A 115,343-nucleotide genomic window follows, 5' to 3' on the forward strand; every position below is an offset into this window, starting at 1 on the left:
GTCACAGGATGAAATAGGAATGGTAGCTGTAAGCTTTAACAATATGATTGAAAATTTAAGAAGTATTACTAATAAAATAAATAGTATGTCACAAAACATTGCAGCGTCATCAAGCAGTCTTTTATCATCTGCACAGCAAGCAGCAGAAGTATCAGAAGAAATCTCAAGCTCCACGGAAGAAGTTGCTGATGGTGCAGAAAAACAAGTTAAAGCTACAGAGGAAATATCTATTTCATTAAAAAAAGCTGTAGATAATATGACATCTATAAGAAATCAAGTTAAATCAGTAGTAGAGTTTTCTGAGAATACAAGCAATCTTGCTTCTGATGGAAGAGACAAAATGAATAACATGGTAACCCAAATAGGTGTTATAAAAAATAGTGTAATTTATTCATCAAAAGTAATTGTGGAACTTCAAGAAACTTCTAAACAAATAGGAAGCATAGTAGAACTTATAGATGGTATAGCTGATCAAACTAATTTACTTGCTTTAAATGCCTCAATTGAAGCAGCCAGAGCTGGAGAAGCTGGTAAAGGCTTTGCCGTAGTTGCTGATGAAGTAAGAAATCTTGCAGAAGAATCAATGAAATCTTCTAATAATATAAAGGAATTAATAGCTGCAACTCAAAGTAAAACAGAAAAAGCTCTTTCCTCCATCGAAGAAGGAACTAAAGAATCCATAAAAGGAGAAGAAATTGTAACAGTAGTAGGAGAATCTCTACACGAAATACTAAAATCCTTTAATGATACAAAAGAGTACCTTGAAAAAGTTAATTTGATGGTAGAAGAATCAAATAATAGCATAAATCAAGTAAATGAAAATGCAGATGAAATTCAAAATATATCTACAAATACTGCTGCAAGTACAGAAGAAATAGCAGCATCTACACAAGAACAGTCTGCTGCGCTTCAAGAAATATCCCGTAATGTACAGGATCTTTCAACTTTAGCAGGAGATTTAGAAAACAGTATAAAAATATTTAAACTTTAAAAAAGTCATAAATTTTCAAAATATATAAGCTGCCAAAAATAACTAGGCAGCTTATTTTTTATAAAAAATAGTGATCAAATTTAAATATCAAGCATTAAAATGCATTTACATACATTTGTTTTATTTCACTTATTAATGGATATCTAGGGTTTGCACCTGTACATTGATCATCAAAAGCTAATTCTGACATTTTATCTAAAGTAGCATAAAATTTTTCTTCTGTTACTCCTGCTTCTTTAATACTTTCTGGAATATTTATCTTAGCTTTTAATTCATCTATAGCATTTATTAATAATTGTACTTTTTCATCGTCTGTTGACCCACCTAAGTTAAGGTAATCTGCTATTCTAGCATATCTCTTTTTTATATTTGGATACTTATATTGTGGAAATGCAGCTTGTTTTCTTGGATTTTCTACTGCATTAAATTTTATAACTTCATTTATAAGTAGTGCATTGGCAATGCCATGTGGTACGTGATGAGTTGATCCTAATTTATGTGCCATTGAATGACATACTCCTAAAAATGCATTAGCAAATGCCATACCAGCTATTGTTGAAGCATGCGCCATTTTTTCTCTTGCCTTTATACTTGTTGTTCCTTCACTGTAAGCTATTGGTAAATACTTAAATATCAATCTTATTGCTTCTAACGCTAATCCATTAGTATATTCTGAAGCCATTATTGATACATAAGCTTCTATTGCATGAGTTAGTGCATCTATTCCTGAAGCTGCTGTTAATCCTTTTGGCATACCCATCATAAGTTCAGCATCAATTATAGCCATATTTGGAGTTAATTCATAATCAGCTAATGGATATTTAGCTCCTGTTTTTTCATCAGTAATTACTGCAAAAGGTGTTACTTCTGATCCTGTTCCTGCTGATGTTGCAACAGAAATCATCATTGCTTTTTCACCCATCTTAGGAAAAGTATATACTCTCTTTCTTATATCCATAAATCTCATAGCTAAATCTTCAAATCTTACTTCCGGATGTTCATACATTACCCACATAATCTTAGCAGCATCCATTGCTGAACCACCACCAACTGCTATAATAGTATCTGGATTAAATGATAACAATTCTTCTGCACCTTTTTTAGCTGTAGCTAGGGTTGGATCTGGTTCTACATCTGTAAATATTTTATATGAAATTTTCAATTCTTCAAGAATCTTTGTAACTCTATCTATATAACCTAATTGATAAAGAACTTTATCTGTTACTATAAATACTTTTTTCTTATCCAAAATATCTAATTCTTTTAATGCAACTCCAAGACTACCATATTTAAAATAAACCTTTTCAGGAACTCTAAACCAAAGCATATTTTCTCTCCTCTCAGCAACACTTTTTATATTTAATAAGTGTTTAGGTCCAACATTTTCTGATACGGAGTTTCCTCCCCATGAACCACAACCTAATGTTAATGAAGGAGCTAGTTTAAAGTTATATATGTCTCCTATAGCACCTTGTGCTGAAGGCATATTTATTAATGTTCTACCAGTCTTCATAGTTTCTCTAAATTTTTCTACTTTTACTTTTTCAGTTATTGCATTTACATATAATACAGATGTATGACCCATTCCACCGAGTTCAACTAATCTTCCAGCTTTTAAAAGAGCTTCATCAAAATTTTTAGCTCTATACATAGCTAAAACTGGAGATAACTTTTCATGTGAAAATGGCTCTTCTGAATGCTCCACTGATTTTACTTCTCCTATAAGAACTTTAGCATCTTCTGGAACTTTAACTCCTGCCATTTCTGCTATTTTATAAGCACTCTGACCAACGATACCAGCATTTAATGTACCATTAACTAAGAGTATTTTTCCAACTTTAGTTGTTTCATCCTTACTTAAAATATAAGCTCCTCTATGAGCAAATTCTTTCTTAACTTCTTCATATATTGAATCTACAACTACTACCGACTGCTCTGAAGCACAAATCATACCATTATCAAAAGTTTTGGAAAGAAGTATTGAATTTACTGCCATTTTAATATCAGCACTTTCATCAATTAAAGCAGGTGTGTTACCAGGACCAACCCCTATAGCAGGTTTACCTGAAGAATAAGCTGCTTTAACCATACCTGGACCACCTGTTGCAAGGATTATATCAGCTTCTTTCATTACTATCTGTGAAAGTTCAATAGAAGGTTCATCTATCCAACCTATAATTCCTTTAGGAGCACCTGCTTTAACTGCAGCATCAAGAACTAACTTAGCTGCTGCAATAGTACACTTTTTTGCTCTTGGATGTGGTGAAAAAATTATACCATTTCTTGTTTTCAAAGCTAATAATGCTTTAAATATTGCTGTAGATGTTGGATTTGTTGTTGGAATTACTGCTGCAATCACACCTACAGGTTCTGCAATTTTAACCATTCCAAAGCCTTCATCTTCTTCCAAAATCCCACAAGTTTTTTCATTTTTATACTTATTATATATGTATTCTGCAACAAAATGATTTTTTATAACCTTATCCTCTACAATTCCCATTTTAGTTTCTTCCACTGCCATTTTAGCTAGATCTATTCTGGCACTGTTAGCTGCTAGTGCTGCTTGCCTGAAAATTTCATCTACTTGTTCCTGAGTAAAACTCCCAAATTTTTTTTGAGCATTTTGCACTTCCTGCATTTTTTTCATCAGTTCTTCAACATTAGTTACCTTCATCAATAACACCCCTTTTATGTTTTTTATTGTCATCATAAACAAAAATTTCAAAGTCACATACAAGTGGAAACTTAACCAAGTTTTATTTCACTTTTATTAATACAAAATTATTTTTCTCTCCTCAATTTTTATTATTCATTAAAAAACAATAAAAATGGTGCTTCAAAGCTCCTTTGAAACACCATTTTTTATTACTTATTTATTTTTTCTTTTTTTCCTTAGTTGCTGCAACTTCTTTAAGTGCTGCAGATTTATCAAAAACATTTATATACATTTGTTTAAGTTCACTTATCAACGGATATCTTGGGTTAGCTCCTGTACATTGATCATCAAAAGCTTTTTCTGACATATCATCAAGAGTTGCATAGAAATTTTCTTCACTAACTCCAGCTTCTTTTATAGTCATTGGCATATTAACCTTTGCTTTTAAATCATCTATAGCATTAACTAATAATTGAACTTTTTCATCATCAGTTTTTCCACCTAATCCTAAGAAGTCAGCAATTCTAGCATATCTAGCTTTAGCATTTGGATATTTGTACTGTGGAAATGCTGCTTGTTTTATTGGATTATCTACTGCATTAAATTTAATAACTTCATTTATTAATAATCCATTAGCAACTCCGTGTGGAACGTGATGCTGTGCTCCTAGCTTATGTGCCATTGAGTGACATACTCCTAAGAATGCATTAGCAAATGCCATACCAGCAATACATGAAGCATGACCCATTTTTTCTCTTGCTTCTTTATTAGTTGTACCTTCGTTGTATGCAAGTGGTAGATATTTAAATATTGTTTCTATAGCTTCTAATGCTAATCCATTTGTAAATTCAGAAGCCATTATTGATACATAAGCTTCAAGAGCATGTGTTAACGCGTCTACACCTGATGCAGCCGTTAATCCTCTTGGCATACCCATCATTAATTCTGCATCTACTATAGCCATATTAGGAGTTAAAGCATAGTCAGCTAATGGATATTTCTGTCCTGTTTTTTCATCAGTAATAACTGCAAAAGGAGTAACTTCTGAACCAGTACCAGCTGATGTTGCTACTGATATCATCATAGCTTTTTCACCCATCTTAGGGAATGTAAATACTCTCTTTCTTATATCCATAAATCTCATAGCAAGATCTTCGAAGGCTACTTCTGGGTGCTCATACATTACCCACATAATCTTAGCAGCATCCATTGCTGATCCACCACCAACAGCTATAATTGTATCTGGATCGAAGCTTAACAATTGTTCAGTACCTTTTTTAGCTGTAGCTAAAGTTGGATCTGGTTCAACATCTGTAAATATTTTATAAGCAACACCTATTTCATCAAGAACTTTTGTAACCTTATCAACATATCCTAATTGATAAAGAACTTTATCTGTTACTATGAATGCTTTCTTCTTATTTAATTCTTTAAGTTCTTTTAATGCAACTGGAAGGCATCCATATTTGAAGTAAACTTTTTCAGGAACTCTAAACCAAAGCATATTTTCTCTCCTCTCAGCTACACTCTTAACATTTATTAAGTGTTGTGGTCCAACGTTTTCCGATACAGAGTTTCCTCCCCATGTACCGCAACCTAATGTTAGTGAAGGATTCAACTTAAAGTTAAACAAATCACCTATACCACCGTGTGATGAAGGAGTATTTATTAATGTTCTACAAGTCTTCATAGTAGCAGAGAATTTTGCTATTTTATCTTTTTCCTTCATATCGTCCACATATAATGATGAAGTATGTCCATATCCACCGTGTTCAACAAGTACTTTAGCTTTTGCAAGTGCATCTTCAAAGTTTTTACCTCTATATAATCCTAAAACAGGAGATAATTTTTCATGTGCAAATGGTTCTTCCAGTCCAACTGATTCAACTTCACCTATAAGAACTTTAGCTGTTTTAGGAACTGTTACTCCTGCAAGTTCAGCTATTTTATAAGCAGGTTGTCCAACGATTTTAGCATTTAAAGCTCCATTTATTAATATTACGCTTCCAACCTTAGGCACTTCATCCTTCTTTAAGATGTAAGCTCCTCTATCTTCAAATTCCTTTTTCACCTTATCATATACTGAATCAACTGCTACAACTGATTGCTCAGAAGCACAAATCATACCATTGTCAAAAGTTTTTGAAAGAAGTATTGAATTTACAGCCATTTTAATATCAGCCGAATCATCAATTATAGCTGGTGTATTACCAGGACCAACGCCTAAAGCTGGTTTACCTGATGAATAAGCAGCTTTTACCATTCCTGGACCACCTGTTGCAAGGATTATATCGGCTTCTTTCATTACTATTCCAGATAACTCAACTGTTGGTTCATCTACCCATCCAATTATTCCTTCTGGAGCACCAGCTTTAACTGCCGCATCAAGTACTATCTTAGCTGCAGCTATAGTACATTTTTTTGCTCTTGGGTGAGGTGAGAAAACTATACCATTTCTAGTTTTTAATGCTATTAAAGCTTTAAAAATTGCAGTTGAAGTTGGATTTGTTGTTGGAACAACTGCAGCAATAACTCCTATTGGTTCTGCAATTTTAGTAAAACCAAAGGCTTCATCCTTTTCTATAACACCACAAGTTTTTAAGTCTTTGAACTTGTTATATATGTATTCTGAAGCAAAGTGATTCTTAATAACCTTATCTTCAACTATTCCCATGCCACTTTCTTCTGCTGCCATTTTGGCAAGCGGAATTCTAGCATTATTTGCTGCTATAGATGCTTGTCTAAAAATTTCATCAACTTGTTCTTGAGTGTAAGTAGCAAATTTCTTTTGAGCATTTCTTACTTCTGCCATTTTTTTCATTAATTCTTCAACGTTTGTAACTTTCATCAAGGACACCTCTTTCTTATTTTTAACAAAATACTTTCAGAATAGTCTCACAATTAAAAGTAATTTGTTTTACTCTGATTCATTTTTTGTGTTTTTTATTTTTCATGCTATTTGTTTTGCTGTTTTCTATTATGCATGATAGTTTATTATTTGTCAAATATTTTTTTATTTTTCCGTTAAAAACATTGTTTTTGTATATTTTTCTACAAATTACGTCTGTTTTTTACTTTTTTATCGTTATTTTTTTAACAATCAAAGTATGCATTATAGGTAATATTTATTACTTTTATGCATTTTTTGTAATAAAGATAATGACTATTATTCACGTATTTTATTCATTTTTCTGTATTCTTGAATAATTTCATCTTGTTTATTCGTAAAAATATGTTTAACAAAGATTTCATATTTCTTTGATATTTATTGTTAATTTTTAATTCGTTTGTATATAAAATAACGAGAATACCAAAGTAAAATAGAGCTGCAATTGATTTCAACTGCAGCTCATTCTTAATTTTAAGATAATACTAAATATATTAAGCCATTTTTAATTCTTCAACAAATTTTCTCACATCATTTATTATATCTTCTTTATTTTTTCCATTTTCTATTTTTTTAATTACTGCACTTCCTACAATTATGCCTTCACAATATGGTTTAAATCCTGCAGCCATTTCTGATGACGATATTCCAAAACCTAATGCTTTAGGAAGATTTGTATATTCTGAAATTGTATTCATATAGCCTTCCACATTTGTACTTATATCATTTCTTACACCTGTAACTCCATTTACAGAAACACAATATACAAAACCTTTGGCATCTTTCACAATATTTTTTATTCTTTCTTTAGATGTAGGTGCCACAAGAGGAATAATATCCACATCATATTTTTCCCCTATAGCTATAATATCCTTTCTTTCTTCTATAGGAAGATCAGGTATTATAATACCATCTATGCCACTCTCATTAGATTCTTTCATAAATTTCTCCATACCATATTTAAATATTGAATTGTAATAAACAAGATATACTAGAGGAACTTGTGTCTTTTTTCTTATTCTTTTTACTGTATCCATTATTTTTACTATTTTAGCTCCATTTTTAAGCGCTCTATTTGAAGACGCTTGTATTGTAACTCCATCAGCTAACGGATCTGAATAAGGTATTCCAAGTTCTATTATGTCCGCTCCAGCTTCTTCCATAGCAAGCACAAGGTCTACGGTAGTATCTAAATTAGGATCTCCAGCAGTTATAAATGGTATTAATGCTTTTTCTCCATTTTTTCTAAGCTCATTAAATTTTAAATCTATTCTATTCATTATAATTCTACCCCCATTATATTTGCTATAGTATTTATATCCTTATCTCCTCTTCCAGATAAATTAACAATAATGATATTATCCTTGTTGAGCTTAGGTGCTAATTTCATTACATAGGCTAGTGCATGAGAACTTTCAAGTGCTGGTATTATTCCTTCAATATGAGATAAATAATTAAAAGCTTCTAGTGCTTCTTTATCTGTCACAGCTTCATAACTTGCTCTTTTACTATCATAGTAATATGCATGTTCTGGACCTACTCCTGGATAATCAAGCCCTGCAGATATTGAATAAGCTGGAAGTATTTGTCCATCTTCATCTTGAAGTACATAAGTCATCATACCATGTATTACGCCTATAGAACCTTTTGATATGGTAGCTGCATGTTCCTCTGTATCCAAACCTTTGCCAGCAGCTTCTACTCCTACTAATTTTACAGAAGTATCGCATACAAAAGGATAAAAAATTCCCATAGAATTACTTCCACCACCAACACAAGCAACCACATAATCAGGTAACTTGCCTTCTTTTTCTAATATTTGTTTTCTAGCTTCATCTCCAATTACCCTTTGAAAATCTCTAACCATAGTTGGATATGGATGTGGTCCCATTACAGAACCAATTACATAAAATGTATCATCTATATTTGATACCCAATCCCTCATAGCCTCATTTACTGCATCTTTAAGGGTACCTGTGCCTGTTGTTACTGAGCTTACCTTAGAGCCCAATATTTTCATTTTAAATACATTAAGAGCTTGTCTTTCAATATCCTCTTTTCCCATAAATATTTCACAATCCATACCAAACATAGCTGCTGCTGTAGCTGTAGCCACACCATGCTGACCAGCACCTGTTTCAGCTATAACTCTCTTCTTACCCATTCTTTTAGCAAGTAAAACTTGTCCTAAAGCATTATTTATTTTATGTGCTCCTGTATGATTTAAATCTTCTCTTTTAAGATATATCTTAGCTCCTCCTAAGTCCTCAGTTAAGTTCTTTGCAAAATACAATGGATTTTCTCTTCCTACATAATCTTTAAGATAATACTTATATTCATCCATAAATTCTTTATCTTGTACAGCTTCATTAAATTCCTTTTCCAACTCTATAAGAGCATTCATTATAGTTTCTGGTACATATTGTCCTCCAAATTTTCCAAATCTTCCATTCATAAAAATTCCTCACTTTCATTTATGTTTATATTAAATTTCTTTTCCTATATCCTGTTTTCTAACTTTATCTATGAATTGTTTTATTTTTTCAAAGCTTTTTATTCCACTTTCTTCTACACCACTTGATACATCTACTGCATAAGGTTTTACAATATTTATAGCTTGAGTGATATTATAAAAATTCAATCCACCTGCTAAAACTACTTTCTTATTTATATTTAGGTTATCTAGTAACTCCCAATTAAAGCTCCTTCCTGTACCGCCAGAACTTCCCTTCACACCACTGTCTATAAGTACTGCTTCAACATCATATCTGCATATTTTATTTATTTCATCTTCATAAAACTTAATCTTAACATCATCTTTTAGATTATGAGATACATCAATACTTATGCTTTTCCATATTTTAAATGGAACTAGTTCCTTTATATAATTCTCATCTTCCATGCCATGTAACTGTATCACATCTAATTTTAAAATTTCTGCTGTATTTCTTACTTCTTCCAAAGGATTATTTTGAAAAACTCCAACTCTTTTTATATTCTTATCTAATTTTTCTATAAGTTGAGCTCCGAGTTCTAAATTAATTTGCCGCTTACTTTTGCAAAATACAAATCCTGCATATTCAGGCTTTAATTCATTTAAAAATTGTACATCTTCAATTCGTCTTATTCCACACACTTTTACTAAAGCCATATGATACTCCTTTTCTAAATGCACTAATATAATTTTTTTGACTGCTCAATAAATCCATTTAACTTGTCTATATTTCCAATATTCCTCATAAAAGTTTCTCCTATAAGTACTGCATTTACACCTAAGCCTTTTAAATATCTTATATCCTCTGGAGTCTTTATAGCACTTTCAGATACTATTAAAATTTCAGAAGGTACATTCTTTATAAGCCTCTCTGTATTTTTTAAATTCTCTGTAAAATCTTTCAAATTTCTATTATTTATGCCTATAATAGAACAGCCACTTTCTACAGCTATTTTAAGTTCTTCTTCATTATGCACCTCCACTAAACATTGAAGCCCAAGGCTCCTTGCTAAATCATAGTATTCTTTTAATTTATGTTTTAATATAGAAACTATAAGCAATATAGCATCTGCACCTATAGCTTTTGACTGATATATTTGATAAGCATCAATTATAAAATCTTTTCTTAAAATAGGTTTTAAATTTACTTTTTTAACATCATTTATGTAACTATCATCTCCTTTAAAAAAATTCTTTTCAGTAAGCACTGACACTGCATTTATACTTATGTTTTCATATATTTTAGCTATTTCAATATGATTAAAATTTTCTAAAATAACTCCCTTTGAAGGAGATGCTTTCTTTATTTCTGCAATAATTGATATATCCTCATTGCTAATTGCTTTTTTAAAATCTCGTATAACTACATCACTGCATCCTTCCATAACTTTATTTAAGGGCATAATTTCTTTTTCTAATTCTATCTGTTTACTTTTATGTGCTACTATTTCATCCAGTATCATTCCTTATATCAATCCTTTCCAGATACTTAATTAATTTTTTACATATTCATTATCAACCTAAAAATTTATTACTGTAATTTTTTAATTCATTCATCTTCTTGTAAACTTCTCCTGAATCTATAAGTGCTTCTGCCATTTTTACTCCTTCCTTCATATTTTCACACACTTTTCCAACATACAAAGCTGCTGCACTATTAAGTATTACAATATCTCTTTTAGCACCTTTCTTTCCTTGTAAAACTTGAAGGATCGTTACTGCATTTTCTTCAGAACTGCCTCCTGAAATATTATTACTGCTGCTTAGACCTATTTCAAAATATTCTGGATTTATTGTATAATCTGATATTTCTCCATTTTTCAATTCACTTACATAAGTTAGCGATGTAGTAGTTATTTCATCAAGTCCATCTTCTCCACAAACTACCATAGCCCTTTCACAACCTAAATTGGAAAGTACCTTTGCCATAGTATGAGTTAAGCTCTTATCATACACTCCTAAAACTTGTCCTTTAACAAAAGCAGGATTTGTAAGTGGTCCTAATAAATTAAATATTGTTCTTATACCTAATTCTTTTCTTGGAGCAGCCACATTCTTCATAGCATTATGATACTTTTGAGCAAATAAAAAGGCCATTCCTTTTTCATTAATACAGTTTTTTGCTGCTTCTGGCTCTAAATTTATATTAAAGCCCAATTTTTCAAGTACATCTGCACTACCACTTTTACTTGACACTGCTCTGTTTCCATGTTTGGCTACCTTTACTCCAGCTGCTGCAGCAACTAATGCCACTGCTGTAGATATATTAAAGGTCTTCCCTCCATCTCCTCCAGTTCCACAAGTATCAATAACATAGTTTGAACCAAGTTTTAAAGTAATTGCATTATCTCTCATTGCTTTTGCAAATCCAGTTATTTCTTCTGTAGTTTCACCCTTCATTCTAAGACCTGCAAGAAAAGCTCCTATTTGAGAATTAGTTCCTTTACCTGACATAATTTCATTCATAGCATCATAAGCTTCTTTTTCCTTTAAATTTTCCTGAGCTATAATCTTTTTAATTGTTTCCTGTAGCATTACAAATCTCCTTTACAAAATTTTTTATCATTACTTTACCACTTTCAGTAAGAATGGATTCTGGATGAAATTGAAGTCCATAAACTTCATATTTCTTGTGCTTAATTGCCATTATTTCACCATCATCTAAACTTTCACCAGTTATAACAAGTTCTACTGGAAATGTATTTTTTTCTATTACAAGAGAATGATATCTCATAACTGTTATATAGTTTTCTAAATTTTCAAATAACTTATTTTGCTTTATGCTTATTTTAGAAGTCTTTCCATGCATTATATTATTGGCTCTTACTACTTTTCCTCCATAAGCACATCCTATAGCTTGATGCCCAAGGCATATACCTAAAATAGGAATTCTCCCCCCAAATCTTTTTATTGTCTCTATACATATTCCAGCGTTTTCTGGAATTCCAGGTCCTGGTGATAATATAATTCCCTGTGGATTTAAATTTTCTATATCTTCCAAAGATATTTCGTCATTCCTAACAACTTTTATGTTTTTATATATTTCACCAATATACTGGTAAAGATTATATGTAAACGAATCATAATTATCTATTAAAAGTATCATTATATCACCTCTATCATGGCCATAGCCTTATTTAATGTTTCTTCATATTCCTTTTCAGGTATAGAATCATAAACAATACCCGCACCAGCTTGAACATATGCATAACTATCCTTGAACAGTATGGTTCTTATTGCAATGCAGGTATCCATATTACCATTAAAGGAAAAATAGCCAACTGCACCTGAATAAATTCCTCGTTTTGTATTTTCCAATTCATCAATTATCTCCATAGCCCTTATTTTTGGTGCTCCAGATACTGTACCTACAGGTAAACAGGAAGTTAATGCATCTAAATAATGCAAATCATCTCTTATATTTCCTGAAACCTTTGAAACTATGTGCATAACATGGGAATAAAAATCTACATCCATAAATTTATCTAGTTTTACGCTGCCAAACTTGCTTATTTTTCCTATATCATTTCTTCCTAAATCCACTAGCATCAAATGTTCTGCTTTTTCTTTTTCATCCTTTAAGAGTTCATCTTTTAATTTTAAATCTTCCTCTGCATTTTTCCCTCTAGTTCTCGTTCCTGCTATAGGGTTGGTAATCACTCTTCCTGTCTTTACTGCAACTAAACTTTCTGGTGATGAGCCTGCTACTTTAAAATCTTCAAAATCTATATAAAATAGGTAAGGTGAAGGATTTTTAGTTCTCAATCTTCTATATACATCAAAGGGTTTTGATGTACTTTTGATTTTAAGTCTTTGTGATAAAACAACTTGAAATATATCTCCTGCTTTTATATATTCCTTTGCCTTTTCAACCATAGTACAATATTTTTCTTTTGTTACATTAGAAATTACATCTTTCTCATTATTTGCCTCTTTTAATTCATGTATTGTATTACCTCTAACTATAATATCTTTTAGCCTTTTTAAATAACTCACTATATCTTTATAATCCTTTTTTTCATCTGCAGTAACATTATAAATTAAATAAATTTCATGTTTAAAATGATCATAACAAATGAAAGCCTTGTAAAACATAATATAAGTTTCTGGAGTTTTTATGGTATCTTCATTTTCATTGGGTAATCTCTCATACTGTCTTATTACGTCATATCCAACATATCCTATGGCTCCTCCTGTAAATGGTATACAAAGCCCTAGTGATTCATAGCTCTCATTTAAATATTTTTTTATATACTCTAATACATTGCCTTTTACATTTTTTAATCCACTTTCATCTTTTACAACTATGTTTTTTCCATAACTCTTCACCTTCATATAAGGATCCATTCCTGCAAAAGAATACCTTCCTATTTCATTTTCAGAATATATACTCTCAAGTAAAAATTTATTTTTTCCATTTAAGTTATAATAAATTCCTATGGGGGTAATCTCATCTCCATTTACTTTCATAAATAGAGGAAAAGTTTTTTTCAAATTCTTATAATGATAAAATTCTTTTTCTGATAAATTCATTATTTTATACCACCTCTCTTGACTTTAATTGTAATTTGAATACAAAAAAGGCCATTTCATCCTGAAAATGGGACGAAATGACCGTGGTGCCACCCAAATTAGCTTATATTTATAGTGAAAAATAAAAAAGCATTTCATCCATAAAGGACGAAATGCTAAATTTCGTTATGCCACCTAAATACAAAACTATCTCCTACAGGTACAGATTTTACTCGATACCCTGTCCTTTTAACGGTAGACTACCGGCTGCTGCTACTACCATTTCGCATCACACCTTGAAGACCCATTCAATATAGGCTACAGTATTTGGCTCTCACCATTCCAAATTCGCTTAAACTAAACTCCTTATACCTACTCTTTCTTCTCATCGGTTTTAAACAATTAACTTGTTTTATATAATATACTGTTTTATCCATATTGTCAATACTAAATTTTATACTATTTTAAATCTTATTCCATTAATGCCTTCTTTATGTGTTATTAATGCACTTGTAAAAAAGAAAGAAATACTTTTGTCTGCTACAATTTTAATGTCATGATCTACCACTACATCATCATTTTCTTTTTCTTCATCCATAACTATTTCCTTTTCTATTCCACCACAAGCAGCGCCTGTTTTAGCAATTCTTACTGCAGTTTTATTTTGTTCTTTTAACATATTTTTTATAATTTCAACTGTTTTTTCATCAATAGTTACTTTCATATTTTTTCCTTTCCCTTTACCTATAATATTTTATTAAATTATATTACTATATTGTTTTTATATCAATACTTTTATTCATTTTATTTTAACAACCAATTTTGTAATTTTATAAACTCACCATTATTCATGCCTTTTACAACATACTCCATTTGAGCAATTTCCCCTTGAACTGCCGCTTTTATGTTAACTAAATTACTTCTTCTTTGGAAAATATTTTGTGACTCCACTAAACTTTGAACGTTTTTCTTTTGTATTATTACTATGTGTTTTGCTAACACCCTAAATTGCATAATTAATTCATTTTCTTTTATACATATTCCTGCATTCTTTTGTCTATAATAACCTAACATGAAGAAAAAAGGCAGAATTAATAAACTAAAAAAGCCATATTTAAACTTATAAGTAATAAAAAATGTTATTAATAATGGGAGTATACTAGCTCTAATTAGATAACCCACAATAGCTTTATTGGATGAATGAGAAAATTCAAATTTTGGTTCTATTTCAGTTAAAACTTCTTTAAAAAATTTATCTATTTGATTTTTCTTAAGAAGTGGACATAAAATAGTAGACTCACCCTTTTCCTTACCATATCCTATACTTTCAATGTTAATGGACACAGCATTAAAAGGTTTCTTTAACATTCCTTCTACAATGGATATACTTTGTATTCTATAAATAGGAATTATGATTGACTTTTTATCAAACAATCCATAAGTTATGTTTATTTTATTACCATTTCTTTTTATTGTAAAATCATAATACGTTATAACTGTAGTAATAATAGATATAATAAATGTTATTACAAGTGCTATTATTACAAGTGCTGCTATTAACTGAATTGATTTATAAGCCATTATACTTTCAGCACTTTTATTTCCAAAACTATCAAGCTTATTTTTAAAGCTCTTTGGAATTATATTATTTATTTTGTCATATAACACAAAGATAAATAGTAACCCTCCCATTATATATTTTGATGTTACAGCAGTAATAATTAAATCCATAACTGAAGCCTTATATTTTACGTCATCATGAGAAATTTTTTCTTGCTTATGTCCTGTTATAATCTTTTCTTCTTCATTTTTATCAATATTTTTGCTGCTTAATAAAACTTCCTTAATATTTTCTGCTTCTTGTTTACTTAAAATTAAGTGAACCTCAGTTTCTTTGCCGCCACCTGCAGTATCAATTTTAAGTGTAACTACTCCAAATAACCTTTGAACAAATTTAGAATCTATATCCATAGTATGTATTTTATCTTTAGGTATATATCTGGATTTTCTATTTATTACACCTTCTTTAACATGCATACCAGTTTCATCAAAACCATATACATTCTTTTTCCAACTTACTATGGTTGTTACTACAATAGCTAGTACAATTAAAGTAATTATCAAAAATAAAATTTTAGCATTCTTACCCTTAGTAATTACAGCACCTATTATAATTAAAAATGAAATTATATATTCCTTCAAATTATTAATTATTTTACTTATTAAAAAATATGGATGTTGCTTCTTATATTTCATCTTCACCTAAACTCCTTACTACAGAACTAGTTATAGCATTTTGAAGTTCTTTTGCTATATCATCTACTAAAGCTGGAATCTCATACTTACCTCCTGCAGTATATATAGCTAAATTTGTAAGTTCAAAATGTAAAAGTATTGGTCCTGTAGATGTATCCACATACTGTATTCTTTTTATAGGAATTACTACAGTCTTTATTACGAATACTCCATATCTAAGTATTACCTTGTCCTTTTCCATGTAATAAGACCAATTTTTATACTCTATCTTTGGAAAAATTAGTGCACTTATAAAATTCAATACTATAATTGCAACAAAAATACCTGATACAATGTTCTTAAATTTAAAATGAGGTACAAATTTAAAAAATGCTACAAATACTAAAAATATTATAACCACTCCAATAAATTCTTTAATTCTAAAAACTTTAACAGCATCCTTTGAAATTTTGTGTTCTTGTTCCATACTTTCCTCCTTGAATTAGTAAATATAATTTATGCACTAAATATCATCATGTAATATATTATCTAGCAGCATATTCATTTGAGTATTTTTGATACTCCTCATCTACTTTTTATTATATATTATTTTATAATACTTTAAATAAACTTAATAAACTCTTTATAATTTAAAAATATTAGAAGAATTTTTTGTCTTCACTTTATCCAATTTTATTAAATTTCATATTATGATTCCTGTTTGTTATGTTTAAATTTTATATAATTATTATTTCTTAAACATTAAATAAAGCTTAAAATATCCTTAAATATTTAAAGTGGATATTTTAAGCAAAAATCATATAAGCTTCCATTAAAAAAAGCAGAAATTTATTCTGCTTCCCAAACACCATCTTTCAAAAATGTATTTGCTTTTTGTTGTGCTTTTTCAACAATATCATCGGTATACCCTAAAATCCCTAAAAGCTTTATAGCATTTTGAGTAGTTGATCTTCCTTCATGTATTTTATAATCAAAAGTTATTTCATTATCTGCAATATTTTCTTGAAAATGATAATTAGAAAAATATCTTTCAAGTATGTGAGTAAGTTCTACATCATGAGTTGCAGCAACACATACACAATTATTTAAAGTTAAATATTTTAAAACTTGTGAAGAAGCTGATATTCTCTCTACAGTATTGGTTCCTCTCAAAATTTCATCTACAAAACATATAGTTGGTGTATCTTCATTTAAACTATCAATAATTCTCTTTAAAGACTTAGTTTCTGCAATATAATAACTCTCATTATTAAATATATTATCCTTCAATGCCATGGAAGTATATATTTTAAAATAACAGCATTTAAATTCCTTCGCAAGACAAGTATATATGGTTTGTGCAAAAATAATATTTATGGCTAAAGTCTTCAAAAAAGTTGATTTTCCGGAAGCATTGGATCCTGTAATCAAAATGGAATCTGGCATTTCTATGGAATTAATTACTGCATCCTTTATAAGAGGATGACTGATATCTTTAAAAATGTTAATTTGCTCTGTCTTTTTACTACAATTAATTAACTCAGGAGTAACATATTGTTCAATTCTCTCCCTGTAAGATGCAATGGATATACAACTATCTATAGTACCTATAGCTTCAAATATAATTTTAAATTCTCTACTTTTTTCTACAAGCATATTGGATACTTTTTCATAATTAATTAAATCTGTAAGAAATATTATGCTTATGTATTCCATTACTAATCCCATATCTGTAGCACTATTACTTGAATTAAATGATGCCTTTTTAATAGACTTCATTGATTTAAGAGCTTCCTTTAACTTTTCACTATAATCCTTTAATTCTTCTACCTCTTCTTTTGAAATCAATTGTGCATACTTAACTATTTTCACTATATACTTAAAGGCTTCTAATTTATACTTAATCTTCTTTTCTTCACCATAGTATATAAACATGTTTATAGCTACAGCTGCAAACATTATAGCCAAACCAAGGCGAGGATTTATAAATGTAATAGCTAATGATATAATAGGCATGGCAGCTAAAATTCTATAATAAACTAAAGATGAATTTCTTTTTTTATCTTTGCTGTAAAAGTAATCTGATATAAAACAACTTCTCTTCTTACCTAATTTAGCAAGCAAATATTGTATGTCCTTTCTTTCCTTTTCATTACTTTGAAAAAACTTAATTAATCTATCTCTCAATTTAAGTTCTTTCTCATCATATAAAGGTTCTCTCAACATATTATATAAATATTGTTCGCCGGGACTGCTTTCGGTAGAATTTATTTTTTTGAATATGCTGTCCATATTCAAATCATTCCATGTAATTTCATCTATAAAAAACTTATCTTTTTCATCTTCTTTTTTATTATTAAAATATTCAGAAACAGTTTTAAAATCATCTTCACTATATTTTCTTTCTACTTCTTTTCCCCATTCATTTTCTATTCTATGTTTAATTTCATTATTTTCTTTAAAATTTGATCCTAAAGTAATTATAGTTCCTATAACTAAAACTACTAAGATATATCCTACAATTGTTGCCATTATTTCTCCTCCTTCTTAGGCATCTTGAAAAAAATAATAAGTCCATCTGCTAGTCTATTTTATTTCAAATGCCTTAAAAATATCCTCATGGGTAAGATACTTCTTACTTATGAGGATATTAAATGGATATATTATAATATGTCCAAAAATTAAACTAACAATCATCTGGTTTTTTCATAGCTATGCTTAAAAATAATTTTTGCATATTCATAATCCCCTATGATTGTTAGTTATACCATTCCATAATAATTAAATTTTTACTTATTTGCTTTTATACGTTCTGTAAAATCATCTATAACATTTACTAACTCCCCTACTTCTGGTTTGCTCAACTGAGCATCAGCACCTACAGAAATTCCTTTATGTTTCAAATCACCTGTTATTAATGATGAGAATATTACAACCGGCAATTTTTTCAAAAGAGGATGCTCCTTAACTTTTCTTGTAAGAGTATGTCCATCCATCTGTGGCATTTCAATGTCTGTAATCAACATTTGAACGTCATCTATAAATTTATCTTTCTTTTCTTCTACTAAGTTTGTTAAATAGTCTAAAGCTTGTTTACCATCATCAAACATTAATAAATTCTTAAATCCAGCCTTAGTAAGCGTATCCTTCAATAATTTTCTTATTAATGCTGAATCATCTGCTAATACTATTTTAACATTTGATCTATCCTTATAATCTACTTTCACAATTTTGTCTTCACTTATACCTGTACTTGGATTAATGTCTGTAACTATCTTTTCAAAATCAAGCAATAATATTATCTTATTATCTAAAACAATATTTCCTATTACTAAGGAATTTGCAGATATATCATCTGGTTTCATTATTTGTTCCCATCTAATACGATGAACTCCTAAAATATCATCTATGTTAAAGCCTACTTTAACTTTATTAAATTCAGATATTATAACTTTAGATTTTTCTTCTATTTCACTTTGTTTTTCTAATATGTATTTTAAATTTATTAATGTTATTATTTCATCTCTACATAATATAAGTCCGCCTATTGCAGGATGTGATTGTGGCAATTTGGTTAAATTATCTACTTCTAATACTTCTTTAACTTTTATAACATTAATTGCATAATGCTTATTATTTACTACAAATTCCAGTATTTCAACTTCTCCAGTACCACTTTCTAATAATATATTTGTGTTCATAATTTTATCCCTCTCTCCATTTTAGTATTATTGAAAATTACAAAACAACTTTAGCTTTTCTATATTGTAAGTTAAAGTAAGTAGTTTAAATATATAATCTCATATAATGACAATATATGCAATAACTATATTTAAAATTTTGCACTTAATACAAATCCACACCTTTCACTCCAAATATTGGCTGCATGAAAGGCAATTTTAATTTCCTGTAAATAGATATATTTCCCTTTATTTTAAGTTCTTTAGATACAAATATCTTAACATCTTCAAATTCAAAAACATCATAATTTTCTTTTTCAATTTCATCTTCATAATAAATTTTTACTTTTAGACTCCTAGCCTGAGTCCTAGTACCATTTCATTCACATTCTACAGATCTACTTATAAGCTTTATTACAAAACATAAGTTTTTATTTTTAACATATTTCAAAGCTTTACTTTCAATAGTTAATTCAGTATCCATTTAATTTTACTCCTCGCATGTTAAAATCAATTGGCATAATCACTTTCTTTATAATCAGAATCATATCCAGGTGCTACTTTACCACCTTCTTGGGTTATTATAACTTTAATATTATGTCTTTCTAATGCTGAAAGCTGTTTTCCTTCACCAGTAAAATTTTTATCTTCTTTGTACCAGGATTTTGATTTAAAATAATTCTTAAAAGGTTCTCCAAATACATATCCATGTCTAGCAAATATTTCATTTCTAGCTAACTGAAGTTGTTTCTTACTCAACCCTTTTAAATCATTTTTAGTTATAGGCCTTTTATTGCTATATGGAAGTATATATTCATTTGAATCCTCATCTTTTTCTTCTGTTTGTGTCTTACTATCTTTTTCTGTATTCTGCTTTGTTGATGTTTTTTCATTATTATAGGTAGTCTGCTTATTTGAAGAATTTGAAACACTAGGATTATTATTCTTTCCTTTATTTAAATGCATATAAGTAATACCAAAACCTACAAAAAATACAAGTACTATTGCTGCTGCCAAAGCTTTTAATTTTATACCTCTAGATTTTAAATTGTCAATTCCAGGTTCTGATTCATCCTCCACTTTATCAAATTCATGAATATTAGATTTCATATTTATAGTATTATCGTCGTAATTTATTTTTTCTTTATGTTCTATGAATTCTACATACTCGCCTTTTTCTACTATAGTATTTCCATCTGAATTGTCTTCATTTTTTATAGTATCTTTTATTATATTATCTTCTATATTTCTATTTATATTATCCTCTTCTATTTTATGCTTTGCACCACAAGATGGACAAAATTTGTCCTTACTACTTAGTTCATATCCACATTTTCTGCATTTACCCATTAAAGAAATCACCTTACTTTCTCGTAATCCACATATTATATAGCTTTAGTAAAGATTTTATTAATATAAAACTTAAAAGTTCACTTAATAATTTTTAAATTTAATTTTAATTTTATCTATGAAAAATTTCATAATTTTTACAAATTTATTTCCATGCATATTATCATTTTCTTTAAAATTATTGTACTGTTCTTTTTCATCTTTAATACCAATTTTAGCAGTTTTTTTATCAGCAATACTATTCCTATTATTACCCCCAAATATATCATCATACTCACATAAATTCAACGATTCTTCAATCTTATGATTATCCACTTTATTAAAAAAGTCATTTAATACAGCTTCATTTCCAATATTATTTATAACAAAATCGATGAATGGATGTTTTGCCGAATCTATTCCATCAATATAAAATTCCTTACCTGGAATATCAAAAATATACCCTGCTTTTAACTCTGTATTAATCCTTTTTATGCTGCCTTTACATAAAAAAATAATATTTATAAAATTTTTGTTTTTAGGTACCTTCATATAAGTTATGAAGCCTATTCTTCTTCTCACTGGAAAAGGAAGCACTCTATACAAATATCTCAAAATTTCCCTGGAAATATATTCAATATAATTTTTTTCACAATCAAGCACTACATAAATCTTTTTCCCATACTGTGCTGCATGAAAAGAAGCTTTAATGATATTCGTAAATATTTCCTCATTTATAGAAGCTTTACTATACATTTCTTCTATAGAAGAAGTGTAATTTAAAGACTTACTTTGCTTAATTTCCCGAACTTCTGGTATAACACGTCCTTCATTTATATCATAATTATGAATAAACCCTTCAGAATATATTATTCTTTCCGGGTTCTTTATATAATCATCTTTTTCTTCTTCTGGAATTATGTAATTATGAGTAAAATATCTATTTCTTTCCCCTGTATAATCTCTTCCTGCAAAAGCAGATTCACCAATTACCATACTACCATCTTCTGTATTTACACAAAAAAGTGCTTTGGGGTATTTAGACAAATCTTCTTCCCCTGCAAGACTAACTGGAGCTTCATAAAAGCATAAGTCCTGTAATGTATTTATTATAAATTCATCCTGCAAATTGGCACTCTTTGCCACAGTATCATAACCTGGAGTTTTGCTAAATATACCTCTTCTATCTCTAGTATAAAAATGCTGCGCAATCATAGTTAATCCCTTCTCCCATCTAAATAGTTCATCTCATAAAGCAGCCATAGAAAAGGTTCATCTACCCTTATATGCTCTATACCCACATTTTCATCTATTTTTAAATTTTGAGGATTACAGCCTAAAGAAGATACTGCAAAATATCCTGTTGTTTTAAAACAAGCATCCATGGCACCTTTAAAAGGAGCATCAGCTTTTTCTAAAAATTTCATAACTTCTCCATTTATATTTTCAAACTCATTTAAATTAAAAAACTTTTCATGATTATAGTTTCTAAAAATATTACTATTTTCACTTATGTATTCTTCATCTCTTAAATTTTTAAGCATATCACTTTTAGTTACCACAACTGCTGTAGGTATACTTGTCTTTTCGTGAGATTGCTTCGATATAAAGTTTTCAAAAAAGTACACGATTATATCCTTAGGTTCTTGATATTTTTCCGTAAAGTCTCCTTTAACTTCCTTATTCATAAGACTTATTTTTTTCCTTAAAGCTCTCATTTGAAGCGGATCCACAAGAAATATTATTCCATCTGAATTTTTTATATGATCTCCATGCTTTTCTATATAACCTTTATCTGTCATTCCTTCTCCTGGTACATCATAAAAAATTAGGGTAAGAGGAGGGATCTTATCATTTTTAAATTTCATATTTGCTATTAATGGTTCTACATGCTGTTTAGGGGTCGGATCCAACATTATATTGTTATCAAAGATTTTTTCTTGATTTTCTCTTATTTCATCGTTATATTCAGAACTTCCTGCAATAAGAGATGCACCTATTCTTTCACAGGTATACTTTTCAAGCACATATAAAAGTGCAGTCATATAAACAGATTTACCTACCTGAGAAGCTCCAACTACGGAAATAACTTTTGAAGGCCCTCTACCTGCAGTTATAGGAAGCTCATTATGACAATAAGGACAAAGCCTTTCACTAGTACTTATATCATATTTATCTTTAATCTCTATAAGTACCCCATCAACCCTTGTCTTATTTTTTTCTGGAATATCCTGAGTTTTAATTACTGAATTTATTTCTGGTAAAGCTGATTTTCCAGCTTTTCTATTGTACTCATTTAACAATTCATCTATTGTCTTTTCATATTCAGGATCTCCTTCTTCTGCATGAGAAGCCCTAAAAACCACCTGCTCTGTTTTAAATTTCTTAAAACAGAAAGGGCATTTTATCATAAAAGGTCCCTTTTCATAAGTAGCTTTTTTATATTCACTTTTCTTTTTATTATTTCCATGAAAAATTTGAAAAAGACCCATAAGTCTCAACTCCTTTAAAATTACTGTTTCTTAAGATTATACATATTTCCATACTTATCTGTATTCTTTATAAATAATTTTATAAATTCATTTTTACCTACTGTAATTTCTGGCATAACATTTGTACCAGCATAAATATCTTCAATGAATTCAAAACATATTCCATCTTCCTTACTTAAAGGATAGGAACCCTGCTTTTTCACATAGCACAATACATCTTTACTTAAATTTACTTCTGAATATATACATATTTGCAGTTTTTTCTCCCTTGAAAATAAACTGCCAAAAGACCTTAATTCTTTTATTTCATAGCATATTTTAGGAGTACCCGTAGTTACCAAAATTTCATTTTTACCATCATTTTGTTTTAAAAGTGTTATTTCATTTTCTTGTTCAATGGCAGGAAAAATAAAATATCTATACTGATTTATTTCTCTTATAGTTTCTACATAACCATTAAATTCTTTAAACTCTTCTCTAGTATACATTTTAACATTTTTTTCATTAATACTATCTAATTGAAAATCTTCAAAAATGTCCATTTTTAGTATATAAACTATATCAATATCCTTTGGCCATCTCCATCTTATTGTAAGGGTTTTTTTATCCAAATTGTAGCTTAAATCTTGTATTTGTTGCTCTTTATTAGTAAATTCTATAAGCTTCATAAAAGCACCTCTTTTTAATTTTACTGAAACATATTGTTTGAACTATCATTTTCATAAATATTAAAGTTCTTTATTTTATCCATATAAGAGGATTTCTTAGAATAGTCTTTTACATCTACTTTTACAGGTATAATAGTAAAAATCACAGCAATAACAATGTCTGCTATACACCTGTGCAACATCCCCATCCATGGTACATATAAAAATCCTGCTTCCATAATAATTCCTGCTGCAAATCCTGACAAAATTCCACCTACTAAAAATCCCTTAAGCAAATTTTTGTTATCAAATACTAAGCTCACACTTAAAGCTATTAATGCTCCTAAGAAAGTAATAAACATTACTCTAAGGAACTTATACAATGAAGAAGCTTCATAAATTCCGTATCTCTTATCTACAAGAAGCCTTTGCTGCCTATCCCTATATATTTTATTAAATACATTTTTTAAATCCTTTATTTCCTTTACATTATAGTAGTTTCCACCACTTTCCTTGGCTATTTCCTTGAGCATAGAAAAATTATTGCCATTAGACATTCCAATAGTATAAATAGATATATTCTTTTCCTTAAAAGGTTTTAGAGTTTCATCAAACTTCTTACTTAAATCATACGTATCCCCACCATCTGATAACATTATAACCATAGCATTTTTATCTTTGGTTTCTGAAGATTTTATCTCCTCATAAGCTTTTTCTAAAGCATCCCTCATATTAGTATTTCCTTTGGGATTTTGCATATCTTTTAACTTACCCGAAACTTCTTCCCTGCTTTGTTTTGTAACCTGACTCATAGGAATTATTTTTTCTGCAGTATCATCAAACTTATACATGGAAAATCTATTATTCTTATCCATGTTATCTATAAGATTTAATGCTGCAGAAAATCTTTCATTGTTAGGATCTGTATTCTTCATACTTCCAGATGTATCTATAGCAAATACTATATCATCCGCCTTTTTAAATTTTTGAGCACTTATTTCATATAAAAATTGAAACATAGCTCCAAATACAAATAATCCAATTAAAGTGCATGGAATTAACAATTTAAAGGAAGTTTTTAAATAGTTATTTTTCCACCCATCCCCATTTAATCTAGGACTTATCATCTCCCCTATAAGACACATAGTTCCTATACAAAACGCTAGTATTCCAAAATATAGTCCCATGAGAATAATTGAAGACATAATATATCTTAAAGAATTTAAAAGTATTTCTCCTAATATAAAACCAATTACACCTCCAATTAAACTCATTATAATCATAGTTAAATTTATTCTCTTCTCTATCAAAAATTCGCCCCCCAACTAATTTTAATTATAAATCTTCCAATCCTCACTTAATTTCTGGCAACTCATTTATATCTATTCCATGAAATTCATATCCATTTTTCAAACAAGCTTCATATTTATCTATAGAATTTCTAATATAAAATATATCCTTAGCAGCAAATCCACCCATTAAATTTAAATTTTCAATTCCACTTATTCTTTTCTCATGTACGTATCCTATTTTATAATTTCTAACTTTTCTATCAAAATCAAAAGCATATTTTATAAAATCACTGCTGTAATCTCCAAAGAAATATTTTTCTGCATAACTCTTTACATCATAATTCATTATATAAATCTTAAGTGCCGAATTTTCTCCTAAAATATCATAGAGTTTTCTATATATTTCATCTTTAGATAAAACCTTATTTTCCAAATTTCCTGTATCCACATTAGCTCTTTCGCTTAATTCCTCTTCAAAAGACTTTATAAAATCTGGTTGTGGTAAAATATACTTATTGCAAAATTCTATTAGTTTCAAAATAAAGTCTTCTTGGGTTCTTTTTATAATCTCAGAAGAATTTCCGAAATATTCTTCTCCAAAATAAAAATCTTCTCCATATTTATTTATAAGATTTTCTAATATATTGTCTACAACTTTTGTGTAATAGACCTTTATATTCTGCCCTGTATAACTCTGCTGTTTTCTTACTATTTCATCTTCATATTTAAGAATTATGCTATGAATATTTTTAGTTTTCTCAATATATTTGTAAATTTCTTTATGAATACTATTCAATGCAGCTTCATATTTTTCTAAGATTTTTATAAAAATGTTTAATCTTAAAATGTTTAGTTTTCTTCCATATACTTCCATGGATAATTTTTCTTTTACCTTATCAATATTTTTTCCTCTAGTAAAAATGTTTTTAAAACTAAATTCTTCTACAAATCTGCTTTCATATGTATTTTCAATTTCTTTCCTTAACCCTTCTATAGAATTTGAAAGAATCTTTTTTTCTTTTTTTATGTATTTAAAAACAATGCTTTCTCCATCACTCCAATTTAAAGCACAATACAAACCTAATTTGTCATTATTTAATACACTTTTTTCAAATAAAACACTAAATTCATTTTCAAAATTAATATCATTAAGTTTTTTATGAGCATATTCTATAAAATTATTATTGAAAAAATTTTCACATCTATCCCTATATATATCTTCTTCTATTTGTCTTAAATTAAGCTTTGAAAGCCTTTTTTCCAAAGACTTAGTATTATTCATCATTATACTGTTCATATCATAAATTGTAACAGCTTTGGGCAAAACTCTTTCTATATTTAAACCTACATTATCTTCATCTAATTTTAAGATACTAACTATAGTTTCTTCATCTTTTTTAGAAAATTCTTTTAATCTTTTTATGAAGTTTTCATAAAAAGCTCTAACTACAGTAATAGCAATAGCCTTATTAGGTCTTTTTACTACTGCAAGTCCTGCTGAAACATATCTATTTAAAGAATCATCCAAACTTATATTAGCTTTAAATCTAGTATTATCATAATACTGATTTTCTGTATCAGAATAAGTTTCAATACTCACATTTCTATTTTTTAATAGATTGATGTAACCTATTATATTATAATTGTTTTCCATAGACTTTTCTGGTATAAGGCCTTTTTCATTTTTTTCTTCTAATACGTATGTAAGATAAAATACAGGTCCTTTTGCTTCCACTAAGAGTTCTCTTTCTTCTCCATATATTTCTATTTTTTCTCTAAAAGAAAATAGCTTTTTTTGCACATATTCTAATTCTCTAAAGAAGCTCATAGACATAGCCTCTGAAAGGAATTCATCTTCCACATCTTTTTCTTTTATAAGTATATAAAGATCAGCAATTCCAAGCTTAAAAACTTCAAGCATTCTCTTTTTTACAAGCATAGTTATTTCAGGCAATATTACATTTAGAGGATCATCTGAAGTTGTAACTACAGCAATATTTATATTTTCAAAGGAATTAAACAACTTTCCAGAACTTAATATCTTATCCCTAACCATAGTTATTTTTTCATTTAAACAAGCAAGCATCTTTTTATTACTATAAAAGTTGTCTCTTATATTTTTTCTTAAACTTTTTTTATCTAGGTCACTATATTCTATCTGAAAATTGAATACATTATCATCATCTTCAACTTTTTCCTTTAAAACATTCATAAAAACTATAGCTTTTCCATTATCCCAATTACATCTTATATTGCTGTTTATATGCTTTGAAGCATCTTTAACGCCATCTCCTATAAACAAAAAAAGTATAGGATTATTTGCACTTCTTTGAGCATCTCCCATAAAGATTTTTCTATCTGCATTTAAAGAGTACTCCTCTGCAAAACTTTCTAATATATCCTCCATCAAAATCCCTCCAGTACAAAAATATTGCAAAGCAATATTTTTAGAGGACAATTGTCCTCTGTCCTCTAAAAAAATATTTACTCCAATTGCTTCTTTACCTCTTTTATCTTTGAAAACATATTATTGTAAAATGCATAAAGTTCATCACCATTTATAAGATCATATCTTCTCGTATCTAGTTCTTCTAATGAATCTTTAACTTTGTTTAATAAAGCATCTACATTAGCTGTAAGTGTAACTGCTCCATCTTCCATGGAAAGTTCATCTTGCTTTTTATCTGAAGTTCTATCTATGATACTTCTCTCTCTTTCATCCAAGCTTGTGTATTTCTTGAATATTGCTTCTAACTGATATTCTTTTTGTTTTAAAGTGTTTATAAAAGGTTCTATATTTACTTTACTGTCTTCACTGCAATTATAAACATACATTAAGCCTCTTTTTACTATGGTATCTGTATACATAGCTCTTAAAAAAGTATCCATATCTGCTTCTGACTTACTCATATTTTTTATAATATCTTCAAGCTTAGCTTTTTCTTGTAGTATTTCTTCATACTTTTCAACTTCTTTTTTTACAAGTCCAGCAAGACGTGGAGTTCTCACTAAATTATTTTTTGCTTTTTCTTCGCTGCTGCTTTCAAAAATACAATACTGCTGTAAATTTCCGTTTTCTATAGGTTCCAATCCTTTTTCTAAAAGCTTTTTAATATCTGATAATGCTCTTTTTATTTCACCTACATTAGGTCTATCCCCTTCTAGGTTTAATGAATAATTTTTCATAAAATCCTTAATGCTAAAGTCTTCAGTCACAATACATCTGTATTTTTCATTTATACTGTTTTCTGTATCAACTATACACCCAAGCTTTATAGCTCTATCAAATACATCTCTTACTTCATCATTATATTTTTTTACTCTTTCATTATAATAAGTTGTTCCCCAGGATTGTTCCGGTATAGGTGATGGTAAGAACACCCAGTTCCTATCTCCATTTTGATATAAGTGTCTTCCTATACCATCAGTTTCAAATAAAGTTTTTTCATATACATCTTCATATTGTTTTATTGGAGTATATGAATATAAAGGTACTCCATTTTTAGTATTTAACCAGAATATCCTATTGGTTACCATACTTTCTTTTATATTTATTGAATCTCCTTTTATATAGGACTTTTTATATTCCTTAATACCTTCAAGCACTTTTTTTGCATTTCTTGGTACTGACACCATACTCCATGATGGGAAATTAAGTGCTTCTGTGTTGCTCATATAGAAAATTGGTACTGCATCCTTATCTAATTTTGGTGCAATTTCATCCTTAACTATATTTATAATAGATTTGTCCTCACCGTATTCTAGTGTCAAGAACTCTTCCATAGATTGAGTTATTACATCACCATATTCTTCAGACACAAAGCTTGAAATTGATCCTACTACATCTATATGAACCTCATCAAGCCATTTGTTAGATTCCTCTAAAAGTTTATTTGAAAATCTTCTAACAATATCATCTGCACTTTGCTTATTTACAATACTTTCTATATAATCCTTTAAATCAGGTACTTTTACTACTGTCCAGGAATAATTTCTTCCAAGAGCACCTTCTATTTCTTCACCTTTAACAAGAATTTCTCCATCATCTTTAAATATCTTGTTTAGTTCATTAAGTATTTCAGTATATATTCTATATATTTTATTGTTTAAATCACTTAAATCCGAAATTACTTTTCCATAAAACTCCATCATTCTAAGAGTTCTTTCTTCTTCAGACTTTAACATATACTCTTCACTTTTAGCTTCTATATAATCATTTTTCTTTCCTTCTTTAGTAAACAAAATTGCCTTTCTAGCTTCTAGCATTTTGTCTTCTGCAAGTTCCCTTTTAAACTTTATCTCTCTTGAAATATTAGTTAATCTTTCCTGAAGAGATGCTACTTCTGTTTCTAAAGTCTTAACTACACAAAAGCTTTGATGAAACAATATTCTAGATGCATAAAAAGGTCCTTTTTTAGGGTCTTTAAATATTTCATTTATAAGTTCTCTTGCACCCTTTACAACTTCGCCAGGATATTGAGTTTTTACCTTGTTATATTCATTGGTACATTCTCTTAAATATTCTTTCATCTCATCATCAATATTTACAGATTGTTTTTTTATTACATTATCATAGTTATACCTATCTCTTCCCTTATAACCTGTAAGAGGTTTTCTACCCTGAAGTTCACTTTCAAATCTATCTATTACAGAATCTTCATCAAGTTTAAGCTGCCTTATAAAACGATCTGTTTCCTGTTCTGTAGGCATATTTTCAAACATGTATTGAATCTTTTCAAAAAGCTTGTAAGCAAGGTATGTAGTTATCTCTTCCAGTGGTAACACTGCTGAAGATGCTCCTATCATTACATACTTATAACCTGCCATATATGGTTTTGCCATATTGTCAGTATTCTGCTTTAAATTACTTATATAATCCTGTATAGCAAAAGCTCCACCAGATTCTCTTACTTCATTGGATATAAAATTAACTATATTTTCTGCTGTAACATTCATACAGTAATCATAAGCATTGCTCATAGGTCTTCCATCTATGTTTGTAGCAGATATTAAATGACAAAGATTAAATGGAGGCATTGGTGAATCCACAGTCAATCTATTTCTGTACTGCTGTTTAAATCTTTCATGTCTATCTGCAATTCCCATAAGGTAATCTAATTCCTTTAATGCTGCAAATCCATTTTTTATAATATAGGATTGAGAGCTTTGGTTGTCAGAAGCCTTAGATAAGTTAACATCTGGTGTAAATAAATATCCCATTATATTAACTCTATCGTCACCTTTAACCCCTTTAATATTGTTTATAATTCCTCTTACTATATAAGCAATATCTATAAAGGTTCCACTTCCCGTTCCTCCTGAAAGTCCTGAAAGTATGAATACATGAAGTGTTTCATCTGTATCCTCTTGAAGACGTCTTATTTTTTTCTCAATACAATCCACTATTTCATTGATCTTTGTAAATAATAAGAGTCTTCCTACCTGTCTTATACCACCAGCACCATCAGTTCCACTTTCTGCTGAAAGTTCAGGTGCTAACCATTCTTTTATACAATCATCTAATATATTTCTATCATTTAAAATGGATCTTATTTCTGCATTTGAAAGCATAACAAGCTCACTTTGAGGATCTAATCCCACTCCACCATTTGCAGGATATCTCTTATTTTTTTCTCCTTGATTTGTTTCAAATCCCAAAAATTCAACTTTTTCAGGTTTATCCTTTCTAGTATTGGATATTTTATCTTCTTCAAGAATAAATCTTTTATTTATTTGATATTTAAGTCTTAGCATTGCATCTATACCTGTTCCACCAAGACCTATTACAAGTATAGGATTTGATATAGTTTCTATACGTATTTTATCACTTATTATACCTCCACCCTTGCTAACCTCAAGGTCTTGAAGATGCTCTCTAATTCTAGTATTCATAAATTAACTCCTCCATATTTTATAATCTTACTTAGATCGGAACTCTACAACTATACTTTTTGATACATTATTTAAAAATACTGTTATTTTGTTTCCATTATACATTGTTATATTTTCACCATTTTCAAGCTTTCTTCCTGATTTTTGTATAACACATTTTGATTTATTTAAAATTTCAAGACTATCATCATTTCTGAATATAAATTTTATGTCTTCAGTTTCCTTATATTCTTCTTTAAGAGATAGTACTTCAAAAAGTGTAAAGCTTCCAACATAACCATCTAAATTTCTAAACTGTGGAGGCAACATTTCATCAGTATTCTCATCCTTTATATTTAATTCTACACGGCCAAAACCTTGAACACGCTTCCTTTTAACTAAGGCTAATGCTCCTACTATTAAAATAGCTGCAACTAAAGCTGCAATACAGCCTAAAACTGCAGGTTTTTTTAACATACTAGTTTTTCCAACTGAACTGCCTGCCGCTCCATTATCATTACCAGCTAATAAAGGCGTACTTTCTCTATAAAGACTATTTCCATCAACTCTCACTTTAAGTTCATATTTTCCCTTATCTGGAATTGAATATTCTCCTTTAAAAACACCCTCAGTATAATCCAAAGCTACTTCTTTAACTGAGTTATCTTTCATATTTTTTACTATGAGCTTTCCCTTCATATTTGTATAAAGTGCTTTATCTGTAATCTTTTGTCCATTACTTGCAAGATAAGCTTCTACTTTTAACTTATCTCCATTTTTAGGCGAAGCTGGAGTAAAGTTTGCTTCTAACTGTAAATCATAATTGAATATATAATTTACTTTTATATTGCTGCCACTTACACCCTTAACCTTAACTGTCCAATCTCCTTCTGTAGGCTTTATAATTTTAAGCATTGAATACTTTTTAGATGTAGTAAAAACTGCATTAGAAGATGGTATATTAACTTCTGTGCCCTTTGGATCTAAAAGTTTTACTTCAACCTTTGAATCTGAAATCATAGATATATTAGCTTCCATTACATTAGAATTAGGAATTTTAACTTTTAAATCTTGATATTCTCCATTGGCTGTAACAGTTCCCCCATCCTGAACCTTTAATTTTGAATTATCAGCATATATATCTGTAAGAATCTTAGGGAGATCTGCTGCTGTACTAGTTATGTAATTTTTACCTTTGGTTTCATTTGACATCTCTTCAAGCTGTGTTTTATCTACGGTTCCATCATAATTAAGTCCTATGGTATACACAGGATATCCCTTATCCTTACAAGTACTTATTGAACTTTTTAAATCTTTTAGGGAATCCTCTGTTTTTCTTTGAGGATCATTTTTACCATCAGATAATAATATTATTACTGGCTTATGATTTTTATCATGACCACTATTCATTAGATTTACTGCTTCTAAAATACCAGCACCTGTATCAGTTTTTTGTCCAAGAGGAATATTTAAAGCCATGTTTTTTATTCTTTCTTTATCATCATTTGAATTTATAGTATCCAAATTATGTTCTCTAACTACATTATCTGAATAAGCTACAAGTCCAAATTTATTTCCTTGAACCTGTGACATATCTAAGAACATTTTTATAGCTTCTGTCCTTATTTCTTCAGGATCACTTTCTTTCATAGAACCACTGGAATCTAAAACAAATACCACATCTAAATTTGAAGAAGTATTACTACTTTCCGCATTAACTAAAGGAATATTTCCTAATTGAAAAATTACTATAGCAGCTATAATTAAAATGGATTTAATTTTCCTTATCAAAATTGTATACCTCCTACATATATAAAATTTCTAATTTACATTTATAAATAATAACTTTATAATAATACCAAATTTCTACATCAAACTTTATTTAAAATCCATTCCACTGGCTCTGCTGCTTTTATGTCATTAGAAATAGAATTTAAATTCTCAGTGAAAAAGAATTCAGAGTTTGAAAAATTATACTGAACCTTTCTTATAAATTTCTCTTCACGTACTAGCTTAAGAAAATCTACTGCAGTTCCATTATAATTTATTAAATCCATTTTATTAATTACTACAGCTATTGGCACATTTATTTTCTCATCTGCTTCTATTTCACAAAGCTTTTTCATACTTATTATAAAACGATCCAGCAAATCATTTATATTTATATTTTTACTGTTGAGTTCTTTAAATTCATTCTTAACAAACTCACCTTCTATTACTTCATCTATACATAAAGGATCCACAATAAAAATCAATCCATTTACATATTTATAGTACCTTTGGCCTATTATTCCATTTATACTATTAAAATTTTCTCCTTTTGCATCATATATATACAATAATTTTTTACTGGAATTTTCTTTAGAATTTACAAAAACATTATAAAGATTTCTATGTTCTTTTAAAGCTTCTAAATTCCAATTTCCTTCATTTATATCATTAAAATTTTCTTTTTCCATTGAATTTAAAAATTCCACATTCCATTTTTTAGAGTTAAGTAATTCATGTATAACACTATAAATAAATGTTGTTTTCCCTGAAGTTTCTCCTCCAACAAGGGCTATACATACTGATGGTATTTCTTTTACTTCAATGTTTTTCAAACATACTGGACACACTGCAGAAAGTCTATGTCTTCCACTTATGTTGGCACTTGCAATTATTTCACCACAACTACATTTTCTTTTTAAAATGCCATAAGGCCCTGGAACTAAGCTTTTATGAACTCTTCCACAGTTTGGGCATAGATAATAAGGTACATTAAATTTACTGTAACAGTATGTACAAATGGTTCCTGTACTTTCCTTTTTTGACTTTACACTTTCAATAGTTTTTATAATAAAATATAAAGCATAAATAGGAATACTTATAATTGTAATAATGATAAAGTGTATAAAAAAATAAATTATGTTAAAAATATTGCCAAATACATATATAGAAACTAATGCACCTTTAGCTCTTCCTAAACTACAATGATTTTCTTGCTCCGCTTTTTTATATAATAAAATATTTCCTTTATTCACCGCAGCTGCACTATGATAAGCATTTTTTAAATCTTCATATTGTTCGTAAAAAAAGTACTTTTCTTCTGCAGGTTCATCAAACTCTTCTTTAGCTCTTACAGAATAATTATTATAAGCTATATATTTCATACCCTTAAAATAGCTATAACTGGATTTAATAAAGCCTTGAACAATTCCCACAAAAATTCCACCTATAGAAGCAAAAGCTCTAACAACTTTTTCAAGTACTTCACCTATGCCATCCAAAACACCATCTCCTACTTCATAATTTCAAAGAAATTTTTAATTGAATAAATTTTTTATTTTTAAAAGAGGTCCTTTTTCCATATTTGCAGCTGTTTTTGTAATATGTCTCCACCTAATCATAATTTCTTCTCTATCCTTGCAGCGCTTAGTTTTTTCAATTACGTACCTGCTGCATGCCTTTATTTTCTTTTCAGAAGCTTCCTTTAGTATATCTACAACTCCATTATTAAAAACTTCCTCTGCAGTTTTTTGCACATTGTACATATTCTTTAATGTGAATATTACAAAATCCAAAAGTATTTTATATGGATTTACATTAAGATTTTTTAATAAATTTTTATATTTTTTTCCTAAAACAATTTCTTTAATTACCTTTATACACTGTTCAAAATAAACCTCTCCATATTCAGTACAATATAAAGCTTTTTTAACCTTACCATGATCCACATCATCCTTAAGATATACACATATATTAGGCAGAAACCATTTCAAATATCTTTCATAGTTATCCCTGCCCATTTCTTTATAATCACATTTAACGTTTTTGAGTAAATCAACACATTGTATAAAGCCATACTTTTCTAATTCTTTTCCAATGCATAAAAGTTCTATTATGCTGCATGAAGTTTTTATTTTATAATGTTTTTTCATATTAAACAGCTTTTTCAAAGTATAATCATCTATTTTCTCATTATCATTATTAATTTTATTTTCAAGCATTGAAATAACTTTTTTTATAAAAGCTTTATCCATATATTTTAAAAGTGAGTTATCTATTATATAGTTTAAGATAGCTTCATATTCTTCTAATGTTATATCATCACTATACATATCATCATTTTTGCAGTAATTTAAATATAAATTCAAAGCTTCCTTAAACTTTTCCTTTCTATAATTTTCAAGTGTATTAAATACTTTATTACAATAATTTACAAAAAACTTTTCCTTGCTCAATCTTTTGCTTAATTCAAAGGCATATATGCTAAGTAAAAAATCACTACCACCTGTATCTTTACTTATATAAAAATACATTCTATTTTTCCAATTCTCCTTCTCTTTTCCTTCCTCTACGATAAAATCTATTAAAAGCTCTTTTAAAATATTATCTTTATCTATACACTTGCAATAAATTGTAAGTATTATCTTAGTACAATATTCATAATCATCTTTAAAGAAATTCAAAATATCTCTTACATAATCAGGATACTTTCTAAGTATACCTAAACATTTATATAAAAATATGGTTAAAGCTTTATTTTCTTCTCTTTGAGAATCAAATAATTTGAATAATTGGCCTTCCACAGAATTTTTATTAAAAATCTTTACATCACAAAGTACAGCTTCAAAATAAAATTTTGCATGTCTAGGCTTAGCACCTTCCATATAGGTTATAAGCGCCTTTATCCTGCCTTCTTCTAAAGACTTTTTAACAAATTCTTCATCATTTAAACCTCTTATATTTTCATATAAGTTTAATATTGTACTTATAGATATTTCTTCTGCATCCACAATGAGATAATGTATAGAATTAAAGAAGAATTCATACGCAATTTTCCTATGCTCTATACAACCGGTTTCCTTACTCATTTTGAGTAAAAATTTTGTTATTATCTCTGTAAGCTCTACATCTACCTCAGTACTTATCTTTTCTAAATTAGGCTGCAATTCAAAAAATAACTGTTTATATGCTTCAATAGATTTATAATTAATTGCAAAACTTACTGCTTTCTTTACACTTTCTACATCAGATTTTGCAAGTCCCTTTTTCACCATATTATATAAACAAAGGCAATCATCTATATCTTCATCTAATTTGTTGTATTCAAACTGGGTTAAAAAATCTATAAAAGGCAGGAATATTTCCTTTGAAACTGTAAAACCAATTTCAGCTAATTTTGAAAAATTGCTATTGAATTTTACATTTTTATTCCTGTCCTCTAAAAAATTAAAAACATTACATTTATAGATATTTTGACCCACGTTAAAATTAAATTTACTTCCTCTACCATCTACAGCACATAATAAATAATTAGTATCTTCTGGATTGTATGTATAAGTAGTAAAAGTAAATTGCATTGAAAGTTTCTTGGGAAGTGACAGTTCCACTGCTCCTATTAAGTAAGGTATACTGCTTGCGCTATCAAAAAACACTATTTTTTTTCCAATGTTATTAAAATCTATAATGCTCTGCATTAGTTCTCTAAAATTTTTGCTTTTTTTGCCAATACCATTTTCTTTAAAAAATTTGCTTATACTGTCAAAATGTATTGCATTTCCTAAATGAATATGATCCAATTCTGGAAGATATTCTACACAAGGAGCATTTTGTTCTTCTAAAGTTAGAGAATCTCTAAAACTTATAGATTTATAAAGTTCTATAGGATAAAAATCACAAGGCTTATCAAATATTAAAACATGACAAATATAGTTTCCGTACCTTCCTGAATAATCCCTTCCTATGTACTTTCCTTGTGAAATGCAATATTTACCGCTTTTTAATATAAAATATGAAAAGGATAAAGGAAATATCTTTTCTATTTCTTCCTCTGTAGGTTGTGTTGGCAGATTATCTGGTGGTATATACACACAGTAAGTTTCTATTTCCTTTCTTTCTTCTTCTGTAATTCCCTTTGACATGGAATAAGTTTGAAATCCAGCACCAGAAGAAAGTCCTTTTTTACAGGAAGTATATAAAAGTTGTTGAATTTTCAAATGCAAATCACTTCCTTTTTTCTCCCTTTATTAATTTATACTTGTATAATAACCACAAAAATGGATCTTCCACTCTATGAGGTCTCAATTTTGTAATTTTATTGCTTTCTGGATTGCATCCCAGTGCTGTTAATCCAAAATAAGCATAATCCTTAAAATTGGAGCTTAATTGATTAGCAAAATTTTCCCCACCCCAGCTTCTTACTAAAGCCTCCATTGTTCCATTTACATCTTCAAAATCTGCTAAATCAAAATATCCTTCCTTTACATGTTTTCCAGAATAATTTATACAGCTGGAAGGATCTATTAGAGATTCCACAGCATCTATTTTAGAAAATGCCACAGCTACAGGTATATCTATCAATTTATCCATTTTAATGCCATTAGCTCTTCTTATAAGATTTCCTGTTCTTGAAAGCAAATCTTCTATTTCCGTATTCTGTTCTGGCAGAGGTGTACCCTTAGGAAGATTTTCTCTTACCTTTTCTAACTGCAGTGGATCAAGTAAAAAGATTATTCCTGAAGAATTATATATATACCTATTTACAGTCTTCATAGTATCTTCAGAATCTAAATCTTCGCCAGCAGTATCAAAGAAGGCAATAGTAACCACATTAGTTTTTTTGTTAGCTTTTAAAAACTTTCCAAAAAAGCCATCTTCTCTAAAACTTAAACTATATATAAGAGGAGTTTTTACAGATGAATCCGTTTTTGCAGAACGAGTTACACTTATCACTTCATTTTTCTTGAAAACAGGATTATAAAAATCATTTCTATATCTTGTTATAGTAGTATCATTCATTGCTTGAAGACTGCAATTAAAGGCAGATCCTATCTCATTCATTATTTTATCTATAAGCACTGCAATATAATGACTTTTTCCTGCTTCCTTTGCGCCTATCACTGCAAATATTAAATCATCATAATTACCTATGGTATATGGCAATTCCATATGACAGGTAGGACATATCTTTGTATTTGTAGTTTCACCGCATTCATTGCAAAACATGTGTTCTGGCATTTCATTTTTGCCATCTTCGCTTCTAAGCCTTAAAGGAACCCCTTCTTTAGCATTTCTGCATTCTTGAAGATCATTTTTGCATATAAACTCCACATCACTTAAATCGTGTTTTGAAAAACAATAGGGACATATATATTGATCTTTCTTTTTAAAATTCAATTTCATTTTACTAATCTCCCTTACTCCTTTTACTACTTAAAATGTAAGTTTTCCTTTGAAGGTGATACTATTCTATACAGTTTGCTATTGCTATCATCCACAAAAAAAAGCTTTACATACATGTTTTTACTTAAATTTTCAATTGGTATATCAAAACTTATTAAATCTTCGCTAGTAACTGAGTCATAATCAATATTTATTATAGGCTCCCCATCTGATTTTTGAATAGGTATATTTCCAAACTTTCCAATCAAAACAAGTTGAGGCAAATCCAGCTTCTTTTCATCTGTACTCAAAAGTAACTCTGCACTTTTAACCTTGCCAAACAAATTCTTTTTTATCTTTATTTCATAAAATATCTCTGAAGGTTCTTTATTTACTACAAGCCTTCTTTGAGCTTTGGAAAACAATGTTTTACCATTATAATTTACCATGACATAAATTGAAAAGTAGTAATTTCCTTCATTCACTTTATTTATTATGTAATTTCCCTCTTTCATATTGTCTTCTCTTGCAACTACAACTTGAAATGCAGCTGAGTCCTTGGGGGATACAGGAAATTTATCCATCCTGTAGCATATTAAAACCTTATCTATTTTTTCATCCCATGCCCATTCCAATGAAAGCTGACTATACTTTACTTCTGCTTTCACAAAAGAAATTTCTGGTATATTATTTTCATCCACTATTTCAATACTTTTCTCTTCACTCTTATCAGTAATTTCTTCACATTTTATCTCTTCTTTTGACTTTTCATTTTCATTAATACTTTCAAATTCAATTTCTTTAAGTTTTTCATCTACATTAACTTCATTATTAACTAATAAATCTTTAGTGCTATTTTCCTGTTGTTTTATTGTGTCTTTTTCTATCTTTTCATCATCATTTATATTATTAATTTCAATGTTATCTTCAATTTTCTCATTGATGTTTGTTTTTTCAAATTCCTCTAAATATATATTATTTTTAGTAACTTCACTTATTTTTTTTCTTATATCATACTCAGATAGTGATAAAAATTTACCTTTGAAATTTTCCACTTCATCCTTTGAAATATCATCTTTAATTGAAAGAATTATCTCTATTTCTTCAGATAACTCCTGAAGTTCTTGTTCTTTTCCACCGTCCATAATAATCATCTCCAATTTAAAATGGAATAAAAAATATTTGTTTATGTTAAACTCAATACTTTATCCGTTACATTAATTCTTCTAGTGGTTCTTGAACTAATAGATTCTAAATGTACAAATGCATTTTCTTTTTTATCACATTTCCAATTAAAAACCATACAAGAATCTAATCTAGGCTCATACATATTAACAGCTTCATCCTTTAAAAACATTTTTAAATTGTAAGCTGCATATACAAAAGCAGCCTTTTTCTTATTTATATCCTTGTATTTTCTCATATTAATTAATCCAGATGACATTCCTGCTAAATAAAATGAAGGATTATACAAGCTGTTGCGGCTATCAGAAACAACCAATTTAACATTTGCTCTAAGCTTAGATATGAGCTGTCTTAAAAGGCTCATTCCTCTTCCCTGTGGAATTTCTGCTTCTGTTAACCCTCTGCTTAAGCTCTCACATACTTTGCTCCAAAGTTCTCTGTTACATTCTTTATCAATTTCCAAACAATCTCCTAATGTAATAGATTCTAAATATCTTAAGTCATGAAAAACATTACAATCCTCTAATAAATCACAAAAATCTATTATAATAGGCTTATTTTCAGTTATTATAATATTATCTCCTTGAAAGTCTCCATGAGCTAAAGAAGTTAGGCAAGCCACCTTTAATCCATTCCAAACATTTCTATTATTGAAATAATAATAAGGATTAGGCAATATAGTATCCGTTCCATCTAATGATATCCATTTTGTATATTTATCCACTCCTATATCTTCAAAAGCTTTAACATACTTATTATCCATATATCTATATGAAAGTTCCTTTTTAACCATATCAACAGGAGACACATATTTTTTCTTGTGTTCTCTATTCCAACAAAAAAGAAATTTACTTATTTTTGAAATTATATTATCCTTTAATTCATCCTCATTAAGCACTTTGTCCAAGAATGTTTCACTTTTGTATATGTCATCACCAGCTAAATCATATAAATTAACATATAAAGTAGAATCATCCTTATTTCCTAATTCATAGCTAGTTATAAGTTTAGCAACATATTTCTGCATGTTGTTTTCTACTGACATTTTATATGCCTTATGAAATACTTCTGCTTCATTGCTGCTGGTTATCTTTAATATTCCAACTCTATTGTCATCTCCATATTCCACCATATATACCCCTGCACCAGATCTTCCTCCATTAAATTTTTTAAGTACTTCCACAGGAGCAATTTTATCCTTAAGTTCCTCACTTATTTTATTAATTTCATTTAATACATCTGTAATATTCATCTTTAAATCCACCCTATAAATATTTATAAAAATTTTGTTTACATATTATATTATAATTGCTAACAATAAACAAGCTATTAATAAATAATGAACATACGTTTAAAAGGTAGCTACTAACATCAAAAGAGATATTTATAACTATTTACTTAGTTAATTTAAGTTAAATACGCTTAATTATACTATATCATCATTATGTTACATACTTATTACTAAAATCTTAAAAAAATCTTAACTTTATTTAATAATTACTTAACTCTTATAAATAAATCACATTACAATGTAGAAACTATATAATCTTTTACAATAAATCAATTAGTTGTAAATAAAAATTATATAGTTTCTATTTTAACTTCTTATGTATAACTATTTTTCTTATGTTCATATATTTATTTTTGCAGTAAACTAGCAAATTATATATATATTCTTATAACATTATAACTTATATTGCATATTATATAAATACTTGCTTACATATCAATAAAATTCCTCATTATCCTATTTCTATATATAAAAATAGAGTTATTTTTTATATAACTCTATTTTTTATGTACACTAAATTTTTATTTTCTTAAAAGCATTTTAATTCCAAACAATTATTATTAAAAATTCTATAAAGCTCTAAACCTCTCAGGTCTATATTCATACTTTCCATTTATAACATCTTCTATTAGATCAATCATTTTTTCTTTATCTTGTGGAAAAGTTCCTCTTAATGCTACATAATTTGAAGGATGATTGCTTCTAAAAATACAGTTAGTTACATTAATACTTTTTATAAATTCTAAAGTTTCAAGCATAATTTCTTTAGGGTTTAACAATTCAAAATCTCCTGAGTTTACTTCTTCATACATTTTCGTTCCCGGCTCCACTAAAAGAGTTAGAATTCCAACATAATCAGGATCAATGGAAGTTATAATCTTTGCAGATCCTAATGCATTTTTCTTCCACTTATACTTTCCTCCTATACCTGAAATAAGAGTAACTGAAAGTTTTATTCCAACATTTTTAACCTTTTTTCCAGCTTCTATTATTTCACCAGATGTTACCCCTTTACATATTTTTTGTAGTATTTCATCATCTCCACTTTCTATTCCCATATATAGCATTTTAAGTCCAAGCTTTTTTAAGTTTTCAAGCTCATTTTCAGATTTTCTCAAAATATCCTTTGGAGCAGCATAAGCTGAAACCCTCTTACATTCTGGATATAATTCCTTTATTTTCAGCAGTATTTTTTCTAACATTTCTGTTTTGAGCACTAATGAATCACCATCAGCTAAAAATATACGTTCCACATTACTATACAATTTTCTAGCTTCATGCAAATCTTTGTAGACTTCCTCAAGGCTTCTTATTTTAAATTTTTTGTCCTTATACATACTACAAAAGCTGCATTTGTTATGAGAACACCCTATAGTAACTTGAATTATTAAACTATATGCTTCACTAGGCGGCCTATATACTATTCCTTCATATTCCATAAGTAGAAACCTCCTAAATAAATAAATTTAGTTACTTATTTTTTCTAAGTCTATGTTAAATGCTTTTTTCCACAAAACAATATTTACTACTAACATAATAACACTAAATACATATACACCATAATGTACTGATGTATAATTGTAATGTATCAGTGCAAGGACTCCAAGTATTATCATAAGTGGAATTACAATCAAACCTTCACTTCCTTGTGACACACCAAATTCTTCTGAGAAAGGTAATGCTTTTTTAGTAACTTTAAAACACATTACTGTAAACAACATTATATTTAAAAACACTAAAATTAAATCTGGAAATATTTTAACTCCAAATATAGCCATAAATATTACAGCTTCAATAGAATACACAGGTAAAAGCAATCTAACAATAAAAGCTTTTAAAGTTCCTTTAAATATGCTTGATACATCCTTATTAGGTATGATTTTATAAATCCAAGCACCTTTATACTTACCTGAATACTTTATCATCATAACTGCTGTAGGAAGCAATAGTGCACAAAAATATATATTCAAATACATTTTACTTGAAGCTATACCAGACCATCCTTTATCTTTTAAGTCATTAAGCATAAATATAAATGGAAATATCAAAGAAAATCCTAAGGATGGATAAACTTTAAGTTTGAATTCTCTTTCATTTTTCATCATATCTGAAGCAAATCTAAAAAATATTCTTTCTTGTTTATTAGTGCAAACTATTTTTGATAGTATATTTAAGAACTTTTTATTTTCTCCTTTAGCCTTCTTGCTATTATCGTTTAATTTTTGTAAATTTCTTTCAAACACAGGTATCAATTTTATATATACTATTATAGAAATCATAGGAACAACTATTACAAGTACTGAAAATATTATAAAATAGATATTATAGTTTCTATGCAGCAACATTTCAAAAGGTGCTCCAAACCACATTGGAACTATAAAATATTGCCACCATTTTGGAGTAAATATTATATTTAAATTCACAAAATTAAACAATCTTCCTATTAATTGATATCCTACTGCTATGGTTATGGATAAAATTATTTGAATATAATTTATCATATCCTTTAACTTCTCACCATCAAAAAACTTTAGTATAAATAAATATAATAAAGCAGTAATTACCACTATAAATAAATCCATAAGAATTATTTCAAACAAAAATATTATAAAAAATAAAATTCCATTAGTTATTAAAGAGGTTATTAATGCAAGTCCAGAAATGGAAATAGTAATAAAAAACATATAAATCAGTACATGTATAGTTTTTGCCATACTTAAAGTTTTACTGTTCACTGGTTTTGATCCTATAATATTTTTATCTCTAATGTCTAAAAGCACAGAAGAAAAATCGGAAATTAGAGAAGTCATAATCATAAACATTAATATTCCAAAAACAAAACTCATTTGAAACATAAAGTTTTTACCAAAACACACTAAAGGAATCATAATTATCCCAATTAATCCATAGACCCATAGAGATTTTATAAAATTATTTTCATCTTTACTTTTCTTTTTTGAGGAATTACCTATAGCTGTAGGAACTCTTCTTCCATCCATAATAAACTTGACTTGAAGTATTTTCCTCATGATACAGTAATCCACTCCAATTTTTTCAAAGAAACCTTCAAATCTATCTAAAAATTTTAATACTTTAAAATCTTTCATATTACTACTCTCCTTGAACTATAGATACAAATTCCTTAGCTATTTCCCTATGTTCATTAAATCCTGTAAGTTGATTAAATATTTCTTCTAAGGAACCTTCTTTACATTTATTCTTTAATTCAGTAAAACTTCCATCAGCAACTATTTGTCCACCATTAATCAATATTATTCTGCTGCTTATCTTTTCAACTACATCCATTATATGAGATGAATAAAATATAGTTTTATTTTGTGATGCTAACTCTGCTAATATTTCCTTTACCACCATAACACTGTTAGCATCTAAACCACTTAAAGGTTCATCTAAAAATAATATATCCGGATTATGAAGCAAGCTTGATATTATTAATACTTTCTGACGCATTCCTTTAGAATAAGATGACATTCTAGAATCGTACATTTCCTCTAATGAAAATACTTTCATAAGTTTTCTGCCCTTTTCTTCAACATCTTCATAATCTAAGCCATATAGTTCTCCTATAAAAGTTAAGTATTCTCTTGCTGTAAGATTATCATATATTTCTGCAACTTCTGGAACATAACCTATTTTTCTTTTATATTCCACACTGCCATTTGATATGTCATTTCCTAAAATTTCTATCTGTCCTGTATATCCTCCTAAAAGTCCTAACATTATCTTCACAGTTGTACTTTTTCCAGCTCCATTAGGTCCTATATATCCTACAATTTGTCCTTTATATACATCTAAATCTATTCCTCTTAATACTTGTTTTTCCCCATAATTCATTTTCAAATCTCTTATAGTTATAGCAATTTCATTCATAAAAGCACTCCTACCCTTTCCTTAAATATTAAATAGATTTTACCATATTATTACCTACTTAACAATTTCTATTTAATAAGTACAACAATAAGCTAAGTAGTTATAAAATACTAATAATACTTTTCACCTTATTATAATGCAAATCATATAATAAGGTGTATATTAAGTGTTAGGAGGAATACATTTTGTATTACAATATGGATTTTAATTATTAAAAAAGGTATACAGATTTGCATAAATTCAAACCTATATACCTTTCTATAAGAACTTTTCATATACTATTCAACATCCATATTGTATAATTCAATACAGCTGCAAATGATACCCAAAGTATATATGGTATCATTAAATAAGCAGATATTTTATCAATTTTATCAAATTCGAAAGTTGTGATCAAAATGGCTACCAATAAAATCAATAATTCAAAAAAAGCTATACCATAAAGTCTAAATCTAAAAAATATAATTGTCCAAAGGAAATTTAGCATTAATTGAACAGCATATAATTCTATTGCTTTTTTAATATTCTCACCTTGTTTTCCTCTCATCCATATCCTGTAAGCTGCTGTAGCTATAAGAAAAAATAAGATAGTCCATACTATGGGAAACACCCAGCTTGGTGGAGAAAATGAGGGTTTATTAAAATTCATATATGTTTTAGAATTAGACATTCCTAAAATGGCACTTAATATTCCAATACCTTCTGCTATTATAATACTTACAATAAGACTAACTATACTCTTATCTTTATTTACTTTAAATATATTAGAAATCATAAAATCACTCCTTAAAACAATTATATTGTTTTAAGGAGTTTTTTATTCACAAACTAAATTTCAATGTAATATTAAGCTTTATTATTTAATTAAATAAACTATACCATTTCTTCAGTTTTTAAAAAATTTTTATAACAATAATTTATTATATCACTTCTCTTTATTATTCCTATAAATATTTCATTATCATCTACAACAGGAATAAAATTTTGATTTACAGACGTATAAAATAAATCTTCTATATTAGAATCGATATGAACAGGTTTATTTATCATCCTTCTTGGTATATCATTTACCTTTATTTTGTTTGTATCTTTAAAATCTAAATTTTTAGTATTCTTCAATTTCCACAGCAAATCTCCTTCTGTAAGAGTACCTATATACCTTCCACCATCATCTAAAATTGGAATAGCCGTATACCTATGATACTCCATTCTTTCAAGAGCTTGTCTCATAGTTGAATTTATGTTTTCACACACCACTTCATTTTTAGGAGTCAAGAAAAACGCTATGTTCATATTACCTCATCTACCTTTCCTTTACTATTTATATGCATTTTAAACTGTAAATGAATAATTTTTTACTAAATCCATCTTTAGGTATTTTTATTACTATACTATATAGTTGCAAATACATTATACTTCTTAATTATAAAAAACTCAACAAACTAATTTTTAACATTTTATTAAGCAAATAATACAATTTTTCTAATCACAATTTTCTGCCCACAGCATAGTATATACTATAATAATTTTTGAAGGAAGGAATTTGAATGTATCCTTATTATCCAATGTATCCTTATTATCCAAATTATCCAATGTCATATCCTTATTATTTAAGAGATGAAGATGAAGGTTTCAATCCTGAAGAAGATTTTGAAGATGAAGATATAGGTTTTAGAGGTCACCATCACCGCCGCCGCAGATGTTGTTTCCCAAGTTGTGGATGCTGCTCTAGCTGCTGCTTCCCAAGTTTTGGATGTTTCCCATTTAATTCTTGTTCTTCTTTTGGTTTCGGATGCGGATGCTAGACTAAATTTTATTTAAAATTATCTAGTACTTAACATTACTTTATCATAGTTCTAAAAAATTCTAAAATGTAAACTATTCTATAAAAACTTCGGGAGTTCTTTTTCCCGGGGTTTTTTATGTTTGTACAATATATTTTGATTAATATGCATGATTCATTCTAACCTCTAATATTTTTTGAATATGGTTAAAAAATATTATAATAACCCAATATATTAATGCAACTGCTAAATAGTTTTCAAAAAATTTATATGTAGCTGCTGCAGACATTTGTGCTTGAGCTAAAATTTCTGCCACCCCTAAAGTGAATGCCAATGAAGAACTCTTAAGTAAATCTACAAAAGTATTTCCAAGTGCAGGTATTGCTACTCTTGCAGCCTGAGGAAGTACTATTCTTTTCATCCCCTGCCAACTTGTCATCCCTAATGCTTTAACTGCTTCCATTTGACCTTTATCCACAGACCCTATAGCTCCTCTTAAAATTTCCACCATATATGCTGAACTATTCATACTTAGTCCTATTATAGCAGCAGTATAAGCATTAATATTCTTTAAGATTGGTATAATTTGAGGTAATCCATAATACAGTAAAAAAAGCTGTACCAATAAAGGAGTACCCCTAAAAAATGATATATATACTTTTAATAAAGGATTTATTAATTTTATGTCATAGTTTAAAATAATCACTAATATTAAAGCTATACTCAGTCCTAATATCATAGATATTAATGCAAGACTAATTGTTAAATGTGTATATTTTAATAGCAAAGGAAAGATTCCCATCATATAGTTTATATCAAAGTTTACTTTCATATTTATCATCACCTAATATTATTTTTTAGTTATATCAATATTAACCCACTTTTTAGATATTTTAGTTAAGGTTCCATCTGATCTCATATCCACAAGTGCTTTATTGACTTTTTCAACTATTTTCTTGTTTTCATCATTTTTGACAAAAGGAAAAGCATTTTCTAATGGTTGTACATCTTTACCTGCTAATTGAAGAGGGAGCTTATTTTCTTGAACTACAGCTAATGCTGAAACTTTGTCATCCATCATAGCATCTATTCTTCCCAATGCAACATCTTGCCTCATTCCACCATCATTATCATATGTCACAACCTTAATGGAATTACTTTTATCATTATCTTTTACTATCTGTTCATAATTACTTCCTAAGCTTACCCCTATTTTCTTTCCCTTTAAATCATCTAATTTTGTAATTGAATTATTACCTTTTTTAACCATAATTTGTGCACCTGAATATACATATGCATCAGTAAATAAGTATTTATCTTTTCTTTTATCTGTTATAGTTATTTCATTTGCTATAGTATCCACTTTACCAGCATCAAGCATTCCAAATAATCCACTAAATGATGCAGTTACAAACTCTGGTTTATATCCTGTTCTTTTTCCTATTTCATTCCAAACATCTACCTCAAAACCATCAATTTTATTATCTTTATTCTTAAATGTATAAGGGTAATATCCACCAGACATGCCTATTTTTATTACCTTATTTTGTCCACTACCTTGAGCTTGTGTTGAATTTGTTGACGAACATCCTGTAAACATCATAATTGATAATAATCCTGCTGCTATAACTGTTTTTACATTTTTAATCATTAATAATCTCCTCCGTTACACTCTAATATACTTTTTGCTAAAATATATGTTACCTCTATTAGGAAACACCACTACCATATTTCCTTCTGGTATGGTATCTGCTAGTTTTAATACCGTTACCATACCAGAAGGAAATTCAAAACCCTTATACACATTTTCTATCCCTCCTTAATTCCCTTTGCTGCGAATATTCCTGTTTCAGTATATTCTCTTAAACTTATTTTATTATTTTAAAGTTATACAGTGATAAATTGCAAAATTTACACAAATAAATAAGCTATTTTAATGTAATGACTTTGTTTTTGGACTCCGGATTCCGAAAAACAAAAAACTCCTGCCTCCATTACAGAGGCAGAAGTATAATTCCGCGGTTCCACTCTGTTTATTATGTAAAACTAAACCAATAACACATAACAACTCTTAATTTTGGTACAATCATACCTCAACGCTTTAACGGGCGTACCCGCTGAAGTCTACTAAACTTCAATTCAGTGCTCTGAGATGCACTTCAGTTACTTTCAACTCAAGATCTCTTACACCCAATGGAGATCCCTCTCTGTCAGTTTCCTATAACTTACTCTTCTCATCATTGCAATTCTTAGTATTTAACTATGTTTACTATGATTTATTTCATGTATATTATATTACTACACAAATAAAATTTTAGCAAGTACTTATAAAAATTTTAATTTGTATTTTTACATGTAAAAACTACCAACCTTTAATAAACAGTGAAGGATTAATGATTTCCCTCACTGTAAATTGTATATTTTTAATTATAAAGTAACTTTACAATATTAAAATTTTAATGATTATATTACGCTTTGAAATCAATTTTTATTTAATATCTTCTACATAGCAATTAGATACTAATGCATTGCATCCTAATAAAGTCACTCCATAAGCTGATATAATTACTGGCTGTTCTTCTAAATCTACTCCACCTGCTCTTACTGTAACTTCTCTCCCTGTTTCTGCTAATTCTGTGAAAATTCTTCTTAAATTTGCCTCAAAATCAGTATTATTATTTGAATTAATATTAAGTGGTTCTTCTAAAAATTTTATTTTAATACTTCCATCCTTTTTAATAAAGGAATCTGTTCCTCCTAAAACTATAGATGCTATCTTACAAATATCAATTCTATGAATTATAGTTCCTTCACAATTTTCCAGTACAAAAATACTGCTATCATTTCCTTCTGGAAGCAATTCAGCAGGTATCCCTGATGCTGATCCACTATTTTCATAATTTACAGTAATTGTTGATGTTGGGAATAAATCTATTATCTGTTCTAATACATTTCTTACCTGCCTAATGCATGGACATTGAGCTAATTCACCTGATGGCCCTGGATCTCCTCTTCTTCCTTTTCTTCCTCGATGTCCTCTCTTTCCTCTTCGACCTCTTTCACCTTGTTCTCCTGGATCTCCCTGCTCACCTTGTGGTCCTTGTATTCCTTCTGGTCCTTGTGGTCCCATTTCACCTGGATCTCCGTCTTCTCCTCTTCTACCTCGATGTCCTCTTTTTCCTCTTGGACCTCTTTCTCCTATATAACCACGATGTCCTCTCTTTCCTCTTCTACCTCTTTCTCCTCTCTCACCTTCTTCTCCTGGATCTCCTTGTTCTCCTTGTGGACCTTGTATTCCTTCTGGTCCTTGTGGTCCCATTTCACCTGGATCTCCGTCTTCTCCTCTTCTGCCTCGATGTCCTCTTTTTCCTCTTGGTCCCCTTTCTCCTATATAACCACGATGTCCTCTCTTTCCTCTTTTACCTCTTTCACCTTGTTCGCCTGGATCTCCCTGCTCGCCTTGTGGTCCTTCTATTCCTTCTGGTCCTTGTGGTCCCATTTCACCTGGATCTCCGTCTTCTCCTCTTCTGCCTCTCTTTCCCCTTGGACCCATTTCTCCTCTATGACCACGATGTCCTCTCTTTCCTCTTCTGCCTCTTTCACCTTCTTCTCCTGGGTCTCCTTGTTCTCCTTGTGGACCTTGTATTCCTTCTGGTCCTTGTGGTCCCATTTCACCTGGATCTCCGTCTTCTCCTCTTCTGCCTCGATGTCCTCTTTTTCCTCTTGGTCCCCTTTCTCCTATATGACCACGATGTCCTCTCTTTCCTCTTCTGCCTCTTTCACCTTCTTCTCCTGGATCTCCCTGCTCGCCTTGTGGTCCTTCTATTCCTTCTGGTCCTTGTGGTCCCATTTCACCTGGATCTCCGTCTTCTCCTCTTCTGCCTCTCTTTCCCCTTGGACCCATTTCTCCTCTATGACCACGATGTCCTCTCTTTCCTCTTCTGCCTCTTTCACCTTCTTCTCCTGGGTCTCCTTGTTCTCCTTGTGGACCTTGTATTCCTTCTGGTCCTTGTGGTCCCATTTCACCTGGATCTCCGTCTTCTCCTCTTCTGCCTCGATGTCCTCTTTTTCCTCTTGGTCCCCTTTCTCCTATATAACCACGATGTCCTCTCTTTCCTCTTTTACCTCTTTCGCCTTGTTCGCCTGGATCTCCCTGCTCACCTTGTGGTCCTTCTATTCCTTCTGGTCCTTGTGGTCCCATTTCACCTGGATCTCCGTCTTCTCCTCTTCTGCCTCTCTTTCCCCTTGGACCTCTTTCTCCTCTATGACCACGATGTCCTCTCTTTCCTCTTCTGCCTCTTTCACCTTCTTCTCCTGGGTCTCCTTGTTCTCCTTGTGGACCTTGTATCCCTTCTGGTCCTTGTGGTCCCATTTCACCTGGATCTCCGTCTTCTCCTCTTCTGCCTCTTCCTCTTTTCCTCTCCCTTTCCCTTATAACCACGATGTCCTCTCTTTCCTCTTTTACCTCTTTCGCCTTGTTCGCCTGGATCTCCCTGCTCACCTTGTGGTCCTTCTATTCCTTCTGGTCCTTGTGGTCCCATTTCACCTGGATCTCCGTCTTCTCCTCTTCTGCCTCTCTTTCCCCTTGGACCCATTTCTCCTCTATGACCACGATGTCCTCTCTTTCCTCTTCTGCCTCTTTCACCTTCTTCTCCTGGGTCTCCTTGTTCTCCTTGTGGACCTTGTATCCCTTCTGGTCCTTGTGGTCCCATTTCACCTGGATCTCCGTCTTCTCCTCTTCTGCCTCTCTTTCCTCTTTTTCCTCTTCGACCTCTTTCGCCTTGATCACCTGGATCTCCTGTTTCTCCTTTTCTCCCCCTATGTCCTCTATGTCCTCTTGGACCTCTTTCTCCTTCTTCGCCGCAGCAAGTAATATTTAAATTGTATTCACAATCCTCTTCAAACCTATGTGTATCTTTTAAACATTCATCTTCATTTTCTCTATTTTTGCATGGATAGCATTCTATACTATGCTTTTTCATAAATCAATTTACCTCCTATGGTGAAAATAAAGATTAATCCTCCAATAGGATTTTTCTTTAATATAATTTATGATAGATTAGGTAAATTGGGAACATAGCTTAAATAACTTTTAACAAACTGAATATAAAAACTATATATTTATCTAAGTAAAAAACAAAAAAATCTTCTAAACTTAAAGTTTAAATTATAAATATTATTGATATAACTTTTATTCTCAGAGAGGAGTTTTTTATGCAATGATAAATAATTTTCATACTCTAAATCCATTAGATAAAGTAAGACTTAATAACGGGACTAATGGTTTAAATAATTTTTTTCATAAATCATTTCAAAATAACACTAAAGAATCTATAAGCCTAATTAATAACCAAAACTTAAATTTTGCTTCCCTATTTATACTTAAAGCTAAAATTGAAGAATTAAACATATTTAATAGCTTAAACCTGCGAAATAAAATTGCTTTAGAAATCACTTATGAAATATGCACTGGTAAAAAAAGTTTTAGAAATAATGAATATCTATGTTCAGATTATATACAAGGTGTTAATTCTGTTTTAAAATGGATGCTGACAACTGGTTCTATAGATGATGGCATGAATAATGAATTTGATGAAGTGTTAGATGCTTCTGCTATACTTTTAACAAAAATATATAGAGATAAAACTATTTTACCTTTAATAGCGGAAATGATTTTTAAAAGGCATAAACAGAAATCTCTTATTCATAATTTAGTTTGGGCCTTTTTTGAGTGTGGTGATCCTAAAAGTTTAATTTTAATTGGAGAACGTCTTCAATCTCAAGATCCAAAGGATGTTGAACTTTCAAAAAAACTGCTAAATTTTATACCTGGTATAAACATATTTAAACATACAGATAAAAATAATTATTATTTATATTTCCTCAATTGGTTTGAAAAAAATTTTTTATTTTTACACTTCACTGGTGAAAGCTTTCAGCAGTGCAGTAATCCAATTCCATATGAAGTTATTTTAGAAGCAAAATACCTTTGCACTGCAGTTTCCACAAATACAGGTAAAATATTAAAACCATTAAAAAAAGAAGAAATTGAACTTTTAAAAATATTTAATAAGCTAGATTATAATACAAAATTATTGCTTGCAAATTTTTCATTTAACTTACATCATAAAAACATACACAACTGGAATAAATGGCTTTGGTATCCTATGTCTGAACAAATAAAAATTGCCAGAATAGGAGGATTTTAATGATAAAAATTTCGGATAATACAGTTACAAAGGATACACTCGCAAAATTATATTCAATAAATAGTGTTGAAAGTAGAATTTTGAATAAGCTATTTTCAAGCCAAAAAGTTTATGTCTATAGTTCATTAAACGAATTAAAATTCCAGTTGGATTTACAAATAAATATCTCCAATACAGCTAAAGATTTGTATAACAGTAATTTATCTTTTAAAGTTTTCCGTAAATCCAAATGTAATCACACATATTGGGAACACACTTCTGAAGGTGGTTTTCAATTAAAAAAAGAAGCAAAACCTTCTGAAGCCATAAAAGATATTTTTATTAATGGATCAAAATATGGTACTGAATGTGCTACTGCTATAGTTATCATTTACTACAAAGCACTTCTTAATGTATTCAAGGAAAAACTTTTCAACGAAATGTTTCCTAAAATATATTTGTTTAATTGGCATTATATTGATTCAAATCTTTATATTGAAGACCTCAGATCTGAACAAGTTACAATGATTGGCGATTGCAAATATTTTAAAAATCCCGATGTAAGCCCTCTAACTCCAGAATGGCAGGGTGAAAATACTATATACTTAGGTTATGGTAACTATTATGGACATGGTTTAGGAATAAAAAGTGAAAATAAGATAATTAAAGGGTTAAATGCACATAGAAAAATAGGAGCTAAAAAATCTTCTTTCCTATTAAATTCGGCAACTCGACTAAATTACAAACATTTATACAGTATGTATTACAATTACTTTTCAAAATCATAAATAAACAATATGTACTCAAAATAAATTTTAATCACCTAGTTCCAAAATAAAATTATAAAAATTATTTAACAACTTAATTTATTAAATAATTAAATTGAAGTTAAAGGGGATATACCTAAAAATATGTATTTCCCCTTTAATTTAACTATTTAATTCATTAAAAACAGATAAACGTCTCTATTTCTCTTAAATCAATTCCAAAACGTACCCATCTGTGACCAATCCATCTAAAACCAGAAGCAGATCTTCTTCCTACATAAGTTAACCATGCCCAAAATGGTCTTCCTCTTCTTGGCCAAATATAAACATATCTGAATCTGCATGGCCTCAAAGAACCTGGATCTACTGCAAATGTGCCTGGCATAAATTTAGCTTGAGCATTTTGTTTAGAAGGTACAATATTTGGTGGTGGACCCATAGGTGCTCCTCCCATATGTCCTCCCATCTGAGAAGGTGATCCTCCTCCCATCTGTGGAGGCGCTCCTCCAAATTGAGGAGGTCCTCCAATTTGCTGCTGCTGTCTACTCATAAATTCCATATATGGGCAGTAAAATTCGTCATCTTCTAAATCTTCACTTCTAAAATAATCGTACCAATACATCAAACTACTCCTATTTTTTTGATTACATTATATAGTATGCATTAAATTCTATATGGGTTAATGTTTATATCTAAAAATTTCTAAAGTACTAAGGTTTTTTCACGAATTTTATTGTATATGGTATATTAAAAATTAAAACCAAATAAAATTTGCCTAATTTTATGTTATAATAAAAACTGTTATATTTAATACTTTTATTTAGGAGTAACTTATGGGTAAAATAATAAAATTTAGAACTAAAATAAATACACAAGAATTAAATATTAATAATCCTTCGGAGGATGAAAGGCTTTATACAAGAAAGGAAATAACTATTAAATTAGATGAAATTGATTATGTTCTCAATTGTGTGTATAAGCAAATATTAATTAACAACAAACTTATTATTGATGCAGAAAATAATTATAATTTTTCTAAATTAACCTACCTAAATGATTTCAATAATAAGCTCCATGATATTATGTATTTTTTAACTAATAGTTCCTATCATGATCCTATTATAATCAAACTTAACTTTATAGAACTTAAATATTTATTGGGTACTTTAGAATTAAACCTGGAAATGCTAGAGGATTCCAAAGATTCTTCACTTAATATATTAAAAAGCTTATATAACAGATTATTATCTATATATAAGCTTTTCCAAAAAGAACTAATGATTGAATAAACATTACTTCATATTCATAATATTTATTCTTTTTACTCTATCATGCAAATTGGAAGATTTTTCTCCTTTTTGCATAACTTCCTCTTCTTTTATATTTAAAGTTTTAGCAACTAATGCTCTTACCCGAGGTCCACAAAATGCTCCTTGACACATGCCCATTCCTGCTCTCGTACGCCTCTTTACAGCATCTAAAGATTTTACTTCAATTCCTCTACTTAAAGAATCTATAATTTCTGCTTCAGTAACTTTTTCACATCTGCATATTATATGCTTTTTGGGATCTTCAGCATCAACATTTCCATCAAAATTTTCATCCTTTTTAACTATAATTGGATTCCTATAAGGATTAAAATTTTTCTTTTTTCGTAAATTTAATCCTGAATCTTTCAATATATTTAATACTTTTTTGGCTATACTAGGTGAAGATGTAAGTCCTGGTGAATCACCTGTTACATTTAAAAATTTTTTAACATCACTTTCTTCTACTATAAAATCTTTTCTTGTATTAGTAGGTCTAACTCCTGCAAATGAAGTTAATGCTTTTTTCATATCAAAGCCATCTACAGATTTTCTGGCAGCCTCAACAATAGCCTTAAGAGAATCTTCATCTGTAGATACATCTTCTTTATAATCTACCTGTTCAGCATCTGGTCCTATCATAAGATTACCATGGTAAGTGGTAGTTACTAATATTCCTTTACCTTTTTCTGTTGGCACTTGAAATATTACTCTTTTAACTAAGTAAGATTGATCTTTATTAAATATGATATATTCTCCTTTTCTTGGAATAATACTAAAATCATTTAATCCTAACATTTTTGAAATTTTATCACTATAAACTCCTGCTGCATTTATAACATATTGACTTTCTAAAACTTCTTTATTAGTTTTAATTTTAAAACTATCTTTCAACTTTTCTATTGCTAGAACTTCCTGATTAAGCTTTAATTCAACACCATTTACTATAGCATTTTCAATAAGAGCTATGGTAAATTCATAAGGAGAACACACTCCTGAATCTTCACAATACAATGCCCATTTTACGTCTTTACTTAAATATGGTTCTATTTTCCTTACTTCACTTCCGTCAATTATTTTCATTCCACTTACACCATTAATAATTCCATCTTTATAAAGCTGTTCTAAATGAACTTTTTCTTCATCTGAAAAAGCAAGCACCAAAGAACCCGTTTTTCTATAACCAAAATTCAATTCCCTCTCAAGCTGTTCAAACATTCTATTGCCTTTTACACAGAACTCTGCTTTTAAACTACCTGGCTCATCTGAATATCCACCATGAACTATACCACTATTAGCCTTAGATGCACCACAACTTACATCTTCATTTTTTTCAAGTACACAAACATTAATTTGAAACTTTGAAAGCTCTCTGGCAATGTTAGCCCCTATTACTCCTGCTCCAATTATTATCACATCATACATAAAATCACCACCATTTTTAATTATTGATTATGGAATTTATGTTATATTTTAATAATATCTTATTTAAGTATTCTACACAATACACAAATGTACAAAAATTCACTATATTAGGAACACTCCAAATTATATATAAAAGTCAACATTAAAAGAAACTACTAAATTTTGTGTTATAATAAAAATTATTGTAATTAATCCCTTTGTTATAATTAGCAAACAACAAATATTATTTATTTTTCTATTAAAAGCTATATTAATAGATAATTATTATATAAAATTTATTTTTTTTTTATAAACATAATCTTATAAATTTAACTACAAGGAGGATACTAATGAAAAAATTTTTAGTTTTTTTTACATTTGCTTTAACTTTTCTATTATTTCAAGCGTTAACCCTTAATGTAACTAAGGTTTATGCCGAAAATAGTGGAAACACTTACTATGTATCTCAAAATAAGGGCACTGGCAAAGGCAATTGGGGAAGTATAGATAATCCTTTTACTACTATCCAAGCTGGAATAGATGCACTAAAGCCAGGAGATACTCTCATGATAAGAGGTGGAACCTACCTTGAAACTACAAATGTGTTTAACAAAAATGGATCAAGTGATGCCTGGTACACTATAAAAAATTATCCTGGAGAAACTGTTATTATGACAGGAAATAACGAGAGAGAATTAAGTGGAAAAGATGGAGCAGATGCAATAACCTTTGCTGGTTGTTCTTACTGGAAAGTTGATGGAATAACCATGAAGGACTACTCAGGTGCTGGAATATATGTAACCAAAAGTTTTGACTCCTCACACACAAAGTCTACTTATATTGATATGGAGAATTTAACTATATATAATTTGGACTATCCAGTATATAGAGGTATCGGTACTTCAGGAATAGATGGTGACGGTTCTGATTACTGTAGTGTTAAAAATTGTGAAATATATAATGTAGGCTTAAAAATAAATAAGCCAAAAGATCATGGAATATACATAGGTTATGGATGCTACAACTGGACATTTATAGGAAACAAAATTCATGATAATGCAGGTGCAGCTATACAAATGTATGGCAGGCCAAATGGAGGAAGTAATTGTACAGTTGAAAATAATCTTTTATATAACAATCATGCTTATGGTATAGCTGTTGCTAGTAATGCCACTAACAATTACATATATAATAATGTATTTTATGGCAACTCTATTGACGATATTTATATGATGGATAATGCTGTTAATAACTGGGTTAGGAACAATTTGTTATTAAGTAAAAACAGTATTTATAATGTACAATTAACAGATGCAACCTCAGTGAATAATTCATTTGATAATGATGTTTATTATAAATCTAATGGAATAGTATCAAATAGATATGATCAAACATTGTCTTTTCCAAATTGGCAGGCTTATTCTGAAGAATACTCTGGCAGATGTATAAGCAGTGATGGGGAAGCTGAAGCATTAATAAATAACTGGACACCTGTTAGTGTTGGTACCAAAAAATATTCAAGTACTCGACTAAGTGGACAAGACAGATTTCAAACAGCCTGCAAAATTGCAGAAAGCTTAAATAATGGAACAATTAATAATGTGGTTATTACATCAGGTTATAATTTTCCAAATGCACTTAGCGGCAGTGTACTGGCTAAAAAATTAGATGCTCCTATTCTCTTATGCGGCAGCTATTCTTTTGAAAACATCAGTACTTTGAACTATATAAAATCTCATTTAAGTAAAGATGGGACAATATATATTTTAGGAAATGAAGGAGAAGTAAATAACAATATAGTAAACAACTTAAAGGATTTAGGATACTCCAATATAAAAAGGCTTAGTGGTGATGATTCAAAATATAGTACTATAAAAACTATAAATGATCAAATAGATGCTAAGGAAGGTACTCCAATATTTATAGCTGGTGGCGATGTATTTGCAGATGGTTTAAGTGTATCAACTATAGCTGCTTCAAAGGGTTATCCAATAATTTTATCAGATAGTAATGCTTTATCTGACTCTGCTATACAAACCATTAATAAAGTTAAACCTTCTAAAGTATATATTATAGGCGGAACAGGTGCCATATCTGACAATATAAAAGAACAAATTAAAAGTAATGCCAACCTTTCTGATAATAATATATTGAGAATATGGGGAAGGGATAGGTATGAAACTTCATTAAATATAGCTAAATACTTTGATTTAGATAGTTCCATAGTAACCTTTGCTTCTGGAGAAAATTTTCCAGACGCCTTATCAGGTAGTCTATATGCAGCAAAATATAATGCTCCAGTTATTCTTGTAAATAACAATATAATTAATCAAAAGAATTATATTAATACAAAAAATTATACAGATGAAGTAATATTTGGAGGAGCTGCAGTTGTTCCAGAAAGTGTTAAAATTAATTTAGCAAAATAATTTGTTTTCCTCAAAAGGTTATAAAAAACACTATTTAATAATTAAAAATAAGCACTATCAACATTATATAAGTTTGATAGTGCTTTATACTTTTCCACATTAAAGCTTTTATTAGTGTATAGCTTTCTTTTTATAACTCTTTCCTGATGTATCAACACTTCCTATTGTTACTAAAGCATTTTCATCAAAGCCATGTACAATTGACTTCAATTTAGAAATTTCCAAACGTGATACTACCACATATATCACATCTGTAGCAACACCTTTATAGCCTCCTTTTCCATTAAGTAAAGTTATTCCTCTTCCAAGTCTATCCATTATAGCTTGAGATATATCTTCATGTTTGCTTGAAATAATAAATACAGCCTTTGACTCATCTATACCTTCAACTATAATATCTATAAGTTTAATTGCTATGAAATATGCAATAAGAGAATACATTGCCCTATCCCATCCAAAAACAAAGCCTGCTGAAGTTAATATGAAAAAATTGAAGAACAATACTATTTGTCCTACTGAAAAAGTTGACCTTTTATCTAAAATTATTGCAACTATTTCAGCCCCATCAGTAGAACCTCCGTTTCGTATTATTATTCCTATTCCTAATCCTGCTATTATTCCACCAAAAACTGAAGCTAAAAGAATATCTTGAGTTATACCTGGAATTGGCTTGAAGATAGATATTCCAATAGAGTAGCATACTACAGAAAATAAAGTTGATATGGTAAATGTTTTTCCTATTTGCTTATATCCAATAACAAAAAACGGTATATTAAGTATGAAAGTGAGAATACCAAGAGGTATATTAGTAAAATGACTTATCATAATTGATATTCCAACTATTCCACCATCTATAATATTATTGGGAATTAAAAATATCTCTAACCCAATAGAATACAAAGTTGCACCTAAAATCATTAATAAAACCTTAGTGGTTTTCGAATAAATATTCATATACTTTTTTATCATGAAATTCCCCCTTAACTCTTTTGACTTTTTCACAGTCACTTAAACAAATATGTAAAATTTCTAACTTATTTTACATATCATATATTAATATTATATCAAAAATTATTATGACGCACAATTTTCAATGGTTAACATTAAAAATAACTTTACAATATTTCTAATTAATAGCAACATTATCTGTTATTAATAAAAAAATAATAGATAAATTTAACAAAACCATTGTAAAAACGTTTTCAAAGGAATATAATAATATTAACAAATAGTAAACTTTATTAATATATTCTTTATATATATTGAATAAATATACTTTTAAATGCAATTATTCATTAATATTAAAACTATACTTTTATTTAAATCATAGTGTGGAGGTGTGTATATTATGGTAAGTTTGAATTTTTTAAATGAACAAGCAATGGATAAAAATGAAGAGTTAACTGAAATAATAAACAACCCTGAAAGTCACTATAACCTTGAAGAAAAACAAGCAAAGGATGATAACAGTGATTTTTCAATACTTTATATTATATTTTCAGCTCTTCCAATGATTATATTATTAATTTTATTTAGTTTATAATAAAATTTTAATTCATGTTTGACTTAGGAATTCATATAAGTTATACTTTAGTTAGTGATCATGTAACTGGCGGAAATGGAGTTAACCATAAGGAGCATGATTTAAAAAAGTTATCGACCGCCTGGGTAGAATATATTATTTTACCCAGGCGTTTTTTGCTTTATTTTATTTTGGAGGTTAAATTTATGAAAAATCAAGAAATTGTACTTAAGTATGGATGTAATCCACATCAAAAGCCGGCAAAAATTTATGTTGAAAATAAAACATTACCTTTTAAAATACTAAATGGTAATCCTGGTTACATTAATTTTATGGATGCCTTCAATTCATGGCAATTAGTTAAAGAATTGAAAATAGCTACAGGACTTCCTGCTGCTGCTTCCTTTAAACATGTAAGTCCTGCTGGTGCTGCAGTAGGTGTTCCATTAAGTGATGCATTAAAGAAATCCTATTTTGTATCAGATATTGACTTATCTCCTGTAGCTTGTGCTTATGCACGTGCTAGAGGTGCAGATAGAATGTCCTCTTTTGGTGATTGGGCTGCTATAAGTGATATAGTAGATCTTCCTACAGCACAAATTTTAAGTAAATCTGTTTCAGATGGCATAATTGCATTAGGATATACTGATGAAGCTTTAAAACTTTTAATGAGAAAGAAAAAAGGAAACTATTGTATCATTCAAATGGACTGGGATTATGAACCTTATGAAATAGAAAAAAGACAAATATATGGAATAACCTTTGAACAAAAAAGAAATAATGTGCTAATAAAAGAAGATATGCTTAATAATGTAGTTACTATTAATAAAAATATTAGTGATGAAGCTAAACGTGATTTAATTATTTCCATGATTACTTTAAAATATACTCAATCCAATTCTGTTTGTTTCGTTTTAGATGGTCAAGTAATTGGTGTTGGTGCAGGACAGCAGTCCCGTATACATTGTACTAGACTTGCTGCATCTAAAGCAGATATATGGTTTTTAAGACAACATCCAGCTGTTCTTAATCTTCCTTTTAAAGAGGATGTTTCAAGGCCAAATAGAGACAATGTTATAGATCAATATCTTAGAGATGATATTACTCCTATGGAATTAAAAGAATGGAAAAATGTATTAAAAGAAATACCAGATAGATTGACAAAAGAAGAAAAAAGCGCCTGGCTTTCAAATTTAACTGGAGTTTCTTTAGGTTCAGATGCATTTTTCCCATTTAGGGATAATGTAGATAGAGCCTCTCAAAGTGGAGTTAAATACATTGTACAGCCTGGAGGATCATTAAGAGATAATTTAGTAATAGAAGCTTGTAACGAGTATAATATAGCTATGTCCTTCTCTGAAACAAGATTATTTCACCATTAAAAAATACATAATATATAAAATAGGTTGTACCAAATGGCACAACCTAATTTTATATATTTTATGCATCACGTGATGCTAAATGTTTCTCTTTTTTCTTTTCATATGATCCATATATTAACAAACCAATTATACTAAAGATTACTGGACCTGCAAGCATCCATATTGTGTCTTTCATTTTTCCATGTACTGCTGGTTCTATTATTGTAAAGAAATTTGCAAAACCTATAGTGAATGTAACTACTACAGTGGCAACAAGTGCCCAAGTATGATTTTTGAAAACTTCAAAAGGTTTTTTAATACTTTCTTTTTTCTTAAAAGCAATAAATGCAGCTGACAAGAACATATATGGAAGAGTCATTGCTACGTTAGTCATTTCTATTAATATTGCAAAGAATTTAGATGCTGCATCTCCTCCAAAAGAAACTAGTAATATAAATACTATTACAAATATACACTGAATCCACATAGCATTTTTAGGCATTCCATCTTTAACTTCAGCCATTTTTCCTGGCCATAATTCTTTTGGTGTACCTTCTATTAATTGTTTCAATGGTGCATAACATAGTGTGAAAAATGCTCCTGTTAATGCTAAGAACATAGAGAATCCCATGTATCTAGCCATCCAAGCTCCCATTGTTAATGCACCAGCTTGGCTAAGTCCAAAACCTTTTCCTAACTGATATCCTAAATTTTGCATTACCACATAAGCAACATTACCCATGTGAACACCTTTTACTGACAATACCTCTTGCCAATTAGTAAATATACCACATAAAAATATACCTAAAGAATATCCTATAGCAATAATTATTGCTGCTATGGTAACACCTTTTGGAAATGTTACTTCTGCATTTTCAGTTTCGTCTACTAATCCTCCAACCGCTTCTATTCCACCATAAGCAAATAATGCAAATACTAAAAATGATAATGTACTAATTGTACTTTGATAAGATGGATTTGGTGATTGTGTAAAAGCAGCTGATGCTGCAACTGGTTGAGCTAAATGTCCACCATTTAATACTAAAACGGCTACTGCACCTATTAATAGTACAATATTAAGTAATGCTACTGCAGTACCTCCTACTGATGTTACTTTCGTTATTTTTTCCAATCCTTTAGAAGCTGTTATAGTTACAACTAAAATCCAACATACACCTAATAATCCCAATGTTTGAGTGGAACTCAATCCTAAAAGTGACCAAGTTGCAGTTTTATCGCTTCCAAATATGGCATTTGAAAGTGGTATCCATATTGAAGAAGATATATTAACCATCCAAATTACATAGGAAGCATACCACATGAATGTGCCTATAAAAGCATATTTAGGTCCAACGGACTTATCCATCCATGAATAAATTCCTCCTTTTTCACTTTTAAATGCTGCTCCATATTCTGCCATCATAAATGCATAAGGAATAAAGAAGGTTATTGCAGATAAAATATACCATGGTATTGCACTATAACCCATTAAATAAAATGATCTAGGTATGTTAGCAAATCCAAATACTGATGTAAAAATCATTAATATAAGTGCTACTAATGTCATCTTTTTTTTATTAGCTGATTCCATTTTTTTTCCCCCTCATTTTTTACATTTTTTCATATAATTCAATTATTTTAACTATTACCTCTACAGCTTTTTCCATGGAGTATACAGGAATATATTCATATTTTCCATGAAAATTATGGCCACCTGTAAATATATTCGGTGTAGGAAGTCCCTTAAATGACAGCATAGCTCCATCAGTACCACCTCTTATAGGCTGAACTTTAGGAACAACATTTACTTCCTTCATTGCCTGGAAAGCAATATCAACAACATGTTTTACAGGTTCAATCTTTTCTTTCATATTTCTATATTGCTCTTTTATTTCAATTTCAACTGTATTTTTACCATATTTTTCATTTAATTTTTTCACAACGCTAGTCATAAATTTTTTTCTTTTTTCAAAATTTTTCTCATCAAAATCTCTTATTATATATTGAAGTTTTGTTTCCTCTACTCCCCCATTAAGTGTAACTATGTGGTAAAAACCTTCATACCCTTCTGTTGTTGCTGGTGTTTCGTTTTCTGGAAGCATGCTCATAAATTCTCCAGCAATAAGCATTGAATTTATCATTGTTCCTTTTGCACTTCCAGGATGCACACTTCTTCCATTTATAGTTACTTTAGCACTTGCTGCATTGAAATTTTCATACTCTAACTCTCCAATAGCACCACCATCTAGAGTATAAGCTAAATCTGCATTAAACTTTTCAACATTAAAGTGATCTGAACCTCTTCCTACTTCTTCATCTGGAGTAAATGCAACTTTAATAGTTCCATGTTTAATTTCAGGATTATTAATTAAATATTCCATAGCAGTAACAATTTCAGAAATTCCTGCTTTATCATCAGCACCTAACAAAGTAGTTCCATCTGTTGTAATAAGTGTTCTACCAATATAATCTTTCAATTCTGGAAAATCCTTTGGAGAAAGTATTACACTTTTTTCCTCATTTAAAACTATATCTTTACCATCATAATCTTCAACAAATTTAGGATTTATATTTTTTCCTGAAATTTCTGGACTTGTATCCATATGAGCAATAAATCCTATAGTAGGAATTTCTTTAGTAGTATTTGATGGTAACGTTGCCATAACATACCCATTTTCATCTACTGAAACTTCCTTCATTCCTATTTCTTCTAACTCTTTTACAAGAGCTTTTGCTAACACAAGCTGTCCTGAAGTAGTTGGTACATTTTCTACTTCTTCATTTGATCTAGTATCAAAGCTTATGTAATTAATAAATTTTTCCACAACATTAGACATATTAATCTCCTCACAATCTATAATGTAAAATAATTTTAAGTATTAGGCACATTGATTTTATTTAGCTCTGCAGAACCTCTTTAAATGTTTGGCAATTTATTGTCAATTACGTAATTACACTATATCACTTTTTTTTTAAGTATTGACCATCTTAAAGTATGACTGAGAAGGTTGAAATAAGTTAGTAAGTTTATCATACTTTAGGCTAATTACATATATATACACTTAAAAGTGCTTAAAATAGTATGAGATGTCAAAAGTATTTAGAATAAAATCCTTCATATTCTAATCCTTGACATCCCCCACATTTTAAATAATTCCTATTTCTTTTGCTTTTGCCACAGCTTGAATTCTATTGCGTACACCTAATTTGCTGAATATGTTTAATATATGGCTTTTTGTAGTGCTTTCTGTAATAAACAAAGCTTTAGCAATTTCTGAATTTTTTGCTCCACTTTCTATAAGCATTAATACTTCTTTTTCTCTTTTGCTTATTATCTCACTATTTTCTTCAGTTGAATATAAACTTAATATTTTGTTTAAATATTCTCCCATTTTATAATAATCCTTATTAAATTTCATAGATTTAATAGTTTTTAACAAAATTTTATTTGCTTTTACTTGTTTTAACAAAAATATTCTAATAAATCCATTTTCAAATCCAATAATTAAAGCTTCTCTTAAATCTCTAGTTGCATTTTCATATTGATCATTTTGAGAAAAAATTTCTGCTCTCATAATATAGGCTCTTATAGTTAAATATTTATTATCATTTTGTGAAGTTAAAATTTTATTCAGCAGCATCAATGCATCATCACTTTTTTCCTTATAAATTAGTATTCTTGAAAAAACAATAAGTTCCTCTGGAATTTTAAAATCCCTCTTTGTAATGTATTTTTCTACCGAATTAACTTCTCCACATTCTATAAGCCTTCTCATCTTTAATACTTTAAAATTATCTTTTAATTTATGAAAATAATATTTATCCAAAAGTCTATAATCATCATATTTTTGTGATAATTCTTCTATCTTTTCATAAAGCTTATTTAATTCGTTTCTTTCATTTCTTGGATTCTTCTCCAAAACAATTCCCGAATAAACATAATATCCTAAAAAGGCTGTATAACTGTCCCATTCTTCTTCTAAAAACTTTAATCCTTTTAGCATATACTCTTCAGCTTTATTAATATCATTTTTTTCATAATAGACTAATGCTAATGCTATATAAAAAATTGATATATGTGAAGATTTTTTTAATTCTTCATTTATATTGCTTCCAAGGCAAGTATTGCACATATTTTCACATTGAATTAGTTCTCCTGTAAGTAATTTTACAAAGATAATAATTCTACTAGCAGATAAATATAAAATATCATCACCATAAGACTGACTTAAAATTAGAGCTTCATGAAAATATTTCTTTTCTAAATCAAATTTTTTTAAATAAAAGTTTACTATACCTAATTTTAAATTTATTATTGTATGCCAAAATATATCCTTTTCTAAATATTCAAGAGCATTTTCATAGTATTTAATGCTTTTTTCATATTCTGATTTTATAAAACTTTTATCTCCTTTTATAATGGATAGTATGCTAGTACATTCTTTTTTATAATTTTCATCTTCATAATTCTCCAATGCTTTTTCAGTGAATTCCAAATACTTGCAATAATTTATATCGTCATATATATATGTACACATGTGTACCATGCAAAACCTGGGATTTTTTATAATAATATCCTGAGGCATACTTTTTAACCAACCTAACACATAAAAATATTCATTAGTAAAAATTTTTTTAACACATTTATCTTCAATTAATTTTATCGCTTGTTCATAATTTTCCACATGTATATATTGATTAACAGCACTATTTACACATCCATTTTTTTCATACCAGCTAGCTGCTCTATTACTAACTTCAGAAACTTCTTCTTTATTTATACCATTTAGTTTACTCATTAAAAATTCTCTAAAAAGCTTATGATATCTAAAGTATTTTCCATCATAATCTAGTTTATCAATAAACATATTCATATCACATAATTCTTCTAAAATTTGTTGACTATTTTTTTTACAGATTACAGCATTACATAAATCTGCATTTAACTCATCCAAAATGCAGGTTTTTAATAAAAATTCCTTAATTTCCTCTGATTTATCACTTAAAATTTCTTCACAAAAATAATCTTGAATATATTCATTATTCCCACTAAACTTTTCTTCTATTTCACTTATATCTTTTCTTCCATTCATAGACAATGCAGCAATTTGGATTCCAGCTATCCAGCCTTCTGTAGCTTCATTTAACCTTTTTATACTTTCTTTTGATATTCTAATTTCCATATTTTCATTAAGAAATTCTGTGGTTTCTTTAAGAGAGAAATTTAAATCCCTCATATCTACCTCAGTTACTTCTCCATCCAACCTTAATTTAGAAACATTTATATTTGTTTTTGATCTACTTGTTATTATGATATGGACATTATCAAAAATCCCATCAATAAAATGCTTAATTTCCATGAGTATATCTTTATCTTTTACAAAATGAAAATCATCTATTACAAATACTAAATTGTCATTTATACTTGAAATACTATTTAAAACCACATCTACTATTGATTCAATAGGAATTTCCTGATTATCCTCAAAATTATTTTTTTCATCTTTAGAATCTTTAAATTTTTCAATGGCTGTAATAAATGAACTCCAAAAAACATCTAATTTATCATCTCTTTCGTCTAAAGAAATCCATATTATATTATTTTCTAGTTTTCTTGAATATATCCATGAAATAACAGATGTAGTTTTTCCACTGCCTGCTGGAGCAGATATAATTGTAAGTTTAGTATTTAAAGCTTCATCTAGTTTTTTTAAAACTTTTTCTCTGAGAATAATTTTGCATTTCTTTTTTGGAATTACAAATTTAGTTTTATTGTGTTTATAATTTAATATCATTTTTCACAACTCCTAAATAATTCAGTTAACTTTTACATTTCTGCAAATAACTCTATTATTTTCAATATTACCTCTACAGCCTTTTCCATAGCATAAGTTGAAATATATTCATACTTACTATGAAAATTATGTCCTCCTGCTGATATGTTTGGTGTAGGAAGCCCCATATAAGATAATCTTGCTCCATCTGTTCCTCCTCTTAATGGTGTAACATCTGGAAATATATTTACTTCCTTCATAGCTTCAATAGCTATATCCACAATATATTTTACAGCTTCTATCTTTTCCTTCATATTTCTATATTGTTCAGTTACTTCAAGGATAATTGTGCCTTCTCCATACTTCTTATTTAGATCCTGCACAATTTTTTTAATAAATTCTTTTCTTTCTTCAAACTTTTTATCTTCAAAGTCTCTTATTAAATAGTGAATTTTTGTTTCCTCAACATTACCATTAACGGCTTCTACATGATAAAAGCCTTCAGCTCCCTCTGTATTTTCTGGGGTTTCATTTTCTGGAAACATACTAATAAGCTCTGTTGCAATCCTTAAAGAGTTTATCATACTTCCTTTAGCCTTTCCCGTATGAACACTTCTTCCATTTATAGTTATTTTAGCATTTGCTGCATTGAAATTTTCATATTTTAATTGCCCTATAGCTTCATCATCTACAGTATAAGCTAAATCAGCCTTAAATTTTTGAATATCAAAGTATTCTCCAACTTTACCAATTTCCTCATCTGTAGTAAATGCAATTCTTATAGTACCATGCTTAATTTTAGGGTTTTTTATCAAAAAATCCATAGCAGTAATAATCTCTGCTATTCCTGATTTATCATCTGCTCCAAGCAAAGTAGTTCCATCTGATGTAATTAAAGTTTTACCTATATAATTCTTAAGTTCTGGAAAATCCTTAGGTGAAAGAATTATATTCTTTTCTTCATTTAGTATTATGTATTCTCCATTATAATTCTCTACAAATTTAGGCTTCACATTGGTTCCCGAAACTTGAGGACTAGTATCCATATGCGCAATAAATCCTACTACTGGAACTTCTTTATCAATATTTGCTGGTAAAGTTGCCATTATATATCCATTTTCATCTAAACAAATATCTTCCATTCCAATCTCTTCTAGTTCTTTCACTAGTTCTTTACCTAATTCTAATTGTCCTGATGTAGTAGGATGTGTTATAGAATCCTCATCAGGTCTAGTATCATACTTTACATATTTAATAAATCTTTCTACAACTTTAGACATCATTATCTCTCCTTAGAATGAAAATTTTTATAAATGCAATCCACCTAAAGTATGATTTATATAAGTAGATTAATTTTATTATATCATTATTTTATAAAGGGTTGTAGTAAACTTATATTTTAATTTATAAAATAAGTTTATTACAACCCTTATGTGTTTTCATTTTATATTTAATTTCTTCTGCATTTTTTACATCATAATTATTTTAAATTATCTGGATTTAATCCTTTAAGTTCATCAATTACAAATAAACCATCTTTTCTTATTAATACATTGTCAAAATAAATTTCACCGCCACCATATTCAGGTCTTTGGATATATACTAGATCCCAATGAATTGAAGATTTATTTCCATTAAAGCAGTCATCATAGGATGCTCCTGGCGTAAAGTGAATAGAACCTGCTATTTTTTCATCAAATAATGTTTCCTTCATTGGTTTCAATATGTATGGGTTAACTCCTAAAGCAAATTCTCCCACATATCTTGCTCCCTCATCTGTATCAAATACTTTATTTATTCTTTCTGTATCATTAGCTGTAGCCTTTATTATTTTACCATTTTTAAATTCTAATCTTATATTTTCATAAGTAAATCCATTGTACACTGCTGGAGTATTGTATGTTATATATCCATTTACTGAATCCTTAACTGGTGCTGAATAAACTTCACCATCTGGTATATTCATTTTTCCATCACATTTTATTGCATTCAATCCCTTAATGGAAAAGCTTAAATCTGTTCCTTGGCCTTTTATATTAACCTTATCTGTATTATTCATTATCTTAACTAATGAATCCATGGCCTTTGACATTTTTCCATAATCCAAATTGCATACATTAAAATAAAAATCTTCAAAATTCTCCGTACTTGTTCCTGATGCTTGTGCCATTGCAGCTGTTGGATATCTTAAAACTACCCATTTAGTTTTAGGAACTCTTATTTCTCCATGTACTGGCTGCCAAAACTTTTTCATAACAAGAGACATATTTTCTCCTGGAACATCTGAAGTTTCAGTTAAATTACCTGGAGCTCTTAAACCTATATATGCATCCATATCTGCCATTCTTGCTGCTTCATATTTAGCCATCATTCCTAATTGTTCTTCGCTGCAATTCATGTAAAGTTCCCTATCAACCTCTGGTAATTTATTTGTTACAAAAGGTATTCCCCCTGATAAATATGTTTGTTTTATAAGTTCAAGTGTTAATGGATTTGGTATTCCTATAGTTTCTATTAAAACCTTTTCACCCTTTTGAATATTACAAGAGTAATTAATCAAATTTTTTGCAAGTTTCACTATTCTAGAATCCTTCATAATAATGCCTCCACTTTACTTAATTTTTAATATAGTTAATGTATGTAAAATAAACATATTCATTTTACATACATTACTATATCATAAACATTCCAATATATCAAAATTTATTCCAAAATTACTATTTGCTTGCAAACAAATTCAAAATTCTAATATTCATATTTTTTATTTATACTTGAAAAATTTTTTTTGCTTCTTTTTGCACAATTTCTAAAAATTTATTTCTTTCAATATTCACTGCACCTAGACTTTCAAGATGCTTGGTGTATACCTGACAATCTACTAATATAAAATTTTCCTGCTGCAATCTTTGACAAAGAACAATCATAGCTGCCTTTGAAGCATTGTCCATAATAGAAAACATTGATTCTCCAAAAAAACATTTTCCTATAATTATGCCATATAAACCTCCAACTAGCTTATCCTCATACCAAGCTTCTACAGAATGTGCATACCCCATATTATGAAGCTTACAATAAGCTTCTATCATATCATTTGTAATCCATGTTCCACTTTCTTTCCTAACTCCTGCACAATTGGATATTACATCTCTAAAACAAGTATCAAATGAAATTCTGTATGTATTTTTCTTTAATATCTTTTTCATTGAATGGGAAATTTTAATGTCCTTAGGATAAAGAACAAATCTAGGATCTGGTGACCACCAAAGTATAGGTTCATCTTCTGAAAACCATGGGAATATTCCATTACTATAGGCAAGTATCAATCTTTCAGGAGACAAATCGCCATAAGCAGCCAAAAGCCCATCTTCTTCTGCAAGAGATGGGTCTGGAAATATTAAATCCTCTGATAATTTAAAAACAGGCATAAATAAAAGCTCCTTTCAAATATGTAACTTATCATTTTATCCATCATTTCATTATAACATTTTAATATGTAATAAAAAAATTCTTTGCATAAAGCTTATCAATATTTAATTAGCTAATTTCATAATTATATCAATAATTAGCATTATACATTTTTTCTAAAAAACAATAACATGTTATAAAAAGCTTCATATTATATTTTAAAGATATAATGCGAAGTTAATCACATTATTATTTTGACAAATGTTGTTAATGTAGAATACAGCAAGGAGATTCCTTGTAATGAATAAGAGAGGAGTTTTTATGAATACTTTACTTTCTGCAAATGCAATTCCTAAATTTAAAAATCAATTATTGATACCACCTGTTTATAAACCTACTATAGTTATGGATCCTAATACCGGAAAAGTATTAAGTCATAATTATGTTATTTCTATAAGAGAATTTAGGCAACAAATTCTACCTAAAAAATTTCCACAAACTACTGTGTGGGGATACAGCGGAACTGTCATAGATCCTTTATATGGTTCAACTATCAATAACTTTTACAGTTCACCTGGTCCCACTTTTCAAGCTGAACGCAATATTCCAATTAATGTTCAGTGGATTAATGCTATTAAAACACCGCATCTGCTGCCAGTAGATCCAACTTTATGTTGGGCAGATCCTAATGGATTAGGAATGGTATTACCTCAATCAGTTCCACCATTTCCTCCGGGATTACAAAAAGCACAAATGCCTGTACCAATAGTTACTCACATTCATGGAGGTGAAAACAGTTCTATTTTTGACGGACATCCTGATGCCTGGTTTACTGCTGGTGAAAAAAAAGTAGGCACTGCATTTACAACTTCGCTTTATAACTATCCAAATAAACAACCTTCAGCCACACTATGGTATCACGATCATGCTATGGGTATAACCAGACTTAACGTATTAATGGGTCTTGCTGGTTTTTATATTATAAAAGATCCTAAAAACAAATTAGATTATAGTGAATCTATACTGCCAAATAAGAAATATGATATACCAATTGTAATTCAAGATAGATCCTTTAATAAAGATGGATCTTTTAACTTTCCTGTAAAAGGTATAAATCCAGATATACATCCTTATTGGATGCCAGAATTTTTTGGAAACACCATCATGGTAAATGGACGAGTATGGCCAAATTTAAATGTAGAAAAACGTCAATATCGCTTTAGATTATTAAATGGGTCTAATGCAAGATTTTACAAATTAAAACTTTCTAATAACATGCCATTTATGCAAATTTCTAGTGACGGAGGATATTTAACTCATGCTGTAAAACTTAGCTCGCTAACTTTAGCTCCTGGCGAAAGAGCTGATATTCTTGTAGATTTTTCTAATGAACATTCTAAAAGCAAAATAATTCTTAAGAATTACGCAAATGCACCTTATCCAATGGGAGATCCACCAGATCCTAATACTGTTGGACAAATTATGCAATTTACTATAATAAACTCTCATTCTGAAACTCCTAATAAATTACCTAAAACTTTGAATAAAATTACTAAATTAAAAGTAGATTCTAAAAAAAGAATTTTAATATTATTTGAAGTTCAAGGACCAAATGGTCCCAAAGAAGTTTTACTAAATGGTCAAAAATGGTCCGCACCTGTTTCCGAATTGCCAAGAATAGGTTCAACAGAAGAATGGGAATTTGTTAACCTTACCCAGGATGCTCACCCTATGCATCTGCATCTGATACAATTTCAAGTTTACAATCGTCAAGCCTTTAAAGTTAAAGAATACACAAATGACTGGATTGCTCTTAATGGAAATCCTCCATTAAATCATCCTACAAAACGTTTATCTGTAAAACCGTATCTTATAGGGAATCCTATCAATCCTGATTCTAATGAAGAAGGTTGGAAAGATACTGTTAGAGCAAATCCAGGAGAAGTTACAAGAATAAAAGTCCGTTTTGCTCCACAGGACATAGATCCTAAATTAACTTCTCCAGGAAAAAACTTTTATTCATTTAATCCTGAAATAGGTCCAGGTTATGTATGGCATTGTCATATACTCGATCATGAAGATAATGAAATGATGAGACCTTACAAAATAATTTTATAAATTATAATACTATTCATTAAAAGTCATTTGACTTTTACAATATAAGCAGAATGCCAAGCTTTACTTTGCATTCTGCTTATATTATTACACATCTGAAATAACAAGTTCTACAGGACAATGATCTGATCCCATAACTTCTGTATGAATATCTGCACTAACTAACCTTTCCTTTAAACAATCTGAAACACAAAAATAGTCTATACGCCAACCAGCATTATTTTTTCTAGCATTAAATCTGTATGACCACCATGAATATGCACCTTCCTTATCTGGATTAAAGTATCTATAGGTGTCAATAAAACCTGCACTTAAAAATTCAGTAAACTTTTCTCTTTCTTCATCTGTAAATCCAGCATTCTTTCTATTTGTTTTAGGGTTTTTAAGGTCTATTTCCTTATGTGCCACATTTAAGTCTCCACACATAATTACAGGTTTGTTTTTTTCCAAGGACTTTAAATAATCTCTAAAATCATTTTCCCATTTCATTCTATATTCTAATCTAGCTAACTGATCCTTAGAATTAGGTGTGTATACTGTTACCATATAAAAATCATCAAATTCTAAAGTAATAACTCTTCCTTCTTTATCATGTTCTTCTATACCAATTCCATATGTAAAACTCAAAGGTTTCTTTTTTGTAAATATAGCTGTGCCAGAATACCCTTTCCTTTCAGCATAATTCCAATACTGATGGTATCCCTCTAGCTCTAATTCTATTTGACCTTCCTGTAATTTACTTTCTTGAATACAAAATATATCTGCATTTACTTCTTTAAAAAATTCTAAAAATCCCTTAGTGACACATGCTCTAAGACCATTTACATTCCATGATATTAATTTCAAAATGCATACCTCCAATGTTATCTTTTAATAAATTATGAAATTTATCATATAAACTTTCTAGCTAACAATATAAGCATAATACAAAGTATTATGCTTATATTATGATAAAATTCACAAGTAAATTATAACACAGATCTCACTAATTATTTCAATATTAATATATCTTATCTACATTATAGCCTTCTTCATTTAAGGCTTTAACTATTTCTTCTATATGATCATGTCCATTTGTCTCTACTGTAACTTCTAAAGCCACATGTTTTAATCTATCAATAGCCTTAAACTGATTATGATCTAATTTTATTACATTAGCCCCTTTATCTGATAATATTTTAGATATCTTAAGTAATTGTCCTGGAGTATCTTGAAGTTTAACTGAGAAGCAGAATATTCTTCCTCTTGAAAATAATCCATGATTTAAAAGTGCTGCTATAGTTACCACATCTATATTTCCACCACTTATTAAAGAAACTACTTTTTTTCCTTTGAAATCTAATCTTTTTAAAGCTGCGAGTGACATAACTCCTGTTGCTTCTGCTACAAGTTTATGTTTTTCCAAAAGAATAAATACAGCCTCCATAAGTTCCTTATCACTTACTGTAACAATTTCATCTACATGTTTTTTAATTACTTCAAATGTAATATCTCCTGGCTGTTTAACTGCTGCTCCATCTGCAATAGTATCTATAGTATCTGCATAAGTTAATTTACCAGTATTAAAAGATATCTGCATAGGATTTGCATTTTCTCCTTGAACTCCTATTACTTTTATATTAGGATTAATAGCTTTAACTGCTGTTGATATACCACTTATTAGTCCGCCGCCGCCAATTGGTACTAATATAGCATCTACATCTTTTAACTCTTCCATAACTTCAAGTGCTATAGTTCCTTGACCAGCCATTACATCCACATCATTAAATGGATGAACAAAAGTATATCCATGCTCTTTTTCTAGCCTTTTAGCTTCCTCATAAGCTTCATCATAGACTTTTCCCTTTAAAACTACATTAGCCCCATAGTTTTTTGTAGCTTGTACTTTTATTAATGGTGTGGTTTCAGGCATAACAATAGTCGCCTTAATTCCAAGCTTATTTGCAGCATAAGCAACTCCCTGTGCATGGTTACCTGCTGAAGATGCTATTAATCCTTTCTTTTTCTGTTCTTCAGTCAATTTGCATATCTTATTTAATGCTCCTCTTAATTTAAATGCTCCAGTAATTTGAAGATTTTCTGGTTTTATATATACTTCGTTACCACTTTCACGACTAAACTCTGAACTATATATCAATTTTGTATTTACGCATATATCCTTTATTCTTTCTCTAGCCTCTTCTACATCACTTAATGTTAAATATTCCTTATCTACTACTAAATTTTCTTTCATTTTTATTGCCCCCTTCTATTTACTCTTATCTTTTGCTGCTAGTTTTGTGTTTGCCCCAATTTTATAAAAATACTCCTCCTTATCTTATTTTTTAGTTTTATATGTAATTTTCTTAAAAACTATTAACCTATAATCATTATAATTCACAGCATTATAACTATGTCTCAATACAGTAGAAAAGTTAATTTGTACTGCTTTAATATGATATAAAAGTGATTTAAACAGTATTTAAGAAAATAACTTTAACAAATTACTTACAATAAAAAAATCTTTCATCCTTAAAAGCATAATTTTCTTATACTTATAAGGACGAAAGATTTAACTTCCGTGGTACCACCTTACTTGCAATTAGGTATACTAACTGCCACTTATTATCAGATCAACTCTAAACAACTTAACTATATAAGTCTATTATTTATAGTGAATCCTAACCATATATCGCTGGTAAACGTCTTTACTTACTTGACAAAAGCCTTTCAATTCAGAAGCTCCGGAGTGATCATTATATATTCACATTAACACTAACTTTCACCTAACGCTAGCTCTCTTTAGTTAACACATCAAATACCTTTTTCTCCATCTCTGCCTTACATATTAAATTTATAAATTATTAACTTGTTAGTAATTATATTTTAATTTTGATAAGTTGTCAATATATTTTTAATCTAATTCCTCAATTCTAATTACATTCTTAATTTTATCAACTATTTCCAAGCTCTTTATTTCCTCTAGAGATTTATTAATATTTTCTTCTAAAGTTTCATGAGTAACAAGAACTAATGATACAAAATCTTCTTTTTTAGGTTTTTGTATAAATGATAAAATACTCACTTCATTTTTTCCAAGTATAGTAGCTATCTTTCCTAGAACCCCTGGCATGTCTTTTACTGTAATCCTCAAATAATACTGAGATTTAATTTCCCCTGAAGCGGCTATTTCTCTATTAGTATATTGTATATCCGTAGTATTTAATCCTTCTCTGTCATTTCTTAAAACAGATATCACATCTCCAACTACAGCACTTCCTGTTGGAAGTTCTCCAGCTCCTCTTCCACAAAGCATCAAATCTCCTACTGCATTTCCTTTAATAAGAATTGCATTAAAGGAATCATTAACATTAGCTAAAGTATGAATTGCAGGAATCATTGTTGGATGTACTCTAACTTCCAATTTTCCATTTACATCTTTAACTATAGCTAAAAGCTTTATAACATATCCCAATTCTTTAGCATATTCTATATCTTTAGGTCTCACCTTAGTTATGCCTTCTACATATATATCATCTACATTTACCTTTGTTTCAAAAGCTAAAGTAGTCAAAATAGCTAATTTATAAACTGCATCATAACCTTCTACATCAGAAGTTGGATCTGCTTCTGCATAACCTTTTTGCTGCGCCTCTTTAAGTGCACTTTCAAAATCCATACCCTCTAAAGTCATTTTAGTTAATATATAATTTGTAGTTCCATTTATTATTCCAACAACCTCTTCTATTTTGTTAGCTGTTAAGCTTTCATTTATGCTGTTTATTACAGGAATTCCACCTGCTACACTAGCTTCAAAGTTTACAATAACACCCATTTTGTGTGCTTCTTCAAAAATTTCTTCTCCATTAGTTGCAATAAGCAATTTATTTGCAGTTACTACATGCTTTTTCTTTCTTATAGAATTTAATATATATTCCTTGGCAGGTTCTAATCCACCTATAACCTCTACTACAATTTTTATGCTATCATCATTAAATATTTCATCTACATTAGTGGTTAGAATTTCATCAGGTACTTCTACCCCTCTATTTTTTCCTGTATCTCTTACAAGTATTTTTGCAATTTCTATATCATAGCCTGCTCTTTTCATTATAGTTTCTCTATTGTTTTTTAATATATTCCAAACACCTTTTCCTACATTTCCTAAACCTAATAACGCAATTCTAACCTTTTCCATAATTATTACTCCTCTCATTTCCACAAACTAATTTACAAAAGCTCTATATATAGATCTAAGACCTTTTTCAAAATCATCATTTTCCACACCTACAGTAATGTTTATTTCACTAGATCCTTGATTTATCATTCTAATGTTTACATCACCTTTAGCAAGACCACTAAATACCTTTGATGATATTCCTTTTGTTCTATCCATACCTTTGCCTACAGTAGCTATAAGTGCCATATTCGGATGAACATCTATAGAATCTGGATTGCATTGTCTTTTTATTTCTTCCAATATATTATCCAATTTATCTTCAAGCTGCTCCTCCTCTATTACTAATGAAACTGAATCTATACCAGAGGGCATATTCTCAAAGGATACTCCATTACTCTCTAATATGGAGAGAAGTTTTCTGCAAAAACCCTGTTCTGAATTCATAAGCATTTTTTGTACAGCTATAACTGTAAATCCCTTTTTTCCTGCTATACCTGTAATAGTTCCACTATAGCTTATAGGTTTATTATCATCTACAATTAAAGTTCCTTTATCTTCTGGTTTATTGGTATTTCTTATATTTATAGGAATGCATACATCTCTAATTGGAAATATACTTTCTTCATGAAGTACCTTTGCTCCCATATAAGAAAGCTCCCTAAGTTCCTTATAAGTTATAACTTCTATTGGTTTAGCATCTTCAACTATATTAGGATCTGCCATTAAAAATCCTGAAACATCTGTCCAATTTTCATAAAGCTCAGCTTGTGAACATCTTGCAATTATAGCTCCTGTTACATCAGATCCTCCTCTTGTAAAAGTTTTTATACTTCCATCAGGCATAGCACCATAAAATCCTGGTATAACTGCTTTTTTCACATTTGCCATTCTTTCTTTAAATGCTTTTTCTGTAGCTTTAAGGTCCAAAGTTTTATGCTTCTTAAAACATATAACCTCTGCTGCATCTACAAATTCATATCCAAGATAAGCTGCCAAAATAAGTCCATTCAAATATTCCCCTCTACTTGCTGTATAATCTGCTGAAGCTCCTTGTTCTACTTTATCTTTTACTTCATCCAAATATTTTTTTATATCTATATCAACTTCCAATTCCTTTGCCAAAGTAACATATCTATCTTCTATAAGCTTAAAAACATCTTCAAAGGATATACTATTTTGTGCATGTGCATGACACAAATATAAAAGATCCGTTATTTTATAATCCTTTTTAAATCTCTTTCCTGGTGCTGAAGGTACGATATATCTTCTCTTATCATCATCTAAAACTATATTTTTTACCTTTCTAAATTGATCACTATCTGCAAGTGAACTTCCTCCAAATTTAGCTACAACTATATTACTCATTATTAGCCCCCCGTTTATTTTAGTTAAAAGTTAATAGTCAAGAATTAAGATTGGTTCTAACTATGAACTTAACTGCATTTAGTTAATTCTGCTTCTCTATTTACAATAACTCCTTGATTTTCTATTTTAAGTTCTTTTACTGTCCACTTGTTTTTCAAAGTATTTAAAAACTTCTGAATATTTTTTGTAAAATCATTATCCTCTTCCTTAAGCATAACCATAATTGTTGGGCCTGCCCCACTTAAAAATACACCCAAACAATTAAGTTTTTCACATTGTTCCTTTACAGGATAAAAATTTTCTATAAGCTGTGCTCTATAATCTTCATGCAGCTTGTCTTTGCAAGCAAATTTAAGCAAATGAAAATCCCCATTATTTAGAGCACTTATTAATAGTGCAGTTCTTCCTATATTGTAAATTCCCTGCTTATAGTCTACATTTTTAGGTAATACTGCTCTTGCCTTTTCTGTAGATAATGTAAAGTTAGGTATAAGTGCACAAAACTTAATGCCTTCTTTTATATTTACCTTATTATAAACAACTTCCTCACCTTCAGATATAGAAACAGTCATACCCCCGCAAAATGCCGGATTTATATTATCGGGATGTCCTTCAACTTCCACTGCCAAATCTAAAAGCTGTTGATTGTTTAAAACTCTTCCTGCTAATTCATTAGCACAAACAACGCCTCCTATTACACAAGCAGCACTACTTCCAAGGCCTCTTGATACAGGTATTTCGCTTTCTATTTTTATTTTCAAACCTGTAGGCTTATAACCTATTTTTTCAAAACATTTTTTCATAGCCCTATATATTAAATTATCTTCATTTTTAAATTTATCATCACAACCTTCAAAAATAAGGCCTTCTTCAATTTCTTCTACAATAAATCTATTATACATATTAACTGCTATTCCAAGGCAATCAAATCCAGGTCCCATATTTGCACTTGTAGCAGGTACTCTAACTTCTACCATAAATATCACCTATATCCTTAAAAATTTTTTAATAACTTCCCTCATTTCGTACTTTTCACAATTTACACTATGACGAATTTCTTTTTTATCTAGTCCGCGTATACCTTTTGGTATTTCAAGTTTCATTTCCTTTGATAAACTTTGTATCATTTCAAATTCAGAAGCGTTTTTATCTGCAAAATTTAATACTTCATTTATGCTCTTTGGAAACTTAAATGGACTTGCTGTTGAAGCTATTACTGTAACACTTTCATCTCCTGTATTCTGCTTATATCTTTCATAAACCTGGTAAGCTACTGCAGTATGAGTATCTATAACATAATTAGATGTTTCATAAACCTTTTTAACTGCTTCAATGGTTTCTTGCTCTGTAGCAAAATCTCCATATAGCCCTTTCAAATTTTCCTTCATAATCTTTGTTATTTCATACTTACCTTCTTCTTTAAGCTGTTTCATAAATATATTTATAAGTTCTTCATTTCTATCGCTTATTTCATATAAAAATCTTTCTAAATTGCTGGATATCAAAATATCCATTGAAGGAGAATTAGTTACAGAAAAATCTCTTTTTCTATCATAAATTCCTGTGTTTATAAAGTCTGTAAGAACTTTATTTTCATTAGATGCACAAATGAACTTTCCTATATTAACACCCATTTGCTTAGCATAAAAAGCTGCTAGTATATTTCCAAAGTTTCCTGTAGGAACAACTACATTTATACTTTCTCCATCTTTAATCTTCTTATTTTTTAATAAACTCACATAGGAATAAACATAATAAACTATTTGAGGTACAAGTCTTCCTATATTTATTGAATTTGCAGAAGAAAACATATATCCTTTTTCATTTAAATTTTCATTAAATTCTTTATCTGCAAATATATCCTTAACTCCACTTTGAGCATCGTCAAAGTTTCCTTCTATACCTACCACAAAGGTGTTTTCACCTTCTTGAGTAATCATTTGTCTTCTTTGAATTTCACTTACACCATGTTCTGGATAAAAGACTATAATTTTTGTTCCATCTACATCATGAAATCCTTCCAAAGCTGCCTTTCCGGTATCACCTGATGTGGCTGTAAGTATAACTACTTCTTTTTCTACACCCAGCTTCTTAGCTGCTGTCTTTAAAAGATGTGGTAATACACTCAATGCCATATCTTTAAATGCTAGTGTACTTCCATGATAAAGTTCTAAAAAATATGCTCCTGACTTGTACACTAATGGTGCTATTTGAGAATTTTCAAATTTTTCATCATAAGCTCTATCTATACAATCTTTAAGTTCTTCATCACTAAAATCATCAAAATATTTTTTCATAATATATAATGCAAGTTCCTGGTAACTCATATTTCCTAATTCTTCAAAAGATCTGGTTATCTTAGGAAACTTGTCTGGTATATATAATCCACCGTCTTCGGCTATTCCTTTTATTATTGCTTCTGATGCTTTTACAACTTTTCCTTTTCCCCTGGTGCTTTTGTATAACATTTATTAGCCCCCCTTTAAAGTTAACTTTTTATATATTTTATATATGTATGTTTAGTTATGTTATATATAATATAATGTTTGTGTAAAAAAATCAAGTGTTTTTTTTTAGGCGTACACTTTGTATGCATTTGTTTTATTTAAAACCTTTACAAATCAAGGTTTTATCAGTATTTTCACACAATTCTCTCTTTAGATTTTTTAATAATTTTATAAAATACAAATGCAATAAAAAATTCATGATGTGAAACAAAATATTTAAACATACAAATTAAAAAGGTATGAATTCAGTATTTCCTGAAAAACAATTTCAGGAAATACTGAATTCATACCCAAATTAGAATTTATTATTTAAAATTGTACTATGATTATCCAATTTTACTTACAAAACCCCATTCAACCTTTTAAAGGAGTCTTTTAAAACAGAATATAAATCTTTATATATATCATAAACTTTTTCATATTTTTCTATATTTTCTTTTATTGGCTCAGTGGTTTCAGTAACTTTGATTAATTTATAACAAGCTTCATCTACAGTCTTATAAAGTCCACATGCTGTAGCTGCTAATATTGCTGCACCATAAGCTGGTCCTTCCTCAGAATTTATAATCTGAACCTTTACATTAAATATATCTGCAAGAATTTGTCTCCATAACGGACTTTTAGCACCACCGCCGCTTAATCTAACTTCATTTATAGGTACTTTTATGCTTTTTAAAATTTCCAGCGAATCCTTAAGTCCAAAGCACACTCCTTCTAATATTGCTCTAGTAATATCACCACGTTTATGAGTAATATTAAGTCCAATTATAGTTCCTTTAGCATCTGGATCACTGTGAGGGGTTCTCTCTCCCATAAGATATGGCAAAAATATCAATCCACCAGCACCTATCTTTGATTCACCTGCTTCATAAAGCAGCTTTTCAAAAGGACTTTCCTTTAAATCTTTATTTACATTTTCTACCCACCATTTAAGGCATGAAGCAGCTGAAAGCATTACTCCCATTTGATGCCATTTTCCATTGGCATGGCAGAAGGAATGTAATCTGTTTTCCTCATCTACACTATAATCATCACTGCTTGCAAAAACTACTCCAGAGGTACCCATAACTACAGAAATCGTACCTGCCTTTACAGTGCCTGTTCCTACAGCTCCAGCTGCTTGATCTCCAGCACCTGCTGCTACTACAGCTTTAGTTGAAATGTCTGTATAATCTGCAACTTCTTTTGATATTTCTCCAATTATCTCTGAAGATTCATAAACCTTAGGAAGAAATTCCTCTTTTATTTGAATCAGTTTTAACATTTCCTGTGACCATACTCTATTTTTTACATCAAACATCAATGTACCTGAAGCATCTGAAACATCTGTAGCAATTTTTCCTGTTAATTTAAAATTTATATAATCCTTTGGAAGTAAAATATGCGCTATTTTACTAAATATATGAGGTTCATGTTTCTTAACCCACAATAGCTTTGGAGCTGTAAAGCCTGTTAATGCCTTGTTACCTGTATAAAGAGAAAGCTTATCTCTTCCAACTTCATTATTTAAGTAATCACATTCTTCTTGAGTTCTCTGATCACACCATAATATAGCAGGTCTTAAAACATTATAATCCTCATCCAAAAGCACCAAGCCATGCATTTGTCCACTCAATCCAATACCATCTATAGCTCTATACTGAGAATCCGCTTTACATACTATCTCCTTTAATCCTTCTTTAACAGCATTCCACCAATCTTCAGGATCTTGTTCTGCAAAGCCAACCTTAGGATAATGTACATCATATTCCTTACTATTAGAAGCAACCACTTGTCCATTTTCATTCATGATTACTATCTTTACTGAAGATGTTCCTAAATCAATTCCTAGGAAATTCATGAAAATCACCTCTTTATTCCTTAATAAAAACTCCATTTAAATAATTTATTGATTTAAATGTCATTAAAATACTATCAAAGCCTCATCTCCAAATATACTTAAATAATAATCATTTATACTAGCTTTCTATTTCAGTAATACGATTAATTCTTGTATCTGTGAATATATCGGTCTCATCTGTACTCTTTGTAGAAAACTCAGAAACTACTGCACCTTCTTCTCCCCCTACAAACCAATGAAGAGTATCAGGTTTTATTGTATACTGCTCACCAGGATTTAATTCTATTTCATGAAACACAGTATAGTATTTTTCATCACCAGCTGGTGGTGCAGCTTTTCTATTTTCTGTTGATTCCCCTTCAACATATAAATATACTTTTCCATATCTACATCTGAAAGTTTCTTCTTTGCCAGGTTTACTATTTACAGAAGGATGTCTATGTTCAGGGCATGTTTGATGTGGTAATAATACCATTTCCTTTGAACATACTCTTTCCGTATTAACATAAATGACTAACTGTAATCCAGTCCTATAAATATCATTAAGCCCAAAATCAGAAACTTCTATATTTTCTTTTTCCTTATCTGTTAAAACTATATGTGCTCTTTCATAATAATCAATAACAATCTTTTGTAACTTTCTATAGTCTTCTATTTTCATAATATCCTCCTGCATGCATTAACACATTTTGTTAAAAACTCTCATAGCTTTCATAGCATCCTGCTTCATAGCTTCAATAGCTAGACAAGTAATGTCATGATAAAAAACATCACCTTCTGAAGCATTTATCTTTTTTCTTATGGCTTCTCCTGCAGCACGAGACATATAAGTATAGTAATTGATTTTTCTAACTCCTCTTTCAATTACTTTACGATAATCATCCTCACTAACACCAGAACCACCATGCATAACAATAGGTAATTGAGCTTTTTTACGAATTTCACTTAATCTTTCATAATCCAGCTTTGGAGTTTTTAAATATATTCCATGAGCAGTACCGAAGGAAGCTGCAAGAGCATCAATATTTGTCTTTTTAACAAAATCAGCAGCCATATCTGGATTTGTGTAAAGATCTTTATTTTCTGAGCCTTCCTCTACTCCAATTTTTTCTCCACCTACACCTGACGTAGTCATAATTCCAAGTTCTGCTTCTACTGAAACTCCTTTTAAATGAGCATCTTTTACTACCTGACATGTTAATTCTACATTTTTTTCATATGGTAAACTTGAGCCATCAAACATTACTGAAGTAAATCCAAGCTCCATTGCTTTATAAATTAAATCCAAACTACTGCCATGATCTAAATGAACACATACAGGTACCTTTGCAGCTTTAGCAGCCTGCAGCATAATAGGTCCTATTATTTCTATAGGAACAATTGATTCATGAACTTCTGCATGAGAAATTATAACTGGCACCTTTAATTCTTCTGCTCCAGCTATTACTGCTCTTACAGCTTCTAAGGTTGGAGTATTAAATGCACCTACTGCATATCCTTTTTTCTCCGCATCCTCAAGTAAATTACAAAGACTAACTAACATTTCTTTTACCTCCAATTTATATTTCTAGTGTAGGCTGTTTAGGCATGGTATTGTATAGTTCCAAAATCTTCTTTATATTTTTTACACCACTAGTACTGTCTACTGACGAAAGTGAACAAGCTGCTGTTGCAGTACCAACTTCCATTGCACTATCTATGGAATATCCCATATAAGCTGCATACAATACACCTGCTACATAGGCATCTCCAGCTCCTACCGTTCCTTTAATATATCCTTTTGGCAAAAGTAAAGATGGTCTTACATAGTAATTTCCTTTTTCATCTATTCCAAAACTAGATTCTGGAGTATGAATAATAGCCCACTGATTAACTCCCATATTCATCAAATTTTTAAGAACGTCTAAAATATTTTCCACAATTAATTTTCCATCTTCATCTCTAAGATTTATCCCTGTGGTTTTTCCTGCTTCAATTTCATTTAAAATACAATAATCAGTATACTTAAGACTTGGTGGCACTAATTTTTTATATCTATCACTTTCTTCGCTAACCACATCTATAGAGGTCTTTATGCCTTTTTCCCTAGCCTTGCAGAGTACCCTTGCCATAACAGTTCCATACTCTTCATCTTCAGCATCCATTCCATCTAAAAGTAATATATAGCCTACATGTAAAATATCTGCCTCCAAAGTCTCCAAAGAAAAATGTCTTTCTGAAAATTCACTGCTTACTCCTCTATACATGAAGAAAGTACGAGTTTTATCACTTTCATCACTCATTACATCTGTAAAAGAAGTTTTACCTTGTCTTAAAACTCTTTTTAAATCTATATTAGGAAATTGCCCTAAGGTTTTTAGCACCAAATCTCCCATATCATCTGTACCAATAAGTCCTATTGCTTTCAAAGGAACACTAGAATCTATTCTAGCTAAATCCATGATGCAATTGCACACAGCACCACCTAAAGAACTATTTACTTCTCGAATAGTAGTTAATTTAGATTTTTGTGGATAAACATCAATTTTTTTTAAATTATCCACTATTAAATTACCTGCAATAGCAATTCCTTTTTTCATGTGTTCCCTCCTAAATATTAAAAGCTAAAATTTTGCTTTTTTCTTTTTTAATGCATCTACATAAACGGCAATTAAAATTACAACACCTTTTACTATATACTGCCAGAAAGAGTCAACATTCATAAGGTTAAGTCCATTACTTAATACTCCTATTACTAATCCACCAATTACAGTTCCGCCCATTTTTCCAGAACCACCACTCATGCTTGTACCTCCAAGTACAACAGCTGCAATAGCGTCCATTTCTGCTCCATTACCTGCTGTTGGCTGTCCTGAGAACATACGAGATGCTAGTACAATACCAGCAATAGCTGCCATAAGTCCACTAAAAGCATATGGGAAGAAAAGCACTTTATCTATTTTTATACCTGAAAATCTTGCAGCTTCACGATTTCCACCTACAGCATAAATATGTCTTCCTAATTTTGTTTTATTCATTATAAGTACTGAAATAACAAGTATAATAATTAAGTAGAATACTGGAGTTGGAAGAAAATTAAATACATATCCTGATCCTATAAAGTTAAATCCATCCGACATAACACGTATTGGCTTTCCACCAGTATATACATAAGCAGCTCCACGAGCTATATTCATAGTTGCTAAAGTAACTATAAAAGGTGGTATAGTAGTTTTTGCAACAACTAATCCATTAAATACACCTATAACTACTCCTGATAGCAAACCAGCAATTACAGCTACAAATACAGAAGCTCCTTGAAATGCAATTAAACCACCTGTAATTACTCCTGACAAAGCAATTATAGCTCCTACAGAAAGGTCTATTCCTCCTAAAATAATTACCATAGTCATAGCACAAGCTAAATATAAATTTGTAGATGTTTGTCTAAGTACATTCATTATATTTTTCTGTGATAGAAATACTGGTGATATAAATGATAAAAGAACACATAAAGCAATAAATCCTATTAAAATTCCAAGATTCTCTCTTAAAAACTGTACAAAAAAATTTCTTTCTTTTTTCTCCTTTGTTATTGTTTCCGTTTGTAGAGACATATTACATTCCTCCTGTTGCATAATGCATAATTTTTTCTTGTGTGAACTCACCTCGAACTAACTGTCCTGAAACACTTCCATTTGCCATAACTAAAACTCTGTCACTCATGTTAATTATTTCAGGTAATTCTGAAGATATCATAATAATAGATACTCCTGAATTAACTAGTTTGTTCATTATTAAATATATTTCTGCTTTTGCAGCAACATCTACACCTCTTGTAGGTTCATCTAAAATTAAAACCTTAGGTTCAGTAGCCAGCCATCTAGCAATAACAACCTTTTGTTGATTACCACCACTAAGATTTCCAACTAACTGATCTGTAGAAGGAGTTTTAATAGACATTTCTTTTACATATTTATCAGCTATATCATTTTCTTTCTTTTTATCTACTCTAATTAAATTAATAAATTTATCTAAAACTTTTAAAGTAGCATTAAACTTTACACTTTGAATAAGGAATAATCCTTCTTCTTTTCTATCTTCAGGTACCAATGCAATTCCATAATCCATAGCATCATTAGGACTTTTTATATTAACTTTCTTTCCTTCAATAAAAATTTCACCTGAATCAATTGGATCAAGCCCAAAAATAGCCCTCATAACTTCTGAACGACCAGCCCCCATCAAACCAGCAACACCTAAAATTTCTCCCTTTTTTATATGGAAGCTTACATCATTTAATACCCCTTCTCTTTTTAAATTTTTTACTTCTAAAACAGTTTCTCCTGGTTCATTATAAGTTCTCGTGTAATAATTAGTAAGTGAACGACCTACCATCATGGCAATCAAGTCATCTTTAGTTGTCTCTTTTGTATTCTTTGTTCCAATATATTCTCCATCTCTCATTACAGTTATTCTATCTGATATTTCAAAAAGCTCTGACATTCTATGTGATATATACACTATACCAACACCATTTTCTTTCAAATTTCTAATTGTCTTAAAAAGAAATTCCACTTCCTTATCAGTTAATGAAGATGTTGGTTCATCCATAACGAGAATTTTTGAATTAAAAGATATGGCTTTTATTATTTCAACCATTTGCTGCTCAGCAACTGTAAGCTCAGCAATTAAAGAAGCTGCATTTATTTTCAATTCAAATGAATCTAACAACTTTTGTGCTTCCTTTATCATGGATTTTATATCTACAAATCCACCAGCACCAGTTAATTCTCTACCTAAATAAATATTTTCTGCCACTGTCATATATGGAACCAATACTAATTCTTGATGTATTATACTAATTCCAAAAGCTTGAGCATCTTTTACAGATTTAACTTCTACTTTTTCTCCATTAATATATATCTCGCCTTCATCAATGCTATATATACCACCTAGAACCTTCATTAATGTAGATTTTCCTGCACCATTTTCACCCAGCAGCGCATGTACTTCTCCTTTTTTAAGTTCAAAGTTAACACCTTTTAATGCATATACTCCTGGAAATCGTTTATTAACATTTTTCATTTGTAGTAAATTGCCTTCCAAATATCTTCACCTTCTCTCAGTATTTATGTTATTAATATGAGCTTTATTCATAATTCTGAATAAAGCTCATATTAGTGTTTTAAGTTAAATTATTGCCATCCAGTTGTTCCATATTTAGAAACGTTATCTTTGTTAATTAAGAAAGTTTGAACTGGTGTTTTCTTTTCAACATTTTGTTTATTAAGAACCTTATATCCAAGTTCAGCAGATTTAACACCTATCTGCTTTGGAGATTGAGCACCTGTTCCAACAAATTGTCCACCACTTGCAATTTCCTTTTTAGCATCCGGTGAACCATCTACACCATAAATTAAAATTTTAGATTGCTTAGCAGATTTACATGCTGCAAGAGCACCAAGAGCTGTAGGGTCATTTCCACCCATTATAGCAACTATATCAGAATGAGATTGAAGTATGTCATCAGCTAATTTCATAGATGTCTGTAAATCGCCTTTTCCATCTTGTTCTGCAACTATTGTAAAGTTCTTTCCTTCAATAGCACTCTTGAAACCAGCTATTCTATCATTAATAGAATTCATTGTAGGACAGTTAAGTATAGCTATTTTACCACCATTTGGATATCTCTTTACTAAATCATCTCCGCATACCTTACCTGCATTTTTGTTATCAGAACCAACGTAAGCAGTTACATAATTCATATCCTTAACTTCTGTATCAAAGTTGATTATTGGAATATTAGCCTTTTTTAAAGCTTCAAGTCCAGGTCTAACACCTTCCCAATCAACAGGATTTAAGAATACTGCTTCAACACCCTGTGTAATCATATCATTTATTTGATCGATTTGTTTTGAAACATCCATTGCTGGATCCATAGTAATAAGTTGATCTCCATTCTTTTCAACTTCTGCTCTTATAGATTTTTCAAGTACTTGGAAGAATGGGTTATTCATTGTCATACAAGTGTAACCAAATTTGTGTTTTTTCTTAGTAGATGAACTTTGTGATGATCCTGATGAACTAGAACCACAGCCTACAAATAATCCAACTACTAAGGAAAGTGACAATACGAGACCTAGTATTTTTCTTGCTTTTTTCATAACATTTCCCCCTTGAGATTTTTTTATTAAATCCTTTTGTTAATTTATCAATAAACTATAGTTAAACTTAGCTATAGTCAAATTGATCCTTGTCCACTTTACTTTCATAAAGTATCTGCTTCACTATCACTTTTAGTTAACGTTTACACCAAATCATAAAATTATACACATTCATACATACATCATAGATAATAATGTTTTCTATTTTCATACTCCATTAATACTCTTAATTACCATTAAATATAAATATTCTTCACATTTTTTTAAAATCCTTCTTTAACTATTTACTAATATATTTAATCTTAAGTTTAATGAACAATGTTTGTGAAATTTTCACTAAATTATAGTATCTTCAATATAGAAAAGCTTTACACAAATATCATATTTTTTGATGTATCTTCAGTAAACCTTAAAATACATCTCACTACAACAATTTATGTCATTTTAATACATCTATTGATTCCTATAATTATGTATAATACTTTTATGTTCTAAATTTTCTACACATACGTACGTGTTGTTAATTTAATTTTACATAATTTTATTGTAATGTCAATATTAAATTGTAAATTTTTTTAAAAATTTTGCTAAAAAATAATAATAAATTGTATATACTAAAATAACTAAGTCCCGCATATATCAACTTTTTACGACTTACTACAAGTATAGAAAAAATTTTTTTAAATATTTTTTTATTCCATAGCTATTTGTTATATGCATCTATATTTTTAAACGTACGTACAATCATTTTTGTAGCAAATAAAATAAGATACTATCTATATTTAGCAGACAGTATCCTTTAAATTCATTTTAATATTGGATGCCATATATGAACAACAGTCCATTTACCATATTTACTAGTATAATAAATACCATATTCTTCTCCATAGTTCAATCTTATTCTTTCATTTACATTAAAACTACCATAACCAATTTTTCTTTTAGAAGAATCCTTTTCTTTTAGTAAATTATTAATTTCCCTTAATTTATCTTTCTTAATTCCTATACCATTATCAATTATTTTAATATGAATTTTCCCATTTTCTATAGAACCCTTAATGATTATTTTTCCCTTTCCTCTCTTTTCCTTTATGCCATGATAAATGGCATTTTCAACTAAAGGCTGAAGTATCAATTTAATTACATTATTTTCAAGAATATTTTCATCTATATTGATTTCATAATTTATTTTATCTTCATATCTAACCTTTTGAATGGTCAAATAGCTTTCTACATGTTTTATTTCATACTTTAATTTTATAATTTCACCACCATTATTTAATCCAATTCTTAAAAGGTTTGTTAAATTTCCAACCATTTCAACAACACCTTCTACTTCATGTTCCTGTGCCATCCATTGTATAGTATCTAATGTATTATAAATAAAATGCGGCTTTATCTGAGATTGTAAAATATTTATTTCTGCCTTTCTTTTATTTCTTTCTTCAATATGAACTAATTTTATTAAATTTCTAATTTCTCTAATCATATTATTAAAAGAATTTCCAAGTTGTCCTATTTCATCATTATACTTGCTATTAAACTGAATATCAAAATTTCCTTCTTCAGTTTTTTTCATAAGCCTTCTCAATTTTGTAATTGGATTAACTATTGTTTTTGTAAAAATTATAGCTAATATTCCAGCTAATATTAAAGTTACTATTGCAATAATTAATGAATAATATTTTATGTACGTCATTGCTTTTAAACTTTCATCTAATGGAAACACTCCTACAGTTTTCCATTTTGTATATTGAGAATCTATATCCATTAATTCATAATTCTTATTTTTTATACTTTTAATGATAATTCCATTTCTTTTATCTAAAAACCACTGCTTCTTAATCCTATAGACCACAGGATTAACTGGAGCATATACTATTTCTCCATTTGAATCCAAAATATATACAAAACCTGTTTTTCCAGGTTTAATACTTTCAATAACGCTTTTAATAACATCCAATTTCATATCTATAAGGATTACTCCTATACAATTTCCAGTTTTTTTATCTATTATTGCTTTTGACATAGAGACTACATCATCTGCACAATATTCAAATATATTATTGATATTACGTCCTACAGGCTTACTAAAAAGCTGCACGTTATTAGGACTTTTGACTGCCTGAGTATACCACTTTTCATCTGTAAGTGGATCTCTTGATATTCTATACATTGTATCACTGACATACATATCATTAGAATTTACTATTATTATTCCAGCAATTTCGGGATGCAAAGTTGTAAATCTAGTTATTTCCCTAGCAGTATCATCCTCAATATTATTATTCTTATTTATATTATTAGTACTTAAAAATTTTAATACGGTAGGATCATATGATAAATAGTTAATTATATTTTCTGTATCCTTAATGTAAAAATCAACATTATTTGTTATTTGTTTAACCATCTGCTGTGTATTAGCATTTTGCTCATCAGTCATTGAGTTTTTATATATCAAGTTGCTTAAAGTAGTTATTGTGATTACAGGCAATAAAATCACCAGAAAAAAATAAAATATCAGCTTAACACCTATACTGCTGTTTAAAAAAAAGCGTATTATTTTCTTCAATTTTATTCCCCCTAGTATAGTCTAATTTTAAAAATATTGCGAAGCTTTGCTTCGCAATGTTCTTATATTGTAAATCTGACTAATTTGTAACAATTTTTTTCTTTTCATCTCTAATTACAATAATCCTTTGTAATGCTATAAATATGAATAAAAGCATTCCTACTGCAATTTTTGTCCACCATGAATTAAGTGTACCATTAAACATTATAAGACTTTGAATTATACCTGTAGTCAAAACACCAAATAAAGGTCCTATGGCATAACCAAAACCTCCTGTAAGAATTATACCACCTACAACACAGGCTGCAATAGCATCCATTTCCATACCATTACAATGTAATCCATATCCAGAAAGAGTGTATATAGTAAATAGTAATCCACCTAGTGAAGAACAAAATCCTGACAATGTATAAACAAGTATTTTGGTTCTTGCAACAGGAAGTCCCATAAGTAATGCTGAATTTTCATTACCTCCTATAGCATACACTGTTCTTCCAAACCTTGTATACTTTAAAATATATACTGCTAATGCAACTATTATCAAGCTGACAATTACATTAATTGAAACAAATGCTCCCGGCGCAATTGGTATCCTAAAAGCTGAAATTTTTGTAAATGTAGGATTGTTAATAGTTATAGTATCTATACTTATAAGGTAACTTGATCCTCTTGCAAAAAACATACCTGCCAAGGTTACAATCCATGGATGCAAGTTAAACTTTTGTATTAAAATACCTTGTACTGTTCCGAAAACAATTCCAACAAATAATACAAAAAGAATAACTAAATATGGGTTAACACCTTTTCTAAGTAGATCTGAAGTAATCATACTTACAAAAGCTATCATTGCTCCTACAGATAAGTCAATACCAGCTGTAAGTATAGTTAATGTTTCACCTATGGCTACTACTACTAAATAAGCATTATCTATAAATAAATTTGACAATACCTGCAGTGAAAAGAAACCATTAAAAAATATAGATCCAATGAAAAATAATAGTAAAAATAATGCTATAGTTGCATAAATTGAAATATATTCTTTATTTAACTTAAGTTTTATTCCTTTAGGAAACTTTTCTGTCATATACTAGCCGCCTCCTTATCTATACTGTTTTTATTTCTTTTCTTGATATTCTTAAAGTATTTTCTAAAGTTATCAGTTTGTATCAAACATACTATTATAACAACAATTGCTTTAACAACAAGTGTAACTTCAGGTGCTACTCCTAAGCTATAAATAGTAGTGGTTAAGGTTTGTATAAATATGGCTCCTACTACAGTTCCACCTAGGTAAAACCTTCCACCAGCCATGGAAGTTCCCCCTATAACTGTGGCAAGAATTGCATCAAGCTCTAACCATAAACCTGCATTGTTGGCATCTGCACTTTTTATATTAGAGCATATAATTATACCTGCTATGCCTGCAAGAATGCCACAAATTACATACAGAGAAAATATGATTTTTCTAGAATTTATTCCTGAATATCTACTGGCATTATTATTAACTCCAATTGATTCTACAAATAACCCTAGTGCCGTTCGCCTCATTAAGTAACACACAATAAATACAAGTAATGCAGCTATGTATACTGCAACAGGAATGAACCAATAACCTGTACCTATAAAAATAAATGATTTATTGGTAAAAGTTAAAATCTGCCCACCTGTTATTAATTGTGCTATACCTCTACCAACTATATATAGTATTAATGTGCCTACCATTGGTTGAACTCCAATATAGGCAACCAAAAAGCCATTCCATATGCCACATATTAGACCTACAATTATTCCTGCAATTATAGCTGCAGGCACACTGCCTCCATTTACTATCACTGTAGCCGAAACAGCTGCACTTATAGCAATTATAGAACCAACTGAAATGTCTATACCTTGAGTAGCAATAACTATTGTCATACCTAATGAAATGAGAATAAGTGGAGCTGAATGATTAAGTATGTCTATCAAACTTCCAAATAAATGTCCATCCTTAATCTCTATACTTAAAAAACCTGGTCTTACAATAAAATTAAACAAAATCATTCCAAGTAAACATACAAGAGGCCAAAATATCTGATTATGATAAAATTTTGAAAAAATGCTTTCTGATTTAGCTTGCATAATTATCTTCTCCTCCTTCTGCAATAGTTTTCATAATATTGTCTTCCTGTATATCATCACCAACTAATTCTCCTATGATTTTTCTATCTCTAAGTATAAATATCCTATCACAACATCTTACGATTTCTTGAAGTTCAGAAGATATGAATAAAATTGTCATCCCATCTGAAGCTAATTTTAAAATTAATTTTTGTATTTCTCCTTTTGCCCCTACATCAATACCTCTTGTTGGTTCATCAAGAATTAGCAACTTAGGATCTGTTGCAAGCCATCTAGCCAAAATAACCTTCTGTTGATTTCCACCACTTAAATTATTAATTTTCTGTTCCATATTAGGCGTTTTAATACTTAATAGCTCTATATACTTTTGCGCAATTTCTTTTTGCTTCTTCATTGGTAAATATTTAAATATACCCATTTTAGCTTGAAGAGCTAATATAATATTCTCCCTTATTGTAAGATCTCCAACTACACCTGCAACCTTTCTATCTTCTGGACAAAAACCAAATCCTTGTTCAATTGCTTTTTGAGGATAAATATAAGAATATTCCTTACCTGAAATAGTAATAGTGCCATGATCTGATTTATCTATGCCAAATATCAATTTAGCAGTTTCAGTTCTTCCAGAACCAAGCAACCCTGCAAATCCAAGAACTTCTCCAGATCTAATTTCTATGTTAAAAGGTTCCATTGTCCCCTTTCTTCCCAATTCATGAGTCTTTACTAAACATTCTATCTTTGATTGCACTTGTGATTTTTTTATTGAATTATTGATTTTATTGATTTCCTCTAAATCTTTTCCAATCATTTTAGATACTAAATCTATACGCGTGAGTTTTTCGGCATCATATGTTCCAATTAAATTGCCATTCCTAAGTACGGTTATTCTATCTGATATTTCATAAACCTGATCCAAGAAATGAGTTACAAATATCATTGACATACCTTCAGACTTTAATTTTCTCATAACTTCAAATAATTTTTTTACCTCGTTATCATCCAAGCTTGATGTAGGTTCATCAAGTATCAATATTCCCCTTGAAATATCAACTGCACGTGCAATTGCAACCATTTGCTGAATTGCAACAGAATAGGATGATAATATTTTTTTTACATCAATTTTTAAATTAAGCCTTTCTTCAAGCAACTTTGCTGCATTCTTATTCATTGTATTCCAATCAATGCTACCTCTTTTTTTTGGTTCACGACCAATATAAATGTTTTCAGCTACACTTAAATTAGAGCATAAATTTATTTCCTGATAAACAGTACTTATTCCACGTTCCTGAGCATCCTTTGTAGATGTAATTTTAATTTCTTCTCCATTTAATATTATAGTACCTTCATCTATTTCATAAACTCCTGTAAGAACTTTAATAAGTGTTGATTTACCTGCTCCATTTTCCCCCATAAGTGTATGAATTTCACCTTTTTTTAGCTGAAAATTTACATTTGAAAGAGCTTTGACTCCAGGAAATGATTTGGAAATATCTTTCATTTCTAAAATTATATCATTATTCAGCATTAAAATTTACCCTCCCTTGGAACAAAATGTATTAAAAAAGTTTATAATATAAGAGCTGGATACTATTAAAGCATCCATGCTCTTATACTTAAGAAATTATGACTAATATTTTCTATTAGGTAACTCTTTCTTAGCTTGATCTTGTGTGAAAACGCTTTCTTTTGATTTTATGTTCTTCTCTACTTTTTGACCTGCTACTACAGCTTTTGCAGTTTCCAATAACTGAGGTCCTAAAAGTGGGTTACACTCAACTATACCATTAGATTTTCCATCAGCCATCATTTGGAACATATCTTTAATACCATCTACTGAAACTATAAAAATGTCTTTACCTGGCTTCTTGCCATATTCTTCTATAGCTTGTATAGCTCCAACACCCATATCATCATTGTGAGACCATAATACATTAATCTTGTCTCCATCTGATTTTAAGAAAGCTTCCATAACTTCTTTACCTTTTGCACGTGTAAAATCACCTGTTTGAGATTTTATTATTTTGTAATTAGGACAATCTTTGATAGTTTCATTAAATCCTTTTTGACGTCCAACCATTGCACTAGAACCAACAGTTCCCTGAAGTTCAGCTATGTTAAGTTTTGCATCTTTACCAAAGTGGTCTATTATAAGCTTTGCAGCTCTCTTTCCTTCTTCCTCCATGTCTGAACCTAGGAAGCAAGTATAAAGAGATTCATCGGAAACCTTTACACCTCTATCAACTATTACAACTGGTATTTTAGCATCTTTTGCTTCTTTTAATACTGTGTCCCAACCTGTTTCAACAACTGGATCCAAAGCAATTACACTAACCTTTTGAGCTATAAATGATCTTATAGCTTTTATTTGATTTTCTTGCTTTTGTTGTCCATCTGAAAATTTCAAATCAACATTTGGATCTAGCTTTGGAATTTCCTTTATAGAATTTGTTTCTGCAGTTCTCCAACCACTTTCAGCACCAACCTGAGCAAAACCTATTACAACTTTTTTCTTGCTTGAATCACTGCTGCTGCTTGTACTAGTAGAACTAGAACTTCCCCCACATCCTGCAAATATAGATGTTGCAAGAATTACGCTGCTTGCCAATGCCGCTAACTTTTTAAATTTCATTTTCCAATCCCCCCATAACTGATTATTTTAAATTACAACATAATGATATCATGTTTCTTTTTTACTGTATTGGTAATATTATGTTATTTTTTACACTTTAGAGTTTATTTTTAATATAAACAAATTTATTTCAAAATCTTATGGTAGTTATGGGATAAATTTTTATGACTTGGAACTATCTTTTAAATATTTAAACTTATCATTTAAATATTCATTTACATTACTTTTGGTAATTTTATCACTTTTCAATACTATTTTTTTGGGAATTTTCTTTTTCTTATTTAAAATATTTAAAGCACTATCTACTGCCTCTTTACCTCCTGTGGAACAAGTAAAAGTCCCCTGCAGAATTCCTCTAGAAACCAAATCCAATCCTCCATTTTCACCTGTAAGACCATCTACTCCAATTATTTTTATATTATTAATTCCCAATTTGTATGCAGCTTTATATGCTCCTAATGCCATATAATCATTATGAGCAAAAATAATATCTATATTTCTATCTTCTTTTAATAATTCCTCAATTTTATCTTCTGCTTCATCCTTCTGCCATTCACCTATAACTGTTCTTACTATTTTAATATTGTCACATTGTTTTATAGCTTCTCTAAATCCTTTACTTCTATCAATATCCGGGTGGGAATTTAACAAACCTTGAATTTCTATAACCCTTCCTTCACTATTTCCTAAAAGATCCACCACCATTTTTCCCGCCTCTCTGCCTATCTTTTCATTATCTGGTCCTATGTACACACTGTAGTTATAACCTTCTACTGCTCTATCTAATACAACTACAGGTACTGATTTATAAGCCTTACTTACTACTGGAGTCAATTTTTCAGAATCATTTATTGACACAATTAAAAGATCTATTCCGCTATTTAATAATTCATCAATATCCTTTTTTTGTTTATTGGTATCTCCACCTGCATCTTTGTAAACAATTTTTATATTTTTATACTTTTTAGCTTCATTAGATATTTCCTCATTCATTGAAATTCTCCAGGGTTCATATAAATTAGCTTGAGACATTCCAATAACATATTCTACTGAATCAGAATTTTTCATTCTAATATTTTCTATAATGATTAATGAAAACAAAATAAGAAAAACAATAGCCAATGACAAAAAAATAACAATCTTGAATTTTAATTTTCCTATCATTTATACATTACCTCCACGATATTCTGTAGGAGAAACTCCTATAACTTTTTTAAAAGCCTTGCAAAAATAATGCTGATTACTATAACCAACAGCCTCTGCTACTTCGTAAATTTTCATTTTAGGGTCCTCCATAAAACATATTGCTTTTTTAATTCTTATATTTGTAAGGTAGTCACTAAAAGATATTCCTATTTCTTGCTTTATAAGTTTACTTAAATATGAAGAACTTACATTAAATTGTTCTGCAACACCCTGGAGGTTCAAATCGTTTACGTTGTAATTTGTATTGATATATTTCATTGTTAAAAGTACCACAGGTTTACACTGAATTTTTTCATTTATTTTACAAACTAATTTGCTATAAGTGTCTTTTACTTCATTAATAACATTTAATATTTTTTCTTGTTCTGTTACTACAATATATCCAAGATAAGAATACACTTTTTCTTCTAGTTTATTTCCTAAATCATACCACTCACTACTGTTACATAGATTGGTAAAAATAATTATGTTGTTATTTTCATCAACAAATGCTGCCTCAGGTTTAAAATTTTTCAACAAATCATAAGCTATATTGATTATTGCAAAATTCAATAATTCTCTATCCCAGTTTCTAACATACAACTCCATTTTAAACTTTTCTACTACTTTTATTGTCACCATTCCAATGCACTTGGAAAAATTAATTTTTAAAAACTTCAATTCCTCTAATATATCTTCATATGACAATTTACCATTAAACCAATTGTTAAAGAATACTTGTCTTAATGAATTTAAATTTTCATCTACTTGCTTGCTTGTCCAATCTAAATAGTTTCTTTTTCTTTCAATTTTGCTTAATTCCTGTATAGCCTTCAAAATGGTATCTTTTAAATTTTCTCTATTAACTGGCTTTAAAATATAGTCAAAAACTTTTAATTTCAATGCTTCATGCATATATTCAAATTGATCATACCCTGTAACTATTATAATAATGGATTTTTTATTTACATTCTTTAATTTTTTTATAAGTTCTAATCCATTTAAAAATGGCATACATATATCTAGCATTATTATATGAGGATTTAATTCTTTAACAAGTTTTAATGCTATTTCTCCATCCTCTGCTTCTCCTGCTATTTCAATATCTAATTCAGCCCAATTAATTGAGTTTCTAAGTCCCTTTCTTATTCTTGCTTCATCATCAGCAATTAGAAGTCTATACATTATACTAACCTCCAAATGAAAAAATCTTCATAATTACATTTTACTATTTTAGTAAATTTTAATCAACGTTTTAAAATAATTGTATAAAATCAAATATATGTAATATAATATTTAACTTATTTTTAAACACGACAATAAGTGTTTCATCACATTAAATAAGTAATGCAACAAAACACTTATCATTTATAGTGTTCTCTATAATTTATTTAAAATATAAAATTAATTATTTTTGTCCATAATAAGCATTCTTTCCATGCTTTCTTAAAAAATGTTTATCTAGCAATACCTGATCCATAGGATTTCTATTCCCTTTCAAATTAATTGTATTAAATGCAATTTTAGATACTTGTTCCATTACCACTGAATTATAAACAGCTTCATCACAATCTTTTCCCCAACTAAATGGACCATGACCATTTACCAATACTCCTGGAATAAATAAAGGATTAATATTTTTAAAGGTTTCCACTATTACATTACCTGTTTCCTTTTCATATTCTCCCTTTATCTCTCCTTCAGTCATGGCTCTTGTACATGGTATTTCTCCATAAAAATAATCTGCATGAGTTGTACCAAATGCCGGCACACTTAATCCTGCTTGAGCAAAACTAGTAGCCCATTCTGAATGGGTATGGACTACTCCTCCTATTTCTTTAAAAGCCTTATATAATACTAAATGTGTAGGAGTATCTGAAGAAGGCTTAAAATGTCCCTCTATTACTTTTCCTTGAAGGTCAACTACTACCATATCCTCCACTTTAAGCTCATCATAATCTACCCCACTTGGTTTTATAACAACAAGTCCACTTTCCCTATCTATTCCACTTACATTTCCCCATGTATATATAACAAGTTTTTTACGAACTAATTCTAAATTTGCTTCTAGCACTCTTCTTTTTAAATCTTCTAACATTTTTTACCTCCAAAAAGTTTTACTTGCTTACTTCACTTTTTATGTTTTTTAAAATCTTCATTACATTATTTTCTCCTCTTCCAAAATAGTCATGAAGCTTTTTGTACTCATTATATAGTTTTCTATATGCTTCCACATTTTCTTTAATAGGTTCATAATGTTCTTCCTTAAGCTTGGCCATATTTTTAGCTGCTTCAAATATATCATTATATCCACCTTTCTCTTTTCCAGCAGCCACTGCTGCAAACATTGCTGCACCCAATGCTGGTGTTTGAGGAGATGCAGATATATTTATCCTTTTATTTGTTACATCAGAATATATTTGCATAAGCATTTTATTTTTTTGTGGAAGTCCTCCACAAGCATAAAGTTCTTTAATAGGTACTCCTGATTTTTCAAAAGTTTCTATTATCATATTCTTGCCATAAGCAGTAGCTTCAATTAATGCTCTATATATTTCCTCTGGTTTTGTTAAAAGAGTAAGTCCTAAAATCATTCCTGTCAAGTCTGTATCAACTAGTACTGATCTATTACCATTTAGCCAATCAAGAGCAAGTAAACCGCTTTCACCTGGTTTTAATTTTGAAGCTTTTTCTTCTAATAAAGAATGTATGTTAACTCCCTTTTTTAAAGCTTCCTTTTTATATTCTTCTGGTACGCAATTATCTACATACCATTCAAATATATCTCCTACAGCTGATTGTCCTGCTTCATATGCAAAAAATCCTGGCACAGCTCCATCTTCAACTACACCACACATTCCTGGTACTATCTTTTCTTCCATTCCTAAAAGTATGTCACATATTGATGTTCCCATAATCATAAGCATGTTACCTGGTTCAACTACGTTGACTGCTGGTGCTGATACATGTGCGTCCACATTTCCTACACACACAGCTGTTCCTGAATTAAGACCCATATTATCTGCCATTTCTTTTATAAGCTCTCCTGCTTTACTTCCTATGGACACTATTTTACTATTTAGCTTTTGCTCTACTAAATTTTCAAGTTTTGGATCTAATGCTTTAAAAAATTCTTTTGAAGGATATCCTGTTCTCTTATTCCAAATGGCTTTATATCCTGCAGTACAGCTATTTTTAATGTCCACTCCTGTCATCTGCATAGTAACCCAATCTGTAGCCTCCATAAATTTATCTGTTTTATTATAAATTTCTGGTGCTTCATTTAATATTTGCCATATCTTTGGTATTAACCATTCGGAAGATATTTTACCACCATATCTCTGAAGGAAATCCTCTCCCCTCTCTTTAGCAATTTCATTTAATTTATTTGCTTCTGATTGAGCTGCATGATGCTTCCATAATTTAGTCCATGCATGCGGATTGTTTTTAAATTCTCCCATTTGGCATAAAACCTTACCATCCTTTGATACTGGCATCATAGTACATGCTGTAAAATCTATGCCTATTCCTACAATATCATCTTTATTTACTTCAGATTTTTTAATAGCTTCAGGTACTGCAGTAAATAACACATCAATATAGTCATCTGGATTTTGAAGAGCCCAATCTGATGAAAGTTTAATGTCTGTGCATGGCAAAAATTCATCAATTACTCCATCTCTATAAGTAGTAACCGCTTCACTTAGCTGTTTACCATCATCTACTGATATAACAACAGCCCTACCAGATTGCGTTCCAAAATCAACACCTATAACATATTTACCCATAACTTACCTCCTAAAATGTTATTAATAATATTTTTAATTTAATAAATATACTGCTAAGTAGTTTCCTGTATACGTTTTCACAAATATTAACTTTAAAGGATAATTTATTAATATATACTTATCTAAAAATAAACTCTTTATGACACTTAATATTTACACTTACTTATAAGTTGATTAATTTGAATTATCAATATAAGTACAATCACCAAATGTTGTACGTACATCTAATATTATATTATTCTTCACATCATTAAAAAATCCTTCCACCATGAAAAATTTTCTAAATAAATATCATTATAAAATAATTTTTAAAATCAAGTGTAATTTAGTTACAATAGCAAAACTAATTACTATTTTTAATACAAGATTTCACAAATTATGTGCTACTTAATTATTATACTAGAAGGTTCCTTATTAAGCTGAATACCTTTAACAATTGCAGAATTTCTCACTATAAGCTCTGGCTTGTAGATATATTCTAATTTTTCTTCCTTTTTTTCAATCATATTCATTAAAAATCTAGCTGCCCTTCTTCCCATTTCCTGCTTAGGGTGCCTAATAGTTGTAAGCTTTACTTCTGTTGCAGTAGCCAAATCTGAATCATCATATCCAACAATAGAAATATCTTCAGGAACACTAAATCCCATATCTCGTATAGCCTGTAAAACTTGTACTGCTATTTGATCGTTATAACAAACTATTGATGATGGTCTGTTACTTTTTCTAAGTAGATTGCTAGTAAATTCATAAGGAAAAAAATTTGCTTCACTAGTTTCATATTCTCCTAAATAATCTTTATTTAATTCTATTTTATATTCTTCCAAGGATTTTATATATCCAAGCTTTCTGTTTACACCTTGAAGATCATCTGACTTAAATATACCTGCTATTTCTCTATGCCCTAGTTGTAATAGATAATTTGTTATAATATTTCCACCTTTTATATCATCCATAATTATATAGGCTGGATTTAATGCATCATATTGTGCATTAATCATAATATAAGGTATACTTCTTTTTTCCAGTTCTCTATATAAATCTAAATTTGTATTTTCAAGTGCACTTTTAGTAGGTTCAACAATAAGTCCTAATACTTCACCATCAATTATTTTTTGTAAGCATTCCCTCTCTTTTTGTTTCTCATTATTTGTATTAAATAGTGTTAGATTATATCCATAAGAACTTAACACTTCCTCAATACCACTTATAATTGTAGGAAATATATAATTAGATATATAAGTTGTAAGCACAGCTATATTTTTTACAGAATTATCTTTTTCTCTAAAAATGCAAAAGGTACCTTTACCCTGTTCCTTTTGTATATATTGACTATTGTTTAGTTCCATAAGCGCCTGCCTAACAGTATGTCTACTAACCTTAAATTTTTCTACAATTTCACTTTCTGAAAGTATTTTTTCTCCATATTTTATTTCACCAGATTCCATAAGCTTTTTAAAATATTCAGCTATTTTGACATACTTAGGTAATTTATCATTATCATAAATCATACTTTTACACCTCTTAAACATTTTACATATACGTACGTGTCATTAATTTAATTTTACATACTTTTATTACTCTGTCAATGGATAAATCAAATTTAAAGCAAATATTTACTCTGTCATATGTAGTAATAAAAACTTAATTCTTTAATTGGAAATTTTTACTTTTAATATGTCCAATTTCATAGTAAAATATTGTTATATAAGGGTTATTTTTCACTTGATTAATACCAAATATGATGGGAGTGCTAAAGATGTTGAATAACTTTAAGATAAAAGTAAAAATGTTTATTTTATTGCTTATAATGCTTATTATGATATCAATCCTAGGATTAGTTTCACTACATAATGAAATTATATCAAATAATAGAGAAATTAATTTATTAGATACTACAATAAGAAAAAACTATGCTTCTAAACGGCAATATGATATGGATACGATAATTGCTAAAGAAAAAGCATTAAAACATAATGAACTAATTAAAAACATAATTGTTTTTCTTAATTTATCTATATTATACATTTTTCTATCCATTATGATTACCTATATTATATCAAAAAATATAATTTTTCCTTTAAAAATTGCTGTTGATCAAGCAAACGCTCTGGAGGAAGAAAAAGAGTTACTTTACACTACTCTAATATCCGCTGGAGATGGTGTAATATCAACAGACAAGAATGGAAATATAAGACTAATTAATACAGTTGCCGAAAAACTTTTAGGATGGAAACAAGCTGAAGTTTTAGGTAAACCATTTGACGAAATTTTTAATATTATAAATGAAAAAACCAGAGAAAAATGTGAAAGTCCATTAAAAATTGTGTTTGCTACCAAAAAAGCTACTGAACTTAATTTCAATGCTTTATTAATCTCTAAAGAAGGAACTGAAATTCCTATTGAAGATAGTGCATCACCAATTAAAAATAGCAGTGGTTTTATAATTGGAATGATAGTTGTATTTAGGGATATTGCAGAAAAAAAGAGAAAAAATGAGAAAATTCAATACTTAAGCTTTCATGATCAATTAACTAAACTTCATAATCGCAGATTTTTTGAAAATGCACTAGAAAGAATGGACATTGAAGAAAATTATCCTTTAGGCTTTATTATTGCAGATGTCAATGGTCTAAAATTGGCAAATGATGCTTTTGGACACTTAGTTGGTGATAAACTTTTACAAAAGGCTGCTTATGTAATGAAAAAAGCATGCAAAACCAATGATGTTATTGCAAGAATTGGTGGTGATGAATTTGCCATACTACTTCCTAAAACTAATTTAAGGGGAGCTGAACTATTAGTAGAAAAAATGCAAAAATCAACTTATTTTGAAAAAGTAGGATCTATTAATTTGTCAATTTCTTTTGGATGTGCATGTAAAAATACAGGCAGCAATAAAATTGCAAATATCTTTAAGAAGGCAGAAAAAAACATGTACAAGCAAAAATTATGTGAAAGTCAAAATATAAAACTAAATATTATAAACATAATAATTGATACTATGTGTCAAAAGTTCAAGGGAATTGAAGATTATTATTTAAAAATAAGTAATCTTTGCGAAATATTAGGTAAACATCTAAATTTAGCTGACAATGATATTGAAGATTTAAGAACAGCAGCATTACTTCACGACATAGGAAATATATCTTTGGATGAAAATATTCTGAATAAGCCTGAAAAGTTAACTAATTTAGAGCGGTTTGAAATACAACATCATCCTGAAACAGGATATCATATATTAAACTCAGTTAATAACATGGCAAAGGTATCTGAATATGTGCTTGATCATCATGAACGCTGGGATGGCAAAGGATATCCTAGAGGGCTAAAAGGAGATAAAATTCCAATACAATCAAGAATTATTTCTATAGCTGATACCTATGCTACACTAATAAATGAAAAACCTTATAGAAAAGCATTTACAAGAGAACAAGCCATTGAAATAATTAAAAAAAACTCAGGTACTCAATTTGATCCAGCTCTTGTAAATGAATTTGTAAAGATTTTGGAACAAGATAAGGTTCATTAACATATAAAATTTGCAATTTGAGCATAATGCGATGCAAGAATACAGTGGAAGTTAAAATCCAAACTTTCACTGCACTCTTACGTCGCATAATTTTTAAACTACAAAAGAATTATTTTACATTAGTATCAATTTCTTTTGAAAATATCCATGATTTTTTTGCAAAATCCCTGCCTTTTATTAACACTTTGTCTCCATGCACTTCCACATACAATCCTTGACTTTCATTATAAAGCCTTTTAATTTTGTAGCCTTCTTCTGGCAATATATCATAATGGACAGCCCCTGTATGAACTGTAGTAAATGTTCCATTTGCCTTTACATTATCTATACTCAGCAAAACATGTGTGTGTGATGTAAACAAAATAGCTTCAGGATATTTTGACAAAATTTCACTAAGCTCATCTCTTTGTTCTACTCCAATCCAACCTGCTATGCTAGTGCTTAAATGTTGATGTAAGAATATAAAAATAGGCTTACCTTTTTCATGCTTTTCAGATAACTTCTGCTGCAACCAATTCAATTGATTTTGTGATAAAAAAGCATTTACTGCTGAACCTGGTTTTCTCGTGTTACCAGATTCTGACCCAAGCGATATAAAATGATATCCATTAATCCACTTATCATGATATATAGACTTTTGCCCTGCAAAATCCAAATACATATTTTTAAGTTTTTCAACATCTTCAGAATTGTTTCTACCTCTTGCATAATCAAAATACTCATGGTTGCCAATATTTTTAATTATAGTCTTAGGTAATAGATTTGCTTTTTTATCCAAAGTATTTTTTACTATATCATACTGACTTTTTATTCCCTGATCTACATTATCACCATTAAACACCATTGCATCTATATCATTATTTATGTCATGCAAATCATCAATAGCAATTTTTAGCTTATGAGCATCTCCATGTACATCTCCAAGAACAGAAAAATTAAGCTCATCTTTTTTCTCAACTGCTTCTTTATTTACACTACTTACTACTTTTTTAGAATTGAGTGATCCCCTATTAATAATCCCATTTTTATATGCAAATAAAGCAATAACTAAAATTATTACTGTTAATATTAATGTAGTTAATTTTAATTTTTTCATACTATATAAATCACCTGTTATTCTGTAAAATTCATTGATAATATAATATCACATTATAATACATAAAACTACATTTTCTTATTTTTTAATTTTTGCATGCTATACTGCTTGTAAATACAAAGCTTTCTTTTTTCTTATTACTCTCTTAAATTTCCATCCATTTTCTTCAGCTATTTCCTTAAAACTTTTAGCTATCTCACTTAAATCAAGAATATATTCATGGTATTTTCCATTTTCATCATGAGGAAATGTCTTAACCTGTCTAAAAATTGCAGTACCTGATTGAAAAGAAGTTCCAGTATCACAATCAAATGAAAATCCAGAGCTATTATCTTTAATCATTTCCCACATAAAAACGGTTTTATTTTCTTCATCAAAGTATACAAATGCAGAGTAGTTTATATTTTCAATGCCGATTTTCCATATTTTATTTATAAAATTGCAATTTATTGATAAATCCGTTTCTTGTCCTAATGAATACTTTATCCCTAGCTTATCTAGCTTTAATATAACATTTGAAATTAATATTTGCTTATTCATTACTAATTCCCCCTATTAGCCAATATATTTAATTTCAATGAAGCAAAGCTTATTTATCTAGTTTATATAATTTTAACATAATAAATATTGGTTTTAAAGTATTTATTTTCAAAATTTTCTGATTTTAATACAACAAGTAATTATTTCAAAATATATGTTCAAAAATTACTTTTTTATTAATTTTGAAAGTAATTATTATATAAAAAAAAGCTATAAAATTCAAGGATTAACCCTGTATTTCATAGTTTTTTAATTTAAATCATATTCTATTAAATTGTTTAAATGCAATATTAGTTACAGCTTGCTTAAAGTTTTAATAACATGTTCTTCCTTAAAAGGTTTAACTATAAACCCCTTTGCTCCAATTATAATAGCTTTTTTAACCCAGCTTTCTTGTCCTAAAGCCGAAATCATAACAATCTTACAATTAGGATCCTGCTTTTTTATTTCAGTCAATGCTTCTACGCCATCCATTTTAGGCATAGTAATATCCATTGTTACTATATCTGGTTTCAATATTGAATACTTACTTATAGCATCAGCTCCATTTTCAGCTTCTCCTACAACTTCATATCCATTTTTCTCAAGCATTGTTTTGAGTGCAACACGCATAAACATTGCATCATCTACAATTAAAACCTTTTTCATAAAAGTCCACCTCTTTATTATATTAATTCTAATTTTTTCATTACTTCAACTAACTTATTTGTATCTATAGGTTTAGCAGCATATGCTTCACACCCTAGTTCGAAAGCTTTGTGAACATACTCTGTATCCATGAGAGCTGTTGTCATTATTATTTTTGCTCTTTTTTCAGGAATAATCCCTCTATCATCCTCAAATTCTCTAATAGCTTTAAGTACCTTTACTCCATCTACTTTAGGCATCATTATATCAAGACAAATAAGATCATAAGGATTATTTTCTTTAACAGCTATTAAATAAGCATCCAAAGTTTCTATACCATCTACTACAATATCACATTCCCCATACTGTGAAAGAAACTTCAATAAAAATCTTCTGCTGGCTAAATCATCTTCTGCAATTAATATTCTCATAGTAGTATCCCCCTAATCGTACTTTATTTTTAAATATCTAAAATTGACTTTTTAAGAATTTCAAATTCTTCACTCACTTTTTTAGCATAATGGACAGCTTCATTTAGATTTCCACGTCTTGCAGAAAGTTCCACTTTAAAGGAAATATCCTTTAATTCATATATATTTATTTCATCAGATAAACTTTTTATTTTATTTGCTAACCTTTCAATAGATGACAATTGTTTTTCCTGTAGAGCTTTATTGAGTTCTTCTATGGAATATGCTAATTCTTTCATAAGAATTGGTTTTTCTTTGTTAAGAATTCTACTTTCATCATTAAAAAACTCAACTTCTCCATTTTCATCAAATCTTATACTAAAATTTTTCAAATCTTCTTCTTTGCTACTTACAGTATGACTCTCAATCACATTAAATAGTTTATCCATCTTTACAGGTTTTGGTATATAATCATCCATACCCTTTGATAAAAACTTTTCCTTATCACCCTTTAAAGCATATGCAGTAATAGCTATAATTGGTATATGATTTTCAATTTCTTTTTCCCTTATTATTTTCGTAGTTTCTATACCATTCATTACTGGCATCTGGATATCCATAAGTATTATATCATATTTTTTATTTTCATACATTTTTATTGCTTCTAAACCATTTCCTGCAATATCAACAAGGTATCCTCTTTCTTTTAACATTCGTCCTATAACTTGTTGATTCAACTTATCATCTTCTACAAGCAATATGTTTAAATTTTCAGTTACTTTATTTATCTTAAAAGTCTGTTTTATGTCTTTTTTCAATTCTTTACCAACAGGGAACATTAAAACAAAGTAGAAGCTACTTCCTTGTCCAAGTTTACTTTTAACCAACAAATTTCCACCCATTATCTCAGTAAGCTGCTTAGATATGGCAAGTCCTAATCCTGTACCACCTACTGTTCTTGTTGATGAACCATCTACTTGACTAAAGCTTTCAAATATTGTATTTATATTTTCTTCCGATATACCAATACCTGTATCAGTTATACTAAATTCCAATTTAACATGTTCATCAATAGTTTCTATATTCTTTACTTTTAATGAAATTTCCCCATGCTCCGTAAATTTAATTGCATTATTAATTAAATTATTTAGCACCTGCCTTAATCTATTTGGGTCTCCTAAAAGAAACTGAGGTATAGTAGAAGAAAATGTGTAATTTAATTCAATTTGTTTAGCAAGTGCAGTTGAAGAATTAGCTTTTATTATTTCCTCTATAAGATTTTTAATATCAAAATTAATATTTTCTATAACTAATTTTCCAGCTTCAAGCTTTGAAAAATCTAATATATCATTAATAACCTTTAGTAAAGAATTTGTACAAGACTTAGCCGTCATTAAATTTTCTTTTTGCTCACAATTTAAATCAGTTAAAAGAGTCAAATCTACCATACCAACTAACCCATTAAGAGGTGTTCTAATTTCATGACTCATATTTGCCAAGAATTCACTTTTGGCTTTGCTAGCTGCCTCAGCTTCTTCTTTTGCCTTTCTAAGTTCTATTTCCTTATTCTTTCTATCTTTTATGTCCATTAATACAGCAACAATCACCCTTTTTTCACCAAAATATACAGGAGTTATACTTAATTTAAGCCATACTTCAATTTCTTTATTTTCTATTACTACTACATTATTAAACTCCATATTTGTAGAAACATTAAACTTTTCAGCAAAGGTTATTGCTTTTCTTAAACTACAACTTTTACAATTTTCTCCATATCCACAACCTCTTTCATCATCAAAGCTATTTTTGCAGCAAAAACCATTTCCAACTGCTTTTCCAATAATTTGTGTTTTTTTAATGTTCAAAAACTTTAACACACAATTATTTACTGCATAAACTATTTCATTTTCATCAAGAATTACTACCCCTACAGGCACGGAATTAAATAATGCTTTAAATCCATGTTCCTTGTTTATTAATTCTAATTCAATACTTCTAATTCTTGTAATATCCCTAAAAACTACAACTATTCCAGTGAAGTTTCCTAAGTCATCTTTTATAGGTGAACTATTAGCTGAAATATATTTTTTTCTATTATCCTTTGTTATTAGCCCTGAATTTTTTGTAAGTCCAACCGACTTTCCCAATTTAATTACATTGTCAATTGGACTTTTAACTTTTTCACCTGTACTAATATTTATTAGAGGAAAAACAGTATTAAAATTTTCATTTTTTGCTTCCTTTGATGACCACCCTGTTATTCCTTCTGCTGCTGAATTTAAAAACACAATTTTTCCATCCATATCAACAGCAATTACACCATCAGCCATACAAGATAAAGCATTAATCAAAAATGAATTGTTATTATCTATAATACTATTTTTAATCATTGATCTAGCTCCAATTCTTTGTCGGTTAAAGCAATTCTAGGTGAATTATTTTTGTTATATTTTTTATTTCCATTCATTTTTTTTAAAAATTCTAATACTTCAGGACTAAGTTTTTCTATTTTACCATGATAATTATCTGTTTTCTTCAATTTAAATCTTTCAACTTCTTCTTTTAACATTTCAGCTTGACCATAAAGTTCTTCACTTGCTGCTGCAATTTCTTCAGAAGTTGCAGAATTTGTTTGAACCACATTAGATACCTGCATAATTCCTTGATTAATTTGTTCAATACCCAATGCTTGCTCATTTGATGCTTGAGCTATACCTTTAACAATATCTGCTACTTCTGCAACATCTTTAACTATTTCGCTTAATGCCGATGCTGTTTCAGATGCTATTTTAGTACCACTTTCAACCTTTTTAATGGAACCTTCAATCATATTTGTAGTTTCTTTAGCTGCATTAGCAGAACGTTCAGCTAAATTTCTCACTTCTTCTGCAACTACTGCAAAACCTTTCCCATGCTGTCCAGCTCTTGCAGCTTCAACTGCGGCATTAAGAGCAAGTATATTAGTTTGGAATGCAATTTCATCTATAACCTTAATAATCTTTGAAATATTTGAAGATGATTCATTAATATCTTCCATGGACTTTAACATTTCCTTCATGTGTTCATTACCTTTAATTGCATTTTCTTTTGTAGCAGACGCAAGTTCATTGGCTTTACTTGCACTATTACTATTTTCACTTGTTTGCGATGATATTTCTTCCATGGAAGCAGTTAGCTGTTCAATTGAACTTGCTTGTTCAGTACTTCCTTGAGAAAGTGCAATACTTGAATCAGATGCTTGCTTTGCTCCCGCTGCTACTTCCTCTGCTGCAGCATTTATATTTGACATGGCTTCATTAATATTAATTGACATTTTCATAAAAGCATCTGCTAATATACCTATTTCATCCTTAGTATCTACATTTACATATACATCCAAGTCTCCTTTGGCTATACTATTAGCAGCATTTACAATTTGATTTAAAGGTTTACTTATCATATTGGCAAATAATAAACCTATAACCACTGCAAGTATAGCTCCCACTATTATAACTATAATCATAATTATAGATTGATTTTTATAACTTGCAATATTTATTGAGTTTTTTGTTTCTGCATTTTTCTTATTTAAACTTATCAAATCTTGAATTGATTGATCGCTTTTTTCTCTTAAACTTACAAGTTGACTCACTTTAGAACTTACTTCTAAATAGTTGCCTGCCTTCATTAAGTTTATATGTTCATCTAATGTATTTTTATATGTGGTAAAATTATTTTTTAAAGAATTGAATAAATTTCTTTCCTCTGAAGATTCAATAGTTGGCTCATAATCTTTTTGTATTTGATTACATTCCTCTATTAACTTTTGAATATCATTTATCCTTTGTTGTAACTTGGAGTTATCTTTTTCATACAACATTGACAAATAATCTGAACGGATAATAAATAAATCTTTCTGCATATTTTGAGCATTCTGTATCTCGAGCAAATTGTTTTTATACATGTCTTCACTTCTGCTGTTAATGTTCTTCATATTGGTAATACCAATAATTCCAACTACTCCAATGAAAATTACAAGCATAACAAAATAGAAAATAATCTTAGCTTTTATTTTTAAATTGTAAAACCATTTCATTTTTCATCCCCCTCATTGCTAAATATCATTAAACATTTCCTTTAAAATCATTACATTGACTAAATGTTCAGAATAATATTACATCACCCTTTATCAGCCATTACCTTTGGCTTATTATAATTATTCTTGGTTAATTCCATAATATTCTGAACAGACTGCATATACTAAAACTTTTGAAATGAATTTTCCACTAATTTATTAGCATAAAACTTGTGCTAATAAATTATTTGTTTTTTAAGAGTTGCGATATTTATTTTTTATGTGTAAATTAGTTTTACATATACCTTTTTTCATTAGAAGTGAAGATTTACTTATTGGCTATAATTATACTATGCTGGGAATATGTTGTCAATTTTTGATGTTATATAAGTTAATTAGTAAATTAAGGTAGATAACAAATTGTTAAAAATTCATCTAAAATAACATATAGTATTAAATTCTTCTATATATTGCTACTGAATTAATATTAAGTTATACTATATTTAAAAAATTATTTTTATATAAAAATAATACAACATATAAAGAATTAAGCTTTTACTAAATAGATACTTGTAATCTTAATTCTAAAATTCATCTTATATATAGGAGGTCTTTTATTATGAACATATTAGTTTGTGGAGGTGCTGGTTATATAGGCAGCCACATGGTTGCTTATTTATTAGAAAATGGTCATGATGTCGTTATACTTGATAATCTTCAAACAGGCCATAAGGATTCACTTTTAGGCGGAAAACTTTACATTGGAGATTTAAAAGATAATGAAATTTTGGATAAAGTTTTTACTGAAAATAAAATTGACGCTGTTATAGATTTTGCAGCAAATTCTCTAGTGGGTGAAAGTGTAGAAAATCCATTAAAATATTTTGACAATAATATTGGTTCTACTATAAATCTTTTAGAAGCTATGAATAGACATAATATTAAATATATTGTATTTTCATCTACTGCTGCAACTTATGGCGAACCCGAAAATATACCTATATTGGAACAAGATAAAACTTTTCCAACAAATCCTTATGGTGAATCAAAGCTTGCAGTAGAAAAAATACTAAAATGGTGTGATAAAGCTTATGGCATAAAATATACTGCATTAAGATATTTTAATGCTTGTGGTGCTCATATAAATGGAAATATTGGAGAAGATCACGAACCTGAAAGTCATCTTATTCCTATAATTTTACAAGCTGCCTTAGGTAAAAGAGAAAAAATAATGATCTTTGGAGATGATTATAATACTGAAGATGGTACTTGTGTAAGAGACTATGTTCATGTATCAGATCTTGCTTCTGCCCATTTATTAGCTCTAAAAAGACTTAAAAATGGTGGAGAAAGTAAAATTTATAATTTAGGTAATGGAAAAGGTTTCTCTGTTAAAGAAGTTGTGGATGTAGCAAGAAAAGTGACAGGTATAAATATTAAGGCTGAAATTGCTGCAAGGCGTGCAGGAGACCCTGCTACTTTAATAGCCTCCTCTGAAAAAGCTATAAAAGAACTAGGTTGGGAGCCTAAATTCAACTCTCTTGAAACTATAATAGAAACCGCATGGAAGTGGCATAAAAATCACTTAAATGGTTACGAAAAATAATTTCATTTAATTATTGATACTAAAATTACACTTCTTTTTAGAGGACAATTGTCCTCTAAAAAGTTGTATCACACTATACTTATTATTAAGTTAAAATTTCATTCTCCTCTAACTCTATTTTAAAGCCAAGTATTATATCCAGTAAATTCGCACTATTTTGTGAATTTTCATCAAGTTTCTGCTATTATTAACGAAATTACTAGTAAGTTCCAACTCTTTAATTTAATTGACATTAGGCCCATAGAAAGGAGATATATTATGAAAAGTATAAGATCAAAACTAATTCTAGCAATTTCTTCAACCTGTATTATACTTATTTTGATTTCCTCTATAGTAAGCTATGCTATATCATATAAGACCATTACCAAACAATCAAGCGAACAAGCATTAATTGCTTCTGAAAAGTATTCAGAATTAATCAACGGATGGCTTGATGGACAAGCAAAAATACTTGACGAAACTGATTATGCAATAGAAAATCTAGGTAATTTTGATGAAAACGGTATATCAAATTATCTTCAATCTAAATTAAAATTGAATTCTAATATTACTGATATTTATATTGGAATGACAAACAAAAAAATGATAGATGGTTCTGGTTGGAATCCTCCTGCAGATTATGATTGTACTCAAAGAAGCTGGTACAAATTAGCCATGGAAAAGAAAAGTCTAATTTACACACCACCCTTCTTGGATCAAACTACAAAAAAAATGGTAGTTTCTATAGCTAAACCCGTGACGAAAAATGGACAAGTAATAGGTGTTATTAGTACAGATATTAATTTAGATCTCCTTACAGATACAATAAAAAAAGCTTCACCTATAAATAATAGTTATTCTTACTTAATGGATTCAAGCAATAATATTATTATTCATCCAAATAAGGATTTTCAACCTAAAGATAAAGAGCTTAAAAATTTAAGTAATGTATTTGATGGTAAATATATGTCAATTACTTCTAAAAACTCCTTTGTCTTAAAAGATTATGATGGTACAAATAGATATTTTGTGTCATCAAAGGTAAAAGCTTCAAATTGGATTATAGGATTTGCTATACCTACTAAAGAATTTAACAAACCTCTAAATGCTTTAGTTATATATGCTGTTATCATATTAATAGCGTCTTTAATTTTTTCTTTAATATTTGCTTCATATCTCAGCAGCAAATTAGCTGGCCCTATATCCTTAATAACAAAGGATATCAATAAATTAAAGGATTTTGATTTTGAAAATGATGATGATGAATGCAATAAGGCATTAAAATATAAAGATGAAATAGGCATTATTGCTCATTCTGTATTAAATTTAAAACAAGAATTAAGAAAAATTGTTGAAGATTTAAAAAATAGTTCAGATAGCATATTAAAATACTCAAACAATGTGTCCTCTTCTGTAGAACAAACAGTTATGTCTATTACAGATGTAGCTAAAGCTACAAGCCAATTAGCAGAAGGTTCAGTTGAACAAGCTAAAGAATCAGAAACAGGACTTAAAAAGTTAAATAACTTAGCAGACAAAATAAATACTATAGTATTAAAAACTAATGAAGTAAAAAAATATTCATATTTAACTAATGATGTTAATAAAAAAGGTATGTCTTCCATTTTAGATTTATCTTCTAAATTGGAACAAAATAATGATGCTAGCCAAAAAGTAGCTGAAAATATTAATATTTTATCTAAAAAATCCGAATCTATTGGTGCTATAGTAAATACCATAGAATCCATAGCTGAACAAACAAATTTGTTAGCTTTAAACGCTGCTATTGAAGCTGCAAGAGCTGGAGAATCTGGAAAAGGATTTGCAGTTGTTGCAGATGAAGTTAGAAATTTATCTGAAGAAACAGCTGCTTCTACAAAAGAAATTTCTAATATGATAAAGGAAATTTTAGACGAAATCAATTCAACTCAATTAAACATGGTAAATGCTGAAAAAATAATCAAAGAAGCTAATAATTCTATGGCTGAATCTGAAAAGTCGTTTAAAACAATTGAAGATTCAATAAACAAAATGATAACATACATTGAAGAACTTACATCTGAAATTGATGAAGTTGAAGAAAATAAAGAAATTGCCGTTAAATCCATTGAAGGTATATCCGTAATATCTGAAGAAGCTGCTGCTTCTACTGAAGAAGTTTCAGCTTCTATGGAAGAACAATCTAGTGCTATGGAAATTATATCTTCTAATATGGAAGAACTAAAAAATATTACAAATAGTTTAAATGAAATAGTTGCTAAGTTTAAACTATAAGCTAAAGGCTATCTTAAAATGATTTTTCATTCTAAGATAGCCTTTTTGTTTATATTTTAAATTTTTGAACCATTTCATTAAGCTTCTGCGCAAGTTCAGCTTGACTCTGAGCAGACTTAGAAACCTCACTTACAGCTTTTGTTATTTCACTTATACTGCTTGTAACTTCTTCCGAACCAGCTGCTGATTCCTGTGAAGTTGCTGATATATTTTGAATTGAATCACTTATATTGCCTGCAGCATCATTCATTTTGTTTGATAAAG

87 protein-coding genes, 1 riboswitch and 3 other annotated features (2 of these 91 only partly in view) are annotated in these 115,343 nt (G+C 29.3%); of the genes, 11 read left to right on the plus strand and 76 right to left on the minus strand.

What is annotated here, in order from left to right:
* Positions 1-991, plus strand: the 3' portion of a protein-coding gene (locus Ccar_RS07990) for a methyl-accepting chemotaxis protein (RefSeq protein ID WP_007063208.1). The gene continues 1,034 nt to the left of window position 1, outside the view; the window shows 991 of its 2,025 coding nt (coding positions 1,035-2,025); its start codon lies off the left edge, out of view; its stop codon occupies positions 989-991.
* Positions 992-1,085: 94 nt separating this feature from the next.
* On the opposite strand, the gene adhE (Ccar_RS07995) is transcribed toward Ccar_RS07990, so the two are convergent.
* The 37 genes from adhE (Ccar_RS07995) to Ccar_RS08175 form a co-directional block, all read right to left on the minus strand.
* A complete protein-coding gene (adhE, locus tag Ccar_RS07995; RefSeq protein ID WP_007063207.1) occupies positions 1,086-3,665 on the minus strand; it encodes a bifunctional acetaldehyde-CoA/alcohol dehydrogenase in 2,580 nt (859 codons plus the stop codon).
* 199 nt (positions 3,666-3,864) lie between these two features.
* Positions 3,865-6,495: a bifunctional acetaldehyde-CoA/alcohol dehydrogenase gene (adhE, locus tag Ccar_RS08000; protein WP_048030020.1), complete on the minus strand. Its 2,631-nt coding sequence runs from the start codon at positions 6,493-6,495 to the stop codon at positions 3,865-3,867.
* A 533-nt stretch (positions 6,496-7,028) separates the two neighbouring features.
* The gene (gene trpA / locus Ccar_RS08005; protein WP_007063205.1) at positions 7,029-7,814 is read right to left on the minus strand and encodes a tryptophan synthase subunit alpha; all 786 of its coding nucleotides are present in this window, start codon (positions 7,812-7,814) and stop codon (positions 7,029-7,031) included.
* The gene (trpB, locus tag Ccar_RS08010; protein ID WP_007063204.1) at positions 7,814-8,989 is read right to left on the minus strand and encodes a tryptophan synthase subunit beta; all 1,176 of its coding nucleotides are present in this window, start codon (positions 8,987-8,989) and stop codon (positions 7,814-7,816) included. Before trpB ends, trpA begins: the two co-directional genes overlap by 1 nt.
* 30 nt (positions 8,990-9,019) lie before the next feature.
* Entirely contained in the window at positions 9,020-9,685 is a 666-nt protein-coding gene (locus Ccar_RS08015) for a phosphoribosylanthranilate isomerase (RefSeq protein WP_007063203.1), read from the minus strand.
* Positions 9,686-9,708: 23 nt separating this feature from the next.
* The gene (gene trpC, locus Ccar_RS08020; protein ID WP_007063202.1) at positions 9,709-10,491 is read right to left on the minus strand and encodes an indole-3-glycerol phosphate synthase TrpC; all 783 of its coding nucleotides are present in this window, start codon (positions 10,489-10,491) and stop codon (positions 9,709-9,711) included.
* A 52-nt stretch (positions 10,492-10,543) separates the two neighbouring features.
* Entirely contained in the window at positions 10,544-11,563 is a 1,020-nt protein-coding gene (gene trpD / locus Ccar_RS08025) for an anthranilate phosphoribosyltransferase (RefSeq protein WP_007063201.1), read from the minus strand.
* Entirely contained in the window at positions 11,544-12,134 is a 591-nt protein-coding gene (locus Ccar_RS08030; RefSeq protein ID WP_007063200.1) for an anthranilate synthase component II, read from the minus strand. The genes trpD and Ccar_RS08030 overlap by 20 nt, the downstream gene beginning before the upstream one ends.
* Positions 12,134-13,561 carry an anthranilate synthase component I gene (gene trpE / locus Ccar_RS08035; RefSeq protein ID WP_278336747.1) on the minus strand — a complete coding sequence of 476 codons (1,428 nt, stop codon included), beginning with the start codon at positions 13,559-13,561 and terminating at the stop codon, positions 12,134-12,136. Before trpE ends, Ccar_RS08030 begins: the two co-directional genes overlap by 1 nt.
* 65 nt (positions 13,562-13,626) lie before the next feature.
* Positions 13,627-13,938 (minus strand) — a binding site (T-box leader).
* Positions 13,939-13,994: 56 nt separating this feature from the next.
* Entirely contained in the window at positions 13,995-14,264 is a 270-nt protein-coding gene (locus Ccar_RS08040) for an iron-sulfur cluster biosynthesis family protein (protein WP_007062081.1), read from the minus strand.
* 80 nt (positions 14,265-14,344) lie between these two features.
* Positions 14,345-15,796, minus strand: coding sequence for a PH domain-containing protein (locus tag Ccar_RS08045; protein WP_007062080.1), 1,452 nt, complete (start codon positions 15,794-15,796; stop codon positions 14,345-14,347).
* Positions 15,786-16,262, minus strand: a complete 477-nt coding sequence (locus Ccar_RS08050; protein ID WP_007062079.1) for a PH domain-containing protein — start codon at positions 16,260-16,262, stop codon at positions 15,786-15,788. Before Ccar_RS08050 ends, Ccar_RS08045 begins: the two co-directional genes overlap by 11 nt.
* A gap of 362 nt (positions 16,263-16,624) precedes the next feature.
* Positions 16,625-18,307, minus strand: a complete 1,683-nt coding sequence (locus Ccar_RS08055; protein ID WP_007062078.1) for a MutS-related protein — start codon at positions 18,305-18,307, stop codon at positions 16,625-16,627.
* 257 nt (positions 18,308-18,564) lie between these two features.
* Positions 18,565-19,476: a chemotaxis protein gene (locus Ccar_RS08060; RefSeq protein WP_007062077.1), complete on the minus strand. Its 912-nt coding sequence runs from the start codon at positions 19,474-19,476 to the stop codon at positions 18,565-18,567.
* 489 nt (positions 19,477-19,965) lie between these two features.
* On the minus strand, positions 19,966-20,805 hold the full coding sequence (locus Ccar_RS08065; RefSeq protein ID WP_007062075.1) for a YARHG domain-containing protein: 840 nt from the start codon (positions 20,803-20,805) through the stop codon (positions 19,966-19,968).
* Positions 20,806-20,889: 84 nt separating this feature from the next.
* Positions 20,890-21,999 carry a GAP1-N2 domain-containing protein gene (locus tag Ccar_RS08070; protein WP_007064688.1) on the minus strand — a complete coding sequence of 370 codons (1,110 nt, stop codon included), beginning with the start codon at positions 21,997-21,999 and terminating at the stop codon, positions 20,890-20,892.
* 2 nt (positions 22,000-22,001) lie between these two features.
* Entirely contained in the window at positions 22,002-23,276 is a 1,275-nt protein-coding gene (locus Ccar_RS08075; protein WP_007062072.1) for a TRAFAC clade GTPase domain-containing protein, read from the minus strand.
* 20 nt (positions 23,277-23,296) lie between these two features.
* Positions 23,297-23,944, minus strand: coding sequence for a hypothetical protein (locus Ccar_RS08080; RefSeq protein ID WP_007062071.1), 648 nt, complete (start codon positions 23,942-23,944; stop codon positions 23,297-23,299).
* Between the two features lie 20 nt (positions 23,945-23,964).
* The gene (locus tag Ccar_RS08085) at positions 23,965-25,233 is read right to left on the minus strand and encodes a vWA domain-containing protein (RefSeq protein WP_007062070.1); all 1,269 of its coding nucleotides are present in this window, start codon (positions 25,231-25,233) and stop codon (positions 23,965-23,967) included.
* A gap of 43 nt (positions 25,234-25,276) precedes the next feature.
* Complete coding sequence (locus tag Ccar_RS08090) at positions 25,277-27,622, minus strand: synaptonemal complex protein 1 (RefSeq protein WP_007062069.1); 2,346 nt, start codon at positions 27,620-27,622, stop codon at positions 25,277-25,279.
* A 77-nt stretch (positions 27,623-27,699) separates the two neighbouring features.
* Positions 27,700-31,107, minus strand: coding sequence for a tubulin-like doman-containing protein (locus tag Ccar_RS08095; RefSeq protein ID WP_007062068.1), 3,408 nt, complete (start codon positions 31,105-31,107; stop codon positions 27,700-27,702).
* Positions 31,108-31,134: 27 nt separating this feature from the next.
* On the minus strand, positions 31,135-32,877 hold the full coding sequence (locus tag Ccar_RS08100; protein WP_007062067.1) for a vWA domain-containing protein: 1,743 nt from the start codon (positions 32,875-32,877) through the stop codon (positions 31,135-31,137).
* 80 nt (positions 32,878-32,957) lie between these two features.
* Positions 32,958-34,355 (minus strand): TRAFAC clade GTPase domain-containing protein, encoded by a 1,398-nt coding sequence (locus Ccar_RS08105; protein ID WP_007062066.1) that lies wholly within the window; start codon positions 34,353-34,355, stop codon positions 32,958-32,960.
* 36 nt (positions 34,356-34,391) lie between these two features.
* Complete coding sequence (locus Ccar_RS08110; RefSeq protein WP_048030024.1) at positions 34,392-37,067, minus strand: GAP1-N2 domain-containing protein; 2,676 nt, start codon at positions 37,065-37,067, stop codon at positions 34,392-34,394.
* Between the two features lie 7 nt (positions 37,068-37,074).
* The gene (locus tag Ccar_RS08115; RefSeq protein ID WP_007062063.1) at positions 37,075-38,253 is read right to left on the minus strand and encodes a hypothetical protein; all 1,179 of its coding nucleotides are present in this window, start codon (positions 38,251-38,253) and stop codon (positions 37,075-37,077) included.
* 26 nt (positions 38,254-38,279) lie between these two features.
* Complete coding sequence (locus tag Ccar_RS08120) at positions 38,280-39,377, minus strand: hypothetical protein (RefSeq protein ID WP_007062062.1); 1,098 nt, start codon at positions 39,375-39,377, stop codon at positions 38,280-38,282.
* Between the two features lie 41 nt (positions 39,378-39,418).
* Entirely contained in the window at positions 39,419-40,669 is a 1,251-nt protein-coding gene (locus tag Ccar_RS08125) for a hypothetical protein (RefSeq protein WP_007064686.1), read from the minus strand.
* A gap of 608 nt (positions 40,670-41,277) precedes the next feature.
* Entirely contained in the window at positions 41,278-42,147 is an 870-nt protein-coding gene (locus Ccar_RS08130) for a radical SAM protein (protein WP_007062060.1), read from the minus strand.
* Positions 42,148-42,174: 27 nt separating this feature from the next.
* On the minus strand, positions 42,175-43,815 hold the full coding sequence (locus Ccar_RS08135; protein WP_007062059.1) for a hypothetical protein: 1,641 nt from the start codon (positions 43,813-43,815) through the stop codon (positions 42,175-42,177).
* A gap of 4 nt (positions 43,816-43,819) precedes the next feature.
* Entirely contained in the window at positions 43,820-44,599 is a 780-nt protein-coding gene (locus Ccar_RS08140) for an ABC transporter ATP-binding protein (RefSeq protein ID WP_007062058.1), read from the minus strand.
* A gap of 271 nt (positions 44,600-44,870) precedes the next feature.
* Positions 44,871-45,374, minus strand: coding sequence for a TspO/MBR family protein (locus tag Ccar_RS08145; RefSeq protein ID WP_007062057.1), 504 nt, complete (start codon positions 45,372-45,374; stop codon positions 44,871-44,873).
* Between the two features lie 98 nt (positions 45,375-45,472).
* On the minus strand, positions 45,473-45,892 hold the full coding sequence (locus tag Ccar_RS08150; RefSeq protein WP_007062056.1) for a CBS domain-containing protein: 420 nt from the start codon (positions 45,890-45,892) through the stop codon (positions 45,473-45,475).
* 651 nt (positions 45,893-46,543) lie between these two features.
* Positions 46,544-47,215 carry an amino acid ABC transporter permease gene (locus Ccar_RS27350; RefSeq protein WP_007062054.1) on the minus strand — a complete coding sequence of 224 codons (672 nt, stop codon included), beginning with the start codon at positions 47,213-47,215 and terminating at the stop codon, positions 46,544-46,546.
* A gap of 18 nt (positions 47,216-47,233) precedes the next feature.
* Entirely contained in the window at positions 47,234-48,034 is an 801-nt protein-coding gene (locus tag Ccar_RS27355; RefSeq protein ID WP_007062053.1) for an amino acid ABC transporter substrate-binding protein, read from the minus strand.
* Positions 48,035-48,049: 15 nt separating this feature from the next.
* Positions 48,050-48,187 (minus strand): hypothetical protein, encoded by a 138-nt coding sequence (locus Ccar_RS27005; protein WP_007062052.1) that lies wholly within the window; start codon positions 48,185-48,187, stop codon positions 48,050-48,052.
* Positions 48,188-48,378: 191 nt separating this feature from the next.
* Positions 48,379-48,633, minus strand: a binding site (T-box leader).
* A 238-nt stretch (positions 48,634-48,871) separates the two neighbouring features.
* Positions 48,872-50,824 carry a collagen-like domain-containing protein gene (locus tag Ccar_RS26070; RefSeq protein WP_156184564.1) on the minus strand — a complete coding sequence of 651 codons (1,953 nt, stop codon included), beginning with the start codon at positions 50,822-50,824 and terminating at the stop codon, positions 48,872-48,874.
* Positions 50,757-51,365 carry a collagen-like domain-containing protein gene (locus Ccar_RS08175; protein ID WP_053075334.1) on the minus strand — a complete coding sequence of 203 codons (609 nt, stop codon included), beginning with the start codon at positions 51,363-51,365 and terminating at the stop codon, positions 50,757-50,759. The genes Ccar_RS26070 and Ccar_RS08175 overlap by 68 nt, the downstream gene beginning before the upstream one ends.
* A 237-nt stretch (positions 51,366-51,602) precedes the next feature.
* Between Ccar_RS08175 and Ccar_RS08180 the strand changes: the two genes are divergently transcribed.
* Both Ccar_RS08180 and Ccar_RS08185 read left to right on the plus strand, forming a co-directional pair.
* Positions 51,603-52,592, plus strand: coding sequence for a hypothetical protein (locus Ccar_RS08180; protein ID WP_007063966.1), 990 nt, complete (start codon positions 51,603-51,605; stop codon positions 52,590-52,592).
* Complete coding sequence (locus Ccar_RS08185) at positions 52,592-53,359, plus strand: protein-glutamine gamma-glutamyltransferase (RefSeq protein WP_007063967.1); 768 nt, start codon at positions 52,592-52,594, stop codon at positions 53,357-53,359. Before Ccar_RS08180 ends, Ccar_RS08185 begins: the two co-directional genes overlap by 1 nt.
* A gap of 157 nt (positions 53,360-53,516) precedes the next feature.
* On the opposite strand, the gene Ccar_RS08190 is transcribed toward Ccar_RS08185, so the two are convergent.
* Entirely contained in the window at positions 53,517-53,960 is a 444-nt protein-coding gene (locus tag Ccar_RS08190; protein WP_007063968.1) for a hypothetical protein, read from the minus strand.
* Positions 53,961-54,171: 211 nt separating this feature from the next.
* Between Ccar_RS08190 and Ccar_RS08195 the strand changes: the two genes are divergently transcribed.
* A complete protein-coding gene (locus tag Ccar_RS08195) occupies positions 54,172-54,627 on the plus strand; it encodes a hypothetical protein (protein WP_007063969.1) in 456 nt (151 codons plus the stop codon).
* A gap of 3 nt (positions 54,628-54,630) precedes the next feature.
* Here Ccar_RS08195 and Ccar_RS08200 read toward each other — a convergent pair whose 3' ends face one another.
* Positions 54,631-56,070 carry an NAD(P)/FAD-dependent oxidoreductase gene (locus tag Ccar_RS08200; protein ID WP_007063970.1) on the minus strand — a complete coding sequence of 480 codons (1,440 nt, stop codon included), beginning with the start codon at positions 56,068-56,070 and terminating at the stop codon, positions 54,631-54,633.
* A gap of 329 nt (positions 56,071-56,399) precedes the next feature.
* On the opposite strand from Ccar_RS08200, the gene Ccar_RS08205 reads away from it, so the two are divergent.
* Entirely contained in the window at positions 56,400-58,478 is a 2,079-nt protein-coding gene (locus Ccar_RS08205) for a cell wall-binding repeat-containing protein (protein WP_007063971.1), read from the plus strand.
* 111 nt (positions 58,479-58,589) lie between these two features.
* On the opposite strand, the gene Ccar_RS08210 is transcribed toward Ccar_RS08205, so the two are convergent.
* Positions 58,590-59,447: a YitT family protein gene (locus Ccar_RS08210; protein ID WP_007063972.1), complete on the minus strand. Its 858-nt coding sequence runs from the start codon at positions 59,445-59,447 to the stop codon at positions 58,590-58,592.
* A 379-nt stretch (positions 59,448-59,826) separates the two neighbouring features.
* On the opposite strand from Ccar_RS08210, the gene Ccar_RS08215 reads away from it, so the two are divergent.
* Both Ccar_RS08215 and Ccar_RS08220 read left to right on the plus strand, forming a co-directional pair.
* Positions 59,827-60,021 (plus strand): hypothetical protein, encoded by a 195-nt coding sequence (locus Ccar_RS08215; RefSeq protein WP_007063973.1) that lies wholly within the window; start codon positions 59,827-59,829, stop codon positions 60,019-60,021.
* A 52-nt stretch (positions 60,022-60,073) separates the two neighbouring features.
* Positions 60,074-60,155: riboswitch (ZMP/ZTP riboswitch) on the plus strand.
* A gap of 51 nt (positions 60,156-60,206) precedes the next feature.
* Positions 60,207-61,382 (plus strand): phosphoribosylaminoimidazolecarboxamide formyltransferase, encoded by a 1,176-nt coding sequence (locus Ccar_RS08220; protein WP_007059129.1) that lies wholly within the window; start codon positions 60,207-60,209, stop codon positions 61,380-61,382.
* 58 nt (positions 61,383-61,440) lie between these two features.
* On the opposite strand, the gene yjeM is transcribed toward Ccar_RS08220, so the two are convergent.
* From yjeM to aat, 6 genes are all read right to left on the minus strand, one after another.
* Positions 61,441-62,952 carry a glutamate/gamma-aminobutyrate family transporter YjeM gene (gene yjeM / locus Ccar_RS08225; protein ID WP_048030029.1) on the minus strand — a complete coding sequence of 504 codons (1,512 nt, stop codon included), beginning with the start codon at positions 62,950-62,952 and terminating at the stop codon, positions 61,441-61,443.
* A 19-nt stretch (positions 62,953-62,971) separates the two neighbouring features.
* Positions 62,972-64,198 (minus strand): peptidase T, encoded by a 1,227-nt coding sequence (gene pepT, locus Ccar_RS08230; protein WP_007059127.1) that lies wholly within the window; start codon positions 64,196-64,198, stop codon positions 62,972-62,974.
* 309 nt (positions 64,199-64,507) lie between these two features.
* Positions 64,508-67,156 carry a winged helix-turn-helix domain-containing protein gene (locus Ccar_RS08235; RefSeq protein ID WP_007059126.1) on the minus strand — a complete coding sequence of 883 codons (2,649 nt, stop codon included), beginning with the start codon at positions 67,154-67,156 and terminating at the stop codon, positions 64,508-64,510.
* Between the two features lie 32 nt (positions 67,157-67,188).
* Positions 67,189-68,415, minus strand: coding sequence for a peptidase T (gene pepT / locus Ccar_RS08240; RefSeq protein WP_034825994.1), 1,227 nt, complete (start codon positions 68,413-68,415; stop codon positions 67,189-67,191).
* Between the two features lie 200 nt (positions 68,416-68,615).
* Positions 68,616-69,731 carry an aminopeptidase gene (locus Ccar_RS08245; protein WP_007059123.1) on the minus strand — a complete coding sequence of 372 codons (1,116 nt, stop codon included), beginning with the start codon at positions 69,729-69,731 and terminating at the stop codon, positions 68,616-68,618.
* A 169-nt stretch (positions 69,732-69,900) separates the two neighbouring features.
* Positions 69,901-70,560 (minus strand): leucyl/phenylalanyl-tRNA--protein transferase, encoded by a 660-nt coding sequence (gene aat / locus Ccar_RS08250; RefSeq protein ID WP_007059122.1) that lies wholly within the window; start codon positions 70,558-70,560, stop codon positions 69,901-69,903.
* A gap of 280 nt (positions 70,561-70,840) precedes the next feature.
* Here aat and Ccar_RS08255 point away from each other — a divergent pair, with 280 nt between their 5' ends.
* A complete protein-coding gene (locus Ccar_RS08255; protein WP_007059121.1) occupies positions 70,841-72,658 on the plus strand; it encodes a multicopper oxidase family protein in 1,818 nt (605 codons plus the stop codon).
* A gap of 84 nt (positions 72,659-72,742) precedes the next feature.
* On the opposite strand, the gene Ccar_RS08260 is transcribed toward Ccar_RS08255, so the two are convergent.
* The 23 genes from Ccar_RS08260 to Ccar_RS08370 all read right to left on the minus strand — a co-directional run bounded on the left by Ccar_RS08260 (position 72,743) and on the right by Ccar_RS08370 (position 102,472).
* Positions 72,743-73,501, minus strand: a complete 759-nt coding sequence (locus Ccar_RS08260; protein WP_007059120.1) for an exodeoxyribonuclease III — start codon at positions 73,499-73,501, stop codon at positions 72,743-72,745.
* A 154-nt stretch (positions 73,502-73,655) separates the two neighbouring features.
* Positions 73,656-74,888, minus strand: coding sequence for a threonine ammonia-lyase (gene ilvA / locus Ccar_RS08265; protein ID WP_007059119.1), 1,233 nt, complete (start codon positions 74,886-74,888; stop codon positions 73,656-73,658).
* A 302-nt stretch (positions 74,889-75,190) separates the two neighbouring features.
* Positions 75,191-75,480 (minus strand) — a binding site (T-box leader).
* Positions 75,481-75,548: 68 nt separating this feature from the next.
* Positions 75,549-76,832 carry a homoserine dehydrogenase gene (locus Ccar_RS27210; protein ID WP_007059118.1) on the minus strand — a complete coding sequence of 428 codons (1,284 nt, stop codon included), beginning with the start codon at positions 76,830-76,832 and terminating at the stop codon, positions 75,549-75,551.
* Positions 76,833-76,859: 27 nt separating this feature from the next.
* Positions 76,860-78,179 carry an aspartate kinase gene (locus tag Ccar_RS27215; protein WP_007059117.1) on the minus strand — a complete coding sequence of 440 codons (1,320 nt, stop codon included), beginning with the start codon at positions 78,177-78,179 and terminating at the stop codon, positions 76,860-76,862.
* Between the two features lie 68 nt (positions 78,180-78,247).
* Entirely contained in the window at positions 78,248-79,156 is a 909-nt protein-coding gene (thrB, locus tag Ccar_RS08280; protein ID WP_007059116.1) for a homoserine kinase, read from the minus strand.
* A 9-nt stretch (positions 79,157-79,165) separates the two neighbouring features.
* Positions 79,166-80,647: a threonine synthase gene (thrC, locus tag Ccar_RS08285; RefSeq protein ID WP_007059115.1), complete on the minus strand. Its 1,482-nt coding sequence runs from the start codon at positions 80,645-80,647 to the stop codon at positions 79,166-79,168.
* Between the two features lie 379 nt (positions 80,648-81,026).
* Positions 81,027-82,526 carry a xylulokinase gene (xylB, locus tag Ccar_RS08290; protein WP_007059114.1) on the minus strand — a complete coding sequence of 500 codons (1,500 nt, stop codon included), beginning with the start codon at positions 82,524-82,526 and terminating at the stop codon, positions 81,027-81,029.
* 118 nt (positions 82,527-82,644) lie between these two features.
* On the minus strand, positions 82,645-83,187 hold the full coding sequence (locus Ccar_RS08295) for a D-lyxose/D-mannose family sugar isomerase (protein WP_007059113.1): 543 nt from the start codon (positions 83,185-83,187) through the stop codon (positions 82,645-82,647).
* 18 nt (positions 83,188-83,205) lie between these two features.
* Positions 83,206-84,069, minus strand: coding sequence for a class II fructose-bisphosphate aldolase (locus Ccar_RS08300; protein WP_007059112.1), 864 nt, complete (start codon positions 84,067-84,069; stop codon positions 83,206-83,208).
* Positions 84,070-84,085: 16 nt separating this feature from the next.
* A complete protein-coding gene (locus tag Ccar_RS08305) occupies positions 84,086-85,105 on the minus strand; it encodes a carbohydrate kinase family protein (protein WP_007059111.1) in 1,020 nt (339 codons plus the stop codon).
* 24 nt (positions 85,106-85,129) lie between these two features.
* Positions 85,130-86,122, minus strand: coding sequence for an ABC transporter permease (locus Ccar_RS08310; protein WP_007059110.1), 993 nt, complete (start codon positions 86,120-86,122; stop codon positions 85,130-85,132).
* 1 nt (position 86,123) lies between these two features.
* Positions 86,124-87,614 (minus strand): sugar ABC transporter ATP-binding protein, encoded by a 1,491-nt coding sequence (locus Ccar_RS08315; RefSeq protein WP_007059109.1) that lies wholly within the window; start codon positions 87,612-87,614, stop codon positions 86,124-86,126.
* An 89-nt stretch (positions 87,615-87,703) separates the two neighbouring features.
* The gene (locus tag Ccar_RS08320; protein ID WP_007059108.1) at positions 87,704-88,672 is read right to left on the minus strand and encodes a sugar ABC transporter substrate-binding protein; all 969 of its coding nucleotides are present in this window, start codon (positions 88,670-88,672) and stop codon (positions 87,704-87,706) included.
* Between the two features lie 805 nt (positions 88,673-89,477).
* Positions 89,478-91,244, minus strand: coding sequence for a cache domain-containing sensor histidine kinase (locus Ccar_RS08325; RefSeq protein WP_007059107.1), 1,767 nt, complete (start codon positions 91,242-91,244; stop codon positions 89,478-89,480).
* Between the two features lie 79 nt (positions 91,245-91,323).
* A complete protein-coding gene (gene yjfF / locus Ccar_RS08330; RefSeq protein ID WP_007059106.1) occupies positions 91,324-92,328 on the minus strand; it encodes a galactofuranose ABC transporter, permease protein YjfF in 1,005 nt (334 codons plus the stop codon).
* Positions 92,325-93,362, minus strand: a complete 1,038-nt coding sequence (locus Ccar_RS08335) for an ABC transporter permease (RefSeq protein ID WP_007059105.1) — start codon at positions 93,360-93,362, stop codon at positions 92,325-92,327. Before Ccar_RS08335 ends, yjfF begins: the two co-directional genes overlap by 4 nt.
* Entirely contained in the window at positions 93,352-94,887 is a 1,536-nt protein-coding gene (locus Ccar_RS08340; protein WP_007059104.1) for a sugar ABC transporter ATP-binding protein, read from the minus strand. The genes Ccar_RS08335 and Ccar_RS08340 overlap by 11 nt, the downstream gene beginning before the upstream one ends.
* A gap of 102 nt (positions 94,888-94,989) precedes the next feature.
* Entirely contained in the window at positions 94,990-95,991 is a 1,002-nt protein-coding gene (locus Ccar_RS08345) for an ABC transporter substrate-binding protein (protein ID WP_007059103.1), read from the minus strand.
* 162 nt (positions 95,992-96,153) lie between these two features.
* The gene (locus tag Ccar_RS08350) at positions 96,154-97,155 is read right to left on the minus strand and encodes a substrate-binding domain-containing protein (RefSeq protein WP_007059102.1); all 1,002 of its coding nucleotides are present in this window, start codon (positions 97,153-97,155) and stop codon (positions 96,154-96,156) included.
* Complete coding sequence (locus Ccar_RS08355; RefSeq protein WP_007059101.1) at positions 97,156-98,361, minus strand: response regulator transcription factor; 1,206 nt, start codon at positions 98,359-98,361, stop codon at positions 97,156-97,158.
* A 223-nt stretch (positions 98,362-98,584) separates the two neighbouring features.
* Entirely contained in the window at positions 98,585-99,274 is a 690-nt protein-coding gene (locus Ccar_RS08360; RefSeq protein ID WP_007059100.1) for an L-ribulose-5-phosphate 4-epimerase, read from the minus strand.
* A 19-nt stretch (positions 99,275-99,293) separates the two neighbouring features.
* Positions 99,294-100,964 carry a ribulokinase gene (locus Ccar_RS08365; protein ID WP_007064680.1) on the minus strand — a complete coding sequence of 557 codons (1,671 nt, stop codon included), beginning with the start codon at positions 100,962-100,964 and terminating at the stop codon, positions 99,294-99,296.
* A gap of 383 nt (positions 100,965-101,347) precedes the next feature.
* A complete protein-coding gene (locus Ccar_RS08370) occupies positions 101,348-102,472 on the minus strand; it encodes a GntR family transcriptional regulator (protein WP_007059096.1) in 1,125 nt (374 codons plus the stop codon).
* Positions 102,473-102,720: 248 nt separating this feature from the next.
* On the opposite strand from Ccar_RS08370, the gene Ccar_RS08375 reads away from it, so the two are divergent.
* Positions 102,721-104,493 (plus strand): HD-GYP domain-containing protein, encoded by a 1,773-nt coding sequence (locus tag Ccar_RS08375; RefSeq protein WP_007059095.1) that lies wholly within the window; start codon positions 102,721-102,723, stop codon positions 104,491-104,493.
* Between the two features lie 109 nt (positions 104,494-104,602).
* On the opposite strand, the gene Ccar_RS08380 is transcribed toward Ccar_RS08375, so the two are convergent.
* The 6 genes from Ccar_RS08380 to Ccar_RS08405 all read right to left on the minus strand — a co-directional run bounded on the left by Ccar_RS08380 (position 104,603) and on the right by Ccar_RS08405 (position 111,241).
* Positions 104,603-105,589: a metallophosphoesterase family protein gene (locus Ccar_RS08380; protein ID WP_007064679.1), complete on the minus strand. Its 987-nt coding sequence runs from the start codon at positions 105,587-105,589 to the stop codon at positions 104,603-104,605.
* 99 nt (positions 105,590-105,688) lie between these two features.
* Positions 105,689-106,129: a hypothetical protein gene (locus tag Ccar_RS08385; protein WP_007059092.1), complete on the minus strand. Its 441-nt coding sequence runs from the start codon at positions 106,127-106,129 to the stop codon at positions 105,689-105,691.
* A gap of 294 nt (positions 106,130-106,423) precedes the next feature.
* The gene (locus Ccar_RS08390) at positions 106,424-106,777 is read right to left on the minus strand and encodes a response regulator (RefSeq protein WP_007059091.1); all 354 of its coding nucleotides are present in this window, start codon (positions 106,775-106,777) and stop codon (positions 106,424-106,426) included.
* A 17-nt stretch (positions 106,778-106,794) separates the two neighbouring features.
* Positions 106,795-107,187 (minus strand): response regulator, encoded by a 393-nt coding sequence (locus tag Ccar_RS08395; protein ID WP_007059090.1) that lies wholly within the window; start codon positions 107,185-107,187, stop codon positions 106,795-106,797.
* Positions 107,188-107,216: 29 nt separating this feature from the next.
* The gene (locus Ccar_RS08400; protein ID WP_007059089.1) at positions 107,217-109,556 is read right to left on the minus strand and encodes a response regulator; all 2,340 of its coding nucleotides are present in this window, start codon (positions 109,554-109,556) and stop codon (positions 107,217-107,219) included.
* On the minus strand, positions 109,553-111,241 hold the full coding sequence (locus tag Ccar_RS08405) for a methyl-accepting chemotaxis protein (protein WP_007059088.1): 1,689 nt from the start codon (positions 111,239-111,241) through the stop codon (positions 109,553-109,555). Before Ccar_RS08405 ends, Ccar_RS08400 begins: the two co-directional genes overlap by 4 nt.
* A gap of 598 nt (positions 111,242-111,839) precedes the next feature.
* Between Ccar_RS08405 and galE the strand changes: the two genes are divergently transcribed.
* Both galE and Ccar_RS08415 read left to right on the plus strand, forming a co-directional pair.
* A complete protein-coding gene (galE, locus tag Ccar_RS08410; protein ID WP_007059087.1) occupies positions 111,840-112,826 on the plus strand; it encodes a UDP-glucose 4-epimerase GalE in 987 nt (328 codons plus the stop codon).
* Between the two features lie 258 nt (positions 112,827-113,084).
* Positions 113,085-115,079, plus strand: a complete 1,995-nt coding sequence (locus tag Ccar_RS08415) for a methyl-accepting chemotaxis protein (protein ID WP_007059086.1) — start codon at positions 113,085-113,087, stop codon at positions 115,077-115,079.
* A gap of 49 nt (positions 115,080-115,128) precedes the next feature.
* Here the strand turns inward: Ccar_RS08415 and Ccar_RS08420 are convergent, their stop codons facing one another.
* A protein-coding gene (locus Ccar_RS08420) for a methyl-accepting chemotaxis protein (RefSeq protein WP_007059085.1) crosses the window boundary here: on the minus strand, positions 115,129-115,343 show its final stretch. It continues 1,498 nt past the right edge of the window; only the last 215 of its 1,713 coding nucleotides appear in the window; its start codon lies beyond the right edge, outside the window — the gene reads right to left on this strand; its stop codon occupies positions 115,129-115,131.

It is taken from the genome of Clostridium carboxidivorans P7, from assembly GCF_001038625.1.
In the GTDB taxonomy this organism is placed as follows: domain Bacteria; phylum Bacillota; class Clostridia; order Clostridiales; family Clostridiaceae; genus Clostridium_AM; species Clostridium_AM carboxidivorans.

Bases quoted from the DNA above. Each gene is read 5' to 3' on its own strand.
- adhE (WP_007063207.1), bottom strand. From the start codon at position 3,665: ATGAAGGTAACTAATGTTGAAGAACTGATGAAAAAAATGCAGGAAGTG.
- adhE (WP_048030020.1), bottom strand. From the start codon at position 6,495: ATGAAAGTTACAAACGTTGAAGAATTAATGAAAAAAATGGCAGAAGTA.
- trpA (WP_007063205.1), bottom strand. From the start codon at position 7,814: ATGAATAGAATAGATTTAAAATTTAATGAGCTTAGAAAAAATGGAGAA.
- trpB (WP_007063204.1), bottom strand. From the start codon at position 8,989: ATGAATGGAAGATTTGGAAAATTTGGAGGACAATATGTACCAGAAACT.
- Ccar_RS08015 (WP_007063203.1), bottom strand. From the start codon at position 9,685: ATGGCTTTAGTAAAAGTGTGTGGAATAAGACGAATTGAAGATGTACAA.
- trpC (WP_007063202.1), bottom strand. From the start codon at position 10,491: ATGATACTGGATGAAATAGTAGCACATAAAAGTAAACAGATAGAATTA.
- trpD (WP_007063201.1), bottom strand. From the start codon at position 11,563: ATGCTACAGGAAACAATTAAAAAGATTATAGCTCAGGAAAATTTAAAG.
- Ccar_RS08030 (WP_007063200.1), bottom strand. From the start codon at position 12,134: ATGATACTTTTAATAGATAATTATGATTCGTTTACATATAATCTTTAC.
- trpE (WP_278336747.1), bottom strand. From the start codon at position 13,561: ATGAATTTATCAGAAAAAGAATTTTATCATTATAAGAATTTGAAAAAA.
- Ccar_RS08040 (WP_007062081.1), bottom strand. From the start codon at position 14,264: ATGAAAGTAACTATTGATGAAAAAACAGTTGAAATTATAAAAAATATG.
- Ccar_RS08045 (WP_007062080.1), bottom strand. From the start codon at position 15,796: ATGAAATATAAGAAGCAACATCCATATTTTTTAATAAGTAAAATAATT.
- Ccar_RS08050 (WP_007062079.1), bottom strand. From the start codon at position 16,262: ATGGAACAAGAACACAAAATTTCAAAGGATGCTGTTAAAGTTTTTAGA.
- Ccar_RS08055 (WP_007062078.1), bottom strand. From the start codon at position 18,307: ATGGCAACAATTGTAGGATATATCTTAGTAGTTTTAGTTATAGGAACT.
- Ccar_RS08060 (WP_007062077.1), bottom strand. From the start codon at position 19,476: ATGAACACAAATATATTATTAGAAAGTGGTACTGGAGAAGTTGAAATA.
- Ccar_RS08065 (WP_007062075.1), bottom strand. From the start codon at position 20,805: ATGGGTAAATGCAGAAAATGTGGATATGAACTAAGTAGTAAGGACAAA.
- Ccar_RS08070 (WP_007064688.1), bottom strand. From the start codon at position 21,999: ATGATTGCGCAGCATTTTTATACTAGAGATAGAAGAGGTATATTTAGC.
- Ccar_RS08075 (WP_007062072.1), bottom strand. From the start codon at position 23,276: ATGGGTCTTTTTCAAATTTTTCATGGAAATAATAAAAAGAAAAGTGAA.
- Ccar_RS08080 (WP_007062071.1), bottom strand. From the start codon at position 23,944: ATGAAGCTTATAGAATTTACTAATAAAGAGCAACAAATACAAGATTTA.
- Ccar_RS08090 (WP_007062069.1), bottom strand. From the start codon at position 27,622: ATGGAGGATATATTAGAAAGTTTTGCAGAGGAGTACTCTTTAAATGCA.
- Ccar_RS08095 (WP_007062068.1), bottom strand. From the start codon at position 31,107: ATGAATACTAGAATTAGAGAGCATCTTCAAGACCTTGAGGTTAGCAAG.
- Ccar_RS08115 (WP_007062063.1), bottom strand. From the start codon at position 38,253: ATGAAATTGAATTTTAAAAAGAAAGATCAATATATATGTCCCTATTGT.
- Ccar_RS08120 (WP_007062062.1), bottom strand. From the start codon at position 39,377: ATGGACGGTGGAAAAGAACAAGAACTTCAGGAGTTATCTGAAGAAATA.
- Ccar_RS08125 (WP_007064686.1), bottom strand. From the start codon at position 40,669: ATGAATATTACAGATGTATTAAATGAAATTAATAAAATAAGTGAGGAA.
- Ccar_RS08130 (WP_007062060.1), bottom strand. From the start codon at position 42,147: ATGGAATATGAAGGAATAGTATATAGGCCGCCTAGTGAAGCATATAGT.
- Ccar_RS08135 (WP_007062059.1), bottom strand. From the start codon at position 43,815: ATGAAAGATTTTAAAGTATTAAAATTTTTAGATAGATTTGAAGGTTTC.
- Ccar_RS08140 (WP_007062058.1), bottom strand. From the start codon at position 44,599: ATGAATGAAATTGCTATAACTATAAGAGATTTGAAAATGAATTATGGG.
- Ccar_RS08145 (WP_007062057.1), bottom strand. From the start codon at position 45,374: ATGATTTCTAATATATTTAAAGTAAATAAAGATAAGAGTATAGTTAGT.
- Ccar_RS08150 (WP_007062056.1), bottom strand. From the start codon at position 45,892: ATGAACATAGCGTTTTTCTTGACTCCTAAAAATGAAGTGGTGTGTGAA.
- Ccar_RS27350 (WP_007062054.1), bottom strand. From the start codon at position 47,215: ATGAAAGTAAACTTTGATATAAACTATATGATGGGAATCTTTCCTTTG.
- Ccar_RS27355 (WP_007062053.1), bottom strand. From the start codon at position 48,034: ATGATTAAAAATGTAAAAACAGTTATAGCAGCAGGATTATTATCAATT.
- Ccar_RS08175 (WP_053075334.1), bottom strand. From the start codon at position 51,365: ATGAAAAAGCATAGTATAGAATGCTATCCATGCAAAAATAGAGAAAAT.
- Ccar_RS08180 (WP_007063966.1), top strand. From the start codon at position 51,603: ATGATAAATAATTTTCATACTCTAAATCCATTAGATAAAGTAAGACTT.
- Ccar_RS08185 (WP_007063967.1), top strand. From the start codon at position 52,592: ATGATAAAAATTTCGGATAATACAGTTACAAAGGATACACTCGCAAAA.
- Ccar_RS08190 (WP_007063968.1), bottom strand. From the start codon at position 53,960: ATGTATTGGTACGATTATTTTAGAAGTGAAGATTTAGAAGATGACGAA.
- Ccar_RS08195 (WP_007063969.1), top strand. From the start codon at position 54,172: ATGGGTAAAATAATAAAATTTAGAACTAAAATAAATACACAAGAATTA.
- Ccar_RS08200 (WP_007063970.1), bottom strand. From the start codon at position 56,070: ATGTATGATGTGATAATAATTGGAGCAGGAGTAATAGGGGCTAACATT.
- Ccar_RS08205 (WP_007063971.1), top strand. From the start codon at position 56,400: ATGAAAAAATTTTTAGTTTTTTTTACATTTGCTTTAACTTTTCTATTA.
- Ccar_RS08210 (WP_007063972.1), bottom strand. From the start codon at position 59,447: ATGATAAAAAAGTATATGAATATTTATTCGAAAACCACTAAGGTTTTA.
- Ccar_RS08215 (WP_007063973.1), top strand. From the start codon at position 59,827: ATGGTAAGTTTGAATTTTTTAAATGAACAAGCAATGGATAAAAATGAA.
- Ccar_RS08220 (WP_007059129.1), top strand. From the start codon at position 60,207: ATGAAAAATCAAGAAATTGTACTTAAGTATGGATGTAATCCACATCAA.
- yjeM (WP_048030029.1), bottom strand. From the start codon at position 62,952: ATGGAATCAGCTAATAAAAAAAAGATGACATTAGTAGCACTTATATTA.
- pepT (WP_007059127.1), bottom strand. From the start codon at position 64,198: ATGTCTAATGTTGTGGAAAAATTTATTAATTACATAAGCTTTGATACT.
- Ccar_RS08235 (WP_007059126.1), bottom strand. From the start codon at position 67,156: ATGATATTAAATTATAAACACAATAAAACTAAATTTGTAATTCCAAAA.
- pepT (WP_034825994.1), bottom strand. From the start codon at position 68,415: ATGTCTAAAGTTGTAGAAAGATTTATTAAATATGTAAAGTATGATACT.
- Ccar_RS08245 (WP_007059123.1), bottom strand. From the start codon at position 69,731: ATGAAGGATTCTAGAATAGTGAAACTTGCAAAAAATTTGATTAATTAC.
- aat (WP_007059122.1), bottom strand. From the start codon at position 70,560: ATGCCTGTTTTTAAATTATCAGAGGATTTAATATTTCCAGACCCATCT.
- Ccar_RS08255 (WP_007059121.1), top strand. From the start codon at position 70,841: ATGAATAAGAGAGGAGTTTTTATGAATACTTTACTTTCTGCAAATGCA.
- ilvA (WP_007059119.1), bottom strand. From the start codon at position 74,888: ATGAAAGAAAATTTAGTAGTAGATAAGGAATATTTAACATTAAGTGAT.
- Ccar_RS27210 (WP_007059118.1), bottom strand. From the start codon at position 76,832: ATGGAAAAGGTTAGAATTGCGTTATTAGGTTTAGGAAATGTAGGAAAA.
- Ccar_RS27215 (WP_007059117.1), bottom strand. From the start codon at position 78,179: ATGAGTAATATAGTTGTAGCTAAATTTGGAGGAAGTTCACTTGCAGAT.
- thrB (WP_007059116.1), bottom strand. From the start codon at position 79,156: ATGGTAGAAGTTAGAGTACCTGCTACAAGTGCAAATATGGGACCTGGA.
- thrC (WP_007059115.1), bottom strand. From the start codon at position 80,647: ATGTTATACAAAAGCACCAGGGGAAAAGGAAAAGTTGTAAAAGCATCA.
- xylB (WP_007059114.1), bottom strand. From the start codon at position 82,526: ATGAATTTCCTAGGAATTGATTTAGGAACATCTTCAGTAAAGATAGTA.
- Ccar_RS08295 (WP_007059113.1), bottom strand. From the start codon at position 83,187: ATGAAAATAGAAGACTATAGAAAGTTACAAAAGATTGTTATTGATTAT.
- Ccar_RS08300 (WP_007059112.1), bottom strand. From the start codon at position 84,069: ATGTTAGTTAGTCTTTGTAATTTACTTGAGGATGCGGAGAAAAAAGGA.
- Ccar_RS08305 (WP_007059111.1), bottom strand. From the start codon at position 85,105: ATGAAAAAAGGAATTGCTATTGCAGGTAATTTAATAGTGGATAATTTA.
- Ccar_RS08310 (WP_007059110.1), bottom strand. From the start codon at position 86,122: ATGTCTCTACAAACGGAAACAATAACAAAGGAGAAAAAAGAAAGAAAT.
- Ccar_RS08320 (WP_007059108.1), bottom strand. From the start codon at position 88,672: ATGAAAAAAGCAAGAAAAATACTAGGTCTCGTATTGTCACTTTCCTTA.
- yjfF (WP_007059106.1), bottom strand. From the start codon at position 92,328: ATGACAGAAAAGTTTCCTAAAGGAATAAAACTTAAGTTAAATAAAGAA.
- Ccar_RS08335 (WP_007059105.1), bottom strand. From the start codon at position 93,362: ATGCAAGCTAAATCAGAAAGCATTTTTTCAAAATTTTATCATAATCAG.
- Ccar_RS08340 (WP_007059104.1), bottom strand. From the start codon at position 94,887: ATGCTGAATAATGATATAATTTTAGAAATGAAAGATATTTCCAAATCA.
- Ccar_RS08345 (WP_007059103.1), bottom strand. From the start codon at position 95,991: ATGAAATTTAAAAAGTTAGCGGCATTGGCAAGCAGCGTAATTCTTGCA.
- Ccar_RS08350 (WP_007059102.1), bottom strand. From the start codon at position 97,155: ATGATAGGAAAATTAAAATTCAAGATTGTTATTTTTTTGTCATTGGCT.
- Ccar_RS08355 (WP_007059101.1), bottom strand. From the start codon at position 98,361: ATGTATAGACTTCTAATTGCTGATGATGAAGCAAGAATAAGAAAGGGA.
- Ccar_RS08360 (WP_007059100.1), bottom strand. From the start codon at position 99,274: ATGTTAGAAGATTTAAAAAGAAGAGTGCTAGAAGCAAATTTAGAATTA.
- Ccar_RS08365 (WP_007064680.1), bottom strand. From the start codon at position 100,964: ATGGGTAAATATGTTATAGGTGTTGATTTTGGAACGCAATCTGGTAGG.
- Ccar_RS08370 (WP_007059096.1), bottom strand. From the start codon at position 102,472: ATGATTTATGATAATGATAAATTACCTAAGTATGTCAAAATAGCTGAA.
- Ccar_RS08375 (WP_007059095.1), top strand. From the start codon at position 102,721: ATGTTGAATAACTTTAAGATAAAAGTAAAAATGTTTATTTTATTGCTT.
- Ccar_RS08380 (WP_007064679.1), bottom strand. From the start codon at position 105,589: ATGAAAAAATTAAAATTAACTACATTAATATTAACAGTAATAATTTTA.
- Ccar_RS08385 (WP_007059092.1), bottom strand. From the start codon at position 106,129: ATGAATAAGCAAATATTAATTTCAAATGTTATATTAAAGCTAGATAAG.
- Ccar_RS08390 (WP_007059091.1), bottom strand. From the start codon at position 106,777: ATGAAAAAGGTTTTAATTGTAGATGATGCAATGTTTATGCGTGTTGCA.
- Ccar_RS08395 (WP_007059090.1), bottom strand. From the start codon at position 107,187: ATGAGAATATTAATTGCAGAAGATGATTTAGCCAGCAGAAGATTTTTA.
- Ccar_RS08400 (WP_007059089.1), bottom strand. From the start codon at position 109,556: ATGATTAAAAATAGTATTATAGATAATAACAATTCATTTTTGATTAAT.
- Ccar_RS08405 (WP_007059088.1), bottom strand. From the start codon at position 111,241: ATGAAATGGTTTTACAATTTAAAAATAAAAGCTAAGATTATTTTCTAT.
- galE (WP_007059087.1), top strand. From the start codon at position 111,840: ATGAACATATTAGTTTGTGGAGGTGCTGGTTATATAGGCAGCCACATG.
- Ccar_RS08415 (WP_007059086.1), top strand. From the start codon at position 113,085: ATGAAAAGTATAAGATCAAAACTAATTCTAGCAATTTCTTCAACCTGT.